Annotated in this window: 113 protein-coding genes, 1 tRNA gene and 1 pseudogene (2 of these 115 running past the window's edge); 50 read left to right on the top strand and 65 right to left on the bottom strand. The window is 64.5% G+C overall.

Annotated features, from left to right (window positions below; genetic code table 11):
* Positions 1 to 892, bottom strand: partial view of an ABC-F family ATP-binding cassette domain-containing protein gene (locus tag LB551_RS02500; protein ID WP_224658080.1) — the 5' portion only. The gene continues 731 nt to the left of window position 1, outside the view; only the first 892 of its 1,623 coding nucleotides appear in the window; it begins with the start codon at positions 890 to 892; the stop codon falls past the left edge of the window.
* Between the two features lie 536 nt (positions 893 to 1,428).
* Between LB551_RS02500 and LB551_RS02495 the strand changes: the two genes are divergently transcribed.
* Positions 1,429 to 2,157 (top strand): SDR family oxidoreductase, encoded by a 729-nt coding sequence (locus LB551_RS02495; protein ID WP_140642734.1) that lies wholly within the window; start codon positions 1,429 to 1,431, stop codon positions 2,155 to 2,157.
* On the opposite strand, the gene LB551_RS02490 is transcribed toward LB551_RS02495, so the two are convergent.
* On the bottom strand, positions 2,108 to 3,049 hold the full coding sequence (locus tag LB551_RS02490; protein ID WP_224658079.1) for a LysR family transcriptional regulator: 942 nt from the start codon (positions 3,047 to 3,049) through the stop codon (positions 2,108 to 2,110). The two genes, LB551_RS02495 and LB551_RS02490, sit on opposite strands and share 50 nt — an antisense overlap.
* Before the next feature lie 13 nt (positions 3,050 to 3,062).
* Positions 3,063 to 3,968, bottom strand: a complete 906-nt coding sequence (locus LB551_RS02485; RefSeq protein WP_140552302.1) for a S1C family serine protease — start codon at positions 3,966 to 3,968, stop codon at positions 3,063 to 3,065.
* Positions 3,969 to 4,205: 237 nt separating this feature from the next.
* On the opposite strand from LB551_RS02485, the gene yghU reads away from it, so the two are divergent.
* Positions 4,206 to 5,072: a glutathione-dependent disulfide-bond oxidoreductase gene (gene yghU / locus LB551_RS02480; RefSeq protein ID WP_140552303.1), complete on the top strand. Its 867-nt coding sequence runs from the start codon at positions 4,206 to 4,208 to the stop codon at positions 5,070 to 5,072.
* Positions 5,073 to 5,461: 389 nt separating this feature from the next.
* The gene (locus tag LB551_RS02475) at positions 5,462 to 6,202 is read left to right on the top strand and encodes a sulfotransferase family protein (protein WP_224624309.1); all 741 of its coding nucleotides are present in this window, start codon (positions 5,462 to 5,464) and stop codon (positions 6,200 to 6,202) included.
* Positions 6,203 to 6,354: 152 nt separating this feature from the next.
* On the opposite strand, the gene LB551_RS02470 is transcribed toward LB551_RS02475, so the two are convergent.
* The 11 genes from LB551_RS02470 to LB551_RS02420 all read right to left on the bottom strand — a co-directional run bounded on the left by LB551_RS02470 (position 6,355) and on the right by LB551_RS02420 (position 19,264).
* Entirely contained in the window at positions 6,355 to 7,317 is a 963-nt protein-coding gene (locus LB551_RS02470) for an OmpA family protein (protein ID WP_181172565.1), read from the bottom strand.
* 33 nt (positions 7,318 to 7,350) lie between these two features.
* Positions 7,351 to 8,382 (bottom strand): hypothetical protein, encoded by a 1,032-nt coding sequence (locus LB551_RS02465; RefSeq protein WP_224658078.1) that lies wholly within the window; start codon positions 8,380 to 8,382, stop codon positions 7,351 to 7,353.
* Positions 8,379 to 9,200: a hypothetical protein gene (locus tag LB551_RS02460; RefSeq protein WP_224658077.1), complete on the bottom strand. Its 822-nt coding sequence runs from the start codon at positions 9,198 to 9,200 to the stop codon at positions 8,379 to 8,381. Before LB551_RS02460 ends, LB551_RS02465 begins: the two co-directional genes overlap by 4 nt.
* Positions 9,197 to 10,618, bottom strand: a complete 1,422-nt coding sequence (locus LB551_RS02455) for a hypothetical protein (RefSeq protein ID WP_224658076.1) — start codon at positions 10,616 to 10,618, stop codon at positions 9,197 to 9,199. The genes LB551_RS02460 and LB551_RS02455 overlap by 4 nt, the downstream gene beginning before the upstream one ends.
* Positions 10,619 to 10,861: 243 nt before the next feature.
* A complete protein-coding gene (locus LB551_RS02450; RefSeq protein ID WP_224624306.1) occupies positions 10,862 to 12,058 on the bottom strand; it encodes an amidohydrolase family protein in 1,197 nt (398 codons plus the stop codon).
* Between the two features lie 359 nt (positions 12,059 to 12,417).
* Complete coding sequence (locus LB551_RS02445) at positions 12,418 to 13,188, bottom strand: exodeoxyribonuclease III (protein ID WP_224624305.1); 771 nt, start codon at positions 13,186 to 13,188, stop codon at positions 12,418 to 12,420.
* Positions 13,189 to 13,195: 7 nt separating this feature from the next.
* Positions 13,196 to 13,837, bottom strand: coding sequence for an alpha/beta family hydrolase (locus LB551_RS02440; RefSeq protein WP_224624304.1), 642 nt, complete (start codon positions 13,835 to 13,837; stop codon positions 13,196 to 13,198).
* 189 nt (positions 13,838 to 14,026) lie between these two features.
* Positions 14,027 to 15,133, bottom strand: a complete 1,107-nt coding sequence (locus LB551_RS02435; RefSeq protein ID WP_224624303.1) for a tetratricopeptide repeat protein — start codon at positions 15,131 to 15,133, stop codon at positions 14,027 to 14,029.
* On the bottom strand, positions 15,130 to 16,038 hold the full coding sequence (locus tag LB551_RS02430; RefSeq protein ID WP_140552312.1) for a Ku protein: 909 nt from the start codon (positions 16,036 to 16,038) through the stop codon (positions 15,130 to 15,132). Before LB551_RS02430 ends, LB551_RS02435 begins: the two co-directional genes overlap by 4 nt.
* A gap of 267 nt (positions 16,039 to 16,305) precedes the next feature.
* Positions 16,306 to 18,798 (bottom strand): DNA ligase D, encoded by a 2,493-nt coding sequence (ligD, locus tag LB551_RS02425; protein ID WP_224658075.1) that lies wholly within the window; start codon positions 18,796 to 18,798, stop codon positions 16,306 to 16,308.
* A gap of 241 nt (positions 18,799 to 19,039) precedes the next feature.
* On the bottom strand, positions 19,040 to 19,264 hold the full coding sequence (locus LB551_RS02420; RefSeq protein WP_140499061.1) for a hypothetical protein: 225 nt from the start codon (positions 19,262 to 19,264) through the stop codon (positions 19,040 to 19,042).
* A gap of 341 nt (positions 19,265 to 19,605) precedes the next feature.
* On the opposite strand from LB551_RS02420, the gene LB551_RS02415 reads away from it, so the two are divergent.
* Together LB551_RS02415 and LB551_RS02410 are read left to right on the top strand one after the other, a co-directional pair.
* Positions 19,606 to 20,871, top strand: a complete 1,266-nt coding sequence (locus LB551_RS02415) for an NAD(P)-binding domain-containing protein (RefSeq protein ID WP_224658074.1) — start codon at positions 19,606 to 19,608, stop codon at positions 20,869 to 20,871.
* 107 nt (positions 20,872 to 20,978) lie between these two features.
* Positions 20,979 to 22,166: an ATP-grasp domain-containing protein gene (locus tag LB551_RS02410; RefSeq protein ID WP_224658073.1), complete on the top strand. Its 1,188-nt coding sequence runs from the start codon at positions 20,979 to 20,981 to the stop codon at positions 22,164 to 22,166.
* 12 nt (positions 22,167 to 22,178) lie between these two features.
* On the opposite strand, the gene LB551_RS02405 is transcribed toward LB551_RS02410, so the two are convergent.
* The 4 genes from LB551_RS02405 to LB551_RS02390 form a co-directional block, all read right to left on the bottom strand.
* Positions 22,179 to 22,997 carry a class I SAM-dependent methyltransferase gene (locus LB551_RS02405; RefSeq protein ID WP_224658072.1) on the bottom strand — a complete coding sequence of 273 codons (819 nt, stop codon included), beginning with the start codon at positions 22,995 to 22,997 and terminating at the stop codon, positions 22,179 to 22,181.
* A gap of 22 nt (positions 22,998 to 23,019) precedes the next feature.
* Positions 23,020 to 24,231 carry a GNAT family N-acetyltransferase gene (locus LB551_RS02400; protein WP_224658071.1) on the bottom strand — a complete coding sequence of 404 codons (1,212 nt, stop codon included), beginning with the start codon at positions 24,229 to 24,231 and terminating at the stop codon, positions 23,020 to 23,022.
* Between the two features lie 483 nt (positions 24,232 to 24,714).
* On the bottom strand, positions 24,715 to 26,016 hold the full coding sequence (locus tag LB551_RS02395) for a hypothetical protein (RefSeq protein WP_224658070.1): 1,302 nt from the start codon (positions 26,014 to 26,016) through the stop codon (positions 24,715 to 24,717).
* Entirely contained in the window at positions 26,013 to 27,182 is a 1,170-nt protein-coding gene (locus tag LB551_RS02390; RefSeq protein ID WP_224658069.1) for a glycosyltransferase family 4 protein, read from the bottom strand. Before LB551_RS02390 ends, LB551_RS02395 begins: the two co-directional genes overlap by 4 nt.
* Before the next feature lie 294 nt (positions 27,183 to 27,476).
* Here LB551_RS02390 and LB551_RS02385 point away from each other — a divergent pair, with 294 nt between their 5' ends.
* Together LB551_RS02385 and LB551_RS02380 are read left to right on the top strand one after the other, a co-directional pair.
* Entirely contained in the window at positions 27,477 to 28,637 is a 1,161-nt protein-coding gene (locus tag LB551_RS02385; RefSeq protein ID WP_224624295.1) for a DUF1972 domain-containing protein, read from the top strand.
* On the top strand, positions 28,634 to 29,893 hold the full coding sequence (locus LB551_RS02380) for a glycoside hydrolase family 5 protein (protein ID WP_224658068.1): 1,260 nt from the start codon (positions 28,634 to 28,636) through the stop codon (positions 29,891 to 29,893). The genes LB551_RS02385 and LB551_RS02380 overlap by 4 nt, the downstream gene beginning before the upstream one ends.
* Before the next feature lie 20 nt (positions 29,894 to 29,913).
* Here LB551_RS02380 and LB551_RS02375 read toward each other — a convergent pair whose 3' ends face one another.
* Entirely contained in the window at positions 29,914 to 30,783 is an 870-nt protein-coding gene (locus tag LB551_RS02375; RefSeq protein ID WP_224658067.1) for an SDR family oxidoreductase, read from the bottom strand.
* Positions 30,784 to 30,886: 103 nt separating this feature from the next.
* Here LB551_RS02375 and LB551_RS02370 point away from each other — a divergent pair, with 103 nt between their 5' ends.
* Positions 30,887 to 31,777 (top strand): LysR family transcriptional regulator, encoded by an 891-nt coding sequence (locus LB551_RS02370; protein ID WP_224658066.1) that lies wholly within the window; start codon positions 30,887 to 30,889, stop codon positions 31,775 to 31,777.
* Positions 31,778 to 31,824: 47 nt separating this feature from the next.
* On the opposite strand, the gene LB551_RS02365 is transcribed toward LB551_RS02370, so the two are convergent.
* Together LB551_RS02365 and LB551_RS02360 are read right to left on the bottom strand one after the other, a co-directional pair.
* Positions 31,825 to 33,195 carry a VpsF family polysaccharide biosynthesis protein gene (locus LB551_RS02365; protein ID WP_224658065.1) on the bottom strand — a complete coding sequence of 457 codons (1,371 nt, stop codon included), beginning with the start codon at positions 33,193 to 33,195 and terminating at the stop codon, positions 31,825 to 31,827.
* Between the two features lies 1 nt (position 33,196).
* Complete coding sequence (locus LB551_RS02360) at positions 33,197 to 35,329, bottom strand: GumC family protein (protein ID WP_224658064.1); 2,133 nt, start codon at positions 35,327 to 35,329, stop codon at positions 33,197 to 33,199.
* Positions 35,330 to 35,601: 272 nt separating this feature from the next.
* On the opposite strand from LB551_RS02360, the gene LB551_RS02355 reads away from it, so the two are divergent.
* The 4 genes from LB551_RS02355 to LB551_RS02340 all read left to right on the top strand — a co-directional run bounded on the left by LB551_RS02355 (position 35,602) and on the right by LB551_RS02340 (position 39,946).
* Positions 35,602 to 37,104 carry a formyl transferase gene (locus LB551_RS02355; RefSeq protein ID WP_224658063.1) on the top strand — a complete coding sequence of 501 codons (1,503 nt, stop codon included), beginning with the start codon at positions 35,602 to 35,604 and terminating at the stop codon, positions 37,102 to 37,104.
* A 318-nt stretch (positions 37,105 to 37,422) separates the two neighbouring features.
* Positions 37,423 to 38,454: a hydroxyacid dehydrogenase gene (locus LB551_RS02350; protein ID WP_224658062.1), complete on the top strand. Its 1,032-nt coding sequence runs from the start codon at positions 37,423 to 37,425 to the stop codon at positions 38,452 to 38,454.
* 292 nt (positions 38,455 to 38,746) lie between these two features.
* Positions 38,747 to 39,412 carry a GntR family transcriptional regulator gene (locus LB551_RS02345; RefSeq protein ID WP_224658061.1) on the top strand — a complete coding sequence of 222 codons (666 nt, stop codon included), beginning with the start codon at positions 38,747 to 38,749 and terminating at the stop codon, positions 39,410 to 39,412.
* A 228-nt stretch (positions 39,413 to 39,640) separates the two neighbouring features.
* Positions 39,641 to 39,946, top strand: a complete 306-nt coding sequence (locus tag LB551_RS02340; protein ID WP_140552326.1) for a hypothetical protein — start codon at positions 39,641 to 39,643, stop codon at positions 39,944 to 39,946.
* Between the two features lie 63 nt (positions 39,947 to 40,009).
* On the opposite strand, the gene LB551_RS02335 is transcribed toward LB551_RS02340, so the two are convergent.
* The 6 genes from LB551_RS02335 to LB551_RS02310 form a co-directional block, all read right to left on the bottom strand.
* A complete protein-coding gene (locus LB551_RS02335; RefSeq protein WP_224658060.1) occupies positions 40,010 to 41,074 on the bottom strand; it encodes an ABC transporter ATP-binding protein in 1,065 nt (354 codons plus the stop codon).
* 34 nt (positions 41,075 to 41,108) lie between these two features.
* Positions 41,109 to 41,930 (bottom strand): carbohydrate ABC transporter permease, encoded by an 822-nt coding sequence (locus LB551_RS02330; RefSeq protein WP_140499101.1) that lies wholly within the window; start codon positions 41,928 to 41,930, stop codon positions 41,109 to 41,111.
* Positions 41,931 to 42,953 (bottom strand): carbohydrate ABC transporter permease, encoded by a 1,023-nt coding sequence (locus LB551_RS02325; protein ID WP_224658059.1) that lies wholly within the window; start codon positions 42,951 to 42,953, stop codon positions 41,931 to 41,933. It lies immediately after the preceding gene.
* On the bottom strand, positions 42,953 to 44,290 hold the full coding sequence (locus tag LB551_RS02320; RefSeq protein ID WP_224658058.1) for an ABC transporter substrate-binding protein: 1,338 nt from the start codon (positions 44,288 to 44,290) through the stop codon (positions 42,953 to 42,955). Before LB551_RS02320 ends, LB551_RS02325 begins: the two co-directional genes overlap by 1 nt.
* A 63-nt stretch (positions 44,291 to 44,353) precedes the next feature.
* Positions 44,354 to 45,013, bottom strand: a complete 660-nt coding sequence (locus LB551_RS02315) for a GntR family transcriptional regulator (RefSeq protein WP_140552330.1) — start codon at positions 45,011 to 45,013, stop codon at positions 44,354 to 44,356.
* 19 nt (positions 45,014 to 45,032) lie between these two features.
* Positions 45,033 to 45,917, bottom strand: a complete 885-nt coding sequence (locus tag LB551_RS02310; protein WP_224624283.1) for a dihydrodipicolinate synthase family protein — start codon at positions 45,915 to 45,917, stop codon at positions 45,033 to 45,035.
* Between the two features lie 253 nt (positions 45,918 to 46,170).
* Between LB551_RS02310 and LB551_RS02305 the strand changes: the two genes are divergently transcribed.
* Both LB551_RS02305 and LB551_RS02300 read left to right on the top strand, forming a co-directional pair.
* Positions 46,171 to 48,132 carry an acyltransferase family protein gene (locus LB551_RS02305; protein ID WP_224658057.1) on the top strand — a complete coding sequence of 654 codons (1,962 nt, stop codon included), beginning with the start codon at positions 46,171 to 46,173 and terminating at the stop codon, positions 48,130 to 48,132.
* 131 nt (positions 48,133 to 48,263) lie between these two features.
* Complete coding sequence (locus LB551_RS02300; protein ID WP_224658056.1) at positions 48,264 to 48,569, top strand: hypothetical protein; 306 nt, start codon at positions 48,264 to 48,266, stop codon at positions 48,567 to 48,569.
* A gap of 88 nt (positions 48,570 to 48,657) precedes the next feature.
* On the opposite strand, the gene LB551_RS02295 is transcribed toward LB551_RS02300, so the two are convergent.
* The gene (locus tag LB551_RS02295; RefSeq protein ID WP_224658055.1) at positions 48,658 to 49,254 is read right to left on the bottom strand and encodes a DUF6456 domain-containing protein; all 597 of its coding nucleotides are present in this window, start codon (positions 49,252 to 49,254) and stop codon (positions 48,658 to 48,660) included.
* A 135-nt stretch (positions 49,255 to 49,389) separates the two neighbouring features.
* Here LB551_RS02295 and LB551_RS02290 point away from each other — a divergent pair, with 135 nt between their 5' ends.
* Complete coding sequence (locus tag LB551_RS02290) at positions 49,390 to 49,671, top strand: DUF982 domain-containing protein (protein WP_140552338.1); 282 nt, start codon at positions 49,390 to 49,392, stop codon at positions 49,669 to 49,671.
* A 99-nt stretch (positions 49,672 to 49,770) separates the two neighbouring features.
* Positions 49,771 to 50,073, top strand: a complete 303-nt coding sequence (locus LB551_RS02285) for a DUF982 domain-containing protein (RefSeq protein ID WP_224658054.1) — start codon at positions 49,771 to 49,773, stop codon at positions 50,071 to 50,073.
* A 236-nt stretch (positions 50,074 to 50,309) separates the two neighbouring features.
* Here the strand turns inward: LB551_RS02285 and LB551_RS02280 are convergent, their stop codons facing one another.
* The gene (locus tag LB551_RS02280; protein WP_224658053.1) at positions 50,310 to 50,894 is read right to left on the bottom strand and encodes a GcrA family cell cycle regulator; all 585 of its coding nucleotides are present in this window, start codon (positions 50,892 to 50,894) and stop codon (positions 50,310 to 50,312) included.
* A gap of 562 nt (positions 50,895 to 51,456) precedes the next feature.
* On the opposite strand from LB551_RS02280, the gene LB551_RS02275 reads away from it, so the two are divergent.
* On the top strand, positions 51,457 to 52,161 hold the full coding sequence (locus LB551_RS02275; protein WP_140552340.1) for an XRE family transcriptional regulator: 705 nt from the start codon (positions 51,457 to 51,459) through the stop codon (positions 52,159 to 52,161).
* Positions 52,162 to 52,227: 66 nt separating this feature from the next.
* Here the strand turns inward: LB551_RS02275 and LB551_RS02270 are convergent, their stop codons facing one another.
* Positions 52,228 to 52,530, bottom strand: a complete 303-nt coding sequence (locus tag LB551_RS02270; RefSeq protein ID WP_224658052.1) for a hypothetical protein — start codon at positions 52,528 to 52,530, stop codon at positions 52,228 to 52,230.
* A gap of 173 nt (positions 52,531 to 52,703) precedes the next feature.
* Here LB551_RS02270 and LB551_RS02265 point away from each other — a divergent pair, with 173 nt between their 5' ends.
* From LB551_RS02265 to LB551_RS02250, 4 genes are all read left to right on the top strand, one after another.
* A complete protein-coding gene (locus LB551_RS02265; RefSeq protein ID WP_224658051.1) occupies positions 52,704 to 53,072 on the top strand; it encodes a hypothetical protein in 369 nt (122 codons plus the stop codon).
* Between the two features lie 155 nt (positions 53,073 to 53,227).
* Positions 53,228 to 53,824 carry a hypothetical protein gene (locus LB551_RS02260; protein WP_224658050.1) on the top strand — a complete coding sequence of 199 codons (597 nt, stop codon included), beginning with the start codon at positions 53,228 to 53,230 and terminating at the stop codon, positions 53,822 to 53,824.
* On the top strand, positions 53,821 to 54,456 hold the full coding sequence (locus LB551_RS02255) for a hypothetical protein (protein WP_224658049.1): 636 nt from the start codon (positions 53,821 to 53,823) through the stop codon (positions 54,454 to 54,456). Before LB551_RS02260 ends, LB551_RS02255 begins: the two co-directional genes overlap by 4 nt.
* The gene (locus tag LB551_RS02250; RefSeq protein WP_224658048.1) at positions 54,453 to 55,028 is read left to right on the top strand and encodes a hypothetical protein; all 576 of its coding nucleotides are present in this window, start codon (positions 54,453 to 54,455) and stop codon (positions 55,026 to 55,028) included. The genes LB551_RS02255 and LB551_RS02250 overlap by 4 nt, the downstream gene beginning before the upstream one ends.
* 22 nt (positions 55,029 to 55,050) lie before the next feature.
* On the opposite strand, the gene LB551_RS02245 is transcribed toward LB551_RS02250, so the two are convergent.
* From LB551_RS02245 to LB551_RS02225, 6 genes and pseudogenes are all read right to left on the bottom strand, one after another.
* The gene (locus LB551_RS02245) at positions 55,051 to 56,169 is read right to left on the bottom strand and encodes a calcium:proton antiporter (RefSeq protein ID WP_224658047.1); all 1,119 of its coding nucleotides are present in this window, start codon (positions 56,167 to 56,169) and stop codon (positions 55,051 to 55,053) included.
* A 127-nt stretch (positions 56,170 to 56,296) separates the two neighbouring features.
* Positions 56,297 to 57,592, bottom strand: coding sequence for a hypothetical protein (locus LB551_RS02240; RefSeq protein ID WP_224658046.1), 1,296 nt, complete (start codon positions 57,590 to 57,592; stop codon positions 56,297 to 56,299).
* Positions 57,593 to 57,828: 236 nt separating this feature from the next.
* A complete protein-coding gene (locus LB551_RS02235; RefSeq protein ID WP_224658045.1) occupies positions 57,829 to 58,845 on the bottom strand; it encodes an ABC transporter permease in 1,017 nt (338 codons plus the stop codon).
* Positions 58,842 to 59,924 carry a sugar ABC transporter ATP-binding protein gene (locus LB551_RS02230; protein WP_411970928.1) on the bottom strand — a complete coding sequence of 361 codons (1,083 nt, stop codon included), beginning with the start codon at positions 59,922 to 59,924 and terminating at the stop codon, positions 58,842 to 58,844. Before LB551_RS02230 ends, LB551_RS02235 begins: the two co-directional genes overlap by 4 nt.
* Positions 59,898 to 60,326 (bottom strand): annotated as a pseudogene (locus LB551_RS30080) (ATP-binding cassette domain-containing protein); the annotation flags it as partial. The gene LB551_RS02230 and the pseudogene LB551_RS30080, both read right to left, overlap by 27 nt.
* 319 nt (positions 60,327 to 60,645) lie before the next feature.
* The gene (locus LB551_RS02225; protein ID WP_224658044.1) at positions 60,646 to 61,593 is read right to left on the bottom strand and encodes a substrate-binding domain-containing protein; all 948 of its coding nucleotides are present in this window, start codon (positions 61,591 to 61,593) and stop codon (positions 60,646 to 60,648) included.
* A gap of 318 nt (positions 61,594 to 61,911) precedes the next feature.
* Here LB551_RS02225 and LB551_RS02220 point away from each other — a divergent pair, with 318 nt between their 5' ends.
* Entirely contained in the window at positions 61,912 to 62,604 is a 693-nt protein-coding gene (locus LB551_RS02220; RefSeq protein ID WP_224658043.1) for a RibD family protein, read from the top strand.
* Between the two features lie 18 nt (positions 62,605 to 62,622).
* Here the strand turns inward: LB551_RS02220 and LB551_RS02215 are convergent, their stop codons facing one another.
* The gene (locus LB551_RS02215; protein ID WP_224658042.1) at positions 62,623 to 63,513 is read right to left on the bottom strand and encodes an SDR family oxidoreductase; all 891 of its coding nucleotides are present in this window, start codon (positions 63,511 to 63,513) and stop codon (positions 62,623 to 62,625) included.
* 90 nt (positions 63,514 to 63,603) lie between these two features.
* Between LB551_RS02215 and LB551_RS02210 the strand changes: the two genes are divergently transcribed.
* Positions 63,604 to 64,449, top strand: a complete 846-nt coding sequence (locus LB551_RS02210) for a helix-turn-helix transcriptional regulator (protein ID WP_224658041.1) — start codon at positions 63,604 to 63,606, stop codon at positions 64,447 to 64,449.
* An 84-nt stretch (positions 64,450 to 64,533) separates the two neighbouring features.
* Here the strand turns inward: LB551_RS02210 and LB551_RS02205 are convergent, their stop codons facing one another.
* On the bottom strand, positions 64,534 to 65,433 hold the full coding sequence (locus LB551_RS02205; RefSeq protein ID WP_224658040.1) for a LysR family transcriptional regulator: 900 nt from the start codon (positions 65,431 to 65,433) through the stop codon (positions 64,534 to 64,536).
* A gap of 95 nt (positions 65,434 to 65,528) precedes the next feature.
* Between LB551_RS02205 and LB551_RS02200 the strand changes: the two genes are divergently transcribed.
* The 3 genes from LB551_RS02200 to LB551_RS02190 all read left to right on the top strand — a co-directional run bounded on the left by LB551_RS02200 (position 65,529) and on the right by LB551_RS02190 (position 67,993).
* On the top strand, positions 65,529 to 66,413 hold the full coding sequence (locus LB551_RS02200) for an aldo/keto reductase family oxidoreductase (RefSeq protein WP_224658039.1): 885 nt from the start codon (positions 65,529 to 65,531) through the stop codon (positions 66,411 to 66,413).
* A 284-nt stretch (positions 66,414 to 66,697) separates the two neighbouring features.
* The gene (locus LB551_RS02195) at positions 66,698 to 67,450 is read left to right on the top strand and encodes a pseudouridine synthase (protein WP_140552005.1); all 753 of its coding nucleotides are present in this window, start codon (positions 66,698 to 66,700) and stop codon (positions 67,448 to 67,450) included.
* A 141-nt stretch (positions 67,451 to 67,591) separates the two neighbouring features.
* Positions 67,592 to 67,993: a VOC family protein gene (locus tag LB551_RS02190; RefSeq protein WP_140552006.1), complete on the top strand. Its 402-nt coding sequence runs from the start codon at positions 67,592 to 67,594 to the stop codon at positions 67,991 to 67,993.
* Between the two features lie 6 nt (positions 67,994 to 67,999).
* Here the strand turns inward: LB551_RS02190 and LB551_RS02185 are convergent, their stop codons facing one another.
* The gene (locus tag LB551_RS02185; protein WP_140552007.1) at positions 68,000 to 68,581 is read right to left on the bottom strand and encodes a histidine phosphatase family protein; all 582 of its coding nucleotides are present in this window, start codon (positions 68,579 to 68,581) and stop codon (positions 68,000 to 68,002) included.
* A gap of 218 nt (positions 68,582 to 68,799) precedes the next feature.
* On the opposite strand from LB551_RS02185, the gene LB551_RS02180 reads away from it, so the two are divergent.
* Entirely contained in the window at positions 68,800 to 69,249 is a 450-nt protein-coding gene (locus LB551_RS02180; protein ID WP_140552008.1) for a universal stress protein, read from the top strand.
* A 28-nt stretch (positions 69,250 to 69,277) separates the two neighbouring features.
* On the opposite strand, the gene LB551_RS02175 is transcribed toward LB551_RS02180, so the two are convergent.
* Both LB551_RS02175 and LB551_RS02170 read right to left on the bottom strand, forming a co-directional pair.
* Positions 69,278 to 70,036: a sulfite exporter TauE/SafE family protein gene (locus tag LB551_RS02175; RefSeq protein WP_224658038.1), complete on the bottom strand. Its 759-nt coding sequence runs from the start codon at positions 70,034 to 70,036 to the stop codon at positions 69,278 to 69,280.
* Positions 70,029 to 70,235, bottom strand: a complete 207-nt coding sequence (locus tag LB551_RS02170) for a hypothetical protein (protein ID WP_224658037.1) — start codon at positions 70,233 to 70,235, stop codon at positions 70,029 to 70,031. Before LB551_RS02170 ends, LB551_RS02175 begins: the two co-directional genes overlap by 8 nt.
* 158 nt (positions 70,236 to 70,393) lie before the next feature.
* Here LB551_RS02170 and LB551_RS02165 point away from each other — a divergent pair, with 158 nt between their 5' ends.
* The 7 genes from LB551_RS02165 to LB551_RS02140 all read left to right on the top strand — a co-directional run bounded on the left by LB551_RS02165 (position 70,394) and on the right by LB551_RS02140 (position 75,154).
* A complete protein-coding gene (locus tag LB551_RS02165; protein WP_224658036.1) occupies positions 70,394 to 71,266 on the top strand; it encodes a LysR substrate-binding domain-containing protein in 873 nt (290 codons plus the stop codon).
* Positions 71,267 to 71,392: 126 nt separating this feature from the next.
* Positions 71,393 to 71,899, top strand: coding sequence for an Lrp/AsnC family transcriptional regulator (locus LB551_RS02160; RefSeq protein WP_140499160.1), 507 nt, complete (start codon positions 71,393 to 71,395; stop codon positions 71,897 to 71,899).
* Positions 71,896 to 72,021: a hypothetical protein gene (locus LB551_RS29880; RefSeq protein ID WP_263495660.1), complete on the top strand. Its 126-nt coding sequence runs from the start codon at positions 71,896 to 71,898 to the stop codon at positions 72,019 to 72,021. The genes LB551_RS02160 and LB551_RS29880 overlap by 4 nt, the downstream gene beginning before the upstream one ends.
* Positions 72,022 to 72,132: 111 nt before the next feature.
* Positions 72,133 to 72,921, top strand: coding sequence for an ABC transporter substrate-binding protein (locus LB551_RS02155; RefSeq protein ID WP_140556462.1), 789 nt, complete (start codon positions 72,133 to 72,135; stop codon positions 72,919 to 72,921).
* A gap of 121 nt (positions 72,922 to 73,042) precedes the next feature.
* Positions 73,043 to 73,714 (top strand): amino acid ABC transporter permease, encoded by a 672-nt coding sequence (locus LB551_RS02150; RefSeq protein ID WP_140552012.1) that lies wholly within the window; start codon positions 73,043 to 73,045, stop codon positions 73,712 to 73,714.
* Positions 73,711 to 74,385: an amino acid ABC transporter permease gene (locus LB551_RS02145; protein ID WP_140499164.1), complete on the top strand. Its 675-nt coding sequence runs from the start codon at positions 73,711 to 73,713 to the stop codon at positions 74,383 to 74,385. Before LB551_RS02150 ends, LB551_RS02145 begins: the two co-directional genes overlap by 4 nt.
* A gap of 25 nt (positions 74,386 to 74,410) precedes the next feature.
* Positions 74,411 to 75,154 (top strand): amino acid ABC transporter ATP-binding protein, encoded by a 744-nt coding sequence (locus LB551_RS02140; RefSeq protein WP_140622851.1) that lies wholly within the window; start codon positions 74,411 to 74,413, stop codon positions 75,152 to 75,154.
* Positions 75,155 to 75,169: 15 nt separating this feature from the next.
* Here the strand turns inward: LB551_RS02140 and LB551_RS02135 are convergent, their stop codons facing one another.
* The 5 genes from LB551_RS02135 to LB551_RS02115 form a co-directional block, all read right to left on the bottom strand.
* Complete coding sequence (locus tag LB551_RS02135) at positions 75,170 to 75,868, bottom strand: RES family NAD+ phosphorylase (RefSeq protein ID WP_224658035.1); 699 nt, start codon at positions 75,866 to 75,868, stop codon at positions 75,170 to 75,172.
* Positions 75,862 to 76,272, bottom strand: a complete 411-nt coding sequence (locus LB551_RS02130; protein ID WP_140499170.1) for an MbcA/ParS/Xre antitoxin family protein — start codon at positions 76,270 to 76,272, stop codon at positions 75,862 to 75,864. Before LB551_RS02130 ends, LB551_RS02135 begins: the two co-directional genes overlap by 7 nt.
* A gap of 171 nt (positions 76,273 to 76,443) precedes the next feature.
* Positions 76,444 to 77,877 carry an aldehyde dehydrogenase family protein gene (locus LB551_RS02125; RefSeq protein WP_224658034.1) on the bottom strand — a complete coding sequence of 478 codons (1,434 nt, stop codon included), beginning with the start codon at positions 77,875 to 77,877 and terminating at the stop codon, positions 76,444 to 76,446.
* Positions 77,878 to 78,028: 151 nt separating this feature from the next.
* Positions 78,029 to 78,412: an ACT domain-containing protein gene (locus LB551_RS02120; protein WP_140552016.1), complete on the bottom strand. Its 384-nt coding sequence runs from the start codon at positions 78,410 to 78,412 to the stop codon at positions 78,029 to 78,031.
* 20 nt (positions 78,413 to 78,432) lie between these two features.
* Complete coding sequence (locus LB551_RS02115) at positions 78,433 to 78,900, bottom strand: GNAT family N-acetyltransferase (protein ID WP_224658033.1); 468 nt, start codon at positions 78,898 to 78,900, stop codon at positions 78,433 to 78,435.
* Positions 78,901 to 79,290: 390 nt separating this feature from the next.
* On the opposite strand from LB551_RS02115, the gene LB551_RS02110 reads away from it, so the two are divergent.
* Both LB551_RS02110 and LB551_RS02105 read left to right on the top strand, forming a co-directional pair.
* Positions 79,291 to 80,355, top strand: coding sequence for a YeiH family protein (locus LB551_RS02110; protein WP_224658032.1), 1,065 nt, complete (start codon positions 79,291 to 79,293; stop codon positions 80,353 to 80,355).
* 163 nt (positions 80,356 to 80,518) lie between these two features.
* Positions 80,519 to 81,223 carry a DUF899 family protein gene (locus LB551_RS02105; RefSeq protein WP_224658189.1) on the top strand — a complete coding sequence of 235 codons (705 nt, stop codon included), beginning with the start codon at positions 80,519 to 80,521 and terminating at the stop codon, positions 81,221 to 81,223.
* A 32-nt stretch (positions 81,224 to 81,255) separates the two neighbouring features.
* Here the strand turns inward: LB551_RS02105 and LB551_RS02100 are convergent, their stop codons facing one another.
* Positions 81,256 to 81,753: a GAF domain-containing protein gene (locus tag LB551_RS02100; RefSeq protein WP_224658031.1), complete on the bottom strand. Its 498-nt coding sequence runs from the start codon at positions 81,751 to 81,753 to the stop codon at positions 81,256 to 81,258.
* 224 nt (positions 81,754 to 81,977) lie between these two features.
* Positions 81,978 to 82,292: a co-chaperone GroES gene (locus LB551_RS02095; protein ID WP_140552021.1), complete on the bottom strand. Its 315-nt coding sequence runs from the start codon at positions 82,290 to 82,292 to the stop codon at positions 81,978 to 81,980.
* 245 nt (positions 82,293 to 82,537) lie between these two features.
* On the opposite strand from LB551_RS02095, the gene LB551_RS02090 reads away from it, so the two are divergent.
* Entirely contained in the window at positions 82,538 to 82,786 is a 249-nt protein-coding gene (locus tag LB551_RS02090) for a hypothetical protein (RefSeq protein WP_140499188.1), read from the top strand.
* Positions 82,783 to 83,049: a DUF1488 domain-containing protein gene (locus LB551_RS02085; RefSeq protein WP_140552023.1), complete on the top strand. Its 267-nt coding sequence runs from the start codon at positions 82,783 to 82,785 to the stop codon at positions 83,047 to 83,049. Before LB551_RS02090 ends, LB551_RS02085 begins: the two co-directional genes overlap by 4 nt.
* A gap of 218 nt (positions 83,050 to 83,267) precedes the next feature.
* On the opposite strand, the gene LB551_RS02080 is transcribed toward LB551_RS02085, so the two are convergent.
* The gene (locus LB551_RS02080) at positions 83,268 to 83,474 is read right to left on the bottom strand and encodes a hypothetical protein (protein WP_224658030.1); all 207 of its coding nucleotides are present in this window, start codon (positions 83,472 to 83,474) and stop codon (positions 83,268 to 83,270) included.
* A gap of 734 nt (positions 83,475 to 84,208) precedes the next feature.
* On the opposite strand from LB551_RS02080, the gene LB551_RS02075 reads away from it, so the two are divergent.
* The 5 genes from LB551_RS02075 to LB551_RS02055 all read left to right on the top strand — a co-directional run bounded on the left by LB551_RS02075 (position 84,209) and on the right by LB551_RS02055 (position 90,569).
* Complete coding sequence (locus tag LB551_RS02075; protein WP_224658029.1) at positions 84,209 to 85,258, top strand: LacI family DNA-binding transcriptional regulator; 1,050 nt, start codon at positions 84,209 to 84,211, stop codon at positions 85,256 to 85,258.
* Positions 85,259 to 85,320: 62 nt separating this feature from the next.
* Positions 85,321 to 86,568: an ABC transporter substrate-binding protein gene (locus LB551_RS02070; protein WP_224658028.1), complete on the top strand. Its 1,248-nt coding sequence runs from the start codon at positions 85,321 to 85,323 to the stop codon at positions 86,566 to 86,568.
* A 189-nt stretch (positions 86,569 to 86,757) separates the two neighbouring features.
* Positions 86,758 to 87,687, top strand: a complete 930-nt coding sequence (locus tag LB551_RS02065; RefSeq protein ID WP_224658027.1) for a carbohydrate ABC transporter permease — start codon at positions 86,758 to 86,760, stop codon at positions 87,685 to 87,687.
* Entirely contained in the window at positions 87,687 to 88,544 is an 858-nt protein-coding gene (locus tag LB551_RS02060; RefSeq protein ID WP_224658026.1) for a carbohydrate ABC transporter permease, read from the top strand. Before LB551_RS02065 ends, LB551_RS02060 begins: the two co-directional genes overlap by 1 nt.
* A gap of 21 nt (positions 88,545 to 88,565) precedes the next feature.
* On the top strand, positions 88,566 to 90,569 hold the full coding sequence (locus LB551_RS02055) for a glycoside hydrolase family 127 protein (protein ID WP_224658025.1): 2,004 nt from the start codon (positions 88,566 to 88,568) through the stop codon (positions 90,567 to 90,569).
* 54 nt (positions 90,570 to 90,623) lie between these two features.
* Here the strand turns inward: LB551_RS02055 and LB551_RS02050 are convergent, their stop codons facing one another.
* The 8 genes from LB551_RS02050 to LB551_RS02015 form a co-directional block, all read right to left on the bottom strand.
* Positions 90,624 to 91,022, bottom strand: a complete 399-nt coding sequence (locus LB551_RS02050) for a DUF1801 domain-containing protein (RefSeq protein WP_140552031.1) — start codon at positions 91,020 to 91,022, stop codon at positions 90,624 to 90,626.
* A gap of 98 nt (positions 91,023 to 91,120) precedes the next feature.
* Positions 91,121 to 91,558, bottom strand: coding sequence for a DUF1801 domain-containing protein (locus LB551_RS02045; protein WP_224658024.1), 438 nt, complete (start codon positions 91,556 to 91,558; stop codon positions 91,121 to 91,123).
* 6 nt (positions 91,559 to 91,564) lie between these two features.
* Entirely contained in the window at positions 91,565 to 91,786 is a 222-nt protein-coding gene (locus tag LB551_RS02040; protein ID WP_140552033.1) for a hypothetical protein, read from the bottom strand.
* Positions 91,787 to 91,823: 37 nt separating this feature from the next.
* Positions 91,824 to 92,216, bottom strand: a complete 393-nt coding sequence (locus LB551_RS02035) for a VOC family protein (RefSeq protein WP_224658023.1) — start codon at positions 92,214 to 92,216, stop codon at positions 91,824 to 91,826.
* Positions 92,217 to 92,291: 75 nt separating this feature from the next.
* Positions 92,292 to 92,723, bottom strand: coding sequence for an SRPBCC domain-containing protein (locus LB551_RS02030; RefSeq protein WP_224658022.1), 432 nt, complete (start codon positions 92,721 to 92,723; stop codon positions 92,292 to 92,294).
* The gene (locus LB551_RS02025; RefSeq protein WP_140499215.1) at positions 92,720 to 93,043 is read right to left on the bottom strand and encodes an ArsR/SmtB family transcription factor; all 324 of its coding nucleotides are present in this window, start codon (positions 93,041 to 93,043) and stop codon (positions 92,720 to 92,722) included. Before LB551_RS02025 ends, LB551_RS02030 begins: the two co-directional genes overlap by 4 nt.
* Before the next feature lie 126 nt (positions 93,044 to 93,169).
* Positions 93,170 to 93,889, bottom strand: coding sequence for a gamma-glutamylcyclotransferase (locus LB551_RS02020; RefSeq protein WP_224658021.1), 720 nt, complete (start codon positions 93,887 to 93,889; stop codon positions 93,170 to 93,172).
* 127 nt (positions 93,890 to 94,016) lie between these two features.
* Positions 94,017 to 96,083: an acyltransferase family protein gene (locus tag LB551_RS02015; protein WP_224658020.1), complete on the bottom strand. Its 2,067-nt coding sequence runs from the start codon at positions 96,081 to 96,083 to the stop codon at positions 94,017 to 94,019.
* Positions 96,084 to 96,231: 148 nt separating this feature from the next.
* Between LB551_RS02015 and LB551_RS02010 the strand changes: the two genes are divergently transcribed.
* From LB551_RS02010 to LB551_RS02000, 3 genes are all read left to right on the top strand, one after another.
* Entirely contained in the window at positions 96,232 to 96,924 is a 693-nt protein-coding gene (locus LB551_RS02010; RefSeq protein WP_224658019.1) for a DUF2270 domain-containing protein, read from the top strand.
* A 166-nt stretch (positions 96,925 to 97,090) separates the two neighbouring features.
* On the top strand, positions 97,091 to 98,389 hold the full coding sequence (locus LB551_RS02005; protein WP_224658018.1) for a DUF763 domain-containing protein: 1,299 nt from the start codon (positions 97,091 to 97,093) through the stop codon (positions 98,387 to 98,389).
* A gap of 139 nt (positions 98,390 to 98,528) precedes the next feature.
* A complete protein-coding gene (locus LB551_RS02000; RefSeq protein ID WP_411970923.1) occupies positions 98,529 to 100,847 on the top strand; it encodes a cation:proton antiporter in 2,319 nt (772 codons plus the stop codon).
* Between the two features lie 9 nt (positions 100,848 to 100,856).
* Here LB551_RS02000 and LB551_RS01995 read toward each other — a convergent pair whose 3' ends face one another.
* Together LB551_RS01995 and LB551_RS01990 are read right to left on the bottom strand one after the other, a co-directional pair.
* Positions 100,857 to 101,000: a hypothetical protein gene (locus LB551_RS01995; protein ID WP_181165259.1), complete on the bottom strand. Its 144-nt coding sequence runs from the start codon at positions 100,998 to 101,000 to the stop codon at positions 100,857 to 100,859.
* A 200-nt stretch (positions 101,001 to 101,200) separates the two neighbouring features.
* Positions 101,201 to 102,034, bottom strand: coding sequence for a class I SAM-dependent methyltransferase (locus tag LB551_RS01990; RefSeq protein WP_224658017.1), 834 nt, complete (start codon positions 102,032 to 102,034; stop codon positions 101,201 to 101,203).
* Positions 102,035 to 102,438: 404 nt separating this feature from the next.
* Here LB551_RS01990 and LB551_RS01985 point away from each other — a divergent pair, with 404 nt between their 5' ends.
* Together LB551_RS01985 and LB551_RS01980 are read left to right on the top strand one after the other, a co-directional pair.
* On the top strand, positions 102,439 to 102,870 hold the full coding sequence (locus LB551_RS01985) for a DOPA 4,5-dioxygenase family protein (protein WP_224658016.1): 432 nt from the start codon (positions 102,439 to 102,441) through the stop codon (positions 102,868 to 102,870).
* Positions 102,871 to 103,411: 541 nt separating this feature from the next.
* Complete coding sequence (locus LB551_RS01980; RefSeq protein WP_224658015.1) at positions 103,412 to 104,578, top strand: hypothetical protein; 1,167 nt, start codon at positions 103,412 to 103,414, stop codon at positions 104,576 to 104,578.
* Positions 104,579 to 104,791: 213 nt separating this feature from the next.
* Here the strand turns inward: LB551_RS01980 and LB551_RS01975 are convergent, their stop codons facing one another.
* From LB551_RS01975 to LB551_RS01950, 6 genes are all read right to left on the bottom strand, one after another.
* On the bottom strand, positions 104,792 to 105,715 hold the full coding sequence (locus LB551_RS01975) for a hypothetical protein (RefSeq protein ID WP_224658014.1): 924 nt from the start codon (positions 105,713 to 105,715) through the stop codon (positions 104,792 to 104,794).
* Positions 105,716 to 105,735: 20 nt separating this feature from the next.
* A tRNA-OTHER gene (locus tag LB551_RS01970) sits at positions 105,736 to 105,826 on the bottom strand.
* A 261-nt stretch (positions 105,827 to 106,087) separates the two neighbouring features.
* The gene (locus LB551_RS01965) at positions 106,088 to 106,333 is read right to left on the bottom strand and encodes a MoaD/ThiS family protein (protein WP_140521374.1); all 246 of its coding nucleotides are present in this window, start codon (positions 106,331 to 106,333) and stop codon (positions 106,088 to 106,090) included.
* A complete protein-coding gene (locus tag LB551_RS01960) occupies positions 106,333 to 108,597 on the bottom strand; it encodes a xanthine dehydrogenase family protein molybdopterin-binding subunit (RefSeq protein ID WP_224658013.1) in 2,265 nt (754 codons plus the stop codon). The genes LB551_RS01965 and LB551_RS01960 overlap by 1 nt, the downstream gene beginning before the upstream one ends.
* Positions 108,598 to 108,599: 2 nt before the next feature.
* Entirely contained in the window at positions 108,600 to 109,076 is a 477-nt protein-coding gene (locus LB551_RS01955) for a (2Fe-2S)-binding protein (RefSeq protein ID WP_140517305.1), read from the bottom strand.
* Positions 109,076 to 109,936 carry an FAD binding domain-containing protein gene (locus LB551_RS01950; protein ID WP_224658012.1) on the bottom strand — a complete coding sequence of 287 codons (861 nt, stop codon included), beginning with the start codon at positions 109,934 to 109,936 and terminating at the stop codon, positions 109,076 to 109,078. The genes LB551_RS01955 and LB551_RS01950 overlap by 1 nt, the downstream gene beginning before the upstream one ends.
* A gap of 249 nt (positions 109,937 to 110,185) precedes the next feature.
* Here LB551_RS01950 and LB551_RS01945 point away from each other — a divergent pair, with 249 nt between their 5' ends.
* Together LB551_RS01945 and LB551_RS01940 are read left to right on the top strand one after the other, a co-directional pair.
* Positions 110,186 to 110,629 (top strand): SRPBCC family protein, encoded by a 444-nt coding sequence (locus tag LB551_RS01945; protein ID WP_140552048.1) that lies wholly within the window; start codon positions 110,186 to 110,188, stop codon positions 110,627 to 110,629.
* Positions 110,630 to 110,727: 98 nt separating this feature from the next.
* Positions 110,728 to 111,571, top strand: partial view of an amidohydrolase gene (locus LB551_RS01940; RefSeq protein WP_224658011.1) — the 5' portion only. It continues 305 nt past the right edge of the window; only the first 844 of its 1,149 coding nucleotides appear in the window; the start codon lies at positions 110,728 to 110,730; its stop codon lies beyond the right edge, outside the window.

Genomic DNA, 111,571 nt, shown 5'->3' with positions numbered 1-111,571 from the left:
TCTTGTCGAGCTTCTTCACCCGGCTCTGTACCTGGGCCGCATGCGATGCGCGGGCCTTGAAACGTTCGATAAAGGCGATCTCCTTGGCCAGCATCGCCTGCTGGCGCTCGAACTGCGCCTGCTGCTGCTTGTCCGCGATCGCGCGCTGCTGCTGGTAGAATTCGTAATTGCCGGAATAGGCGGTGAGCGAACCACCGTCGATCTCCACCACCTTGTTGACGATTCGGTTCATGAACTCGCGGTCATGCGAGGTCATCAGGAGCGCGCCGTCATAATTTTTCAGGAACTGCTCGAGCCAGATCAGGCTTTCCAGGTCGAGATGGTTGCTCGGCTCGTCGAGCAGCATGGCGTCGGGCCGCATCAGCAGAATGCGCGCCAGCGCCACGCGCATCTTCCAGCCGCCGGAGAGTTTTCCGACGTCGCCGTCCATCATCTCCTGCGAGAAACCGAGACCGTCGAGCACTTCCCGCGCCCGGCCGTCGAGCGCATAGCCGTCGAGTTCCTCGAAGCGGTGCTGCGCCTCGCCATAGCGTTCGATGATCTCGTCCATCCGGTCCGCCTGGTCGGGATCGGCCATAGCTGCTTCCAGCGCCGCCATCTCGGCCGCCACTTCGCTCACCGGCCCGGCGCCGTTCATCACTTCGGCCACCGCGCTGCGGCCATCCATGTCGCCGACATCCTGGCTGAAATAGCCGATGGTGACGCCGCGATCGACCTGCACCTGGCCCTCGTCGGGCTGTTCCTGGCCGGTGATCATGCGGAACAGCGTCGTCTTGCCGGCGCCGTTGGGGCCGACGAGCCCGACCTTCTCGCCCTTCTGCAAGGCGGCCGACGCCTCGATGAAGACAAGCTGACGGCCGTTCTGCTTGCTGATACTTTCCAGTCTGATCATGAGTGGTCCGGGATGATGTGAGGGAATTGTCCCGGCCCATACGCGAATGACAGCGGCGGGGAAAGAGGCGGAAGCGCCGCATCGGACGCAGCGCCCCTTTCCCACGGCGGAGAAGGGAGAAGCGGCGCTGCCATAAGCATTCCCTCGACGGCGGCCACCGCGGCGAAGAACCAGGTGGAGACAGCCGCGCACAAGCACGTCGAGCATCCCAAGAAACACCGCAAGCACACCCGCAAGCACATCGCCAGGAAGCACGCCGTCAGGAAGCCCAGGCTGCGGCTTGATCTTCTCAAGCTCGAACAAGGAGATAGAGCGGCATCTTGATTCTCTTTGATCGCTTCTTCCCGATGTCCTCCCGTAAAAAGGCCGCCACGCGCAAAAAGCATGGCGGCTTTTCTTTGGCGGCAGCGCCATCACGGCTTTCCGTTATGGCCATCCATCGGATATTCCGATGACGCTATCGGCTTCTTCCGTTTCCATTGCCTGCACCTGCCTGTCATTCCCTGCCATCGATCATCAAGACAAGGGCTGCGGACATGGACATTTCCAACACAAAAACCCTCATCGTCGGCGGCGGCTCCGGCATGGGCCTGGCACTGGCGCGGCATTGCCTTGATGCCGGCGCCGGCGTGATCATCGCAGGGCGCAGCGCGGACAAGCTGCACCACGCCCGCGAGACGCTGGGCAACCCCGCCACGCTGGACACCATTGTGGCCGACATTACCCGCGAGGACGAGGTCGCCGCCCTGTTCGAGCGGATCGGCCAGCTCGACCATATCGTCAGCACCGCCGCCGACATCGAGGGTGCCTATCAGCTGTTGCCCGCGCTGGATCTCAAGGCTGCGCAAAGGGTGGTGGAAAGCAAGCTCTACGGACCGCTGCTGCTCGCCAAGCATGGTGCGCCCCGGCTGTCATCCACGGGCTCCATCACCTTCACCTCGGGTATTGCCGCCTACAGGCCGGCGGCGCGCGGCTCGGTCGTAGCCGCCGTCAACGCGGCGCTGGAAGGGTTGGTGCGGGCGCTGGCGGTCGAACTGGCGCCGATCCGTGTCAATGCTGTGTCGCCGGGCTGGGTCGACACCTCGATCTGGGCTTATGTTGCCGGGGATCGGAAAGACGAGATGCTCAATGCCATGGCAGAGCGGCTGCCCGCCGGCCGGGTCGGCCGGCCCGACGACATCGCCTCGGCCATCGGCTTCCTGATGCGCAATGGTTTTACGACGGGGACAACGCTGCATGTCGAGGGCGGGCATCGGCTGGTTTGACCGGCGTGAAGCTCCCGCCTGCGGCCGCCAGCAGCAACTTCAGGGCTGGCGGCTGCACGCGCCTGCGCCGCCAGATCATGGCGAGCGCAACCGTGCGGGCCGCGCCTGGCCACTGCATTTCAATGAGTTCGCCCCGCTCCAGCGCCTCCGCAACGGCCATATGCGGCACCAGCGCAAAACCGGCACCCGCCGCCACCAGGCCGGCGATGGTGCCGATGCTGCCGACTTCGCACGCCGGCTTCGGCGCAGCGAGGCCTGCCTCGGTAAAGGCGGTATCGAACATGTGCCGGTAGACGCATCCGGGCTCGGTGGCGACAAAATTCATCGCGGCAAGCCCGGCGAGTTCCTCCCGCACTGGGCCCTGCCCTGGAGGGCCGACCAGCACCAGGGGTTCAGCCGATACGGTTCGCCTCGCCAGCCGTTCATCGCGCTTGAAGGCATCACCGCGGTCAAAGCAGAAGGCCACATCGATTTCGCCGTCGCCGAGCTTGCGCAGCAGCTCACCGCTGCCGGCGACCGTCAAGCGAAAGGCAATATCGGGATGGCTGGCCTGAAACCGCGCGAGCCAGTGCGCAAGCCTTGTCGAAGCGATCGTCTCCAGAGCGCCGATCGTCAGCGAGCCGCTTACCTGCCCAGCACCTGCCTGAACGGCGGCGCGCGCCTCGTCAGCCAGCATCAGCAACTCTTCCGCGTAAGGCTGCAAGGTTCGGCCCGCTGGCGTGAGGTCCAGACCAATGCGCGAGCGCACGAACAGCGCGGTCCCGAGGTCAGCCTCGAGCGTCTGGATCTGGTCGCTGACGCTCGACTGCGCCAGATGGACTTCTCGTGCGGCACGCGTGATGTTGCGGCTACGCGCCACCGCCAGGAATGTCTTGAGCAATCTGGGATGCATCAGGCGGCTGATATCACTGCAACTGCGGCTTCTTCAGGAAACTGCCGCGATCGGCGGATTTGACGCGCAGCCAGGTTTCGCGGCCGTCGCGCAGGACCCGCATCGGGATCTCGGCGCCGGCCGAACCGCTGTCCCACAGCTTGCGATAGAAATCGGCCAGCCCGTCGACGGCGCCGTCGCGTATGTCGGAGATGACGTCGCCCTCGCGCAGGCCCGCCTTGGCGGCTGGGCCGCCTTCGGTCACGCTCATCACCACCACCCGCCCGTCGCTTTCGGCCGAGAGGGCGCCGAGCCATGGCCGTGGCGGCCGCGCCACCTGGCCGCGCGTCAGGAGATCGTCGAGGATCGGCGGCAATAGGTCGATCGGCACCACCATGTTGATATCGGCGACCTCGCCGTTGCGGCTCATCTGCAGGCGCAGCGACCCGACGCCGAGCAGCGCGCCCTTTGCATCGAACAGCGCCGCGCCGCCCCAGGAAGGATGCGCCGGCGCGATGAAGATCGCTTCCTCGAGCAGATATTCCCAATAGCCGGCGAATTCCTGCTTGGTGACGATCCTGGCCTGAACCGACTGGCCGATGCCGTCGGCAAGCACCACGCTGTCCCCGATCCTGGCCCTGCCGGCGTCGCCCAGCGCCACCGCCGGCAGGCCAAGCGGCGCCAGCGCCTGCACCAGGCCAAAGCCCGATTCCTGGTCGTAGGCCAGCGCATGCGCCGGCACGACGCGGCCGTCATGCGTCGTAAGCCACACCTCTTCCGCCTCGGTGATGAGATAGCCGATGGTCAGCACCAGCCCATTGTCGCGAATGACGACGCCGCTGCCTTCGCGCAGCGTGCCCAATGCCCCGGCAGTGAAGGCATCGTCTGGAATGGTGGCGCGCACCGCCACGACTGAGCGTCTGTTGGGATTGATGGGCATACTCTTGTCCTGGACGGGCTTGGGGGTCACGTTCCTATAGGTATGGCACGCGAACCAAGCCGCAAGGGGTTGGGGGCCTCCCCTCCATCCTTTCGAAGCCCGAAGGGAAGATGAGCGGCATGGTCATTGACAATAGTTCAACGCAAGTTGAACTTTCCCGTTTGCAGCCCTAGCTGTAGGTGCAACTGCCCAGTCCCGTTTCCAACCTGTCTCTCCCCCACACTACGAGGCCCTGCGATGACCGAATACACTCCGCCGAAAGTATGGACCTGGAACAAGCCGAGCGGCGGCGCCTTCGCCAGCATCAACCGCCCGATCGCGGGCCCGACGCATGACAAGGTGCTGCCGGTAGGCAAGCACCCGTTGCAGCTCTATTCGCTGGCGACGCCGAACGGCGTCAAGGTGACGATCATGCTGGAGGAATTGCTGGCGCTTGGCCACAAGGGCGCCGAATACGACGCCTGGCTGATCAGGATCAACGATGGCGACCAGTTCGGCAGCGGCTTCGTCGAGGTCAATCCGAACTCCAAGATCCCAGCACTGATGGACCGAAGCGGCGCCACGCCCATCCGCGTCTTCGAGTCCGGTTCGATCCTCACCTATCTCGCCGAGAAGTTCGGCGAGTTCCTGCCGACCGGCCAGCCGGCGCGCGCCGAGACCCTGTCCTGGCTGTTCTGGCAGATGGGCTCGGCCCCTTATCTCGGCGGCGGCTTCGGCCATTTCTATGCGTACGCGCCGACCAAGATCGAATACGCCATCGACCGCTTCGCCATGGAAACCAAGCGCCAGCTTGACGTGCTCGACCGCCGCCTGGCCGAGACCGAATATCTTTCCGGCGCCGGCTACTCGATCGCCGACATGGCGGTCTGGCCTTGGTATGGCGGACTGGCGCTCGGCCGCATGTACAATGATTCCGGCGAGTTCCTTTCGGTGCAGGACTACAAGAACGTGCAGCGCTGGGCGAAGGCGATCGACGAGCGCCCTGCGGTCAAGCGTGGACGCATGGTCAACCGCGCCTTCGGCGAACCCGCGATGCAGTTGCACGAACGCCATGATGCCAGCGACTTCGACACGAACACGCAGGACAAGCTGGCGGCCGAATGAAGTGCGAGAGCGGGCAGCGCCGCTGCCCGCTCCCCGTTTGATTTGCGAAAGCATCGATGACGGCAGCGTCTCACCTGGAAGGAGGCGTGGGCCATCGCGCCAAGTTCGATCAGCGCGGATCCGCTCGGGCGCCGCTCAGGACGGCAATGCGTCTCCTTCTGTCGTCGCCCAACGTCAATAGCGATAGCGGTCCCCTCCCACAGGTCACCTAGAAAATCTGTTGCGCAAATGCCGGCCGAGGCGCAACGTGTTGCCAGCAGATCGATATATGCGAGCAAATCGATCCTGCGTCGCGGTGTCTATGCCGCGTAGGGCATGCTTGGGGTTGCAGCGGCGCCAACGTCCTTTTCGGGCGCGGGCACACCGCTTTGGTTGGGTCGGGGGAACAGATGACGCTCACACTGATCGGGGCCGGTTTCGGCCGCACCGGCACATGGTCGACCTTCGCCGCGCTGAACAGGCTCGGCCTGCCCTGCTACCACATGCAGGAAGTGATCCTGAACAAGGCCAACAAGGGCCATCTCGATTTCTGGCGCAAGGTGGCCAACAGCCCGCCCGGCACGCAGCAGGACTGGAGCCGGGTGTTCGGCAATTACAAGGCAACGGTCGACAATCCCGGCTGCTGCGTGTGGCGCGAACTGATGGCCGCCTATCCCGATGCCAAGGTGCTGCTCACCTTGCACCCGCGCGGCGCGGAAGCCTGGTATGAGAGCACCATCGACACGATCTACTTCACCGAGAATGTCTGGCAGTTCAAGATCCTGGAATGGCTGACGCCGTTCGGCCGGAAATTCGGCGACATGTCACGCAAGCTGATCTGGGGCCGCACGCTAGCCGGCGTCATGGGCAACCGCGCCAAGGCCGTGGCGCGCTACAACGCCTATGTCGAGGAAGTGAAGGCGGCGGTGCCGCCGGAAAGGCTGCTGGTGTTCAAGGTCAGCGAAGGCTGGGCCCCACTCTGCCACTTCCTCGACGTGGCGCAACCGAACGAACCCTTCCCCAATCTCAACGACCGCGAGACCATCAAGAAGATCATCGCCGACATCATCAAGGGCTCCTACATCATGCTGGGGCTAAGCGTGGCGGCGGTTATGGCGGTGATAGCGGCGCTGTGGTGGTGGCTGGGGTAGTTGGGCGCCGTTCGTCGATCCCTCGGTGCAGCAGGGGCGAAGCGACGCGGCTTTGCGATCCAGGCCACGACGATTACCAAAAAGCGCTGCGGTCAAAAACAAGGGCGTCGTTGTCGATACCACCAAGCAGGCTGAATCGCGCGATCACCGTGTTAATTGGTGCCGCCGTCCGAGGACCGTCGTACCCGAATTTCAATGCGCCGGCGCTCCCGGATATCGCCACCGTGGCTGCCGTCGGCGATAATGTCTCCCGGCATTACGAGCTGTGCCGCTGACAAGGGAATGATCTTGACACTGCCCAGCCGTCCCGTCTGGATCAATGCGTTCGCTACCGCGATCGCGCGCGAGAGCCCCAGCCCCGCATTGTCGGCCGGCGTCAAATCGCTGATAGCGCTGGCTCCGTTCATCGCCGAGATCGCGGCCGCGTCGAGGTTGGACGGTTTGGCCGGATTGATTTTCTGCTCATCCGTGTGACCGACGATCTCGACGACATCGACTTTGTAGCGTGTCAGCAAAGACAGCACGTCGTCTGTCACCTTGGTCTGCAAACGAGCCCGGAACGCGTCGGTGAGAGCAGCGCTGCCACGTTCAAATGTATAGCCGTCGTCGCTCAACGTTATCATCGGCGGCCACTGCATCGATGATTCAGCGTCTGCGCTCCTGTCGTTGGAGGCCGACAGCGTCTTTTCAAGTCGGTCCAGCAGACGGGGGTCAGCGGCTTTGGCTTCGCTGATTTCGAGCAGCAATTTCCGCAGCGTCGGGTCTGACGTCGGCGCGGCATCGATGCCCTTTTCCGCAAGCCCGTCAATCACCGCTTTGGCCGCCACGAGCTCGGTCCAGTTGGCTGGCGGCAAAGGAAGCGCCGCTTTTGGAAACAGCGCCTGCAGGCGCGCCAGTTCGGCACGCATGTCGGCAAGCTGGCCCACCGTGATGTCCAGGTTCGCGGAGGCCTGCAGCTCGGCGATCCTCTCATCTTTTCGCTGTGCGATGCTGGCCGATACCAGCAGGAGACAGAAAAGCAGAAGGAGGAGAAGCTCGGCCATCGTGAGCCCAAGCACCACGCCTCGGCGATGGCCGCGTTCCCCTTCGGCGATAAGCGAGGAAGGCATCTTCATCGACATCGTTCCACACTGACCATGCAACGCGCTTTAGCCGCCACGCCAGAGCCGTCTGAATAGACCCTGCCGCGTCGGCGCTCGATCATAACCCTCAAATGTCGCCGCAAGTTTGTCGAGCACATCGCTGGCTCGACGCGCTTCCGCCGTGGACTGTTCCAGCCCTCGCCGAAGCTCCGCCACATCGCCAAGACGGGAAGAGAAATCGCTCATGGCGGTTTCGATCGCCCGCTGCAAACCGGCCACGACCGGCTCCAGCCGAACCTCGATGACCTTGTCGGGTGTCGACATGCTACCGAGCTTGTCGGCGACCGACTGCGTCGCGGCCGCAATCTGAGTACTGGCGCTGGTCAGGATGGCGTTGATATCGTGAACTGCCTTGGCTGTCTGGTCGATGCCACCCCGCAGTTCCTTGGTGTCTATTCCATTCTGGATCGCCAGCGAGGATACCCTGATGTGCTCGGAAGCCTCTTTGGCGAGTAGGTCCAGCGACTGAACCAGGGATTTCGCCGAGGTTTCCACTTGCGTTCGTATCTCGTCATAGCCCTCTTGCAGCATCTGCTGGTTGGAGCGTTGGAAATGGTTCATCTCGCTCAGGATGCCATCGAGTTCCCGGCGCACCTTGCGGGACGCTTCCGCAAGCTCGAGACGTGACACGCGTTCCACCTCCATGGGGTCGCGCCGGAGCTGATTGAAGACGATGCGAAATGCAATGCCGGCGATGGTGGAGGCAACCGCGATGCCGAAATTGCGCACGATCTCGTCGACCGCGCCACCGCCCCCATATTGGTAAAGCGAAACGGCGAGGCTGGTGAGCGTGAAGATGAAGCCCATGTAATAGAAGTTGTCGCCGGTTTGATCGTCGCGCAGCCGGAGCCCGCGCGCGATCATGATCATCGCCGCATAGCCGGTCATCAGCGCGATCGGCACAAAGGTAACGACGAATGCCGAGACCGAAAGCGATTTGGCTGCAACGATGTAGGCGGCACCCAGGCCGGTAAAGACGATAAAGACTATTGGCGCCGCAGCGTCCAATTGCCGGCTGGCCGCGCGGGGCCGTCTCACCCTTCAACCCCTTGCAACGACTTGGCGGAGCTGAAAACGCCGTGATTGTAATCAATCCACTGCTGCCAGAATGCCATCAACGCGACGCTGTCGACGGGCGACTTCGCCCGGCGTATGAGCCAGATCGACACATCGCTGCCAGCGAGATCCGTAGCGAACCGGTTTGCCGCGGGCGATTTTTTGAAGGCATCGAAATCTGTGGCGCCGCGGTAGTGGGAGAAGAACTCGGTGTTCTCGAACATGTCCGAAACGACAATCAGCCGCGAGGGGATCGCACGCGCTTTCTGGGCGACCAGATGGCTGACGGCTATCGACTGAATGCCGGCCATGATCGGCGAGCTGTCGGCCTTGTTTGCCTCGACCGCTTTCTCAAGCGCAACCAGCAGCGGCTGGCCGAATCCCGCTTGCCAGCGCTCTCGCGCCAGCGCCGCATTGCCGGTGAAAGCACTGAGGTCGCCGCCATTGCCGGGGTTGCACAGCGAGAAGAGTTCTTTCGTATAGGGTGCCGCAGCCGTAAGGGCTCTGATCTCGAGCAAGCCACCGCGCTGGATGCCGGAGGCGGTATCGCGCAGCAGGGTCTGGATGTTCAGTTTGGTGACGTCGGCGATTGCATCCGTGGTATCGATCAGGATGATGGTTTGCGACGCAGCTCCGACAACCGGGCAAAGCCGATCGTCAAGTTCGACGAGTTGCGAGCGCGCCGAGACATAGACGTAGGTAAAGCCCACTGCCGCGGCAACGAGGCCGAGCGCGAACAGAATGATCCAGCCCCAGTTGAGAAGGTTGGAAGGCGAGCGCCGGGACCGTCGACCGCTCATTGGGCTTCAGGCACCAGCACATCCAGCTCGCGATACTGCTTCAACGCCGCCTCGAACTGTTCACCCAGGCCAACCAGCATCTTGTCGAGGTCGCCTTGCGCATCCTTGATGGAAGCTTGCAATTCGTCGCTGTTCCATTCCCCGTCGCGGAAATACTGAACGCCGATCCGGCCGAGTTGGTATGGCCGCGAAAAGCGCTCCGGCGCGGGTGTCGTGCGTGCCGCGATATTGGCGTCCCTGTAGATTCGGAACAGGCTGTTTGCGGCACGTTCAAGCTGAGCTTGGTGGGCGTCGAACAGCCCAACCAACCGAGAGCGATGCGCCACGATCGCATCGTGTTCTGTCCGCTGCTTGCTGAGATCGGCGCGCGCATCGGCGAGTTCATCCTCGTAACCACTGCGAACATCGGAAAGCTCGCCGATCAGGCCTTGCCGCTTGTTTCGATAATTTGCCCGCGCCTCGTCAAGCCGGTGATCAACCGTGGCGTAGCCTGGATAAGTGTCACGCATGCTGAGCCCGTCGATCAGGGCAAAGAGCGAAAACATCACACCGAGGAAGAAGAGTATCCAGGAGCGAAATTCGTTCAACGCGAATGGCGCGCTTAGCAAGCGTCGCATCACCTCGTCGCCATTGGTCGCGATCGTTCCGGCAACCTCGCGGTAATGCGCCAGTCCCAGATTGATGGCAATCGCGGCGCCGATATAGGCGGCGATGGCCAGAATGCCGACAAATTTACGAAAAATCGAGCGATGCGCGATCTCGCGCACGCCATAGAGGGCGAACATTAGCGCGACGCCGACATTGAGAATCGCGAAGATCAGCGCCTCGACGATGCCGCCGACCAGCCCGAGCTCGTTTCGCTTTGCAAGCAGTTCGCCATTGATGACGAGCTCTGCCATCACCAGCGCCACCACAAAGAGCCATTTCAACGTGGTACCGATGGCCGTGGTTTTCTTGCAGGGGCGGCGAAGCCCGTTCTGATCCTTGAAATCACGATGCCAGGACTCTGCCTCCTTCAGATCGCGCCGCAGCCCATGCAGATCATCGATCCCCATCCGCAATTCGGCTTTCAAGTCGGAGAGACCAGCCGTGGATGCCGCCTTTATATTGGCAAAGCGCGATTCAAAGTCGAGGTCGATGAGACGCTGCCTGAACCCCGCAAGTTGGTTCTCCAGGTGATCGTGGGATTGTTTCTGGGCGGCTCCGACCAATTCGATGATATCGTTTTCAACGGCATCGTAAGGTAGGTCATCGCTTTGAGGCAGATTCTCCCTGCCCCGCTTCTCGCCTTTCTCCGCAAGCCGCATATCCGTTGCAATGCGCTGGACGTCGATGTCGGGGAATGACTCTGTCGTCGGCCTATAGGCATGCGGCGGCCGCAGCAGCCGTTGCTTGAGCTTTTCCAGTGACCCGAACATTCCACCCCACGTACACTCTTCCGACCCCCCGGATCGACGCTAGCGGTAAGCTTCGGATTCTTCAACGAGTTTCGCCCAAATCGAAATTCGACCTGAAATATCTCTCGCGGACGCACAGCATCTGCAACTCCGCCGGAATGACTGTCTATTGCTAGGGAGCCGTATTGCACTTCACACCGTATACTGCATGGTCGCTGTTGTTGACCAAACGCCGCAGTTCGATCGCACGGCGAAGCTCTTGCCCTACCCAGCGAGCTTCCCATCCTTCGCGATTTCCCTCCCTCCACGATATACCGTGCGCTCCTTCGGCACCGCCACCACTGCCTCGGGCACATGCTCGGCCCTCAGCGTCACGAAATCCGCCCTGGCGCCGACGGCAATTCCGTAACCTTCAAGTCCGAGCGCCTTGGCCCCGGCATAGCTCACCACGTCGAAGGCCGCTTCCAACTCGCCGTCCTGATAGAAGCCGGAGCGGTAGCCGATCATGTTGGCGCGGTTGAGCATGTCGCCATCACCATAGGGCCACCAGGAATCGCGGATGTTGTCGGAGCCGCCGAATACGGTGACGCCGGCCGCGCGCAGCGCCGCCACCGGCGGGAAGGCGTGGTTGCCGGGTGCGTTGGTCATGATGGCGACGCCCGATCCGGCGAGCATTTCGCCGGCCTTGGCCAATGCCTCGGGGCCGATATCGCCCAAGGTATAGGCGTGGCTGACGCAGACACGGCCTTGCATGCCGAGCGCCTTGGTGCGCGCGGCGATCTCCTCGATCTGGAACAAGCCGAGGCTGCCGCCGTCATGCAGATGGATATCGACGCCAGCGCCATGCTTTTGCGCCAGCCCGAACACCACGTCGAGATGGCTCTTCACGTCGCGGTCGAAGCTTGCCGGGTCGAGCCCGCCAACGAGATCGCAGCCGAGCCTGAGCGCCTCGTCGAGCAGTTCCGGCGTGCCCGGCGACGACAGGATTCCGCTTTGCGGGAAGGCGACGATCTGGATGTCGATGCGCTCGCGATAGGTCTCACGCACGGCCAGGATCGTCTCCATATGCCTCAGCCCGACCGAGCCATCGACCATGACGTGGCTGCGCAGGGCAAGGCTGCCGTTGCCGATACAGAGTTCGAGCTGGTTCTTCGCCCGCTCTGCCATGGGCGCCGCCGCCGCGAGGTTACGCGCCTGGAAGTTAACGCGCTCGCGCACATCGAAACCGTCACTGCAGGGAATATGCGGGCGCCACGCATCGCCGTAAAAGGAGGTGTCGAGATGGATATGGCCCTCGACGAAACCCGGCACCACGAGCACGCCGCCGAGATCGATGATGGTAGCGTCGGCGGCCACTTCGCCACCAGCCGGCGCGACAGCGCTGAAGCGACCGCCGGCGACGGCAAGGTCGACCAGCGCGCCGCTGTTCAGCTTTGCGTTTCGGAAAATGGTGGTGTTCAAGATTGGGAAGATCCTTCGCTGCTGTCGACATCATCCACCATGAGCGCATGGCTGGCGTCAACGCCGCAACAGGTGGAAACAGTTTCCAAGGGACCGCGAAGATCCGGCCCGAACAAGGCCATAGTCGCACATCTTGAATCGGCACGACAGGCCTGCTTCCTGGCTCGTTGACTCCGGCGCCCCGGGGAACAGCGCCTTCGCATCACCGCCGGCTGGTAGCGGGCCGCCGTCGGCACCGTAGCGTCGGCAGCGAAGCCGGCCCTATCGCTGTCGAAAGGGCGGGCTGAAGCCGACTACAGGGCGGGACAGAGGCAGGAGACCGCAAGAGATCTGGCATCCCGCGCCGTCAGCGGCCGCCCTCACCCCAACTCCACCCACACCGGCGCGTGGTCGCTGGCGCCGCCCTCACCGCGCACGCCGCGGTCGATGCCGGCAGCCCTGAGCTTGCGGGCGAGCATCTTCGACAGCAGGATATGATCGAGCCGCAAGCCCGCATCGCGCGGCCAGCGGTTCCGTCGGTAATCCCAGAAGGTGTAGAGCGTCTCTTTGGGGTAGACCTTGCGCAGTGCGTCCGTCCAGCCTTGCTCGATGAGCGCCGCAAAGGCTGCCCGGCTTTCCGGCTGTACCAGCGCGTTATCGTCGTAGGAGCGCGTGGCATAGATATCGCGCGGCTCGGGCACGATGTTGTAGTCGCCCGCCAGCACCACCGGCAGCCCGGTATCGAGCAACTGTTCGGCATGTGCGGCCAGCCGCGCGTGCCAGGCGAGTTTGTACTGAAATTTCGGCCCCGGCTGCGGGTTGCCGTTCGGCGCGTACAGGCAGCCGATGACGATGCCGTTCACCGCCGCCTCGATGTACCGGCTCTGCCTGTCCGCATCGTCGCCGGGCAGCACGTCGCGCGTCAGCACCGGCTCGGCGCCCCGCGCCAGTATGGCAACGCCGTTCCAGGTCGGCTCCCCCTTCCACACCGCGCCGTAGCCGGCATCGGCCAGGGCAGTGCGCGGAAACTGCATATCGCGCGCCTTCAATTCCTGAAGGCAGACCACATCGGGGCTTGCCGCCGCCAGCCAGGTCAGCAGATTCTTCAGCCGGCTGTTGACGTTGTTGATGTTGAAGGAGGCGATTTTCATCGGCGGGTCAAGAGACGACCTTGCCCCAAGCCTTCACCGTCTCCGCTAGCGTCTTCAGATGATCGGCCGTCGAAAACCCCGAAATGCTCTTGCGCGGCTTCAGATCGTGGTCGCCATCCCTGAGCCAGATCACCTCAATGCTGTCGGAGAGCCCATAACCGGCCACCTCGTCGGGCGTGCCGAACTCGTCGCGCGTGCCCTGGAAGATCAGCGTCGGCGTCGTCAGCCCTGCCAGATGCTTGGTCCGCAACTGCTCGGGCTTGCCGGGCGGATGGAAGGGATAGCCGAGGCAAAGCAGGCCCGAGATTTCGCCCTTGGCGAACATCTCGTCCGCCACCATCGAGGCGACGCGCCCGCCCATCGACTTGCCGCCGATGATCAACGTCCCGGTCACGCCCCTCGCCCTGAGGTCGGCGATCGCCTTGATGTATTCCGGGTTCACCGTCTCGGCGCGCGGCGGCGGCTTGCGGTGGCCGTAGCGGCGGGCCGCCATATAGTGGAACTCGAACCGCGCGACCTGAAAGCCCACGGCCGCCAGCGCCTTGGCGGTGGCGGTCATCGAGGGAGAATCCATCGACGCGCCGGCGCCATGGGCAAGCAGGATGGTGACCGGGGCGGTGTCGTCGCCGTCGAAGAGGAAGCTGGTCATGGAATAGGACTCCCGTGGCTCGGCATTGGTGACCCCTTCTCCCCTTGTGGGAGAAGGTGGCCTCGCGAAGCGAGGTCGGATGAGGGGTGTTCCAGGGAACGCAAACGCCTCATTCCGTCACGCACCCCTCAACCGTCTCGGCGCTGCGCGCCGATCCACCTTCTCCCACAAGGGGAGAAGGAAAGAGCCTCACCCCGCCGACTTCGCCAGTTGCATATCCACGAACTGCACGCCCCTGGCCGCTACGCCGGCCCATTCGGATTCGGAATCGAGCTCCAGATAGCGCGCCCACAGCCGCCGCGCCTCGAGCAGTTCGCCGGCATCGAATTCGAGCCGGGCCAGATTGAACACCGGGTCGGCGTAATCGCTGTCGAGCGCGATGGCCTTGCGCAAGTGCCTTCGCGCCGACGCCGTCTTGCCTTCCTCGCTCATCAGCCCGGCGAGGTTGAACCAGGCCTCGACGAAAGCCGGATCGAGCTTGATCGCGCGCGCATAGTCATGGGCCGCTTCCGCCGGATGGCCGCCGGCGCGCAGGCAATTGGCGCGGTTGAAGGCGGCGATCGCGTCGCCTGGATCGATGGCAAGGCAGCGTTGGTAGAGCGCGGCGGCACCGTCATGGTCGCCGTCCTGCTCCGCCGCTTCGGCATCGGCGAAGAGCTCTTCCAGCGGATCGTCGTCGGAGGCGCCGAGATCGAACAGCAATTGCCCGTCGAGCTCGCTCTCGCCGCCATCCAGATAGATCGCGTCGGGCCGCCCGAATGCCGAGCCGACCGCGAGCGACTTGGCGGTGAGCGAAGCCACCGGGCCGGAACGGTGCACCGAGCGCGCGATAGCGCCCCATGTCGCGCCACCGGCGACCAGCCCGGCATATTTGCGCGCCAGGATCAGGTCGCGGAAGGAATAGGGTTCCGAGTCATGTTCGAAGGCATCGAACAGCGACAAGAGATCGAGGTCGGCGCCGGACAGCCGCGACTGATCGATCAGCGATTGCCGCGACAGCGAGGAGGCCTCGGGCGCCTTCATCAGTCCAAGCAGGCGCAGAAAACCGTTCTCGCTGAGCAATGCACGCCCGGCGCCGCGCTCGGCGGCGACGCGGCGTTCAATCTCGACATCGCCGGTCTTCGTAAGCCCGGCCTTGACCAGAAGACCGCGACCGAACACGACATGCGTGGTGCGCCGGGTGACGCCGCGCCTGAGTTCGCCATGCTGGCGCGCGACCTCGCGCGCCGCCAGCCTGAGCGGAAAGGCCGCCAGCGCACCGATCGTGCTGTATATGGCGCCGGCTGGTGCCGTCACTTCTTGCTCTTGCCGACCGCCTTCAGCAGGTTGGCTTTCAGCGGATTCTCAGCAGCCCCACCCGCGGCCGCCTTGGCCTTGGCGGCGGGCTTCTCGTCGGCCTTGCTCTTCGACTTGGCCGGCGGCTTCGACTGCGACTGCGACAGGCTCGCCTTCAGCGCATCCATCAAATTGATGACGTTGCCGCGCTCGGGTGCCGCCGCGATGATCGGCTTGTGCCCTTTGAGCTTCTCGCGGATCATCGCCATCAGCGCGATCTCGTAGCGATCCTCGTAGTTCTTCGGATCGAAGGTGGTTTCCTTCTGCTTGATCAGCGCTTCGGCCAGTTCGAGCATTTCCGGGTCTGGGTTGCCGGCCGGGATGTTGCCGAAATATTCAGCCGTGCCGCGCACTTCGTTTGGATTCCTCAACGTACACACGAACATGCCGTTTTCGCGCGCGCCGATCGTCACCACGCGCTCGCGGCTGGACAGGACCAGCCGGGCGATCGCCAGCTTGCCGGATTTGCGCATCGCTTCGCGCAGCACGGCGAAAGTCTCCTCCGCCATCGCGCCGTCCGGCGCCATGTAGTAGGGCGCGTCCTGGTAGATGACGTCGACCTCGTCCTCGTCGACGAAGGCCTCGATGTTCATCGTGTGGTTGGATTCGATGCGCACCGCGTCGAGGTCGCTGTCGTCGATGATGATGTACTGCTTGTCCTCGTACTCGTAGCCCTTGACCAGGTCCGAACGCTCGACCAGTCCGAGTTCCGGATCGACCGGCTTCATGTTGATGCGGTTGTGGGTCTTCTTGTGCAACTGGTTGAACGAGATGCGCTCGCTGGCGCTGGTGGCGGGGTATAGCCGCACTGGACAGCTCACCAGACTGAGCTTGAGGTAACCTTTCCAACTTGCCCTGGGCGCCATGATGAACTCCTACGCGGCCATGCACTGTCACACCGGTGCAGCGCTGTTCGTCCGCAGGACGAACGAGGCTGCGCAAATCCTACACCGACCCCGCATGATACAGGCAAATCCCTGACGAAATCTTCCGCTGTGCCTTTGAGGTCGTTGGGAGAGAATAATTCAAATTGTCGGAAGCGTCGATGGCGCGCAAGGCGCAGGTGATTGGCCGAATGCCGCGAGGCTTCGCGATCCTGGGGTCTGCGCGCGTCGCTTCGCTCTTGCTTCGCCCTAGGTCTTCAAGGCTGGCAAATCCCGCGCGAACTCGTCAATCTCCGCCCACGGATCGCCCGACGTCTCCAACAACCCCGGCAGCGACGAGTAGTTCAGATCCTGCGGCGCGTCGATCGCCTCCAGATCGCTCCAGCTCACCGGCGTCGAGGCCGGCAGGTTGGTGCGGGCGCGCAGCGAATAGGGGGCGGCCGAGGTGTGGCCGCGCGCGTTGCGGTGATAGTCGATGAAGATGCGTTTCTTGCGGTTGTCCTTCCCCATAGTGGTGGTGAATGTGTCGGGCGCGGTGGACGCCAGATGCATTGAGATGGCGCTGGTCGCCTGGTGCAGCTTCTTCCAGTTCTGCCTGGGCGTCACCGGCACGGTGATGTGGATGCCGTTGCCGCCGGAGGTTTTTGCGAAAGGCACCAGCCCCAGTCCCTCCAGTTCGCCCTTGATGTGGACGGCGGCCTCGACCACTTCGCGCCAGGCAATCCCCTCGCCCGGATCGAGGTCGAAGACGATCTGGTCCGGCTTGTCGAGGCTGGTGCGGTGCGTGCCCCAGGTGTGGAACTCGACGACGCCGAACTGCGCCAGCGCCAGATAGCCCTTTGCGCCCTCGACCGAGAGGTAGGATTTGGTCTCGCCCTCGGAATTGGTCGCCTCGAAGGTGGCAACCGAAGGCGGCATGCCGGTGAAGGCGTGGCGCTGGAAGAAGCAGTCCTTCGGCAGGCCGGTCGGGCAGCGCACCAGCGACACCGGGCGCCCGAGAATATGCGGCAGCATGAAATCGCCGACCAGCGCGTAGTAGACGGCGATATCGAGCTTGGTCGGCCCGGTCTTGCCGAACAGCCGCCGCTCCGGATTGGTCACCCAGATGGTGGCGAGGTCGGCCTCCGCGATCAGCCGCTTGCGCTTGGCCGAGACCGGCGTCGACAGGCCGACATCCCTGAGGCCGCGAAACACGCCATGGCGCAACGAATTGTCCGCCGTGCGGTTGGCGTAATGGATGCGCGCCGAAAACAGCGGCTTCACCCAGTGCATCTCGCGCATGATTTCGCGCGGCACGCCTTCCGGCGCCGTGGCGCCCGCTGTCAGCGGCTCCAGCCGGGCGAGCAGGTCGGCCGCGGTCTCGGCGTCGAAACCGGTGCCGACCTTGCCGCGATAGTGCAGCTCGCCATCCTGCCATTCGGCCATGCCGAGTGCGGCCAGCCCTTCCGCCGCTTGCGAGGTCGTGTAGCCGGCGATGACGAAATCGTCCCTCTCGAGCGCCTTGCACTTGGTCCAGCTCTTGGTGCGGCCGCTCTGGTAGGTCGCGGTGGCACGCTTGGAGACGACGCCTTCCAGGCCGAGCTCCGTCGCCTGGTCGTACAGCCCCTGCCCGGAGCCGTCGACATGGTCGGAGAACTGGATGGCGGAATTGGCGCCGAGGCCGGCGAGCAGTTCGGCCAGCAGCGCCTTGCGCCTCTCCAGCGGCGCCTTGCGCAGATCCCAGCCGTCGAGATGGAGGAGATCGAAGGCGTAGAAATGCAGCTTGCTGCCGGCGCCCTCGGCCAGCGCGTCCTGCAGCAGCGCGAAACGCGAAATGCCCTTGCCGTCGAGCACGACGATCTCGCCGTCGATAATGGCCTCGCGGCACGGCAGCTTGGCGAAGGCATGCGGCAGATCGCCATAGCGTTTTGTCCAGTCGATGCCGCCGCGAGTGATCAGCCTGACCTCGCCATCGGTCAGATGCGCCATGGTGCGATAGCCGTCGAATTTGATCTCGTGCAGCCAGATCTCGCCGGTGCGGTCGCCAGGACCGTCACCGCCCGGGGGTTTCGGCACCTGTGTCGCCAGCTGCGGCTCTATGCGGGCGGTGGGCGAGGCCTTGACCGCGCCGGGCAAGGCGCCGGGCTTCAGCGTGCCGGGCCTTGGCGCAGCCTTGGCCGACTTCGGCGGCGCCACCAGCTCCTCGATACGGCGGCCGGACTTCACGCTCTCCGGCCGTGCTTCCAGGATATCAAGCGTGGGATTGGAGGCGAGGTCGCGCTCCTTGAACAGAAGCCAGTTCTTCTTGCTTTCATCCTCGCCGGGCTTCGGCTTCAGCCTGGTCAGCATCCAGCCGCCATTGAGCTTCTGGCCGGCCAGCCGGAACTTGAAGGCGCCGGTGCGAAGACTCTTTTCGACATCCTCCATCGGCGCCCAGGTGCCGGCATCCCAGACGATCATCGGCCCGCCGCCATACTCGCCCTCGGGGATGACGCCTTCGAAGTCGATATATTCGAGCGGATGGTCCTCAGTCTCGACAGCCAGCCTTTTGTCGGCCGGATTGAGCGAGGGCCCGCGCGGCACCGCCCAGCTCTTCAGCACGCCACCAACCTCCAGGCGCAGGTCGTAGTGATCCGCCGTGGCATGGTGCTTGTGGACGACGAAGCGATTGCCGTCGCCTAAGATTAGGCCGCCGGCCGGTTCCGGCGTTTTGGTGAATTCGCGCTTGGCGCGATAGGTCTTGAGTTTGGCGGGCGTTGTCATGGCCGCGAGCCAGCCAATTGCGAAGGCCGCGTTCCGTCGCGCCCCCCTCTGTCCTGCCGGACATCTCCCCCACAAGGGGGGAGATCGGCAGTTTCAGCGCCCCACTCAGTCCTGCAATGCAGACAATTGGCGAAAGCCACGATGAGGGCTGATCTCCCCCCAAGTGGGGGAGATGTCCGGCAGGACAGAGGGGGGCGCCGTAGGGCGCTACCTTTGCACCACTCGCGATCTTTCACCACACTCAATCGTCGGCAGCCGGCGTCAGTTCGAGCTCCGCGGGCGACAGGCCCTGCCGCAGCTGGCTCAGGCGGAATTCGTCGACCCAGTAGGCCTCGCCATCAACCAGCACACGCGCTCTATAGGTGCCGCCTGAAAAACTCTGCGCGGTGATGTAGACCTTGTGGCGATCGAGCGCCTTGCGCACCGCTGCGCGCTTGGAGTTCTGGCTGTTCACGGCACTGGACATGCGCTTCGCCCTCGGTCGCCCTGACACGAAACTCGACCGCTCTTCGCGGTCCGGCGACTGACCCCAAGGATGGCGGAGAGCGGCGCAGGTGTCAATTTCCTCGCCGCGGCGGCTCCCTGCAAGACGCAAGCATAGCCGACGGCATCGGATCGGTTAGGTCGGCGAACCTGCGGGCTGGAACAATATGAGACCCTGTTTGGCATACGCGCCGAGGCGGCGCGGCGCTTCTGCTTTCCGCATTGTTAACCTCGGCGCGCCTAGGAATAGGGCGAGCTCCGGCCGCGGCGCCGATGCGTCAGAGCGGCGCGGGGATGGCGCGGCCATCCAGGAGAACAAGGTTCATGACCGCTTCCGTGCGAAGCAATGACTGTGAAGTGGCTGTTGTCGGCGCCGGACCTTTCGGACTTGGCGTCGCCACGGCGCTCAGGGCAGCTGGTGTAGACGTGCTTGCCTTTGGCAGCCCGATGGGCTTTTGGCGCGAAAACATGCCGCGGGGCATGCGGCTTCGCTCGCCCTGGCGCGCAACCTTTATCGGCAACCCGAACGGCCCGCTGTCCCTCGATTCCTACGCCAGCGGCCAGCGCGTCCAATTGCGCGAGCCATTGCTGCGGCAAGATTTCGTCGACTATGGAATGTGGGTTCAGGCTCAGGCGATTCCGGATCTCGACACGCGCATGGTGAGCCGTGTCGAACGGACCAATGCGGGATTCCGGCTGATCCTTGCCGACGGCGATGCGGTTCGCGCCGGGCGCGTCATCGTCGCCATGGGCCTGAAGAACCAGGAACTGGTGCCCACCGCCTTCAGTGGCCTACCTTCCGAATTGGTCAGCCACACCAGCGCGCACACCGGATTCGAAGCCTTTGCCGGCAAGCATGTCGCCGTCGTCGGGCGCGGACAAAGCGCCTGCGAATCCGCCGTCCTGCTGAGAAAGGCGGGAGCCGACGTCGAACTCGTCTGCCGGGGCGACATCCATTGGCTCGGCGCGCCGTCCAGCAGGCGGGGCCGCAATGTGCTAGGCGCCGCCGAGGAACTCCTGGCGTCGCCCTCGCGCGTCGGTCCCTTCCCGTTGTCATGGCTGATCGAGGCGCCGGGTCTCGTGCATGGCTTGCCGGCGGCGGCGCTACGCTGGGTCAATGCGCGTGGCCTCAGGGCCGGCGCGTCGGGCTGGCTGCTGCCGGACTTCGGCGGCATCAAGGTCAAGGCCGGCCGCGTGATCGTCGGCGCCTCCGCCAGCAACTCCGGAATAGACTTGCGGTTCGAGAACGGCTCGACCGCTTACGATCACGTCCTGCTCGCGACCGGCTACCGCATAGATATCAGCAAGCTTGGGCTCTTCGCCCCCGACTTCCTCGACGCAATCGCCTGCCACGACGGATCGCCGATCCTTTCCGCGGGACTGGAATCGAACATTCCCGGGCTGCATTTCGTCGGCGCCAGCGCGGTCGCGAGTTTTGGCCCGTTGATGCGTTTCACCGCCGCCACCCCGTATGCGGCGCGGGCCGTCACCCGTTTCATACGCGCCGCGAGACACAAGGGCCAGAACGCACGGCGCTCTACTTTGAGACTGGGCGAAGCCTCGGCTCCCGCCGGCACGAAGCCCCGTTGAGCGTCGCCGGCCGCGCCATGTATCAGCGCGATCGGGCGGGGCTCTCGCCTCTCAAAGCGGAAGAGCTGGGCAAGCGGCCGTGCCGGACAACATGTGAGGGTGGAGGCTTGGCACCGTCAGGCGCAGTGTTTCTTGGTGGCGCGCACGGCACGCTTGCCCTGGCGCGCAGCCTCGGCGCCCAAAAAGTGCCCCTCACCTACATTACCAATGATTCGCCGCTGCCGGGCTGGTCGCGATTTGTCGGAGCCACCATCCGCTGGCCCGGCCCGAACGATGAGCGGGCGCTGCCGTTTCTGCTGGAAGCGGCGCGTAAACACCGTCTGGAGGGATGCCTCCTGATCCCGGCCGCCGATCCAGAGGTTCGCCTGGTCTCTGAAAACCTCGCTGCCCTGTCGGCGCTCTACAGGATCGTGCTGCCCTCCTGGGATGCGCTGCAATGGGTCTGCGACAAGCCGTTCCTCTACAGGCGGGCAACCGAGTTGCGGCTGTCCATTCCAAGGACCTATGACATCGCATCCATGGCGCAGGCCTCATCCCTGGACATGGTTTTTCCGGTCGTTCTCAAGCCTCACATGGGTGGCGGCAACACCCGCATCGCCAGGGCCAAGGTCGTCCAGGCCGACGACAGGGCCTCGTTTCTCGCCGCCTATCGCGACGCGGCCGAACAGATCGGCGGCCAAAACGTCGTCGTGCAGGAGCGCGTGCCGGGCGGGGGAGAAAGCCAATTTTCTTACGCCGCGCTCTGGAACGAGGGCAAGCCGATCGCGGAGTTCACGGCGCGCCGCTCGCGGCAATATCCGGTCGACTTCGGCTATACCAGCACCTTCGTCGAGATCGTCGACGAGCCCCGCGCCGTCGCCGCCGCGCGCATATTGCTGTCGTCGATCGGCCATAGCGGCCTGGTCGAGGTCGAATTCAAGCACGATTGTCGCGACGGCACGCTCAAGCTTCTCGACGTCAATCCGCGCCCCTGGTCCTGGTTCGGACTTTGCGCGCCCGCCGGCGTCGACCTGGGAGCGATACTGTGGGAGACAGTGAACGGCCGGGCCACCGCAGCCGCCACCGCTCGCCCGGGAACGGCATGGATGTATCTGGCCCGCGACGCTGTTTCATCCGTGACGCTGATGTGGCGCGGCAGCCTCGGCATCGCGGCCTATCTCAACTCCTTCGCGACGGTTCGATCCTGGGCGGCGTTCGCCTCAAACGATCTGCTGCCGGGGCTGATCGAACTGCCGCTGACGGTATGGCGGGTGCTGACGAGACGGCTGCTGAACCCGGCCGGCCGCCGGCGCTGACAAAATCGCTCTTTATGATGGGCGGTAGTCGAAGATCGCGTAATCGATGGTCCGCACCGCGTCGAGGAAACGCGGCATGGGCGGCGTCACGCGTTGCTGGAAAGACCCGGCATCGCGGATGGCGGGCTTCGCCCAGCCGATGGCCCCGTGGCTCGAACTGCCGTAAACGACGAGGCAGGGCCGCTTGTGCCGTTCCAGCGACGACATGAGATTGTCCAGCACGATTTCGAACACATCCCTGGAGAAGGGATTGTAGAAATAGACCAGCAGCGGCGTCGGCGGGAACTCATACGTCGCGGCATCCGCTTCGATGACCGCAATCTCGCGGCATTTCTGGGCCGGGCTCTTGTATCGCTCGATGTTGCGCCGGGCGATTGCGACGAGCTCCCGCGCGAACTCCACACCGACAATCGCGGCGAACGGGTAGTGCGACGCCAACAGGAGCGTGCGCGACTTGCCCGAACCGATATCGATGAAGGTGTAGTCTGCGAGATCGTCCGTCAGCCTGTCCATGATGAAGGCGAAGGATCTGGGCGACGTGCAGACGCATTCATTGCCCTGGTCCCGGTGCGGTCCGACGACATCGAGCGTGTCGAGCCGGATCGAACCCGCCGTGTCGACGCCATTGTCGCGATCCCACTGGCGCGCCAGCCGGTCGGCAACGAGATGGCGGATGTTGCGTGCGACGAAGCGGCCGCTTTCGCCGAGGCCATGCCGTCGCACGAGCCGGAACGGTTCGAGGATTCCTTGCTGCCGGACGAACCGCAGCGCCCTCGCGATGCGTCCCCTCGATCTGTCCTGCAAATCGATGCTGTGCGTTTCACGGTTCATTGCGGATCGGCTCGGTTGCCTGTCAGCGCAAGCGGCGCAGGCCGCGCACCAGGCCTTGGCCGGCCTTGAGCAGCCGCGGTTTGGAGCGAATGAAAAGCTCGATCCGGCAGCGCAGCGAAATATAGGCGGTGGCGCCCCATCCCCGCAGTGTCATCGACTGGCACAGTTCGGCCAGGACCGAACTGGTGGCGCCGATGTGCTCCTTATAGCCCTGGCTGCCGACCGAAAGGTCGAAATAGTCGAAGCCGTGCCCGCGCCCCCACATCATCAGCTTGCCGAATGTCGTCAGTCCCGGCGGGGCAACGGCATTCTGGTCGATCCCGAGCAACAGGGTATGGAGAGTGCCTTTCCTGACCAGTACATAGATGACGGCGAGCCAGGCTTCCCCTCCGCGCAATCCGAAGATGCGCACCGAGCCGTCGGAAAGGCCATGCAGCGCGGCATCTCGGTAGAAGTCGACGACGGGCTCCTGCGTCAAAAGGTCGAAACGGCCGAGCTCGCGAAACCGCTTCAGTCGCAGTTCAAGGAGCGTGTCAAAGAGCGTTTCCGTCAGCGCCGGCGTGTCGGCCTCGACCAGGCTCAGGCCGCCGCGCTTTTCGAGCCGGCGGCAATGCTTGTGAAAGCTCTTGGCGAAGGAGGGCCTGCAGATGCGCTTGATAAGCGTTTCCGGTTCGCCGTGCAGGATTAGGCCGGAGGTGATCTGGAGGGAATCGTGCGCCGCCGAAAGCAGCGCCAGAGGATTGGCGACTCGTTGGATCTGTTGCGGGATTCCCGAGATATGGATGCGATCCGCCGGTGGCAGCACGGCGCGGACCGCCCCCCATGCGGCGTCGGCGCCTTGCCTGGTCCACGCCCTGTCATCCGCCAGCAGCGGTGCCGAATAATCGCAGACGCCGCAGCTCAGCCATTCGATCAAGGAGTGGCCCAGCGCCCGGCGCCGCATCAGCGGCAAAAGCATGACCGGCGCGCCCGTGGCGGCGTCGTTGACCTCGACGACAAGCAGTTCCGCGCCTTTGGGCATCAGCCGTTTGGCGATCCCCTCGACCCAAGCATAATGCTGATGCGCGGTGCACACGCCATCGGCCTGAAATCGCAGCCAGAGCGGCTTTACAGCGTCGAGGCTGGTGTGCAGCCGGGCTTTGAAGCGCGCGGCTGTACCGGCGCTGGCGGCAGTCGGGGACAATAACCCGTCGGATAGATCCGCGTTGGGAGCCGTTCCCGTGGCTTGCCACATGCTTCTCCTGTCCTCCCGGCCGGCCATAAACATCGTCCACGCAAGCAGTGTAAATCCCGCCAACTCAGGACCGCCTCGGGCAGCCGTGCGTTGGAGCGCACGAAAGCCACGGTTGCGGACTAATGGCAGCGCTTGCGATACCCCCGCATCGTAAACCACGGCAAAGTTCGGTCAGGACCAGACCTTTGGCGCCCATTATGTTCGTTGCTTTCGCCTACCGGCCGACGGCCGAAATAGTCGAACCTTTGCCCGCGTGCCCAGCTCGTCGACCTGCCATGAGGCCCGGTGAGACGTTGGGCACTTGCGCTCAGGTTGACCGCTAGCATCAAAGCATGAACGGTGCGTTGATGAACAATCAGAAATTGCACCGATCAGTCGTGCCATGTTGGGTCATTCGTGGAGACCACGCCGACGACAAACGGCAGGCCTCCTCGGGCAGCGCGTTCGTTACACTTTCACTGCCTCGCCTGCCACCGGTCTCTGCTACCGTTTTACCGGGGCGAACGGGACCGACCGCCGCCACCCGCCCAACCAGCTGTCGCGCTGCTGGTCCGGGTGCTCGATGTTCCATATGCGGTAACGCGCGAAATACCATGATGCGGCAAGGACGAAGATTTCGGAAACCGCGGAACCCAACAGCGACCACGGCGGAGGCGCGATTGCCAGCAGGATTGCGATCAGCGCCAGCCCGACGATTGCGCCACCAGTCGTGATGAACGCGACGGTCCGGAAATCGCCGAGGATTTCAAGGATGATGCGAGGCATGACATAAAGCATGACCGGGATGAAATTCGCGATCACGAAAAGTCCGATGAATCCGACCGAGGCATCCTGGAGGGCCTGGGATTTTATCATCGGCAGGACGAATAGGATGGCACATCCATAGACGAGGCCACCGATCCCCATGACCAGCGACCAGATCTTCGCCTGCGCCCAGACACGGCTTGTTTCGTTATTGCGCATCAGCTTCGCCAGCTCCGGCTGCGTCATGTTGAAGAGAGCAAGGCTGATGATGCGCAGTGGGGCAAACAGCACGAGGACCGCCGCCAGCGGTGCGTAAGCGGCGGGTCCGGCAATGCCGGCGACCAGCAGGGCCAGGCATTGACCCTGGATGTTTGTGGTGGTCGCACTGAACGCCGACCAGCGCAGCTGCGGCCAAAGCCTTGTATAGCGGCGGCGCGTCGGCATGCGGAAGCTGATGCGAGGTGTGCGGCGCGCCAGCCGAACCAGGACGACGATGCCGAGCAGATTTGCTGCCGCAAGCGCATAGAACACGGTTTGCAGCGCGTCCTTCGCCAACCACATGGTCAGTCCGGTCAGGATGATGCCGGTGATCGTGAAAGCGGCGTCGCTGATGGAGACGATTACCTGCTGGCGCCGAGCGAACAATGCCGTGCGCATGTGGCTGCGCAGCGACCATGCGCCGACGAAGCAGCCCGCGGCGATGCCGCTCGGATCGCCCAGCAGATGCATCAGGATCGCCGTGCCGACCGCCATCAGCAGCGACAGCACCAGCGCCGCGGTCCCGAAGGCCACGTCATGGGCATCGACACCGGCGCTGTTGGTGCTCTTGCCCATCCATATCGAGGCGGGGACGGCGGTGAGCGATCGGATGTACGACAGGCCGACGCCGCCCATCACCATGCCGATGGCGAAGAGACCGTAACCTTGCGCCGACAATATGTGCAGCAGCGCGATGTTGAGGGCAAAGTGAAAGCCGCTCTGCATCGCCTCGCCGCCGATCATCAGCACGAGGCGCCGCACCAGATGGACCGGGAATTTCACGGCCGGGTCTCCGCCTCGCGGGCGGTTGCCGGCCTGCCCGGCCTCGCTATCGTCACTTTCAGTTTGTCGGCGGCGATCGCGGCGATCGCCGCAGCTGCGACCGGTTCGCTGAAGACGGTCTCGTAGCGCGCGCGGCCGGCGGCAACAAAACCGCGCCAGGCCTCGGGCCGCAGGATGATCTCTTGCAATTTCGCGGCAAGGGCGGCGGCGTTGTTAGGCGGAACATGCCAGCCGGTCTCCCCGTCGCTGACCACCTCGACCAACCCGCCGATCGCCGATACCAGTGGCGGCCGACCATAGGCCATCGCCTCGATTGCGACGCGGCCCAGCGATTCCGGGCGCCGCGACGGAACGGTGACGATGTCGGCCCAGCGGTAGTGTTGCGAGGGGTCCGGTATGAACGGCAGCACGCTGACGCGATCGGCCAATCCCATGGTGTTCACCAGCTCGGCCAAGGCCAGTTCGCGCTCGGTGCTTTCGAAAGCGCCGCCCACCAGCCGCACGTCGATGCGCGAGCGCAATTCCGGCGGCATCGAGGCGACCGCCTCGAGCAGCACTTCCTGGCCCTTGATCCTGTTGATGCGGCCGAGCAGCAGCACCCGCAACGGCCGGCTGCCGTCATAGCGCATCGGCTCGGCCGCCGGCGGGCCGGCAACGCCATTATAGACCACATGCGTGCGTGAACGGCCGGCAATGCCGAAGGCGGCGCGCGTGGCGCGTGAATTGAAGATCAGGTCGGCATGGCTCCAGCGCATCAAAGCGGCCAGGATCGTGCGCATGAAACCTTCGGGGATCTCGTGGATATGCAGGACAGCCTTGTGAGGCAGCAGGCGGGCGGCCAGAGCGTAGTCGGCCACGATCGAGGTGTTGACATAGACCAGGTCGCATTGCCTCAGACGTCGCCATGCCCGCCACAGGGCCAGCGGCAGGCGCGCCATCTCGACGGTCGCGAGGCGCAGGATGGCCTGGCGCCGCAACACCCAGAGCGGCTCGAAGACGATCCGGCTGGCATGCGGTTCGAGGATCTGCACGATCGGCCCGCTGCGCGGCAGCACGACTTCGATGTCGGCGGACGGAAACGCGGCGCGCAGGGCTGCGACGCTCTCCGCGAAGCTTCGGTCGGAGCCATAGAGTTCGTAGCCCTGATGAACGCAGGAAATCCGCATCTTAATATCCCGCCAGGTTCACACCCCATCCTGCATCGCGCGAGGCAGATGGCTGCCGAAGCCCAGGAGCAAGGATCATGCCCGGTCCGCTTTCCCAGGCCGTTTGGCCGAGGAATCCCCGCAACGCCTCGTTTCGGTACAGATACGCCCGGAAAGTTGACCGATAATGAAACAACCCCGGCGTTTGGTAAGAATTTTTTACGACGTTCTGCGACAGTTGCTCCCACTCTTGCCCGGCTGGAAGTTGCGGGGTGGGTTCTGGTGCAATGAACATTCCGGAAAGTCCCGTCGGCCATGACATCAAAGCCCTCCATCCTGATCCTGGGAACGCGCGGCATACCCGCGGCCCATGGCGGTTTTGAAACCTTCGCCGAGAAGCTGGCGCTTTTCCTCGCCGGACGCGGCTGGAGAGTCGGCGTCTACTGCCAGGACGAAGTCGAGCGGGTCGAACAAAGGGTGCGCAGCGAAACCTGGCGCGGCATCGAACTCATCCACATCCAGGTCGCCTCGAAAGGTCCACGCGCGACGCTGGAATTCGACTGGCAATGCGTGCGCGATGCCGTGCGGCGGCCCGGCGTGTGCCTCGTCCTGGGTTACAATGGCGCACTTTTCCTGACTTGGCTCAGGCTGATGCGGCGCAAGATCATGACCAATATGGACGGCATCGAATGGCGCCGCCCCAAATGGGGCCTGGCGGCGCGAAGCTGGTTCTGGCTCAACGAATGGATCGGCGCCTGGACCTCGCATCGCCTCGTCGCCGATCATCCTGTCATCGCCGATCATCTGGCGACACGCCGGCCACGCAGCGCGATCGTCACCATCCCCTATGGCGGCGATCCCGTGACGACGGCGCCGGAGGCACCGGTCAGGGCGCTCGGGCTCGAACCTGGAAAGTACCTGATCTCGATCGCGCGCATCGAGCCCGACAACAATATCCTGCCGATCGTCGAAGCCTTTTGCAGCAAAAAGCGCGACATGAAGCTGGTGGTGCTTGGAACGCTCTCGGATGAAATCCCCTATCACGCCGCCATTCGCAAGGCCGCGAACGGCTCGGTGGTTCTGCCCGGGGCCATCTATGACCAGGCGACAGTGAAGGCCCTGCGCTATCACGCGCGCGCCTATATGCATGGCCACACTGTCGGCGGCACCAACCCGTCATTGGTCGAGGCGCTGGCTGCCGGCAACATGGTGATCGCCCATGACAATCCCTACAACAGGTGGACCGCGGGCGCCGCCGCCCTCTATTTCACCGATATCGGCACTTGCGCCGGCCGGATCGATCGGGCCATCGAAGACAACGCCCTGGTCGAGAGTTGCGGTGAGGCCGCCAGGACGCGCGCCCGCGAAGCCTTCCGCTGGGAAGACGTGCTGCTGGCCTATGAGAATGAAGCCTTCCGGCTGCTCGGCGTCGTCGCCGGCGAGGCCGTCCCGGTCGACCATCCTTCGCACGCATGACGACGTGGTCGCGCCGGCGGCTTCTCGGAGCGGCGCTGTCCACGGCGGCGTTGTTCGCGCCGCTTCCTCCCGTGTCGTCCAGCCTGGCCGCCACCGGCGAATGGCGCTTCCGGCGCGGCGTCAACGCCTTCCCCTGGTTCTCGCTGACGCGTGAATTCCCCGCACCCCGTACCGACTACGACTGGCCTCCATTCCAGCAGCGGCCGGTCCCGACGGCGGCCGATCTGCGCCGGCTGCGCGCGACGGGTCTCGATTTCATCCGCCTGCCGGTCGATCCCGGCCCGTTCCTGGCCGGCGATGCCGGCACGCGCGGCCGTTTGCTGGTGATGCTCGATCGGGCCGTCACCGCCGCCCTCGACGCCGACCTCGGCATCATCGTCAACGTGCAGGCCAATAGCGCCGCCCACTATTGGAATCCGGACCGCATGGTCTCCAGCACCGCCGCGCCCGCCTTCGATCTCTATCGCACGCTGATCGGCGAGCTTGCCGGCCGGCTGGCGCGGTTTCCATCGGGCAAGGTCGCGCTGGAGCCGGTCAACGAGCCGCAGCAATCCTGCGAGTCCAACGTCTGGTCGCAGGTCCAGCTCGCGCTCCTGACCGAAGCCAGGGCATCGTCCGCTACCCTGCCGCTGATCGTGACCGGTGGCTGCGGCTCTATGGTGAGCGGGCTGACCGCGCTCGATCCGGCGCCGCTCTCGCCCTTCGAACCGATCCTGTTCACCTTCCATTTCTACGAGCCCTATCTGTTCAGCCACCAGGGCGCGCCCTGGATGGACGAACCCGTCTACCGCTCGCTCAACAACGTGCCGTGGCCCGCCTCGGCCGGGTCGCTCGAGGCGACGCTGGCTTCGGTGCGGGCACGCATGGCTGAGGACACCGAAACCTCCGAAGCGGACAAGAAAGCCGCCTACGCGGAAACCGAGCGCGTGCTGAAGGTCTATTTTGACGCCCGGCCCGACCGCTGGTTCATCGACAAATATCTTAGCCAGGCGCGCGATTGGGCCGATAGCCATGACATCGCGCCCGAACGCATTGTCATGGGCGAGTTCGGCGCGCTGCGCACCGACGCCCGCTATGTCGCCGCGCCCAATCCCGACCGCGCCCGCTACATCGCCGACGTCAGGCAAAGCGCCGAGTCGTTCGGCTTTGCCTGGGCCTTCTGGGCCCTCTTCGACGGCATGGGCATGATGGACGACACAACGCGCGCGCTGGACCCGGACATAGTGGAGGCGCTTGGTCTGACGATGCCGGGCTAGACAGCGCATCCGATAGCCTGTCAGGCGGACGCAGCGATTTCCGCGGCGAAGTCGCGATAGGGGTGCAGTGGGCGTCCGAGCAAGGCAGTCAGGCGCTCGACGTCGCCGGCCGCAGGCAGCATTCCGTCGGTAAAGAAGCGCTCGCCCATCAGGCGCAAGTCGTAGGCCATCCAGGCGGGCAAGAACTGCCTGAGATTTTGCTCGAAGCCTTCGGCATTGTCGCCGCCGTAGTTAATCGGGCGGGCGAGCACGTCCGACCAGATTGCGGCAATATCCGTCCCGGTCAGCGTCTCTGGGCCGACGAGGTTGATCCGGTCGAGCGCAAGCGGCTCCGCGGACTGTTCGCGGCGCAGCAGCTCAAGGGCGGCGATCTCGGCGATATCACGCACGTCGATCATGGCGAGGCCCTTGGCGCCGATCGGCATTGGGTAGGTGCCGTAGCCGGTGATGACGTCTTTGATCATCAGATCGTTCTGAATGAAGTAGGCCGGGCGCAAGATCGTAGCCTTGAAGTCCATCTGCTCGATCATGCGCTCGACGCCGAACTTGCCCGCGAAATGGGGCACGTTCACATAGACGTCAGCGTGGATCACCGACAGATAGACGATCCGCTCGATGCCGGCAGATCGGGCGACGTTGAGCGCGATCAAAGCTTGCGTGAATTCGTCCGGTACCACGGCGTTCAAGAGGAACAGAGTGGAGACGCCAGACATGGCTTTCCGCAGGGAATCGACATCGAGAAAGTCGCCTTGCACGACGGAGACACCTGCCGGGAAGTTGGCTTTCGACGGATCGCGAACGAGAGCACGTACATCGGCGTCACGCTTGGCGAGATGTTCGACGACTTGGCGGCCAATGTTGCCCGTGGCCCCGGTAACGAGAATGGTCATGAAATTTCTCCTGTTGGATTGCTTGACACCTCCTATGTGTGTGGCTCACTAACTGTCCAAAAGACGGAAATTTTAGACACGTCGTCTCACTGGTGGAACACCCATGGACCTCCTTGCCCTCGCCGATTTCAATCTCGTCGCCCGTCATGGCGGCTTCGGCAAAGCGGCAAGGGCCACCGGCCGGCCCAAGGCAACCTTGTCCCGGCGCGTTGGAGATCTGGAAAGCAGCCTTGACCTGCGTCTGTTTGAACGGGGTGCGCGTAACCTGAAGCTCACCGAAGAAGGACGGGCGCTCTTCGAGCGGACGGGAGCGTTGCTCGCCGAACTGGACGAGACGGCTTCGGCGATTGCCTCAGGCGGCCAGAGGCCCAGGGGAAGACTGCGGATCAGCGCGCCTTTGCATTTTTCGCAGACCGCAATGGGGAGGATCGCTGCGGGGTTCGCCCTCAAATATCCTGAGGTGAGGCTGGAGGTCACGACCGAGGACCGGCCCGTGGACATGATCGAGGAAGGCTACGACCTGGTAATCCGGGTCAATCCGGATCCCGATGAAAGCCTGGTCGGACGGGCGTTTGTCCGCGACCGTCTGGTCGTCGTGGCGAGACCCGACCTTCCTCGCCCGACCGGCGGACTGGCCGCTCCTGGCGTTGCGCGCGGGGCAGGCGATCGGCAAGCATGGCAGGTGAAGACACTAGATGGCCGGTCAACGATCAGGATCGAGCCGGTCCTCGCTTTGTCGACACTCATCATGGTCCGGGACGCGGTGCGGGCCGGCGTCGGTGCGGCACGTCTTCCCATTTCATTGGTGAGCCACGACCTGGCTGACGGCACACTGGTAAGTTGGGGGGATATCGACGGCCCCGAGATCGCACTATGGACGCTCTACCCATCTCGACGGCTGCTCAGCGCGCGAGTGTCGGCGTTCATGGACTTTCTAAAGCAGGCCTTCCCAAACGGGACGCCCGACGAACTCGCCGCCTATATTGGCAGGTGACGACCGTACCCGCTTTCGGGCGTGGAAAGTCCTAAGGGGATCAGCCTCTAACGGCGGAGAGGCTGCGCTCTTCGCTGGTCGTCTCCAATTGCGCGCACTGGCTGCGCCTTTTGCCGCGCCACCGCCCGCGTCGGCCGGTAGAGCACCAGCGCCAGCACCACGAATTTGGTCAATAGCGTCGTCTTGGAGGCGAGGGTCTCGGAGGTGTTGAGCAGGATCAGCCAACCCAGCATGGGCAGCCAAATGCCGGGATGGCAGCGGCGTGCCACTTCATGCATGAACAGCACGAAGCCGAACAGCATGAGCAGGGTAAAGAAGGCGCCCTGATAGAGCACCATGCGTATGATCGGGTTCTCGATGCCTTGTTCCAGGCCGTTGATGCGGCGCATGCTTTCGATCAGATCGATATCAGGCCCCACGATCAGGTCGCCCAGCCCGAGATTCTTGAAGAGGTCGAACATTTCGACGCGGGCATTGGCGCTGCCGCTGTCGGACACGAAGCGTTCCAGCAGCGCGTCGAAGAAGCCGTAGGAAAAGAGAAGGGCGACCGCCACCGGCAATAGCGTGGCGAGCAGGACCGCAAGAGCCGCGCCCAGCAGGCTGACGCGTCCATGCCGCAGATAGGCCACGCCGCTGAAAAGCAGATAGATGCCGCCGAGCGCGAGCGTCGTCACCATCGCCGAGCGTCCGCCGAAGGCGACCAGCGCCGCGGTTTGCAGGCCGATCAGCGCAAGCCGCAGCGGCATCGACAGCGACCGTGAGCCGGAGAGCAGCGCCAGCACATAGACCGCGGTGATCGTGGCATTGGCCAGCGGATGGCCCTGAAGCGCGGTCGAGCGCAGGTCGGTGAACACCTCGCCGTCGAGCCTGTAGGGAAACACCAGCGTCTTGGTCGCGAACTCGAACAGCGCCAGCAGCGCATTCGCCGACATCACCGCGTGAACGACCGTCTGGAGCCGCGCGAAGGTCCGTTCGTCGTCCTCGGCCAGCATCAGCACCAGCAGCGCCGCCGCCACGAACGTATCGACCATGCCCGCCATGCCCGGCCGATGCCTGACGACGACCACCACCAGGAGCACGATCGAGATGACCGCCATCAGCGCGCTGGCCGGCCGCCGGTCGGCAACGGCAGCCATATAGCCGACCGGATTGCCGAACGTACACGCACGCCAGGCAAACACCATCACCAGGAGATAGGTCGACGGATGGATCTTGGTGGCCGGACTGCCAAGCAGGCCGTCGTAATTGTAGCCCACCAGCCATAGCATGCCGCCGGAAACGGCAAACAGCACCGCCACCGTGACCACCAGGCCGAAGCGGGTCACCCAATCGACGGAACCGCCGGCGCGGGATGCGGCGCCGGCTTGACCCGGCGCGGCCCAGCCGGCTGCCGGGCTGGCGGGCCGGACTGCGGCCATGTCAGGCCGCCTCGTCGACCAGCAAGGCGCCGGTCGGCAACCGCCCCATGACGGAAATGGCCTGCGAGGCCGCCGCGACATCGCGCATCGGCGTCGAGTTCAGCGTGGCGACGAGCAGGATTTCGTCGGCCATCGCCACCAGCGGCGAGGCATTGAGATTGTCGGCCAGCGCGCCGCCATCGATGACGACGAGTTCGAAGTCGCGGCCCGCCTGGGCCAACATCTGCTGGGCAAAATAGACGCCTTGCGCTTCCTGGAAGACGGCCTTTGACCGGCCCCTGCCCAAAAGCGCGACATTGCTGCCGGGCGTATACTGGCTCAACGCCTCGATGCCGTATTCGCCGCGCAGCACGTCGAGCACGCCCGGCTGCTGATCTTTCTGGCCGCCGCCGGCATTGGTATCGATGAACAGGATACGGCCGCCCCGGGCTGCCGCGGCATTGGCCAGCAAGCGCGCCACCCTGCCGCGATGCGCGGCGTCCTCGGGCGGCGACGTCACCAGTATGGACGGCACCAGCGGCCAGTCCGGCGGACGCCGGCCCGACGAGAACATGCGCCTCAGCGCCAGCCCTACAACCGCGTCCGTCTTCTGGCTCGCCGCGGCGGCCGTGCCGCCGAAAGGCCACCAGCGACGGGCGTTGCCCGATTTTGCCGGCACCACGCCAAGCACCGGCGCGTCGATGGCCGATTGCATCTGCGCGCTGGAAAGCACCGTGGGCGAGGAATATTCCGCGATCAGCGCCAGGCCGGTGCCGAGACCCAGGCCGCCGAAGAGCGCGCCCAGGACAAGCAGCGACAGCGGCGGCCAGCTCTTCTTCAGGGCCGGCATGGCGCTGGAGATGATCCGCGCATTGGTGCTGTCGACATTGATCTGCTCGCGCGTCTCCTGCACACGCTGCAGATAGTTGGCATAGACGGAGCGGACGGCCTCGAGATCGCGCTGCAACTCGCGCAGCCTGACCGAAGCCTGGTCCGTATCGAGCGACTTGGCCTTCATGCCGGCGACCTTGGCCTCCAGCGCCTGCTGGTTGGCCAACGCCCGCTCGTAGTCGGTCTCGGCAGCCGCCCCGATGCGGCCGAGCTCTCGCGCGATCAGCGCACGCGTGTCGCGCAGCTGCTGCTGCGCCGCGATCATCGAGGGATGGCGTGGCCCAAGTTCCGTGCCGAACTGCGATACCTTGTCGACAAGCGTCGCCTCCTGCGCCCTGAGGCTCGAAATCACCGAGGAGCGCATCGCTTCCGAGGTCGCGTCCGGCGCCCCGCCCGACCTGCGCAATTGGTCGACCTGCGCCTTCAGCGCCGCGGTGCGGCTTTGCGCCGCCGAAAGCTGCGTATTGAGCTCGGTCAGTTCCTGGTCGCTGACCAGATTGCCCGCCGCCATCACCATGTTGTTGGCGGACCTATAGGCCTCGACGGCATTCTCGGCCTGCTGGACGCGCTTGCGCTGCTCATCCAGTCGCGCGGCGATGGCGTCCGAAGCGTCCTTGGCCATCCGCGCGCGTGAGCTCGCCTGATCCGCCAGGTAGGCCTGCGCGATCGCATTGGCCAGCATCGCCGACTTCTCGGCGTTCTTGGTCGTGACAATCACCTCGATGACCAGCACCTTGTCCGCTCGCCGCACCGCCAGACGTGCGCGCAACGCATCGATCGTCTTGGCCGTCTTGTCGGCTTCGCCCGACCCCGAACCCAGCAATCCGCCGAGTAAGCGTCCCAGCATGCCCTGCCCGTTGAATTCAGGATCCTCGGTCAGGTTGGTCGCCTTGATGGCCCTGAGCAGCACCCCCGTCGACTGGACGACGCTGACCTGGCTTTCCACACGGGTTATGCCGCCGTCGGGCGGCACCTGGCTCGGATTGACGTCGTTGCTGACCACCTGCAGGTCTTGCGGATCGATGATGATTTCCGCCGCCGAGCTGTAGAGCGCCGGCGTCAAAAGCCCATAGAGCAATGCGCCGAGGGTCAGCAGCGCGGTGATGGCAAAGATGAGGAAACGGCGGCGCACCAATATGCGCCTCAGGTCGCCCAGCTCGACGGTCGAGGCCGGGTAGGACGGCGCCGTCGGAACCGCTTCGGGAGCGTATTGCATCGCCTCCGGAGCGTATTGTTGCGGCAACGAGAGCAGGGATGATTGCAAGGGTCGCTCCGACAACACTCCATGCGCCTGCAAAGATCAAATTGCGGCTTTGTCTTAGCTATGCTTCCAACTGTTAAAACACTGTTAATTATATTGAGAGCTCTTGTGATTTTTGGCACGGAGTTTGCCTAGGAGTGGCACGGGGTGTTGACACGACGCCGGCAGCGGGGAAACGACATGGAATGGGGCAATGCGTCACCAGTCCGGCCGTTTCCCGCGCCCAAGATCGAACACCGACCCAATATCGAACATCACAACGATGAGGATGCGACATGCAGGTGAGCCTGCGCCTGGACAGCGAATGCCCGCGTGCCTTTCACCTGACGCTGCTGGAGCGTCTGGCGGCGCTGGCGCATGTCGAGGTCTTCGTCGATGTCAGGCCGGCCGAGGGCGCCATACCACTCAGCGCCGCGGCGCTGTTTCAGCTGGAGACGGCCATCCATGGTCTGCCCGCGAACGGGCTGGCCAAACGCCTGCCGCTTTCGGCGCTCGCGCCCTATCGGGCGCCGCCGGCGGCGCCCGATCTGGTGATCGACCTCTGCGGCGACGTGCAGCGCGAAGGAACACGCGTCTGGCGCGTGACCTATGACGGCGCCGCGGGCGAAGCGGCCCTGCTGGCGCTGATCCTCGATGGGCGCACGCCGACTGCCCGTATAGAGGAAAACGGCGCGAACGTCGCCGAAGGCCGCCTGGGCACCGAATATGGCGGCATCGCGCTTGCGTCGTTCCAGGATATGCTGGCGCGCACCGCGAGCCTGATCCTGGCGGCGATTACCGGCGCGGCGCGGCACGCTCTCCCCGTCCTGCCGGAGCCGGCGCACGGCAACGCCGCGCCCGCCATGCCGTCCGCCGCCAAGCTTGGCGTCAGGGCCGGCAAGGCACTGGCGCGGCGCGTCGTCCAGAAGATCTATCATCTCTGCTACAACGCCCCGCACTGGAAGGTCGGCTGGCGGCAAACGCAGGGGCAGGATCTGCTCGACCTGCGCGCCCATCCGGCAACGGGCTGGCAGGTGCTGCCCGACGACGGCAGCCGCTTCTATGCCGACCCGTTCCCGATCCTCTATCAGGGCAAGGTGACCCTGTTCGTCGAGGACTATATCCACCGGCTGGGCCGGGCCATCATTTCCGCCGTGCCGTTCGGCCCGTCGGGGCCGATCGGCCGCCCGGAACCGGTGCTCGACCTGCCCTACCACCTGTCCTATCCGTTCGTCTTCGAGCGCGACGGCGAAGTCTGGATGGTGCCGGAGAGCTGCGCCAACCGCACGGTCGACCTCTACCGCGCCACCGCCTTCCCTGGTGGCTGGGTCAAGGAAGCGACGCTGCTGTCAGATATCGTCGCCAGCGACGCCACCCTGGTCGAGCATGGCGGACGATGGTGGCTGTTCGCCACCGTCAAGGACGGCGGCGGCGCCTTTTCCGATGCGCTGCATCTGTGGTCGGCGCCGGACTTTCGCGGGCCGTGGACGCCGCACCCCAAGAACCCCGTGCTGATCGACATCGCCTCGGCGCGGCCGGCGGGCCGCATGGTCGAACGCGACGGCCAATTGCTGCGCCCCGTGCAGGACTGCCGAAGGAGTTATGGCGCGGCGCTCGGCATCGCACGCATTGTTCACCTCGATTTGGACGGCATGAGCCAGGTTGTCAAAACCATCCTGACGCCTGGCGCGCTATGGAGCGGACGCAAGCTGCACACGCTCAACGAGGCGGGCGGCCTTGAATTCATCGACGGTTCCGCGATTGCACCGCGCTGGAAGCAAAGGAACGGCAGGCGCTGACGACGGCCTGCGCATAAGCTCGATACGGCCCTCCGGCAAAAAGCCCCCGCCAGTCAAGGCCGGCGGGGTGAGGCTCTGGAGTAAGCCGGAATCGGTCCGGCATGGATCAACGTATGGCGCGAAGGTTGGTTGCGGCGCCAGAAGCGCATTCCCTTTCCCCTTTTTGGGCCCTTGTGGAAGAACCGCCCTCGCCCTAGCCGCAATCCCGCCTTTCTTGTCGCGAAATTCTCCTCCTCCGTATGCATGTTGTAAGTCGTTTAATCCGGGATAGATTGCATCCAGAAGGGCGCCAGACGATCGCGCCGGGAGGAATTCGCCATGTCCGACAGCGCCTTGCCGCTGGTCATCAGCGCGCCCGAACCGCGCACGCTCGACCTCATCTTCACGCCGCCGCAGCTGGCGCGCTTCAAGGCGAAATATCGCATCGTCGAGACGACGCCGGACGGCGTGGCGAAACTGCCGGCCGATGTGCTGGCCGAGGCCCGCTACATCGTCGGCCAGCCGCCGATCGCGGCCGAGACGCTGGAGAAGATGAAGGCGCTGCGCTGCGTCTTCAATGTCGAGAGCAACCTCATCGACAACATGCCCTATGAAACGCTGTTCGCGCGCGGCATCCATGTCGTCACAACGGGTCTGGTCTTTGCCGAGCCGGTGGCCGAGCTCGGCCTTGCCATGGCGCTCAACCTCGCCCGCGGCATCGTCGATGCCGACCTTGCCTTCCGCAAGGGCGAGGAATTGTGGGGCGGCGACGGCAACCGGACGGCGCGGCTGTTGTCAGGCGCCGATGTCGGCATCGTCGGCTTCGGCGATCTCGGCCGCGCGCTGAACCGGCTGCTGTCGGGTTTCCGCACCAGGACAAAAGTCTTCGATCCCTGGCTGCCGCCGTCGATCCTGATCGACAATGGCGTCGAGCCGGCCTCGATGGACGAGGTGCTGTCCGCCAGCGACTTCGTCTTCGTCGTCGCCTCGGTGACCAGCGAGAACCAGGGCTTCCTCGGCGCCGACGCCTTTGCCAGGATGCGCAAAGGCGCGGCCTTCATCCTGCTCAGCCGCGCCGGCGTGGTCGACTTCCCTGCTTTGATGGCAGCGGTGAAGAGTGGCCATATCCTCGCCGCCAGCGACGTCTTCCCCGAAGAACCGCTGGCGCGGGACCACCCGGTGCGCGCCTTGCCCGGCTTCCTGCGCTCGGCTCACCGCGCCGGCGCGCTCGATATCGCCTTCAAGCGCATGGGCGACATGGTGCTGGAGGACATGGACCTGATCGATCGCGGCCTGCCGCCGCTGCGTTCTAAGCGCGCCGAGCGCGAAACGGTCTCGCGCATGCGTTCCAAGCCGGTGGACAGGAACTGACGGGTGGCTGGGTCCGCGCAAATCGGCGGGCCTTCGCATCGCCTTCGCGTCGCTTGACAAAAGCATGGCCAGCGACGACCCTCGACCGGCCCATCGGGGAGAAATCGACGCGCAACGCCTATGAAAAGCTGAGGCTCGGCAAACGGCAGGGGTCGTCGGCGGTAACGGCGCAGCCGGCGGGCCCAGGGCCAATCGGTCCGGCCGGCCAAGCGGTCCGGTTTTCTTTTTTCGCCATGGCAAGGCGGCAAGAGCGGCCCTTGCCATGAGGCTGTCGAAAACGCGACGGAGCGCGATGCTCAACACGATCGATTATGGCGGCAAGGAAGCCGATATCGTCCACGCACTGGAGGAAGACATCATCTTCGGCAGGCTGGCGCCCGGCGCGCGCCTGGTCGAGGACGTGCTGCTCGCCCGCTTCCCGGTGTCGCGCCATACCATCCGACAGGCGCTCTATCAGCTCGAAAGGCTAGGCGTCGTCACGCGCGAGCGCAACAAGGGCGCCATGGTGCGGCGGCTGTCGCCCGACGAGGTGCGGCAGATCTACGAGGTGCGCGAGATGCTGCAGCGGCAGGCGGCGCTGATGATCCGCCTTCCCGCGAGCGACGCGCTGATCGAAGAGCTGACGCAGATCCTTCGCATCTATAACGGCCATGTCGAGAGCGGCTATCTGCGCGGCATCCACGAGGCCAATGACCGTTTCCATCTCACCATGTTCTCGGCCTGCGGCAATGCCTATCTGGTGGCCTCGATCGAGCATTACATGCGCCTCAGCCTGCCGGTGCGGGCCAATTCGCTGGCCGACAGGGAAAAGCTCGACATCTCGCGCCAGCACCACGCAATGATGATCGAGGCGCTCAAGCGCCGGGACAATTGGGTGCTGGCGCAGCTCTGCGTCGACCATTTGCAGCCCAGCAAGACGTTCTATCTCCAGGAAATCGAGAGCGGCGACGCCGGCTGAAACCGGGCCGACAGAAGGCAGCAGCAGCGGATGAGCGAGTCCGGTCGCTGCAAATCTAACGATGCAGCCAAACGAAGAAAAAAGCGGAAAGTTTCGCGGGCGTGGAAGAATATATTTCTTCAGACCGGCCGTGGGCGGGCACGGCGAACCGGAACTTTCCTCCGAACCTTCCGTTTCTTTGACGATCGTTGCTTCGACGGTCGAAGAGCAACAGGGAAGGATCCTATCATGAACATCAAGATGATCTGCGTCGGCGCGATGACACTTTCGATGCTCGCGGGCTCGGCCCTCGCCGCCGCGAACAAGGGCACGTCGGCACTCGACGATCCGGCCAAGATGCAGCCGTTCTACACCGACTCCAGCATGAAGAAGATGCGCAGTGGTGACGAGTTCGCGAAGGTGTGGAAAGCGCTCACTCCGGAAGACCAGAAGATGATGATGACGGCCTGCGAGGATGAGGCCAAGGACGCCAACGCCGCCAACAGCCATCCGGAGTTCTGCAGCAGCGTCAAGGCGAATGGCGGCAGCAAATAGACCGGCGGCGAGCAGGCTTTTATAGCCCGTATCCTGAGACAGCCCCGGCCCGCGGGGCTGTTGTCATGCGCCGATGCGCCGGCCGGTTTCGGCGTCGAACAGATGCGCGCAGGCGCGGTCGACCTGGATGCGCACCGGCTGGCCCTGCTTGAGCGCCAGCCGCTCGCGGAAAAGGCAGTCTATCTCCTCGCCGCCGCAGTCGACCTTGGCGAATATCTCCGAGCCGGTCGCTTCCAGCAGCGTGACGCTGCCCGGGATGCCGTCGCTGCTGGCGCGGATGTGTTCGGGGCGGATGCCGTAGACCAACTCCCCGCCCGGGATCTGCGCCGGGTGAAGCGGCGCCGGCAGCGGCAGGGTCAGCCCGCCTGCGCTGCGGAAGATGCCTTCCTCGATGCGGCCGCGAATGAAATTCATGGCGGGCGACCCGATGAAGCCGGCGACGAAGAGATTGGCCGGCCGGTCGTAGAGGTCGAGCGGCGCGCCGACCTGCTCGACCAGGCCATCATGCAGCACCACGATCTTGTCGGCCATGGTCATCGCCTCGATCTGGTCATGCGTGACATAGATGGTGGTGGTGCCCAGCCGTTGGTGCAGCGCCTTGATCTCGCCGCGCATCTGCACGCGCAGCTTGGCGTCCAGGTTGGAGAGCGGCTCGTCGAACAGGAAGACCTGCGGGTCGCGCACGATGGCGCGCCCCATGGCGACACGCTGGCGTTGGCCGCCCGAAAGCTGGCGCGGGAAGCGGTCGAGCAGCTTTTCCAGGCCGAGGATGCTCGCCGCCCTGTTGACGCGGCCGGCGGTATCGGCCGGATCGGCTTTCTTGATCTTGAGCGCGAAGCCCATATTGTCGGCCACTGTCATATGCGGGTAGAGCGCGTAGTTCTGGAACACCATGGCGATGTTGCGATCGCGCGCCCTGAGATCGTTGACGACCCGCTCGCCGATGGCGATCCTGCCACCCGAAATCGTCTCCAGCCCCGCGATCATGCGCAGCAGCGTCGACTTTCCGCAGCCCGAAGGTCCGACCAGGATGACGAACTCGCCGTCGGCGATGTCGACGCTGACGTCGTGAATGATCCTGGTCGCTCCGAATGCCTTCTGCACATTGTTGATCGTCACCGCTGCCATTTCATGTCCTCACCTGGAAAGAGTGTCGTCGGCTTCAGCCGCCCTTGACCGCGCCGGCGGTCAGCCCGGCGACGATCTGCCTTTGCGCGAACATGGTCAGCACCAGCACCGGCAGCGTCACCACCAGTGCGGCGGCGGCCAGCGGCCCCCAGCTCACCTGCTCGTAGGAGAGCATGTTGTAGACCGCGACCGGCAGGGTCCGCGTCTCTCGGCTGGCCAGCACCACGCCGAAGACGAAATTGTTCCAGGAGAAGATGATGGACAGGATGAAGGCCACCACGATGCCCGGCCTGGCGATGGGCAGCGCGACCAGCCGGAATACCTGCCAAGAGGAGGCGCCGTCCATGCTGGCGGCCTCCTCCAGCTCCATCGGCGTGGTCTCGAAATAGCCGATCATCACCCAGACCACGATCGGCACCGTGACCACGAGATGGATGATGATCTGCGGCCATAGCGTGCCCAGTATGCCCGCCCACTGGAACAGCAGGAACAGCGGGATGAGATAGGACAGCCCCGGCGTCATGCGCGCGATCATGATGACAACCGCCGACCGTTCGGCCTTGAGCCGCGCTATGCCGTAGCCGGCAGGCACGCCGATCAGCAGCGCCAAGAGCGTCGCCGTGCCGGTCACCAGCACCGAGTTCCAGAAGTAGAGCAGGAAATTGTTCTCCTCGAACACCTTGGCATAGTTCGACCAGGCCACATGCTCGGGGATGAAGACCGGCGGCGAGGCGCCGTTGTCGATCTCGAATTTCAGGGACAGCGAGATCATCCAGAGGAAGAACAGGATCGCCGGCGAGACGAAGACCAGGGCGGCGAAGAACAGGCCGATCCGGTTGAGCAGTCGCGAACGCATCTATTTGCCCTCCCCGTCGGTCCAGCGGCTGCGCTGGCGCAGCATCAGCAGGACGAAGGACAGCGCTACGATAAGAACGAAGAACACCACCGCCATGGCCGAGCCGTAGCCGATGTCGTAATAGGAGAAGGCGATGTTGTAGAGATAGATGTTGATGGTCTCGGAGGCCGTGCCTGGCCCACCCTGGGTCATCGCATAGATGATGTCGAAGCTCTTCAGCGCGTCGATCGTGCGGATGATCACCGCGATCATCAGGAACGGCGCGATCATCGGCAAGGTCAGGTAACGGAACTGCTGCCAGGCATTGGCGCCGTCGATCTCGGCGCTCTCGAAGGGTTCGCGCGGCACCGAGGCCAGCCCGCCCAGCACGATCAGCATCACCAGCGGCGTCCACTGCCAGGTCTCGACTGCGACCAGCGAGGGGATGACCGTCCTGGCGTTGAAAATCCATTCCTGCGCCGGAATGCCGACCAGCGACAGAAGGTAGTTGAGCACGCCGAGTTGCGGATGGAACATCATCGTCCAGACCAGCGCCACGGCGACGGGCGTGGCCATCATCGGCATCACGAAAATGCCGCGCAGCACGCCGCGCAGCGGGAACCGGGCATCGAAGATCAGCGCCGCGATGGTGCCGAGAAGCATCGGCGCGGCCACCGAGAGGAAAGTGTAGGACAAGGTGTGCGCGAGCGATTCCCAGAACCGCCCATCGCCGACCAGTCGCAGATAGTTCTCCATCCCCGCGAAGCTTCGCGACTGGCCGAGCGTCCAGCGGTTGACGCTCATCCACAGCGTGAAGGCCCAGGGAAAGACGATGACGGCGCCGACGACGACCAGCGCGGGGACGACGAAGGGCCAGTAGCTGGGAGCCAGCTTGACGGGCCGGCCCCCTTCGCTTGCCTGTTTCGTCACCCCGGCGCGATCGATCGTCACCCCGGTGCGATCGATCGTCGCCCCCGCGCGATCCGTCGTCGCCCCGGCGCGATCGATCGTCGCCCCGGCGCGCTCTGGGGCAGTTGGGGACATCAGCCTTGCTCGCTCCTGTCGAGGACCGGCTGGAACTGCTCCGTCGCCTTCTTCAGTTCCTCCGCCGGGTCGGCCCCGGCGAGCAGGTTGCTGAGCGCCACGCCATAGATGTCGCGGAACTCGGTGACCGGGATGATGACCGGCAGCGCCAGCCGGCTGACATTGCCGGAGCCGACCACGGCGTCGAGCCAGCTCGCCGGCATGGTCACGCCCTGGCGCACCTTGGGGTCTTCCAGCACAGATTTGCGGAACGGCACACCGGCACCTGCCTGCAGCAGCCGGGCGCCCATGCCGGCCGACACCGCCCATTGGCAAAAGAGATAGGCGGCTTCCTTCTTCTCGCTGGCCGTGGTCACGCCGAGCCCGTCGCCGAACGTACCCGAGGCGTGCGCCTTGGGGCCCTTGGGCATGACGCCGTAGCCGACCTTGCCGACCACCCTCGACTTCTCCGGATTTTCCATCGGCGGCGCGAAACCGACGCCGTCGAACCACATGCCGATCTTGCCTTGCAGGAAGGCGGATTGCGCTTCGGCCCAGTTGAAGCCGGTAACGCCGGGCGGCGCGGATTTGGTCATCAGCCGCTGGTAGAGGGCGGCCGCCTCGACCGCTTCGGGCGCGGTGGTGCGCAGCTTGCCCTTGTCGTCGAGCGGCGTCATGTCGTAGCCGAGCATCAGCGAGGTCCAGACCGGCGTGTTGGCGTTCTTGAGGCCGCGCGCGACGAAACCGTAGGTGTTGGTCGACGGGTCGGTCAGCGCCTCCGCGGCCGCAACGAGCTGATCGAAGGTTTCGGGGTATTTGAGGCCCTTGGCCTCGAACAGCTCCTTGTTCCAGTAGATTATCCAATAGTCGACCGAGAACGGCAGCGAGCGCAGCACGCCCTCGCCGTCCTTGGCGAACAGCATGCCGGCATCGGCAAAGTCCTTTTCGACCAGGCTCGGCTCGGTCAGCGTCGGGTCGGCAAGGTAGCCCGATATGTCGGCCAGCCAGCCGCCCTTCTCGAACTGCCGCTTCTGCACATGGTAGCTCAGATGCACGACGTCGAAGCTGGGTTTGCCGGAGCTGAGCTCGATGACCGTCTTCTGGCGCTGCTGCTGCTCGGGCGTCGCCTCGGCATTGACCTTGATGCCCGTCAGCTCCTCGAACTCGGCGAGATATTTGATCAGCGTGTCGCTGCGCGGGCTTTTCACCAGATTGACGTCGAGCGTCGTGCCGGCGAAACGCTTCCAGTCGACGCCGGCGGCAAGGCTCGGGCGGATACCGGCAAGGCCGGCGCCGGCGAGCATGGCGGCGCCCGCAAGGAGCTGCCTTCTGTTTGGGTTGAATGGATTGGACGGCATTTCTTCCTCCCGGTTGCTGTCGTTGTCGATTGCACCGCGATAGGCACGGCGCGGCCTGCTTCCTCAGATATGGAGCGCCAGCCGGCGCGCATTGTCGATATGCTGGCTGATCGCCTCGACCGCCTTTTGCGGATTGCGGCTTTCGAGGGCTTCGATCACGCTCAGATGCTCGCGCATCACCGGCACCACGCGGCCGTCGATGCGGAACCGTTCCTGGTGGATCAGGCGGATCTTCACCGAATTGACCAGATAGGCCTTGGCAATGATCTCGTTGCCGAGCGCATCGATGAAAGTGTCGTGCATGGCCCAGTCGATGGTCTGAGCCCTGGCCTCCATCTCCGGCGTCGGGGTCTGCGCCAGCGCCTGCGCCAGCATGTCCTCATGCTCGCGGCGCAAGCGCGCGAGTTCGCCGTCGGAGGCGCTGACGGTGAACAGCGCCACCGCCTCGCGCTCCATGAACAGGCGGAACTGGAAGGCCTCGCGGATCAGGCTGATGTCGATATGCGCGATCTGCATGCCGCGCTGCGGGATCGTCGTCAACAGCCCCTCGGCTTCCAGGCGCGGCACGATCTCGCGGATGGCGCCGAGCGGCAGGCCGGTGAACGCGACGAGTTCGCGCTGCGACACGAACTGGCCCGGCTTGAGGTCGCGGGCCAGCAAATGCCGCGTGAAGCTGGCATAGGCCTGCTCCCGCAGATTTGTCTGGTCGCCGCCATTGGCCATTTCAGTGCTTCCTTCCCCGTCAGGCCGCCGCGGCCGCGAAAAGAGTGTTGTAGGCAGCGCCAAGCTGCTGGCGCTCCGGCGCCGCGATCGGCTCGAGCGGCGGCCGCACCGCCAGCCAGCGCTCGTCGCCGGTCTTGCGCGCCACCATCACCTTGACCGCGGGAATGACCGGGTGCTTGAGCAACTCGAGCACGAAACGCTCGACGCGCACGTCGTCGTGCCCTTTCTCGGCCATGGCGAGGACCTCGCCGGCGGCGAAATTGGCCATGCCCGAAATCGCGCCCTGGCCACCGATCCTGACCGCCCGCGCCAGATGCCGCTCGTCGCCGATCAGGATCACCAGATCGCCATGGGCACCGAGCAGCGCCTCGCTATAGGCCCAGTCGCCGCCGGAATCCTTGACGCCGGCGACCACGTCCGGAAACGCCTGGCGCAGCCGGCCGATCAGCCCAAGCGAAAGCTGCACCGTGGTGACCGAGGGAATGTTGTAGAGCAGCACGCCGCGGGCCAGCGGACCGAGAGCGGCAAAGACGGCGGAAAACCAGCCGAAAAGTCCATCGTCGCCGATATTCTTGAAATAGCTGGGAGGGGCAAGGAGGATGTTACGGGCGCCGCGCTGCAAGGCATGCCGAGCCTGCTCGGCTGCATCCTCGGCCGCATCGACCAGCACGCCTGCGACAAGCTGATGCGGCGCGATGCCGGCCGCCAGCATCTCCTCGGTGACAGCCCCCCGCTCCCCGGTGCCGACCGAAGCGCCCTCCCCGGTGGTGCCGAAAAGCGTCACGCTGGTGCAGCCCTGCGCCAGGCAGCTCCGGGCCAACGTCACCATGGGTGGAATGAGGATTTGCCCCGACGCATCGAAAGGCGTGGCCAGGGCAACCGAAAGACCAAAACGCGATGTCACCAGCGAGTCTCCCAAAAGAGCAGTGCGCAGGTAGTGCTATCACGCTAACATGTTAGTCGTAAATAGGGCGGATGCAAATTTACGGAAACGCAGGTTGTGATGGTTCCGGTGCAGGCTCTATCCATGCCCAAGGCCCGTTTGTGCCGTTTTTCCTTTTTCCTGCCATGTTGCGCTGCGAAAGATTTGTTGCATTGCGATACGATCCGCCCCGGCCGACAATGGCCGCGGGTTGGGCTTGCACGAAGGATTTGTCGTGGCAGCATCGTTCCGACCCGATATCGAGGGAATGCGCGCACTGGCGGTAGCCGGTGTCGTCGCCTATCATTTCGGCCTCACCGCCCTGCCCGGCGGCTTTGCTGGGGTCGACATCTTCTTCGTCATCTCCGGCTATCTCATCACAAGACACCTTTTGCAGGAGATCGGCGAGAGCGGCCGGCTGAATCTGTGGCGCTTCTATGCCCGCCGCGCCCGGCGGTTGCTGCCGGCCTCGCTGTTCGTCATCCTCGCCACGCTGCTGGCCGGCGCCTTCATCCTGTCGCCGGAGGAACAGGCGCTCTATTCGAAGGGCGCGATGTTTGCCTCGGCCTATATGATCAACCTGTGGCTGATCCGCTGGTCGTTCGACTATTTCGCCTCCGATGCCGCCAACAACCCGTTCATCCATTTCTGGTCGCTATCGGTGGAGGAGCAGTTCTACCTCGCATGGCCGGCGCTGCTTGTTCTCGCCGCATGGCTGCGGCCGGGACGGCGCGCGGCCATCGTGGTCATCGGCGTCACCGGCCTGGTGTCGTTCGTGGCCTGCGCCTGGCTGACCAGCGTTTCGCCGCCCTGGGCTTTCTATTTCTCGCCGCTGAGGGCCTGGGAGTTCGCCGCCGGCGGGCTTGCCACGATGGTGCCGGCAAATTTCCTCCGGTACCACCCGCGGCTGCGCGCCGCGCAAGGCTGGCTCGGCCTGGCGCTGATCGTGCCCGCCTATCTGCTGCTGGACGAGGCGCTGCCCTTCCCCGGCCTGCTGGCGCTGCTGCCGGTCGTCGGCACGGTGCTGCTGCTGGTCAGCGGGGCAGGCGAGCGCCAAGCGGGTGGCAAGCTGGCCGGCGGGCCCACGGCTGTCCTGTCGCTGCCGCCCATGCAATGGATCGGCAGGCTCTCCTATTCGCTCTATCTCTGGCACTGGCCGGTCATCGTCTATGCGGGAATGGTCACCGCGGAGCTTTCCGGGCTGGATAGGTTTGCCTGCCTGGCACTGACGCTGATGCTCTCCATCTTCACCTATCACGTCGTCGAAAACCCCGTTCGCCGCAACGGCTGGCTGATGGCAAGCGCCGCCCGCGCGCTCGTGCCCGCGGCGCTGCTGACCGGCGCCGGCGTGGTCGCGGCCTACGCCAACGCCAAGTTTGCCGTTCACGAACTCGATCCGGAGCAGCGCGTCATCGCCCAAAGTGCGGCGCGTCCATCCACCGCGCGCGCCAGGGGCGGCTGCGTGCTCGACTACGAGACTGTCACCCCGAAGCCCTGCGTGTTTGGCGCCAAGGATGCGAAAGGCACGATCGCGCTGTTTGGCGATTCACATGCCGACCACTGGTCGACGCCGCTGATCGAGGCAGCCGAAAAGCGCGATTATCGGGTGGTTACCTGGCTCAAGTCCTCGTGCCGGGCGTCCCGGCTATCGACATGGTCGAGCAAGCTGAAGCGCAACTACGCCGAATGCGACCAGTGGCGCGAGCAGTCGATCAAGGAGATCCTGGCGCTGAGGCCGGCCCTGGTGGTGATCTCGGAAATCGCCCTGACCAGCTCGCGCAAGATGGCGGCCGGCAAGGATGAGCCCGACAGCCAGGACGCGGAGTGGAAGGCGGGCCTGCGTTCGACGCTGGAGACGTTCAGCAAAGCCGGGCTGAAGGTCGCCTTCATCCGCGACGTGCCCTTCAACGACGAGCAGGTCGACACCTGCGTGGCGCGTGCGCTGTGGCGCGGCGACACGCCCTCGCTCTGCGACCAGACGCGTGCCTATGCCGCCAACGACGCCATGGCCGCGGTGGAGCGAGACGTCGTGCGCAGCATTCCGAACGCCAGCTATGTCGATATGACCGACCAGTTCTGCAACCAGACCACCTGCCACGTCTTCATCGGCGGCAAGATCGCCTTCCGCGACCGCCACCATCTGGCGACGGCCTTCGCCGAGACGCTGGAGAAGCCGCTGGAAAAGGCACTGTTTTAGAAGGGTTAGCCCGCTGCCGACGAAGTCGCTCCGTCACGGCGCGCGCGGGCGCGAAACATTGCTTTACCGACTCTACGGGAACGGTGCCGCGTGGGCAGCGTTTATTAGAGGGACCTTAAGAGGAGGTTGTCATGAAGAAACTCTTGCTCGCATCCGTGCTTGCCGTCGCTTCGGCGGTGGCGGTGATGGCCCCGGCAAATGCCGCCAGCATCACGCTTGGCATCGGCAACGGCTATGACGACGATTATTATGTTCCCAGATATCGTCACCATTATCGCGATTATTCCGACGATGACGGCTACTATGGCCGTTACAGCATGTATGACGAGAGCTATCGTCCGCGTTACTACGGTCATCGTCGCTGCCACACCGAGGTGATCAAGCACTGGCGTCATCACCATCGGGTCATCGAGAGGGTCCGTGTCTGCCGACGTTGAACTGACAATTGATCCGGCCGGCATCGCGCCGGCCGGATTGTAGTGCACAGCCCATGCCCAGGAATGGCGCTGCCCCGTCACCCGGGTCCTATTTTCGCACCATCATCCCGTAGTGCATCGCCAGCAGATCGAGCCCGATTCTCAACAGCTTTGCCGCCACGTCCCTGCCCTCGCTCATCTCTCCCGCCACGCCTCTGACCGACTGCTCCAAGCACACGATCTTCCGCACCACGTCGACCACCTCCCAATGGCCGAGCGCGCGGGTCGCGGCGGCGTGCGACCGTCCGGCATTGAGCACGCTGTCGGTGATGCCGCCGCTTATCCTGTCGCCGTCGACGCGTTCGCTCCAGCGCATCGGCTTGATACCAGCCTGCTGGCTGGCGCGGAAATCCTCGCGGTAGCGCAGGCCAGCCTCGCGCTGCTGGTGCGACAGCGAGGTGATGCCCAGCAGCGGATCGATGCTGCGCACCCGCACGATACCACCGGTGGAGGTATGGCCGTCATTGGACACCTCATAGACGCGCCGCGCCTCCGACGTGCCGGTTGCGAGCCGCTTGCGGCCGAACTCGTCGTCCCGCAACGCGAAATCATGGCCAACCTCGCGGCGGATGCGCACCTGCTCGGCCTCGCCCTTCGGCAGCTTCGGCGTCTGCGGTTTAGCTGATCTGGCGGCTTTCTTGCTCATGGCTGCGTCCTTGTGGGGGAGTGGATGAGGTGCTGGCTGGCTAGGCCGCGATCCCTGGCGAAATTGGCTGCGTGCGCCGGAACCAGCGGCGAGGCTGGGCGTTGTGCCGCACCAAAACCAACAGGAGGTATGCCCATGACCGCCTTCATGCCGGTGACCTTGCGCTTCTGCGACAACAAGACCATGCTGGTGGGCTCCATCGCCCAGGCGGCGACCGCGCTTCGCCGGCAATGGCCTGACAAGACGGCCACCGCCTATCTGGATGCGACAAGGCTGGTCAGGCTCGCCATCGATGGCAGTTGCCGCCAGCGGGTCGCCTTCGAAGCTTTCACCAAGGCGGCAGGACAGCAGGGGCTGCTGGTGGCGAAGCCGCGTAGCCGCGCCCATGAATGGCTCGACGCCGCCGCGGGCCCGTGAGGCTGCTGAAAACGTGATGCAACCGCGCCGCCGCCTTGCACGTTGACAGTGGCTGGCTTTCGAGCCGCGCGCAACGCCAAGGTAAGTGCCGTGGGTACAATGAAAACAGGATCTCCGCTCAAAGTATGCCTGGACGGGCATGTCGAGGTGATCGACAGCGTCGCTGAGGCAGCCGACTTCCTGCAGCGCTGGCCGGTTGAACGGCGTGGTCACGTCTACCGCAGTGCGCTCAACGCGTGCAGCGCAGCCATCGCGGCGCAGATTTCGCACGCCGACGCGATGAAAGCGTTCATCGGCTTCGCCCGGGTCACCCGTATATTGGCCGGCGATGACGGCCGGCCAACGATGCCTGATGCAATGAGCGTGCGGATGCCAAAGCAGGGCCACGATCTGCCAAAATAAAAGCGTTGCGTGGCCGCCGTTCTCGCCAGATCGTCGACGCTGCAGAAGCAAAGCCGGCGTTGCGGCCAGCTTCTTTCTCCCCGCCTTATGGAGAAAGATGCTTAGTGGGCCAATGAGAGGCGCCAACGCTTCGATACATTGCATCTGAACCAATCTCCCAAAACTCTCGGCTGTATTCCCAATCCTGCACCGGCGTTGCCTCCTGCCGGCATCGTCCCTCGAGAACGGGAGGAAGCTCATCCCGCCTCGCAGACACGCCGGCGGAAGCGCGCCTGGTGATAGGTGCAGTAGCTTTTCATCGCCATTGTGCGCATGCCGCAGCACAGCATGTGGGCGCCGGGCCGGCCGCCGGGCGCATCGTTTTCCGGATTTTGTTCCAGCGTCAGGTCGAGCGGAGCGCGGCAGCGCCCGAACAGGCAGTCGACGAAGCGCATTCCCACGCCATGCGGCTGGCGGCCGATCGGGCTTCGCTGCGGCACCGGCACCTCCAGGCGGTAGGCTTGCCCGTCCGCGATCAGCAAGCCGGCCTCGCGCGCTGCGAGGCGTTCCGCACCTTCACGCTTCGGCACGCGCTTGCGTCCGGCCTTGGCGGCGCGGTCCGCGGCCTTGTCATTCGCCCTCTCGGCTGCCGCGATGCGCTTGCTGTTGGCAAAGCCGATCGAACTCAGCATGGCGTTGCGGTGAACGATGCCGATGATGGCGTCGCGCGACACCGGGCTGCCTCGCGACGCGCTGAACCGAGCCGCGATGCGCGAGGCGGAAAGTCCGTCCGTCAACCAGCCGGCGATCGCCTGCAATTCCTTGTCGCCGTAAAGTGCCATGTCTGGTCTCCGTCCATTGCGCGGCCGCGGCAGCGCGCGACGCCGCCGGCGAGTCTCGGTGTCGGCCCGCCGCAGGCGGTGGGCATTGTCGGGTTCGATCCGGCCTGTCGGCCGTTGGGTTGGCGGCCTCAGTCCGGCCGGCCGTCCAGCGCGGCGAGGCGCGCCTCTGTCGTCCGGTCGGGTGCGGAAACCGCCCTGCCCGTCAGCCTGTCGAGCAGGATCACGGTGCCATCCTCGTTGCGTATCAGGGAGCGGATCCGCACCGCGCCGAATTGGGGGCCGGAGCCGCGGGGAGCGACGGCTCCGGCCGATCCGGCCGCCGGTGACGGGCGGACCGGACGTGCGGCTGATGCATCGGGGCAATCAGCCTCACGCTTCGCCCTGGCCGGGGAGGAGGACAGCCGGGGCGAAAGGGAATGAGCGCTGGCCGGCTCGCGTGAAGCTGGCCTGAGGGCGCTTTCGACTCGAAAGGGGTTGAGCTTTTGCATGAACGGATATAAGCATAACTCAAAAATGAATGCAAGCCATTCTTTCATGGACGAAAGCAGCGCTTGTTGGTCACATGGGTGCCATGGTGAAAACGCAACTGTCGGTCAAGGTCGGGGCGGCAATCCGCCAGGCGCGCAAGCAGCGCGGCCTTGTCATGCGCCACATCGCCGAGCACAACGACACCGACGTCGCCGCGGTCGGTAATTGGGAAACCGGTCGCAACCTGCCCAAGACGGAAAACCTCCTGAAGACCGCCGCCTTTCTGCGTGTCGACCCGGTGGCGCTCGGCAAGGGCGACGTGGTCTTCCTCGACGATGCCGGACCGGTCAACGACGCCGAGATCGTCACCGATGCCGGGCCGCCGCCCGCCGGGCCGATGGACATCCAGGTGCTGGGCGCCGCGGTTGGCGGCGACGACGGCGATTTCACCTTCAACGGCGAGCCCGCCGGCTACGTCCAGCGCCCACCCGGCATCCGCAACCTGGCCAAGGTGTTCGCGCTGCACGTGCTCTCGGATTCCATGGTGCCCCGTTACGAGCCCGGAGACCTGATCTATTGCGGCGGCCGCGATGCCGTCCCGGGCGATCACGTGGTGATCGAAACCTTCCCGGAAGAGAACGAACGCAACGGCAAGGCCTTCATCAAGAAATTGGTCAAGCGCACCGCCGCCGAACTGGTGGTCGAACAGTACAATCCGCCGAAGACGTTGACCTTCAACCGCTACGCCATCAAGCAGGTCTGGCGGGTCATTCCGTTGAAGGAATTGCTGGGCTATTGAGGGCGACGGGGCAATTCTTCCTCCCACAAGTGGAGAAGGCAAAACCCAGCGTCGACGCCCTCGCCTTCACGCCCGCCCCGATCCCTCCAGCGCCATCTCGCGCTCGCTCAGCATGAGCGCCTCGCTGCGCACGCGCTGGCGCTTGTCGATAAACGCCGCCCGGATCTGGATCGCCGTGCCAGGCAGCCCGTCGGCGCGGCAGGCCGAGCAGACCAGCCGGCCTGAAAGCGCTGCCAGCGGGGTATTGCCAGTCACGCCGAAGCGCCGCAGCTGATCGGGCTTCCACCACCTGTTGCGGCCGCAATCGGCGCATTCGACCGAGATCGAAACGACATCCGCAATCACTGATCCCCTGCCCGTCAATGCCATCGCGGCTCGCCTCTTTGTTCCTTGTTTGTTCGCATCTTCCTGTGTTTTGAAACGAGAGTCGAGTCGCATCTTTCAGCGGTCTGCAAAAGTTTCTCTTTCATGAATTTTTGAGTTATGCTTCTATGTAGCTTGCAAAGCCGAGTCGGCGCGCGTGCAGCACCCCGGGAGAGACGATGGACGCCCTTGCCGCCGATTTCGCTCACGCCTGCGGCTATGGCGGCGACAGTCACGCTCTCATCGAGGCTTTCGGGAGAATCCGCGAACACGGCATCCGCCAGGCGCGCCTCGGCCATTTCAGGCGCAAGGTGGTCGTCGACGCGCTGAAACAATCGGAAGCGCTTTTCCTGGCGGCGATCAGCCCGGCGCTATCGGCACAGGAAGCCATCGAGGACGCCGCCCGCTTCATCGCCTTCTGGCGCAACATGCCGCGCTGGCGCCAGGAACGGCGTCTGGCGGACCTCGCCAAGGCGAGGCAGCAACGCCTGCTGGCGCGCTTCTTCCGCCGCTACGGCCACCGCATCTGGGCCTTGGAGGCGGCATAGGCGGGCTCGCCAAGCCATCGGCGACCGTACTGCGCCACGAGGGAAACGCAGCCATGAGAAGAGCTGGGCAATGCCGCCATTTGCGGGTTCCCATCCGAGTGTTTTCTTCCTAGATTGCCTGCGGGTGGCTGATCGTTCGACGTGCATATCAGGGAATGTTCAAGACTGCCCGTTCAAGAGTCCAGGCCTGGATCACGGCAGGCGCGGGAACCATCGCCGCGCTGTTGGCGGCCGGCCTCATGGGCGCCTTTGGCGCCCTGCCCGCTCACCCTCCGCCGCAACTGCCGTCCGATGCCGCCATCGATGCCGGCCGCTGGCGTATCAAGCCGGTGCGGTCCTATGTCAGCCATGCCGACATCCATGGCGTGCCGCTGAAACCGGGCCAGAAGGCACTGGTGCTGGAGGCCGACATGACCAACCGCACGGCCGAATCCAACAAGGCCTATTTTGCTGTCTTCAAGCCGGAGGGGATCACCCTGCCGGACCCGATGCCGATGATCGCCCTGATACGCGATTCGACCCTGGCGCCGGAACTGCACCCCGGCATGACCGAGCGCCTGGCGTATGTCTGGCCGCTGGCCGGCGACGCCGCCGTGCCGCCGAAGCTCGCCTTCGGCGTCACCGCGGAAATCTTCAAGCCGCGCGACAATCTCTACGGCACGCCCGGCTGGTACAATCCCTACCGTCTCGGCACCGTCACCTTGCCGCTCGCCGATATGCCGGCAACGGACACGCCGGGAGCCGGCTCATGAGCATGCGGGTCCTCGGCAATCTCGTGATTCTCGCCGCCACCGTGGCGCTGAGCTACGGCATGCAGCTTTCCAAGCCGCATTATGCCGACCTTACCGCGCCCATACCGGTCGACGGCGCCATGCACGACACGGTGCGGGCACGCAGCTTCGACGTGCGGCTGGACGGGGTCGTCTTCGCCCGGGCGCTGAAGACCAACCAGTTCGGGCAGCAAAAGCTTTTGACGACGAGCGGCGTGTGGGCGGTGGTGACGACCAGCCTCACCGGGACCGACGCCTCCATCACGGTCGCGGACGGCACCTGGCAAGGTCCGACGGGTCTGCGCTATCGCCAGACGGAGCGGCTGGGCTATCGCCAGGATATGCCGCCGCACAGCGTCGATCCCGGCTTGCAAAAACGCGGCCTGTTCGTCTTCGAAGTGCCACCCGACCAGATCCGCGGCGCTAGGCTGCTGATCTCGGAACGCCGATTCGGCGCGCTCGATGCGCAGGCCCGCATCAGCTTCGACGGGTTGCCGGCCGGAGCCGATGGACAGCCGGCCGGCATCCTGCCGCAATACGATTTGGATGCGCCGCCGGGCCAGACATCACAAGGCCAGACATCACAAGGCAAGACATCGCAGGCCAAGCCATGAGTGCCGTCTCGACCGACATGGAGCCGGCGGCCGGGCGGCAGGCCGAGAAAAAATGGCGCAGGCGCAGCCTGGCGGCGTTGGTCATCCTGCTGCCGCTGGCGCTGGCAGAAACCAGCCATGACAGCCTGCGCGAATGGCTTGGCGGCGAAGACCTCATCGCCAGGGATGTCCAGTTTGGCCAGTCCGCGCGCTTCGGCGGCAGCGACTGGGAACTGGCGGACCTGCGCGGCGGCAAGGCCGGCCGCTTGCCCGATCAGGCCTTCGCCGTCATCGCCACCTTCTCCGTCACCATCAGCGATCCCGACTTGCAGAAGCAATGGCTGGGCTGCAAGCTGATGCTGACCGATGCCGACGGCCGCCGCTGGCTCCCCGACATGATTTCGGGCGTCAGACTGCCGGACGGCGTGATGAACTGCACCTCGGCGATCTTCTCCGGCGCCAAGACAGGTGACGTCATCACCATCGGCGACACCTTCATCGTGCCCGAGGATGCCATCAAGACCATCCGTCCCGCCATTGGGCTGGGAAGTGAGCGGCCGTGGTACCTGCGGTTTCAACGGCCGCCGAAGTAGCGACAGCGCCGGCAGTCCGGAGTCACGGCACGGCGATCAACAGGACGTAGGCAACAAAGACGACGAGGTGAGCAAGTCCGGTGAGAACCGTCGTGCGTCCGGTACTGAAACTTACGATACTCACCGCAAGGGCCAGAACCAGCAAAATCACGTCGCTCGGACCGAGACCGAGGTTGAGCGACTTTCCGGTGATGAGGCTGGCCGCCGCCACTGCCGGGATCGTCAGTCCGATGGTCGCGCACGCCGAGCCCAAAGCGACGTTCAATGCGCGCTGGAGCTCATTCCCCCACGATGCCTTGACGGCGGAGATCGCCTCGGGGAGCAACACGACAAACGCAATCATCGCGCCGACGATCGCATCCGATTGCGGGATCTGCAGGTAGGTAAGGCCATCTTCAACGCCAGCCGCGACCCGTTCCGTCAGCAGAACGATCCCGACCAGTCCCAGAAGCAGGAAGACGAAATGCGTCGGCACGCCGTGAACCTGCGGAGAATGGCTTTCCGGGGCGCTTTCACGGACCTGCACCTCCAGGAAGTCCTCTTTCTGGCTGTAGCTCTGGGCGAAAACGAAACTGCCGTAGAGCAAGAGCGACAGCAGCGCGACGAAGGCCAGTTGCGTGGGAGAAAATGTCCCGGGGCTGGTGGCGAGCGTGTAGTTCGGAAGCACCATGGTCAGCACCGTGATCGCGGTCAGCACCGAAAGAAAGGAACTTGTGCCTTGCCTTCGGATGTCCTGGTGGCGGTGCCGCCACCCGCCGAGTGTCAGGCACAGCCCCACGATGCCGGTGCAAACGATCATGACCGTGGAGAACACGGATTCTCGCGCCAGGGTCGGATTATTGGCGCCATGTCGCATCATCGAGACGATGATCGACACTTCGATCGTCGTTACGGCCAAGGTAAGGACCAGGGTGCCGTACGGCTGTCCGACACGTCGGGCTATCGCCTCCGCATGTCGCAACACGGCAAAGACGGTTGCCAAGGTAAGAACGATCGATATGCCGGCAACGATCACCACAATCGCCGTCCGGTAATCGTCGATCGGCTCTATGTTCGATTGCAATATCAACGCCAGCGCGCAGCAGACCACAGGCAGGCCGAAGGTCATTGTCTCACTTCGACGGCGGAAGAAGTAAGTCATGGCATTCTCTTCGATCTTGCGAATGCAAACAGGCGGTCTGTTTACGAGACCAGGAAAGATCGCACTTTCGCCTCATCACACGTACATGGCAAGGCGCGACAAGGATACGCTACGGTCGTTCGCGTCGCTACCGGGAACGACCGCCCGCCTCAACCGTCCCCTTGGAAAGCGAGAACGCCGTCTCCAGCACGGCGGCGAGGAAGCAGATGCGCAGCGGCTCGACCAGGATGCCGGTGGAGGAATCCTGGAACGGGCTGCCGAACAACAGCGTCACGCCATGCGACAGGATCTGCCAGACGTCGAGTTCGTGCGGGCCGATCAGCCGCGTCGCACCCAGCCACAGCCAGGCCGCGCCCCAGTCGAGCAGGCGGTAGCCGACGATCAGCGTGCACAGCAATACGAGGCTGGAGCTTACCGTCAGCCGCACGCCATTGGCGATCGGCAGATAGCGCGAGCGGTAACCGGCGATGAAATGCTCGACGAAATCGCGCAGGAATTTCGGCAGGCCGGCATAGCGCTTGCCGACGCGTTCCAGCCGGCCGTGCACGCGCGTCAGTGCCGTGTCGTCGCGCACGTCATAGCCATAGATCAGCGCCGCCATGACCAGCCAGATCAGCGGCAAGAGCATGTAGAAGAACAGGTTGACGGCGATCGTCGAGGGCGCGATCGAGGTGATCTCGACCGGCACCATGGGCGCGGCCGTCGCCGCCGGCACCGGGCTCGCCAGCCCGTCGGCAGAGGCCTGCAGAACGGACCAGAAATTGCGGCTCATCAGCCATTGCAACGCGCTGTCCTTCCAGCGGCTGATGACGTAGAGACCGACGAAGATCCAGTTGGTCTCGCAGATCACCACCACGATCTGCCAGAACGAGCCGGCGCCCGTTTTCGTCTGCATGAATTTGGCCAGCCGGCGCACCAGCCAGGACACCGCCACCGAGACCAGCAGCCAGCGCGAATCCAGCACGTCCAGCACATTGGCGCTCTGGCCGAAACCGGCCTGGTCGAGCGTTTCGCGCGAATATTGGCGCACGATGTCGCCGAGGAATCCCCAGGCCGCATAATAGGCGAAGAAGGGCAACAGCGCGATGGTGATCATCCGCACCAGCCGCGAACCGCGCTCGTCCGCGGCTCCCTCCCTCTCGGCGACCGTGGCCTTTTCCGCGCCACGCTGCGCGGCCAGCACATGGGGCAAGCCGGGGCGCAGCACATGGAACATCGCCACCGTCACCACCAGTTGCGCCAGTGCCACCAGCGTCAGCATGGCGAGCCCGGCGAAATGGTTGGCGAGCGCCACCTTGGCCGCCAGTTGCAACAGCAGGTCGCCGGCCAGAACACCGGCCAGAACAAGCGCGACCAGTTGCGGCCAGAACCGCCGCAGCAGCGAAAAACTCAAGCTGATCGGTTTGATGATATCGGCAAACATGAGGTTCTCTCAGAATGCCACCCGCCCGAAATCCTTCTAGCAAAGGGCGGTTGTTTTGCAACCGATGCGCGACTTCCCTTCTCCCCTTGTGGGAGAAGGTGGATCGGCGCGTTGGCGCCGAGACGGATGAGGGGTGTTCCAGCGGAGTGAGACGCTGGCGTTCCCTGGAACACCCCTCATCCGACCTCGCTTCGCGAGGCCACCTTCTCCCACAAGGGGAGAAGGGAAAAACCGTCCTACCTTCTCACCCGCGACTTCAGCCAGCGATCGAACGCCACCGCCAGGATCAGGATCAGGCCGATGACGATGCTTTGCGTGTAGGACGAGACGTTGTTGAACTGGAGTCCGTTCTGCAGCACGCCGATCAGGGCGGCGCCCACCACGGTGCCGCCGACCGAGCCGATGCCGCCGAACAGCGAGGTGCCGCCGATGACGACGGCCGAGATGACCGTCAGCTCGTAGCCGATGCCGGCCACCGCTTCGGACGAATTCAGCCTGGCCGACAGCACGAAGGCGGCGAGCCCGGCGAAGAAGCCAACGATGACATAGACCGAGACCAGGATATGGTCGACGCGCAGCCCCGACAGCCGTGCGGCCTCGGCATTGCCGCCGACGGCGTAGACGGCGCGTCCATAGCGCGTGTAGCGCAGCACGATGTGGCACAGGATGGCGGCCACCGCGAAGATGAGCGCCGGCACCGGCACGGGGCCGATCAGCCCGGTGCCGAACCAGCGCATCGAAGCGTCGAAGCCCGAGATCGGACCGCCATTGGAGATGGTCAGCGTCAGGCCGCGAAACACCGTGAGCCCGCCAAGCGTGACGACGAAGGGCGGCACTTTCAGCCTGGTTATGGCAAAGCCCTGCACGCCGCCGGCCACCGCCCCCACCACCACGGCGGCGAGCAGCGCCGCGAACCAGCCATAGCCCTGCGTTCCCGACGTCGACAGCGACAGCGTGTTGGCAGTACCGCCCTTGGCGACCACGGCCGCCACCATGCCGCAGAAAGCGAGCAGCGACCCGACCGAGAGATCGATGCCGGCGGTGAGGATGACGAAGGTCATGCCGAGCGCGATCAGCCCGGTGATCGATATCTGGCGGGTGATGTTGAACAGATTGATCGGATCGATGAAGCTCGGCTTCAGCACGGTGAAGACGACCACGAGCGCCGCCAGGAACAGCAGCGGCCCGAAATTCATCAACAGCCGCGCAATGCTGATGCCGCCACGCCGGCTCTGCTCCTCGGCCACGCTCATCGTGCCTCCTCCTCAACCGCTCCCGGCTGGTCGAGCGCCATCAGTTCCATCAGTTTTTCCTCGCTTGCCTCGATGCCCGGCATCTGCCCGGTGATGCGTCCCTTGCGCATGGTCACGATCCGGTCCGACACAGCCAGCACTTCGGGCAGCTCGGACGAAATCATCATCACCGCTATGCCGCGCGCTGCCAATTGCACCAGGATCTGGTGCACCTCGGCCTTGGCGCCGACATCGACGCCGCGCGTCGGCTCGTCGACGATCAGCACCTTGGGATCCCGCGCCAGCCAGCGCGCCAGGATCACCTTCTGCTGGTTGCCGCCCGACAGGCCCTCGATCGCCTGCTCGGCCGACGCCATGCGGATCGACAGCATTTTCCGGAACCCCGCCAGCGCATCGCGCTCGCGCCGCTCGGCCATGAAGCCGAAGCCATTGCTGAACCGCCCGAGCGAGGCGACGGAGAAATTCGGCAGGATGCCGAGCGCGGCGAAGATCGCTTGATGCTTGCGGTCCTCAGGCACCAGGCCGATCCCGAGCGCTATTGCATCCGCCGGCGAGGCCGGCGCGATGGGTCTGCCGTCGAGCGTTATCGTGCCGCCCGCGATCCGGTCGGCGCCGAAGATGGCGCGCGCCAGCTCCGTTCGGCCCGAGCCGACGAGGCCGGCGACACCGAGGATCTCGCCGGCCTTCAGGTCGATGTCCACGCCGTCGAGCACGATGGCGTGCGGCGCTTCGGGGTCGCGCACCGTGCGCAATCCGCGCACCGACAGCACGACGTCGCCGGCCACCGTGCGCTGCGCCGGCCGCGCATAGAGTTCGGACGCCGCGCGGCCGACCATTTTCTCGATGATGCGCGGCAATCGGATCGGCCCGCCTTCGCGGTCGAGATTGCCGGCCAACCTGCCGTCGCGCAGCACCGTCATGCGGTCGCAGATGGCGGCGGCCTCCTCCAGCCGATGGGTGACGAACATGATGGCGACATGGTCCTTGCGCAGCCTGTCCATGATCGACAGCAGCCGCTGCACCTCTGTCTCGGTCAGCGCCGAGGTCGGCTCGTCCATGATGATCAGCCGGCTCTTCAGCGACAGCGCTCGTGCAATCTCGACGAGTTGCTGCTCGGCCACCGAAAGCGCCGAGACCGGCGTCATCGGATCGATCGTGAGGCCGACGCGGGCGATGATCGTGCGGGAGTCCTGCTCCATCTTGCGCCAGGAGACAAGGCCGAGCGGACCGGTCGGGGCACGGCCTATGAAGATGTTCTCCGCCACCGTCAGCGTCGGGATCAGGCTGAGTTCCTGGTAGATGGTGACGATGCCGAGCCGCTTGGCATCCTGCGGGCTCGACGGCCGGTAGTCGGCGCCGTCGAAAATGATGTGGCCGCCGGAGGGCGGCATGACGCCCGACAGGATTTTCAGCAGCGTCGACTTGCCCGCGCCGTTTTCGCCCAGCAGGCCGAGGATTTCGCCGGGCCTGACATCGAGCGAGACCTCGCTGAGCGCGGTGACGCCTGCGAAATGCTTGGTGACGCCCTCGACGGCGAGCAGGACGGGTGCGGCTTCAGCTGGCAAGGGTGGCTTCCTTAGTGAAGTTCATCCGGGCTCCGTCAGCGCTTGAACGCCCCCCTCTGTCCTGCCGGACATCTCCCCCTCAAGGGGGAAGATCGGCGGTGTCACGGGCATCGCCTTTTCTTGCAGCATAGAAGAATTGGCGAAAACAGAGCAAACAGCCGATCTCCCCCCTTGAGGGGGAGATGGCCGGCAGGCCAGAGGGGGGCGTGCTCCGCCAGCCTTGCCAATCCAGCCCTCACTTCGTCTCGTTCAACCTCTCGGCCTTGTCGAGATTGTCCTTACCGATGACGATCGGCGTCAACAGCACCAGCTTCTCCCTCGGCTCTTTCTTGTCCCTGGCGTAAGCGACGGCGATCTGCACGGCGGTGCGCGACTGCTGGCCCGGGAACTGTTCGACCGTGCCGGCGAGCTTGCCGTCGCGGACCGCGACCAGCGCTTCCGGCAGCGCGTCGAAGCCGTAGATCTTGACGTCGGTGAAGTTGCGCGCGGCACAAGCCTCCATGGCGCCCAGCGCCATGTCGTCATTGGCGCAAATGATGGCGTCCGGCTTGCCGTTGGCGGCAAGGCCGGCTTCCGTCACCGACAGCGCCTCGGCACGGGCGAAATTGGCGGTCTGCTCGAAGACGATCTGGTATTTGTCCTTCAAGGGATCGAGCACATTGTGCACGCCCTTGTTGCGGTCGATCGCCGGCCCGGCGCCGGGCTGGCCCTGCAGATGGAACAATTTGGCGCCGTTGGGGAATGCCGCCACCACGGCCTGAGCTTCCGCCTCGCCACCCTTGACGTTGTCGGCGCCGACATGGGCGAGAATGCCCTCGACACCGTCGACGCGGCGATCGATCGTGACCACGGGAACGCCCGCCTTGACCGCTTCCTCGATGGCCGGCGCCAGCGCGTTGACGTCGAGCGGCGAGATCACGATGGCGTTGACCTTCTGCACAAGGGCCGCCTCGATGTCGGCGGTCTGCTTGGTGGCCGAGTTCTGGCCATCGCTCTCGGTCAGGTTGACACCTTGCGTGGCGGCTTCCGCCTTGATCTCGTTCAGCATGTGCACGAAGAACGGAAAGCCGAGACTGGGCACCGAGCCGAGAATGGTGAGCTTCTCCTGCGCAAATGCCGAGGGCGCGGCAAGCACCATGGCGCCCGCGGCCACGGACGTCATCAGGAATTCACGTCTGTTCATGGGATCCTCCTCCACAAGAACGCACGGCCCCGGAAACCGGGACGGTTTCAGGAAGGATCATGCGTCGGTTCAAAGTGTTGGAGCATCCTCCTTGCGTTTGCTAACGCATGCCGCTCCAGCTGATCGCCGTTGCAAAAACTGCCTCCCGTCGGCACCAGCAAACGGATGCTAGCCCAGGCTCAACCATTTGTGCAACATCGATATAACAGGGCCAGACGGCAATGGTCGGAATTTGGATGAGCCGGGTGCCCAGCTTCCATTCTCCGGCGCTGGCCCTAGTTTGAACCGCGCCTGAGCCCGTTCCCCGGAGACACCCGCATGAAACCGCACATCATCTGCCATATGATCGCATCGCTGGACGGCAGTCTTCACCCAAGCCGCTACACGGCCAGCCCGGACGGAACCCGGGCCGAATGGTCGAGCCTCTACGAGCACATCCATAATGATCTTGCGGGCGACGGCTGGATCGTCGGCCGCGTCACCATGGCCGAGATGAGCAAGGCCGGCGCGCACCCGCCCGCCGATGCGGGCAAGGTCGACCGACCCTATCATGTCGCGCAAACCGGTACGGGCAGCTATGCGGTGGCGCTCGATCCCTCGGGCAAGCTCCACTTTTCCAAACCCGACATTGGCGGCGACCATGTCGTGGTGCTGCTTGGGCACGACGTCGCCGACAGCCACCTGGCCGAGCTCGCTGCCGACGGCGTGTCCTATATCGTGGCGGAAACGGCCGACATGGATCTCGGCCGGATGCTCGAAGTTCTCAACCGCGAATTCGCCATTCGTCGGCTGCTGCTCGAGGGCGGCGCCGGCATCAACGGTTCCTTCTTCGCGGCCGGCCTTGTCGATGAGCTCAGCCTTCTCGTGGCTCCCGCCCTTGACGGGCGGGCGGCGAACCAGGGTTTCGTCGAATTCGGCGAGACCGGCCTCGCGGGCAAGATGCAACTGTCGCTCAAAAGCTGCGAAGCCCTTGCCCACGGGCTCGTCCATTTGCGCTACGCCGTCGGCTGACGACGCTCTATCGGCGCGTCAAGCGTCGTACCGCATGGCCTCGAGATCGGCGATCAGCGTCGGGCCGGTCGGCTGCCAGCCGAGCCGCGCCTGGGTCAGCGCGCTGGAGGCCGGCAGATCCATCGGGGCGAACATCGCCATCCAGCCGAAATGCTCCGCCGCCTGTTCCGCCGCGATCGAAACCACCGGCACGCTCAGGCCCCGCCCGATCGCCTCGGCGATCGCGCGTACTTCGACGCCTTCCTCGCCGACCGCGTGATAGCGCGCGCCGGGCTGCCGCTTTTCCACCGCCAGCCGGTAGAGGCGCGCCGCGTCCAGGAGATGGCCCGCCGCATAGCGGTTGCGGCCCTCGCCGACATAGGCCGAAACGCCTTTCTGGCGCACGATTTCGATGAGCGGCGTGATGAGCCCTTGCTTGACCGGGTCGTGAACCTGCGGCAGCCGCACCACCGAGACGTTGACGCCGGCTTCCAGCAAGGCATTGCCGGCGAGCTCCGAGGCGATGCGCGGATTGGGATGGCTGGCGTTGAAGACGTCTTCGCTGGCAAGCTCGCCATGTCCGGGGCTGCCCACGCCGACGCCGGAAGTGATCACCAGCGGCCGGTCGGATCCGGCCAATGCCTGGCCGAGTGCCGCGATGACACGGCTATCCTTCTCGCAATTCTCGGCAAAGCGGGAGAAATCATGGTCGAAGGCCGTGTGGATCACCGCTTCCGCCTTTGCCGCGCCGTCGCGCAGGCCCTCGGGATCCTCGAGCGTTCCCCGATGCACTTCGGCGCCCGCCGCCGTCAGCGCTTCGACCCCCGCTTCGGAGCGAGTGACGCCGACCACCCGATGGCCCGCCTTGATGAGCTCGGCAACGAGCGCCGAGCCGATGAAACCGGTCGCGCCGGTCAAAAAGATACGCATGCGAATTCTCCTGCACGATTGCCTGCGCAGTATCGCCGGTCTATTATTCCATTAAAGTAGTGATCTTATCGTGGTATAATGGCTAACAGGATGCCCACCAATTCCGCCGGTTCGCTCGCGGCGTTTCTGAGAGACCGGCGCACCCGGCTCGATCCGGCCTCGTTCGGATTTTCAGGGCGCCGGCGCACGCCGGGGCTGCGCCGGGAAGAGGTGGCCCAGCGCGCCAACATCAGCCCTACCTGGTACACATGGCTGGAGCAGGGTCGTGGCGGCGCGCCTTCGGCCGATGTGCTGAACCGCATCGCCAAGGGGCTGATGCTGACCGAGGCCGAGCGCGAGCATCTTTTCATGCTCGGGCTCGGACGCCCGCCCGAGGTCCGCTATATCGGTGCGGAAGGCATCAGCCCCCGGCTGCAGCGCCTCCTCGACACGCTTGAAGCGAGCCCCGCCTTGGTCAGGACCGCCACCTGGGATGTCGTTGCCTGGAACCGCGCCGCCCAGGTCGTGCTGACCGATTACAGCGCCCTGCCCGCCGACCAGCGCAATATTTTGCGCTTCATGTTCCGCAGCCCGGCCATCCGCGAAAAGCAGCACGACTGGGAAAGCCTCGCCCGTTTCGTGGTGGGCGCCTTCCGCGCCGACGCGGCGCGTGCCGGCGCGGTGTCCGAGGTACGCGAACTCGTCGACGAACTGTGCAGCGCCAGCCCCGAATTCGCCGCCCTGTGGCGCGAGAACGACGTGCTCAGCCATGGCGACGGAACCAAGCGGCTGAAGCACCCGGTGCTCGGCGATATCGAGCTGGAATATTCGGGGTTCGCGGTCGACGGCCGCCCGGATTTGAGCCTGACCGTCTACAATCCGGTCGACAGCGCGGTCGCGGAGCGGATTCGCGAACTGGCGAAGCGCGCCAAGGTGTCGTTGGACCCGCCGCGATGATCCCTGCTCCTTCTTGGAACATTCCAGAAATGCGCGGCGGGTTGCGTCCGACGATGCGTCCCATGAAACCGTCATCGCGGCGCCTCACCACCGCATCCCGGCGACAAAATCGATGAATGCCCGCAGCGGCGCCGGGATGAGGCGGCGGCCGGGGTAATAGAGGAACGGGCCGGAAAACTCCTGCCACCAGGGCTCCAGTACCGGCTCGAGCCGGCCATCGTCGAAATAGGGGCGCAGCCAGTCCTCGAACAGCGAGACGATGCCGCCGCCGGCGACCGCCACATCGAGCGCAAGCGCCATAGCCGTGCCGGTGCTGACCAGCAGCGGCCCGGTCGGCTCGACGCTCACTATCTCGCCGTCGCGCTCGAACTCCCAGGGCGGCCTCAGGCCGCTGGCGAAGCGGCCGCGTAGGCATGCGTGATCGAGGAGGTCGCGCGGATGGTCGGGCCGGCCACGCCGGTCGAGATAGGCCGTTGCGGCAGCGGTGGCGAAGCGTTGCCGGCGCGGGCCGATCGGGACGGCGATCATGTCCTGCTCCAGCCGCTCGTCATAGCGGATGCCGGCATCGCAGCCGCTCGCCAGTATGTCGACGAAACTGTCCTCGGCGGTCACCTCCAGTCTTATGTCGGGATAGGCGGCAAGGAAGGGCGGCAGAAGGCGCGGCAGCACCAGTTTCGCCGCCACGACAGGCACGTTGAGCCGCAGCGTGCCGGCTGGGCGGCCGCGAAAGCCGTTGACGACATCGAGCGCTGCCTCGACCTCGCCGAGCGCGGGGCCCAGCCGCTCCAGCAGGCGCGCGCCGGCCTCGGTCGGGGCGACGCTGCGCGTGGTGCGGTTGAGGAGCCGCACGCCGAGCCCGGCCTCCAGCCGCCGCACCGTTTCGCTGAGGCTGGAGGCGCTGACGCCACTGACCCTGGCCGCCTCGCGAAAACCGCCGGCGCGCGCCACCGCCATGAATGCCTGCAGGTCGCCCAGATCCGCCATTGTTCGCCTTTCCGCACAGCCTGTGCCGATTGCGCCATATTATCGCGCAAGCGTGCATTGTCTATATCTGGGCCGATCCACAGGAGATTGAGACCATGACTGACATCAGCAAGGCCGGAACCTTCAAGCTCGGCGACCGCACCGTGAAGCGCATGGGCTATGGCGCCATGCAACTGGCCGGACCCGGCGTGTTCGGCCCGCCGAAGGACCGCGATGCGGCACTGGCCGTGCTGCGCGAGGCGGTGGCGAGCGGCGTCGACCACATCGACACCAGCGATTTCTACGGCCCGCACATCACCAACCAGATCATCCGCGAGGCGCTGCACCCCTACCCCGCCAGTCTCACCATCGTCACCAAGATCAGTGCCCGGCGTGGCGCGGATGCATCATGGATCCCCGCAATGTCGCCGCAGGAGCTGACGCAGGCCGTGCACGACAATTTGCGCAATCTCGGCCTGGACGTGATCGAGGTGGTGAACCTGCGCTCCATGCATGGCATCCACGGGCCCGCCGAAGGTTCGCTCGAGCCGCAGTTGAACACGCTCGCCGAATTGCAGCATCAGGGCCTGGTGCGCCATATCGGCATGAGCAACGTCACCCGCGCCCAGATCGCGCAGGGACGTGGCATCGCCGACATTGTCTGCGTGCAGAACCAGTACAACATCGCGCATCGCGAGGACGACGCGCTGATCGACGAGCTTGCCGCCGACGGCATTGCCTATGTGCCGTTTTTCCCGCTCGGCGGCTTCACGCCGCTGCAATCCAGCACGCTGGCCGATGTCGCGCAAAAACTCGGCGCGACGCCCATGCAGGTGGCGCTCGCCTGGCTGCTGCGCCGCGCGCCCAACATCCTGCTCATCCCCGGCACCTCGTCCGTCGCGCATCTCAGGCAAAACATGGCGGCGGCGGAGCTGGAGCTGCCGGCCGACGCGCTTGCCGTGCTGAACGGGATCGCGGACGAGACCCACCAAGCGGCCTGAGGTGCTATGCCGTGAGCGTGGCGCTCTACGGCGCCCCCCTCTGTCCTGCCGGACATCTCCCCACTTGGGGGGAGATCGGCAGCTTGATCGTCGGCTCTCTATTTCTGCAACGTCGAAGATCGGCGAAGGCCGTGATGACGGCCAATCTCCCCACTCGTGGGGAGATGTCCGGCAGGACAGAGGGGGGCGCCGTAGAGCGCGACAGCGGGTGCTGAAACTCCCTCCGCCGGCTTGCGAAGCGAGCGTCGCCCATGCCATCAGTCGACCGAACCGGCGACTGCAAGATGACACCACGGCGGACAGAAAACACCGACAGACCGGCAAGCACCGGCGTCAGCCTCAACCGCGCGCTGTCGAAGCTCGGCCTGTGCTCGCGCACGCAGGCCGAGCGGCTGATTGCCGACGGCCGCGTACGCGTCGGCGGCAAGATCGCACGCAACGCCTCCCTGCGTGTCGACATGAAGCGCGACCGCATCGTCGTCGACGGCGAAGAAATATTTGCCGAGCGCAAGGTCTATCTCATGCTCAACAAGCCGCGCGGGCTGGTCACGACCCGCGACGACCCTCTCGAGCGCGACACCGTCTATGCCTGCCTCGAAGGGCTCGACTTGCCTTTCGTCTCGCCGGTCGGCCGGCTGGACAAGGCGAGCGAAGGCCTGCTGCTGATGACCAACGACACCCGCTTTGCCAACCGGCTGATGGACCCGGCCTCGCACCTGCCCAAGACCTACCATGTCCAGATCGGCACGGTGCCCGACGCGGCGGTGCTGGAAGCGCTGCGCGCCGGCGTGCGTGTCGACGGCGAGACCTTGAGCGCCAATTCGATCGAGTTGCTGCGCAGCGGCGGCCGCACCGCCTGGCTGGAGATCGTGCTCGACGAGGGCCGCAACCGCCACATCCGGCGCCTGCTCGCCGCCCACGGCATCGAGGTCAAGCGCCTGATCCGCGTCGCCATTGGCCGCTTGCCGCTCGGCGATCTCGCCAAGGGTACGGCGAGGCATTTGACGCCCGACGAATTGGCGCTGCTGGCGGGGTGAATAGGCGCAGGGTCGGCACTTCGTTCGGCAGATCTGAAATCGCGCCGGCACTTCCGTCTCCTGACGGAAAGCTGTCAGGAGCCCCGGCCTATAGAAGGCCGGGGGCCCAGCCGCGGCTTCGACGATCAAGGAGCCAATGCGATGAATTTCGTCTCTGTCCGCATCATCACGTCCGATGTCCAGCGCCTCGTGCGCTTTTATGGCGAGATCACCGGCATGCCGGTGACGATGTACACGGAGGACTTCGCCGAACTGGCGACACCGGCCTGCACGCTGGCGATCGGCAGCACGCGCACCCTGATGCTGTTCGGCAGCGACATCGCCCGCCCAGCCGACAACCGCACGGCCATCATCGAATTCCGGGTCGGCGACGTCGATGCCGAATTCGCCAGGCTGGCGGAAACCATCAAGGGCGCAATTGTCCAGGAGCCTACCACCATGCCTTGGGGCAACCGCTCGCTGCTGTTCCGCGACCCCGACTGCAATCTGGTGAATTTCTTCACGCCGGTAACCGCCGAAGCGATCCGGAAATTCGACAGCTAGGCCGCCCTACTTCCCGTTCCACTTGCGCACCACCGGCTCGCCGAGGTCATGCTCGTAGCCGAGCACGCTGATGCTGGCCGTATCGAGCACGAACAGCGCGCCGTCCTCCGGCGGCAAGCCGAGCCAGCGGGCGGTGAGCACGCGCAGGAAGTGCGCGCTGGAAAAGATCAGCATGTCGGCATTTGCCTCGCGCAGGCGATCGATGATCCTGTCGGCGCGGGCGCCCACATCGGCCGCCGTTTCGCCTTGCGGGCAGCCGTCGCGAAAGACGTTCCAGCCCGGCCGTTCGGCCAGGATCTCCCTGGTGGTTCGCCCTTCATAGGCGCCGTAGTCCCATTCCTGCAGGTCGTCCATCTTGATGCTTTGCGCCCCGAAACCGGCAAGCAGGCTGGTGTTGTAGGCGCGCTGCGAGGGGCTCGACCATACGGCCGAAAACGGCAGGCCTTTCAGCCGATCCGCCACGCCCCGCGCGGCGGCCTCGCCGGCCGCCGTCAGCGGCATGTCGGTGCGGCCGGTGTGCTGGCCCGAAAGGCTCCACGCCGTCTCGCCATGCCGGACCAGATGGATTTGAGGAAACGCACTGCTCATGACGGGCCTTTCGAAGTTGCCGCACCTTAGAGGACGATGCGGCGAAGGGAAATCCAGCTGGCGCGAAAGTCCGGGGTGGAACGCCCGTTTGGGTGCGGTCCATGCAATGCCCACCACATTCCCTGGCCCTGATCCCCGCCGCATTGGCACAATGACTGGGCGCCGGGCATAACTATGTGTGGTCCATAGTTCACCAAGCACGATAGGTCACGATCATCATGTACAAACATCTGCTCATCGCCACCGACGGGTCGGAACTGGCCGACAAGGGCGTTGCCCACGGCCTCGGGCTGGCAAAGGGCCTCGGCGCCACCGTGACCTTTGTCACCGTCTCGGAACAATTCCCGATCTTCGCCTGGGGCGGCGCCATGGCCGGCTACGCCGCGGGCGATGAGCTGGCCGCCTATCAGGAAGAAGCCCGCAAATACGGCAAGGAAGTGCTCGACAAATGCAAGGCTTCCGCCGAGGGGCTGGGCGTGTCGGCCAAGGTCGTGCACATCGAGGACAGAAGGCCCGCCGAGGCGATCCTGGAACTGTCGCAGACCGAACGCTGCGACCTGATCGTCATGGCCTCGCACGGCCGCCGCGGACTGGGCAGGCTGCTCCTGGGCAGCCAGACGGCGGAAGTCGTGTCCTACAGCGAAATCCCGGTCCTGGTGGTGCGGTAGGCCGGGTCCGGCGCCCTGCAAGAGGCACTCAGAACGCCGCCTCGGCCATGAGATAAAATCCAAGCGCCAAGAGCCCCGCGAAGAACACTTTGCGAAAAGTCTCGACGCTCATGCGCTGGCGCAGCGCCTGGCCGACAGCCATGCCGGCGAGCGCAGGCGCCAGTGCCGCGACCGAGCCCGCCAGCCCGGCCGTCGGCGACGCCAGGGCGCCTGCCCTGAACAGCCCGATGGCCAGCGCCGCCGTCGACACGGTGAAGGACAGGCCGAGCGCTTGGATCAGCTCTTCCTTGCCCAGCCGCAGCGATTGCAGGTAGGGCACCGCCGGAATGACGAAGACGCCGGTGGCGCCGGTGACCAGGCCGGTCGCCACCCCGACCAGCGGCGACAGCAAGGCCTCGTGGCGTGGCGGCGTCGAAAAGCCGGCCTTGGCGAGGCCGAGAAAGGCGTAGAGCATCAGTGCCACGCCGAGCGCACCGGACGCGGCCGCCGTATGCGCGCCGGTGAGCAGGCCGGCGCCGGCGACGGTGCCGATCACCACGCCGGCCATCATCGTCCATAGCCGCCTGGCGAGCCCGCCGAACGAAGGACCGGTGGACAATTGCCACAGATTGGTAACCAGCGACGGGATCAGCAGGAGCGTGGCCGCCTCGGCCGGCGCCATGGTCACCGCCAGCAGGCCCATCGCCACCGTCGGCAGGCCCATCCCGACCACGCCCTTGACGAAGCCGGCGGCAAGGAAGACGGCGCAGACCCAGGCGACGGCGGCGGCGCTCAGCGGCTCAATCATGGAGCAGCATGTCGGCGGCGTCGGTCCTGGCTGCCGCCAGTCCGGCGGCGGCGCTGCCGGCAGGGGCGGATGTCATGGCGCATCCTGGCATGCCGGAATCCGTGCGCGCCATGGCCAGAACAGCAACGGCGACCGCCAGCAGCATCGCCGCGCTTTCAGCAATGCCGAGCCCTTGCCGGTTCGATGCTGGTTTTCTCATCATGGACCTCCACCGAAACTGTTTGACGAAATTCGCCGTCACCCACAATGTGGGAATTGCGACGCCAGCCTTCGGCTGAGCCGAAGGCTGGCGCTGAAAGCGATCGGCCGGATCGCTGTCGATCACGTGTGCCCGGGCTGTCTTGCCGGAGGAAAAAGATGCGCTTCGACCTCGTCGATCTCCGGCTGTTCCTGCTGGTTGCCGAGCGCGGCAGCATCACCCATGGCGCCGAGCTCGCGGGCCTCGCGCTGGCCTCGGCCAGCGCCCGCATCAAGGGCATGGAGGACAGGCTCGGCGCGCCGCTGCTGGAGCGCCGCCGGCGCGGCGTGGTGCCGACGGCCGCCGGCCAGGCACTACTGCACCACGCGCGCACGGTGCAGAACCAGATCGAGGCGATGGCCGGCGAGCTTGGCGCCTATGCCACCGGCCTGCGTGCGCGGGTCCGCCTGCTCGCCAACACGGCCGCCACCAGCGAGCTTCTGCGCGACAGGCTGCCGGCCTTTCTGGTCGCGCATCCCGGCATCGACGTAGAGCTCGATGAGCGCCCCAGCCACGAGATCGCCGAGGCGGTGGCCAGCGGCGCCGCCGATCTTGGCATTGCCGCGACCTGGGCCGGCCTTTCGCATCTCGACCAGAAACCGTTCTTCGTCGATAGGCTAGTGGTGATCGCCGCGCGCAACCGCCCCGGCCTCGAAGGCCGCGCGACCGGCCTCGCCGACATTCTCGATGAAACCTTTGTCGGCCTGAGCGCCGGCCATCCCTTGCAGGAGCACATCTCCCGCCAGGCCGCGCGCCTTGGCGGTCATCTGCATTTTCGCATCCGCGTGCCCGGCCTCGACAATGTCTGTAGGCTGGTGGCCCAGGGCGCGGGCATCGCCATCGTGCCGGAAAGCATGGTGCGCCGCTCGGCGCGAAACCTGCGCAGCCTGCCGCTGACCGATGAATGGGCGACGCGTCAACTCAATCTCTGCGCCCGCCGCTTCGACAAGTTGACGCCGCAGGCCAAGCTGCTGGTGGCCGCACTGGTGTGAAGCCGCCGCCCACATGCTGAATTCGCGTGGAATCATGCCTTGCCTTTAAGGAATCCATGAAATAGCTTGTTTGCACATAGGCAAAAAAATCGCCTAGCTTTTTTCGTTTTATGAAAGACGGGGGACTTGCGGGAACATCTCGATCTGACCGATCGGCGGCTGGTCAAACAGTTGTCGCAGGACGCGCAGCCGGGCATCAACCGCCTCGCCGAGATTCTGGCGATCTCGGTGCCGACGGTGCGCACGCGGCTGCGCAACCTGCTCGACCGCAACCTGCTCAAGATCGTCGGGCTCTTGAACCTGACCGAGCGGCCCGAACTGATCTCGGCCATCGTCGGCATCAACGCGCAAGGGCGCGGCCGCGCCCGCGAGCTGGCGCAACGCATTTCCGAACTGCCCTTCGTCAACTCGGCCTCGGTCGTCACCGGGCGCTTCGACATCATCGTCGACGTGACGGTGGCCGGCGACGTCGCCGATCTCTACCGCGTCACCAGCGAGTTGATCCCGGGCGCCGGCGAGCCGGGCGAGGTCGTGCGCAGCGAGACCTTCGTGGTCATGGCGTCCTGCAACAAATGGGTTAGCCTGCCGGAAGGCTGCTGGTCGGACGACAGCATTCGCAAGGAGCCGGCATGAGGATAGCGGCTTTCGGGGGCCTCGGCCTGTTCAACTCGCTGCTGCATGTGCCGGACGCGGCTTTCGTCGACGCGTTGGCCAGGCGCGGCGTCACGGTCGCCGAAACGGCGGCACGGCACTGAGGAGACGGATTTTCGAACGGTGGCCGCCGCCGGCAACGGCACCGCCGCTCAAAAAGCACCCTGTAGGGTAGACAACAAGACGACAAAAAGGAGGAATGCCCAATGAAACCAATGAACATTGCCAAGCTTTTCATCGCCGGCCTCGCACTGGCCGGCCTTACCGCCGCCGCCAGCGCCGGAGCGCTCGACGACATCACCAAACGCGGCGAACTGCGTGTCGCGGTGCAGACGCAGGGACCGCCCTTCTCGCTGGTCGGCGCCAATGGCGAACGCACCGGCAGCTCGGTGGAACTGGCCGAACTGATGGCCAAGGAAATGGGCGTCAAGATCACCTTCCTCGACTTCGACTGGGACGGCCTGATCCCGGCGCTGCTTTCGGGCAAGGCCGACCTTCTGGTCGCCGACATGACGCCGACGCTGGCGCGCGGCATGAAGGTCGCGTTCACCACGCCTTACATGTACACGGGCAGCACCGTCTTCACCAAGGCCGACGGCAAGTTCAAGACCACCGAGGACTGCAAGGCCAAAGGCACCAAGATCGCCGTGCTGCTCGGCGCCACCGGCGAGAAGGAAGCCAAGGCCGCCTTCCCCGATGCCGACATCAAGAGCTACAAGGGCGGCGGTCCGCTGCTGCTCGACGCCGTCAACAACGGCCAGGCCGATTGCGGCGTCAACGACGTCTCGGCGGTCAAGGGCCAGTCGACAGCCTATCCGGCCGGCACCTTCACCATCATGCCGGACCTGCTGTCGAAGGAACCGCTTGCCTTCGCCACCCGCTATGACGAGCCGGACCTCCTGATCTGGATGAACCTGTTCCTCAACCAGGTCACCATCGACGGCCGCCTGCAGAAGAACCTCGACTACTGGGTCAATTCGGAAGACTGGAAGAAAGATCACTGATTAGGGATTAGAAATTAGGGAGTAGGGAATAGGCAGTAGGGAATTCCGGACACGCTTCCCTACTGCCTACTGCCTACTGCCTATTGTCTACTCGCTATTCCCTAATCACCATTCACCGCCCATGCTCGAAAATTTCAGCTTCCGCACCATCGTCGAATACCTGCCCCTGTTCGGGCAGGGCCTGGTCACGACCGTGTGGCTATCGGCGCTGTCCTTTGTCGGCGCGCTCGCAGTCGGCATTCTGTTGTGCGCGATGAACTTGCAGCGCGGCTGGCTGTTTCGGGTGCCGGCCAAGGCCTATATCGACGCCGTACGCGCCACGCCCTTGCTGGCGCAGCTCTATTTTCTCTATTTCGGCCTGCCGCGCCTCGGTTTCGTGCTGCCCGAACTCGTCGTCGGCATCCTCGCGCTGTCACTGAACAGCGGCGCCTATGTCGCTGAAATCATTCGCGCCGGCATCCTGTCGATCCCGCGCGGCCAGGTCGAGGCCAGCGCCGCTTCAGGCATGACCTATGTCCAGCGCATGCGCCTGATCGTGCTGCCACAGGCATTCAAGGTGACGATCCCGCCCCTGCTCGGCCAGGCGATCGTGCTGGTCAAGGATTCCGCCCTCCTGTCGCTGATCTCGGTTGCCGAATTGACGCGCGCCGGCCAGTTGCTGGCCTCCGACCGCTTCATGCCGGCGGAAGGATTTCTCACCATCGCCGCGTTCTACCTCCTGCTCTATTACGGCCTCAAAGGGCTGGCGGTTCTCTCCGGCCGCTGGCTCGGCTCGGCGGGAGCGCGCACATGATCTGGCAACAGTTGCAGAGCCTTGCCGGCAGCTATCCGCTGGCGCTGCGCGGCCTCGGCATGACCGTGGTGCTGTCGCTGATCAGCCTGGTGCTGGGCACCTTGCTCGGCTTCGGCCTCGGCATCCTGCGGACCGGCGGCAACCGGTTGATCGCCGGCGTCATCGGTGCCTGGGTAGACCTCATCCGGGGTACGCCGTTCCTGGTGCAGATATTCCTGATCTTCTTCATCTTGCCCGAGTTGGGCATCGAGCTCGACGCCTTCACCGCCGGCATCATCGCGCTGACCAATCTTGCCGCCTGCTTCATCTGCGAGATCGTCGCCGCCGGTATCCGCTCGGTGCCGACAGGCCAGGTCGAGGCGGCGCTGGCGTCCGGCCTGTCGCGCTGGCAGCGCATGCGCCAGGTGGTTCTGCCGCAGGCGATGCGCATCGTGCTGCCGCCGCTGGTCGGGCAATATGTGCTGCTGATCAAGGATTCTTCCGTCGTCTCGGCGATCGGCCTGACCGACCTCACCCGCGTCGGCTGGCTGGTGGTGCAGCGCGTGCCGAACGGCCTGCTGGTGTTCTTCCTCGTCGGCGTCGGCTATTTCATCGTCTGCTATCCGCTGATCATGCTCGCCCGCCGGCTCGAACGACGCATGGGTGCCGCCCATGGCGAGGTGCAGATATGACATCGAACCCAAAGGTGCCGACCACATGACCAAAACGGGCATGATCGATTTTCGCGGCGTCAACAAATGGTTCGGCACGCTTAACGTCCTGAGGGACATCACGCTCAGCGTCGAGCCGCGCGAAGTGGTCGTCGTCTGCGGCCCGAGCGGCTCGGGCAAAAGCACGCTGATCCGCTGCATCAACGGCCTGGAGACGATCAAGGACGGCGACCTCGTCGTCGACGGCCAGCGCCTCGGCGACCCCGCCACCAACATGACGAAGCTGCGCACCGAGATCGGCTTCGTCTTCCAGTCCTTCAACCTCTACCCGCACAAGACCGCGCTCGAAAACGTCACGCTGGCACCGATCCATGTCCGCAAGATTCCGCGCGCCGAGGCCGAGCAGGCCGGCCGCGAACTGCTGGCCAAGGTCGGGCTTGCCGACAAGGTCAACGCCTATCCCGCGCAGCTTTCAGGCGGTCAGCAACAGCGCGTGGCGATCGCCCGTTGTCTGGGCATGCGCCCCAAGATCATGCTGTTCGACGAGCCAACCTCGGCGCTCGACCCCGAGATGATTTCGGAAGTGCTCGACGTCATGGTCGCGGTCGCCGAGGAAGGCATGACCATGATGGTGGTGACGCATGAGATGGGCTTTGCCCGCAAGGTCGCCCAGCGCGTGGTGTTCATGGACGCCGGCGCCATCGTCGAAAGCGGCACGCCCGACGAATTCTTCTCGCATCCCAGGACCGATCGCAGCCGCGCCTTCCTGAGCAAGATCCTGCGGCACTGACCGGCGCTGCCGCCTTCAAGTGACCGCCAGCACCTTTCCCGTATCGTGCTGGCGCACGAAATCCACGCGGCCGCCGTTCCAGTGATAGCTGTAGTGGCGGCCTTGCACCGGTACTGAAATCGCATCCGGCAAGAAAATGCCGATGCACTGCCCGCTTGGCATGCGCACGCTGTTCCACACCAGCCCGTCGCTGCCGGCCGCACGCAAGGCGCGGCCTTCGGCCTGCGAGGCGGTGTAGTCGTCCGGGTCGAGCGCGCCGGGCACCGCGTTGACGTCATCGAGGTCGCGGTCGACGCTGCCGATCAGCACGCGGAAATCCGCCGTCCAGCCCGGCTCCTCCTTGGTGGCGCGCATAAAATTCTGGTGGTGGTGGATGGTTTCGGCCAGCGCCACCTCCTCGCTGTCGCCGGCATAGTAGATGCCGTAGCTGCCATCCGAGAAACGGCCGGGCCGCAGCGTCGAGCAATGCACGAAGGGCGCCATCACGAAGCTTGCGCCGGGTCCGGATACTCGCCTTTCGGCCGGTACCTTGCCGAGATCGCCGAGTTCCAGCCGGATGCGCGGATTGGTCTTCTCCTCGACGGCGGCCAGGGCCTCCCAGTCGCGCGGGTCGGCGATGTCCTCGAAGAGGTCGATCGGCGGATGAATGGAGCGGATGATGCGGAAGGTCTTGGGCCAGTGGACGCGGCGCCGGACCGCGAGCCCACTCACCATGCACCACGCTCCGCGTCGAGCCATTCGCGCATCGCTGCAAGGTCGGAGATTTCGCCGCGCAGCATCAGGTCGAGCGCCGACTGGCCACCGAAGGTCGCGTTGGGCTTGCGGATCCAGGCATAGCCGCGCGCCGGCTCGGTGAAGAGGTAGCGCAGGCCCTTGTGAATGCCCATCAGATGCGCCATGCGGGTGCGCAGGTCGCGATCGATCCTGCCGATGCCGCCTTCCTTCCAGCGCGCCCAGGTGCGCGCCGACATGCCGCCGAGCAGGATGCAGGCCTCAAGGTCGGTGAGGCCCCACGCCTTGAAGAGATTGACCGTGGTGCGCGCCAAGGCGCCGGCCTCTTCATCCGAGATGGCGCTGCCGACCGCGGCCGGCGTGGTGACGATGGACTGAAGCTGCATTTTCGGCTCCCGCTATTGGCATAGATATAGCATGCATTTGCCAATTGGCAAGGAGCGGCGCAACCACATCACCGAACCGGCGATGACAGCGTCCCCTCTCCCGTCACTATACGGGGAGAGGATGCCGGCAGGCAGGTCAGGGGCGCCGGCTTCGGGCGATTGGCCAGTGCCTTACTGCGCCGCCTCGTACCCGGCGATCCCCTTGATCTCGAGGAAATCCTCCAGCCCGTATTCGGCGTATTCGCGGCCATTGCCCGACTGCTTGTAGCCGCCAAAGGGCAGGCCGGCGTCCCATTGGGGATAGTTGATATAGACGCTGCCGGAGCGCATGCGCGCCGCGACGTCGCGCGCCTTCTGGATGTCCTTGGCCTGGATGTAAGAGGCAAGGCCGTAGACGGTGTCGTTGGCCTGCTCGACCGCCTGTTCGACCGTATCATAGGGCATGATCGCCAGCACCGGCCCGAAAATCTCCTCGCGCGCGATGCGCATGTCGTGGGTGACATCGGCGAACACGGTCGGCCTGACATAGTAGCCGCGGTTGAGTTCGGCCGGCCGGCCAGGGCCGCCCGCGACCAGCGTGGCGCCCTCGTCTATGCCGCTCTGGATCATGTCCTGAACCTTGTCGAACTGGGCTTGGCTAACGACAGGGCCGAGCTTGGTGCCGGGAGCGTCCGCCGGACCGACCACGAACTTTTCCGCCGCCGCCTTGGCATGAGAAGCCGCCTCGTCATGACGGTCGCGCGGCACGAACATGCGCGTCGGCGCGTTGCAGGACTGGCCGCTGTTGCTGAAGCAGCCGGCGACGCCCTTGGCCACGGCGGTGGCGAGGTCGACGTCCGGGAACAGGATGTTGGCCGACTTGCCGCCAAGCTCCTGGTGCACCCGCTTGACCGTATCGGCGGCGGCCTTGGCGACCAATATGCCGGCCCGGGTCGAGCCGGTGAACGACATCATGTCGATGTCGGGATGGCTGGACAGCGCCTGGCCGACGCCGGGGCCGTCGCCATTGACGAGGTTGAACACGCCCTTCGGCACGCCGGCCTCGTCGAGGATCTCGGCGAAGATGATGGCGTCGAGCGGCGCGATCTCGGACGGCTTCAGCACCATGGTGCAGCCGGCGGCAAGTGCCGGACCCACCTTGCAGGTGATCTGGTTCAGCGGCCAGTTCCATGGTGTGATCAAGCCGACGACGCCGATCGGCTCCTTGACGATCAGCGAGGAGCCCTTGACCTGCCGGAACTGGAAGCTCTTCAGCACTTCCGCCATCTTGACCAGATGCGCAAGCCCGATGCCGACCTGGCTGTCGAGCGCCATCCGGCGCGGCGCGCCCATCTCGCGCGACACGGCGAGCGCAAGGTCCGGGCTGCGCTTCTTGTAGACCTCGATGACGCGGTTGAGGATGTCGAGCCGTTCCTCGACCGAGGTGAAGCCGAATGTGCCGAAGGCGCGCTTCGCGGCGGCCACCGCCTTGTCGACATCAGCCTTGGAGCCCAGCGAAATCTGCGCGAAGGCATCTTCGTTCGAGGGATCGATGACCTCGAGCGTATTGGGGACGACAGGATCGACCCACGCGCCATCGATGTAGAACTGCAGGTTATGTGACATGATTTCTCCTGAGGGGCGCCGTACAGCCGTCCGCCGTGATATCTGGCTAGAAATAACGATGCGCGACCGGCACTGTCAAACGCCCCCGAACTGGTGAGCGAGCCGCGAGCGGTTGAACCAGCCGGGCGGACGATAGCTGGAGCAGAACGAATTACAGCAGAGTATGCCCCGCTTCGCCCAGAAGCCGTATCGCCGCCACCCGATCGGCGGCTTTCACCAGCAGGTGATCGCCGTCGAAAGTCGACACCACGAAAATGCCCAGCTCGTTTTCCGACAGTGGCCTGATGACCGACAACACGATGCCGGTTTCATCGAAAGCGAAAGGCCCTTGAAGCTTGAAGGCGACCCACTCGTCATCCCGCTTGACGGAATCTGGAACGCGATCCTGCAGACAGGTGATCGAAAGTTCGTCCTCGGTTCTGGTGATGCTGACGAAGCCTGGCCCGTCCGCCCAACCGGGAATGCCTGCTCCAGGCTCGAGCCGCGAAATCGCGTAGAGCCCCGGCAGTTGCTTGAGCCTGATTCTGACAGCCATTGTCGAGCTCCGATTGCGGTCTACCCGGCAAGCCTCTTGCTCATATAAACAGTCGTGCCGTTCATGAACGGCTCCTCCCGGTCGATCCTATAGCCGTGTCTCTTGTAAAGCGACACATTGGCCGCAAAGGCGCCATTGGTCAGCAGGCGAAGTTCGCTGCGTCCCGCCTCGGCCGCCTTGCGTTCGGCCCGCCCCAGCAACAGCCGGCCGATCCCCCTTCCCTGCGCATGCGGCGCCACGCAGACATTCTCGATCCAGACATGATCATCGGCCGGCATGGTTTCGATCGCGCCGACGATTTCGCCCTCCTGGATCGCAAGGTCGAACTGATGCTCGGCAACGGCTATGTCGTAGTCGGCGCGCATGGGCAGCGGCTCGCGGCCGATCAGCGGCACCCATTTGGCATAGGCCGTGCGCACGATGTCGCGGATGGCGGCAGCGTCGGCGGGCTCGGCCGGCCGGAACTGGATGGAAGGATTGATGTTCATCGAGAGGCTCCAGACATGAAAAGCCCGCCGGCGGTTTCGCGGGCGGGCCGGGAAGAACGAACCGGAATTATCGGGCCAGCCTTCGTCGTCGCGCAATCAGCATGCCGCCGCGCACTATGCAGGTTCGGCGTCGCATCACGTTGGCGCGGGGAAAAACGAACATGGTGCCAAGCTGACGCAGGGCGAGTGGCCCGTCAAGCGCCGTTGCCGGCCAAGGCCGATAAGGCATGCCCCAATTAGAGCTAGTGAAGCAGCGCGGCAAAAGGGGCTGGGCGCGTCAAGCAAATTTGGAGACCGTCCTGGAAAATCGATCATTCTAACGAAAATAATTCATTGGAAAGATTAGTTGGGGAATGGCATTCCCCAGGCGAAGTCGCCTGGAGCATGACGTTGTCTTCCTTATCCCACATTGCGAACGATATTCCAAAAGGCCTGATTTCCGCCGAACCTGCGCAGGGCCGCAAGGCGCTCGGCTCGACCAGGGCCGGCACCGTGCCCGGTGTGATATTGGTCGCGATGATCACCGCGGTGGCCTTCTCGGCCCGCAACGTCTCCGGCTTCGCCCTGTTCAGCCCGATGATCCTGGCCGTCATCGCCGGCATGATCTACTCCAACGTGCTCGGCACGCCGGCGCACGCCAAGGCCGGCATCGCATTCTCGCAAAAGCGCCTGCTGCGCTTCGCCATCGTGCTGCTCGGCTTCCAGCTGACGCTCGGCCAGGTCGTCTCGATCGGCGCGGGCGGCATCGGCATTGTCGCGGCCACGCTTGGCGCCACCTTCCTCTTCACCCTCGCGCTCGGCCGGCTGATCGGCGTCGACGCCAAGCTGGCGCAGCTGATCGCCGCCGGCACCTCGATCTGCGGCGCCTCGGCAATCGTCGCCACCAACATCGTCACCGACGCGCGCGACGAGGACGTCACCTACGCGGTCGCCTCGATCACCTTGTTCGGCACCGTCGCCATGCTCGGCTTCCCGCTGCTGGCGCCGCTGCTCGGCCTCGACCAGCATGCTTTCGGCCTGTGGGCGGGCGCCTCGATCCATGAGGTGGCGCAAGTCATCGGCGCCGGCTTCCAGAACGGCACCCAGTCGGGCGAGATCGCCACCGTCGCCAAGCTCACCCGCGTCGCCATGCTGGCGCCGATGGTCATCGCGCTGGGCCTGACGGTGCGCCGCAAGGGTACCAGCGACCAGCAGGCGGCGCGCCCGCCCATGCCATTGTTCGTGGCCGCCTTCGTCGCTGTCGTGGCTCTGAACAGTCTTGTCGCGATATCCGCCGGCGTGAAGTCGGCGATGGCAGTCGCCACCACCATCATGCTGACCATGGGGCTGGCCGCCATGGGCCTGCAGGCCGATATTTCGCAGCTGCGCTCACGCGGCCTGCGCCCGCTGGCGCTCGCCTTCTCGGCCTTCCTGTTCATCGGCGGTTTCAGCCTGATGCTGGTGAAGTTCGCCTGAGCCTGCTGCAATTCAGATCGCACCAGCACGAACAGCAAACCTCATACGCGGGCCTACCGCGTTGACGTGGCAGTGTTCGGCTCCGCTTCAGGAGGGTTGTTGACTTCTGAGCCTGTTGCCCAACTTTGCTGTGGTAGTACGGATGCCATTTGGAGGATTTCCGATGAACATCATTACACCCACGGCCGCCGAGAAGCTGGCGGAAAAAGCGCGGACACCCTTTCCCGGCGCGAGCGATGAGTACCGGAAAGCCCGCCAGGCACTGCTGAAGGACGAGATCGAATTTCGCAGACACATGACCGAGGTCACGGAACGGCGCCGACACCTTCCGGACGGACCCGTCATCGAGACAAACTATCGCTTCAGGGACGCCAATGGCGCCGATCTCGGGCTTGTCGAACTGTTCGGCGACAAGGACGCACTCGTGACCTATTTTTGGATGTTCGGACCCGAGCGCGCACGCCCATGTCCAATGTGCACCAACTGGTTGGGTGCGGTGAACGGAAACGCCGCTGACATCAAGCAGCGCGTCGCCCTGAAGATCCTTGGACGCAGCCCGGTCGAGCGGCAGATCGCATTCGCGCAGGAACGGGGGTGGCGCGATCTCGATTTTGTCCAGACGGTGGGCGACACCTACGCCAACGATCTCGGACTGATCAACGCCGATGGCAGCGAGAATCCGGCTCTGGTGGTGTTCAAGCGCGACGGCGAGCGCGTGCGCCTTTTTTGGGCGAGCGAGATGTCGGCGGAAATGGCTGATCCCGGCCAGGATCCGCGAGACGCACCGGACATCGCCTCCCTCTGGTCGATCCTGGACCTTACGCCGGGTGGACGCGGAACGGACTGGTATCCGAAACTCAGCTACTAGAGCTCAGTGTCGCGAAACCACAGGCTTTTTGCCTAATCCGCGAACGAACTCGCCGCGACATAGATCGCCGCCAATGCCTCGATTCCCGCCTGGTCTGCCTTGTCGAAGCGACCGGGCAGCGGGCTGTCGAGATCGAGCACGCCGAAGACGCCGTCATCGTCTTCCAGGAGCACGACCAGTTCCGAACGCGAATCGGCGTCGCAGGCGATGTGGCCGGGGAAATCGTGCACGTCCTTGATCAGCATCGAGGTGCCGAGTTCGACCGCCGTGCCGCACACGCCCTTGCCGACGGCGATACGCACGCAAGCCGGCTTGCCCTGGAACGGACCCAGCACCAATTCCTCGTCGGAGGCCAGGAAATAGAAGCCCGCCCAGTTGAGATCAGGCATCATCTGGAAGATCAGCGCCGCCGTGTTGGCGGCGTTGGCGATCGAGTCGCCCTCGCCCTCGAGCAGCGCCTTCAGTTGTGCGGCGAGGTCGCGGTAGAAGGCGGCCTTGTCCGAGGTGTCGATAGCCTTGGCGGCAAACATGGCTTGTCTCCGAAGTGAGAAACGCGGTTCCGTTTTCCGCAAGCTCTCTGCACAAACGACCACAGGGCATACTAGCGTGAACCAACCGATCCGAAAGCCGCAAGATCAGGATCGCCGCCGGCGTCGTCGCGCATCGGTGGAGAATTTGATTTCCTTGGCAGACATGATTTTATCCAGTTCGCATTTGGGGTGAGCCGACACCGCGCAGAGGCGCGGTGCTTCAGTCAGGCGGCCTTCTTGGCTTCGGCGCTTTCTTCGATGACGCCCATAATGTCGGCTTCCTTCATGATCAGGAGGTCCTCGCCGTCGATCTTGACCTCCGTGCCCGACCATTTGCCGAACAGGATCAAGTCGCCGGCCTTGACGTCGAGCGGAACAAGCGCGCCGTTTTCGTCGCGGGCGCCGGGACCAACCGCGATCACTTCGCCTTCCTGCGGCTTTTCCTTGGCATTGTCGGGAATGATGATGCCGCCCTTGGATTTGATATCGCCGTCGGCGCGCCGGATGACGACGCGGTCGTGGAGTGGCCGAAATTTCATGAGACCTCTTTCTGGGGCCGGCATAGGCGGCCGCTGCATTCATACAGGCGGTTTGGCACTCGATAGATAGGAGTGCCAAAATTTATTCCGCGCTGATATTAAATAATCAAAAGTATTATTCGGCGCCCGGTTTCGTGGTAGCGGAAACCCACCAAATATTTCAAAAATTTGAATTTTCCCGGCCGAGTCCCTATTTATCGGACGAGTTCATTTTCACGATTTCAGACGCAAGGGAGATTTCCTCGATGGCCGACGGCAACCAGACGATCATGGAAAAAGCTGAAGCCCGCTTTGTCGACAAGCAGAAGAAGACGGCGGAGCGCAACAAGGCAACCGCCGAATACATGTCCGAAGCGAGGGCCAGGGAGATCAAGACGGCAAGGCTGAGGCAATTGCGGCTGGCCAAGGAAGAAGCCGACCGCGTGGCCGAGGCCCTGAACCCGACGCCGAAGAAGAAACGCGCGGTGAAGAAAACGACGGAGGCAAAATCATGAGCCTGACCTTCCCCAACCGCAGCCGCAGCTATGACGAAGCCGGCAAGCGCATCCGTTTCGTCGGCTATGACGGCATGTTCCAGATTTCCTTCTCGGTCGCCGCCGATGCCATGACCAGGATGCAGCCGGCCACGGCAGCCAATGAAGCCGGTTATCTCGCCACCTTCGACACCGAGAGCAGTGTCATCCGCGACGTAGCGTCAAAGGCCTATGACCGCACGCGCAAGAGCATGTATGTGCTGACGGCGGAAGACTTCCGCTGAGACGACACACGCGGTCGGCACCGGATCAGGATTTACGCTCCGCCTTCTCCCGGCGCTTGACGTCCCGGACATCTGATCGACCATGGCGTCGGCGTAGCGCGGGCTCATGCCGACCATCGCCCTTCGCCTGACGACGACGGGCTGGCCGGTGAAGACGTCGATGATGGCCCAGCTTTGGGGCAGATCCATGCGCAGTGCGTAGCGGTTGGCCATGAGCCTCAGCCCTGCAGCATGAAGAAGACCATGCCCAGGACCGATACCGTCCAGGCGACAACCGAAAGCTTCAGCACCATGCCGCCATGCGCGGCCAGAGCCTCCCGCAGCCGCGGGGCGATACCTGCCGGCGGGACCGACTCTATCGCGACGGCACGGGGTCCCTTGGCGCCAAGTTTTCCAAAGACGGGCAACAGCGACGGTTCACCCACGAAAAATAGCCTCGGATGTCGGGGAAAGTCGGAGCGGCAAGCGCGCGCTTTCCATAGCACTCTTTTGGCGAGTGCCCTGCATGCCAAATGCAAATAGGCTGCTTTAACACCGGCCGCATGCCTCCTGACCCCGATCGTCAGATGCGCCAATGACTGAAAGCGCGCAAGTCTGGGTAATAATCTTCTTGCCGGCGCGTCGGCGTCACAACCAAGACGAGGACATGTCCGACCCAGGCCACAAATGCAAGCTGGCAAGGACCCATCGCCCTCGATGGTCCGACGCAGGCTCTACGCCATAGGATTTTTGGAGGCCTCGCCTCGGGATCGAACCGAGGCTTCAGAGATTTGCCGTCTCCAGCGTAGCCGCTCCGCCACGAGGCCATGACTAGCGAACTAACCGATAATATTTGCGGAAGCGTTAAGTCCGAAGACTCGTTTATAGACATGTCGCCGATTGCCGCTTTGGCGGCCCGCGCCATGGCGGCACTGACGGCTGCCGATCAGGAATTCGCCTGATGAACTCGCCGGGCGCCGATCCCGGGAGCCCGCCCTCCGGCGGCCGCCTCGCACCACCGGAGGACCAGCCACTTTTTCCCTTGAACAGTCTCTCGATCTCGCCTAGTTTGGGCTGAGAAAAGGTTTTTCCAAACATTTCCGATCGGGCTCGGCCATTGGCCGGGCCTCGTTCCGGCCTGTAAGAGAAAACCTTTTCCCAAATAGGGATTCTCGCCGCGATGGCATTGGACGATCAGCCAGCCTTTCCCAAGCCCGTCACCTTGCGTGACGTGGCGGCCGAGGCTGGCGTCAGCGTCGCCACCGCCTCGAAGGCGCTCAACGACCAGGGCCGCATGACCGCCGAAACCCGCGAGCGCATCCGCGAGACTGCGCAGCGCCTCGGCTTCCGGCCTAACAGCCTGGCGCAGAGCCTGCTGCGGCGGCGCTCCTTCACCGTCGGCCTGCTCACCAACGATACCTATGGCCGCTTCTCGCTGCCGCTGATGTCGGGCATATCGGACGCGCTGGTCGACGCCGGCGTCTCGGTGTTCCTGTGCAATGTCGAGGAGGATCCGCGTCTCGGCCAGCTCCATGTCGAGGCCATGCTCGACAAGCGTGTCGACGGCATCATCGCCACCGGCAAGCGCATCGACCGCCATCTGCCGGTCGACCTGTCCAATCTGCGCATCCCGGTGATCTATGCCTTCACCCAGCCCGATCCCGACGCCGCCGCCTTCGTCTCCGACGACGCCGGCGGCGCGCGGCTGGCGGTGGAGCATTTCTGTCGACTCGGCCGCAGGCGCATCGTCCATGTCAGCGGGCCGGCGAGCTTTGCCGTGGTGCACGCCCGCGCCCAGGCCTATCGCGACGTGCTTGCCGAAAACGGCTTGCCGGCGACCGATCCGCTGCTCGGCCCCTGGTCTGAAGCCTGGGGCCATGAAGCGGTGTCGGTCCTTTTCGATGGCGAGCGCGAAAGGCCGGACGCCGTCTTCTGCGGCAACGACCAGATCGCGCGCGGCGTCATCGATGCCTTGCGCGAACGCGGTCTCGACGTGCCCGGCGATGTCGGCGTCATCGGTTTCGACAATTGGGAGATCGTGGCCGAAGCGACGCGCCCGCCGTTGACCTCGATCGACATGAACCTGGCTGCGCTCGGCCGCGAAGCGGGGCTGACCTTGCTTTCCCTGGTCGGCGGCAAGCCCGCCGCGCCAGGCATCCGGAAACTGCCGTGCCGGCTGGTGGTGCGTCAGTCATGCGGCCGCCTGCCAGATGGTGAGAAAGACGGCTGAAGAACCAAAGCCGCAATCGGCGGCAAGCCGCGCGTCGCGGCCAAAACATGGAGGAGGAGAACATGAGGACTTTGATTGCCAGACTGGCCTTGATGGCCACCGTACTCGGCTGCGGGCTGCAATTTGCCGCCGCCGAGACCGCCAACATCTGGGTGCGCGCCGACGGCTCGAACTTCATGCCGCGCATCGTCGATGCCTACAACAAGGGCCATACCAACCAGATCAAGCTCGACATCATCCCCAATGCCGAGATCATTCCGAAATATGGTGCCGCCGCCGCCGGCGGGACGGCGCCCGACGCGCTGTCGCTCGACCTGATCTACACCCCCTCCTTCGCCGCCGCTGGCCAGTTGGAGGACATCACCGACTGGGCGAAATCCCTGCCTTATTTCGCCAGCCTGTCACCGGCTCATGTGAAGACCGGCACGTACAAGGACCGCATCTACGGCCTGCCCTTCTCCGCCGACGCCTCCGTGCTGATCTGGAACAAGAAGCTGTTCAAGCAGGCCGGCCTCGACCCCGAAAAGGGCCCGGCCAATTGGGCCGAGATCGAAGCCGACGCCGAAAAGGTCAATGCGCTCGGCGGCAACATCAAGGGCTTCTACTTCTCCGGCAATTGCGGTGGCTGCAATATCTTCACCTTCACGCCGCTGGTCTGGGCCTCCGGCGGCGACATCCTCTCGCAGGACGGCTCCAAGGCGACGCTGGACAGCCCGCAGCTGCGCGGCGCCATCGATCTCTACCGCTCGATGGTCAAGAAGGGCCTGGTGCCGGAAGGCGCCCAGACCGACACCGGCGCCAATTTCTTCGCCGCCTTCGCCGGCGGCAACATCGGCATCTCGCCGTCGGGTGCATTCGCCATCGGCGCGCTCAACACCCAGTATCCCGACATCGACTATGGCATCACCTTCCTGCCGGGCAAGGATGGCGGCTGGTCGTCCTTTGCCGGCGGCGATAATTTCGTCGTCACCAAGGGCACCAAGAAGATCGATGTGGTGAAGGAGTTCCTCGACTTCGCCTATTCGCTGGAAGGCCAGACGATCCTGGCCAAATATGGCAGCCTGCCGGTGCGCGGCGACATCGCCAAGGACGCGCTGAAGGACCTCGACCCGCGCTACCAGGTCGCGGCCGAGGCGATGGCCAAGGGCAAGACGCCCTATTCGGTGGTCTTCAACGATCTGATCAACTCCGCCAACGGTCCGTGGACGCAGATGATCAACGAGGTCTTCTTCGGTGACGACGTCGACGGCGCCATCGCCAACGCGCAGGAGACCATGCAGTCGATCATCGACCAGGCGCCACAGAAATAGGCGCCTGCCGGCCGCCTGCCTGTCTTCCTGGGCGGGTGGCCGGGGCGCATCGCCAACGGCAGGGCTAATCCACATGGAGGCTTCGAGACATCTGCCCGGCCTATCCAGCTTGGGTTCCCCGTCCCCGCGAAGTGGGGGAGAGGAACCCAAGCTGGAATTGTCACCCCAACCGGAGGAGAGCGAGCGGCCATGACCACCATCACAGCCGCCACCACCGCACCGTCCCGCGCCCGAAAACTGGTCGGCGCCGGGCGCCGGCAATGGATCGGTCTTATCTACGTCGCGCCGGCCGTGGCGCTGGTCATGGTGTTTTTCGTCATCCCGCTCGGCATGACGGCGTGGATGTCGCTGCACAATTGGCCGCTGATGGGCGGGCACTCCTTCATCGGCCTCGACAATTACGTCGCGATCCTGCGCGACACCCGGTTCTGGAATGCACTGAAATTCACCGGCTACTACACGGTGATCGTCACCATCGCGATCTTCGCCGTCGCCTTCCCGCTGGCCATCTTCATCGAACGGCCACGTCCGCTGACCAATCTCTACCGCACCGCCTTCTTTATGCCGGCGGTGGTCGGTTTCGCCTCGGCGAGCCTGCTCTGGTCATGGCTGCTCAACGTCGATTCCGGCCTGTTCAGCCCGGCCGCCTACAACCTCGGCCTGATCGACAGGAAATTCAATCTTCTGGCCACCTTCCAGCCCGCCTTCTGGTCGATCGTCGCCATGGTGGTGTGGAAGGTCGCCGGCTTCACCATGATCATCCTGATGACCGGCCTGCAATCGATCCCGCAGGATTTGCAGGAAGCGGCCGTCATCGACGGCGCCGGCCCGTTCGCAAGATTCCGGGCCATCACCTTGCCGCTGATGCGCCGCACCCTGGCGCTGGCCCTGATCCTATCGGTGGCCGGTTCGGTCCTCGCCTTCGACCAGTTCTACATCATCCTGCGCGGCGGTCCGCGCAACCAGACGCTGACGGCGGTGTACTGGATTTTCAACCAGTCTTTCGTGTCGTTCAAGCTCGGCTATGGCGCGGCACTCTCCATGGTGCTGCTGGTAATCCTTGTTGCGCTCAGCCTCGTGCAGCTCTGGCTGCTGAGGAAGCCCGAGGGCCTCGACTGATGGCGCAGGCAATGTCCGCTCAAGGCAAGCTCGCTGCCAGCGTCGCCAGGCACTCTACCGGCATCATCGCCTCGGTGCTGTTCGTGGCGCCGATCGTGTGGGCCGCGCTGTCGGCCTTCAAGCCGGCGCAGGAGGCGCGCCAGCCGCCGTTGCCGCCCTGGCCGACGACAGGCTTCTCGCTGGAGAACTACGCCACCCTCAACACGTTCGGCGACGGGCTCTGGGTCTCGGCGCAGAACAGCATCTACGTCTCTGTCATGACCGTGCTGGTCTCGGTCGTCGTCTCCGTGCTCGCCGGCTATGGTTTCTCGCGCTTCCGATTTCCGCTCAAGGACCTGTTCTTCGTCCTCATCCTGTCGACGATCATGATTCCGTTCCAGTCGATCCTGACGCCGATCTTCCTGGTGCTGACCAAGCTCGGCCTGCACAACACGCTGACCGGGCTGGTCGGCGTCTATGTCACGCTGCAACTGCCGTTCTCGATCTTCATGATGCGCAACGCCTTCGACGCGGTGCCGCGCGAGATCGAGGAGGCCGCGCGCATGGACGGCGCCGGAAACGCCACCATGCTGTTGAAGGTGATGCTGCCGCTGGTCTGGCCGGGCGTCGTCACCATCGCGCTGTTCGCCTTCCTCGGCGCCTGGAACGAGTTCCTCGCCGCTCTGGTGCTGATGACCGACCAGTCCAAATTCACGCTGCCGGTGATGATGACCGCACTCCAGTCCGGCCGCTTCGGCGCCATCGACTGGGGCGCGGTGCAGGCGGGCGTCACGGTGATGATGGTGCCGTGCCTGATCCTGTTCCTGGCTTTGCAGCGCTTCTACATCCGCGGCCTGATGGCCGGGGCCGTCAAGTAATTGATCGAATGGAGTAAGTTCATGACCGCATCGTCATCCGCCAGGCCTGCCAGCGCCTCCAGGCCCAAACTCGCCTTCCGGCCGCTGCCGGTGCCGCAGGTCGACGTGCACGGCTTCTGGGGCGACCGTGCCGACGCCGTCGCCGCGCGCACCGCCGATATCCTCTACGACCGCTGCGTCGAGGCGGGCATGCTGGAGCAGATCGATCCGGACCGGCCCTCGCCCGGCGTGGTCATCCCGTTCCATTCCCCTTCGCCCGACGAGGCGGCTTCCCCCGGCTTCACCGGCTCGACGGTGACGACGCAGATGTTCTGGGACTCCGACTGGGGCAAGACGATCGAGACGGCGGCCTATTCGCTCTACCGCGCCAAGAACCCGGAGCTGGAGAAGAAGATCGACGCCGTCATCGACCTCTACGAAAAGCTGCAGCAGCCGGACGGCTATCTCTCGAGCTGGTACCAGCGCATCCAGCCCGGCCTGCGCTGGACCAATCTGCGCGACTGCCACGAGCTCTATTGCGCCGGCCACCTGATCGAGGGCGCCGTCGCCTATTACCAGGCGACCGGAAAGCGCAAGCTGCTCGACGTCATGTGCCGCTATGCCGACCATATTGCCTCGGTGCTCGGGCCCGAGCCCGGCAAGAAGAAGGGCTATTGCGGCCATGAGGAGATCGAGCTTGCACTGGTGAAGCTCGCGCGCGTGACGGGCGAGAACAAATACATGGAGCTGGCGAAATATTTCATCGACCAGCGCGGGCAGCAACCGCATTATTTCGACGAGGAGGCGCGCGCCCGCGGCGCCGATCCCAAGGCCTATCATTTCAAGACCTATGAATACAGCCAGTCGCACATTCCGGTGCGCGAGCAGGACAAGGTCGTGGGCCATGCGGTAAGGGCGATGTATCTCTATTCCGGCATGGCCGACATCGCCACCGAATATGGCGACGACAGCTTGCGGATGGCACTCGACCGGCTGTGGGACGATCTTACCAGCAAGAATCTCTACATCACCGGCGGGCTCGGTCCGTCGGCGCACAATGAGGGTTTCACCAGCGACTTCGACCTGCCCAATGAAAGCGCCTACGCCGAGACCTGTGCCGCCGTCGGCCTGGTGTTCTGGGCCAGCCGCATGCTCGGCATGGGGCCGAACGCCCGCTACGCCGACATCATGGAACGGGCGCTCTACAACGGCTCGATCTCGGGCCTGTCGCTCGACGGCTCGCTGTTCTTCTACGAAAACCCGCTGGAAAGCCGGGGGCGGCACAACAGATGGAAATGGCACCGCTGCCCGTGCTGCCCGCCCAATATCGGGCGCATGGTGGCCTCGATCGGCGGCTATTTCTACAGCCTGGCGGACGATGCGCTTGCCGTCCATCTCTATGGCGATTCCACCGCTCGTTTCGACATAGCGGGCGTGCCGGTAGCACTGACGCAGGCGAGCCGCTACCCCTGGGACGGCGCGGTCGCCATCACCATCGAGCCGCAGGCGCCGGTCGCCTTCACCCTGCATCTGCGCGTGCCGGCCTGGAGCACCGGCGCGACGCTCAAGGTCAATGACGAGACGGTGAAGCTCGAGGACGTCACCAGCGAGGGTTACGCGGCGATCCGGCGCACATGGAAGAAAGGCGATAGCGTCCGCCTCGATCTCGAAATGCCGATCGAACGGCTCTACGCCAACCCGCAGGTGCGTCAGGACGCCGGCCGCGTGGCGCTGTCGCGCGGCCCGCTGATCTACTGCGTCGAGGCGACCGACAATGATGGCAGCCTGCATCGCATCGTATTGCCGCGCATCGCAAGCATCGAGGCGCATGACGAGCCGGATCTGCTGGGCGGCGTGGTGACGCTTTCGGCCGCGGCACTGGCCGATACCGATGAGGGCTGGCAAAACGGGCTCTACCGCACCGCTCCGCCCGCTGCCACACAGACGCGGCTGACCGCGATCCCCTATTTCGCCTGGGACAACCGCGAGCCCGGCGAGATGCTGGTGTGGCTGAGGGACGGGGGAGGCCAGAACGGCGCGCGATGAAGGCGACAGGCTTCGTTCTGCCCGCCGCGTTCTTCGGTGCCAGTCACATGGAGCCTATCGCCGGGCCTTTGACTTGTTCAGAGCGACGGCGGCTCGGATAAGCGCCTTGAACGCGTCCTCGTCGACCTCCTCGCCCTCTTGGAAATCGATGGCGCGCCTGGTGTTCCCTTCCAGGCTGGAGTTGAACAGGTGCGATGGGTCGGGCAGCGCCGCACCTTTGGCGAAGGTCAGCTTGACGACGTTCTTGTAGGTCTCGCCGGTGCAGATCATTCCGGCATGCTCCCACACCGGGACCCCTCGCCACTTCCACTCCTCGACGATCTCGGGGTCGGCCTGCCTGATCAGGCCGCGCAGCCGGCTCAGCATCTCGCCGCGCCAGTCGCCGAGCTCCTCGATCCTGCCGTCTATGAGCTGCGAAGGAGACCTTTCCTCTGGCGACCCGCTCTTCGTCATGTCCGTTCTCCTTCAAGCTTGAGGGCGATCACCGCCCCGTCCGCCCGATCATAGGCGCTCTGTTGCGCGCGGCAAATCCGGGCCCCGGCGCGCAAATCTCACATCCGTTCGCCGGGCAATCGGCTCGCCTGCTTCACCCAGTCGGTGAACTGGGCCTCGTCGAACTGGTCGTCCTCATGGATATCGAGGTAACGCGTGTCCTTGCTCTTGGACTGGCCAGGCGGCACCGGGCGCAGCGACATGCCGCGGAAGAAGGCCACCTTTATGTATTTCGTGAAGCAATGAAAGCTGAGGAACCAGCCCTCGCCTTCCATGCCATAGAAGGGTGAGTTCCATTTGACCGCCTTATGCACGCCCGGGACAGCCTGCTCGATCAGCGTGTCGATGCGCTGGCCAACCTCGCGCTTCCAGTCCGGCATGGCCGCGATATAGGCCTGCACCGGCGCATCGCCATAGCCCTTGGCGATCTGCGGGTTGCCGCCGGACAGCAACTTTACGGAAGGAGCCTCAGTAGCGGGTTTGGTCGATTTCGCCATCCGTTCCTATCCATTGGCGCGCTGAACGTCGCGTGTCTTTGCGACATAGGGCAGTACGAACATGTAGAGGCCGCTGAACAGCAGGAGGAACAGTGGCAGGAGCGGTGAATAGACCACCCAGGCGGGCGGCTGCCCGAACGCCATGGTGATGAAGTTCGCGGCCACGGTTGCCGTGAAGATGATCGACAACCAGCGGTGAATTTGCCTGATCCACTTGCTCCAGTCCAATGCTGCCTCCTTTGCAATATGCGTTGAAATCGGGGCCCTACCAGCGCGCCAGCTGCGTGATCTGGATGAGGTTGCCGCAGCTGTCGTTGAGCTGCGCGATGGTCGAACCGGTCACCTCCGTCGGCGCCATGGCGAAGGCCGCGCCCCGCGCCTTGATGCGCTCGTGATCGCCCTTGATGTCGTCGGTGAAGAGCATCAGCGCCGGCTGGCCCTGCTTGAACAGGGCCTGCTGGTAGGCCTTGGCCGCCGGGTTGTCGTTCAGCGCAAGCTGCAGCTCGGTTCCCTCAGGCTCGTCCGGCGAGGCGACGGTCAGCCAGCGAAACGGACCGTTGCTGAAATCGGCCTTCTTGGTGAAGCCCAGCACGTCGGTGTAGAAGGCAAGTGCCTTCTCCTGGTCGTCCACATAGACGCGGGTCAATTTGATCTTCATCGCACGTCCTCCATAGGTTTCGTTTGCGGCGGGCCGCCCTCGAACGGCCTCGCCACGAACCCCGGCCGGCGGATTTCAGTCCGTCCGCGCCAGGAGCTCTTCCAGCTTCTCCAGGAATTTCGGCCATCCCATCTTGGCGCCGCCATAGGCCCGCCTCTGCTCGGGCCGGAAACCGGACTGCTCCATGCGCAGATGGGTTCCGGCAGGCGTCGGGGTGAGCGTGAAGGTCACCACGCTCCTGAGATCGAAGGCCGGGTCCTGGTGCGCGAGGTTCCAGGTATAGGACAGCGTCCTGTGCGGCTCGACGGCAAGCACCTCGCAATCCAGCACGCCGCCCCAGTCGGTGCTGATGTTGAAGCGATGGCCCACGACCGGATTCAAATCGTTCTTCATCAGCCACTCCTCGATCAGATGCGGTTGCGTCAGCGCGCGCCAGAGCTTTTCGGGCGGATGTGAAATCTGCCGCTCGACGACGACAGTGCGGGTCTCGGCGGCACTGTCGTTCACTGGTCCATCCTTTTGAGCAGATCCTCGAGATCGTCGAACCGGCTTTCCCAGAACCCCGCCATCTCACGCGTCCAGTCCATCAGCGGCGCCAATGCGCCGAGCTGTGCGCTGTAATGCGTCTGGCGGCCTTCATGGCGGTCGCGTACCAGCCCGGCCTGCTTCAGCACGCCAAGATGCTTCGACACGGCCGGCTGCGAGACCCCCGACTGGATCGTCAGCGCTCCCACCGTCTGCTCTCCCTGGCGGCACAGCCGTTCGAAGATGGCGCGCCGCGTCGGGTCGGCAAGCGTCCTGAAGAGCGCATCATGAGCATCCGGCATTTAATCGATAACCCGTTGGCTATTGATCGACGTATAACCACCAGGATATGTATTCGTCAAGCGAAGATTTGGAGGGGGAAAGCGTCCGGACACTTTCGGGTCGCGCTGCGCTGGGAACGCCGATCGCTAAACCGTGGCGTGGACGCGGTTGATCTCCTCGGCCACCAGCGCCTGCAACTGCCACAGGTTGCGATCGCGAATGCCGCAGGCGTCGAGGTGGCGGATGGTCTCGAACAGATATTGCGCGCCCGAGCCCCAACGGCCGGCGGCCCGGGCCAGCGTCGCCGCGACCGCCCGTTTGTCGAGCCTGCCGACATAGCGCGCATTGGCGGGATCGACGACGAAGCCGAGCGCGCGGCACATGCCGCCCTCCGTCCTGACCCGCAGCCAGCGCGGCACGTTGACGGCGGGCAGGATGGTCATCTCGCGGCGCAGCAGCGCCTCGAGATTGTCGGCGACCGGCTCCGCGATCTCGAACACCATGCCCTGGCATTGGCCACCACGGTCGAGCGCCATCATCAGGCCGGGCTGCTCGACGGTGCCGCGAAACCGCTGCACGGTGAAGCAGAAAGAGCGGTGCCAGCCGGTCGCCACCGCGCGCTCGCCTCCCCTCACCTCGCCCGCCGGCTTCCATAGCAGCGAGCCATAGGCGAACAGTTTCAGCGGCCCGGCCGGCGCATCGGCCAGGATTTCGTCGCTGAAACGCGCATAGTCGGCGTCGGTCATGTAGACCATGCCCGGCGTCGGCCCGGCATCCTCGACCGCGCGCAAGGTGCGGGCGACCAGCGCCTCCGTCAGCGCCATCGCCGCTTTGAGTGGCGGCGCGGTGGGGATCGGTTTGTTCATGTTCGCATCTCGGCCGTCACCGCCATGTTGCCGAAGGCGCAGGGATTCTCAAGGGGCGGCGCCGACGCCGATGACTGATTGGGATCGCCGGGTTGGGATCCGCCGGCCACCAAACGCAACTGGATGTTCAGGGAGTGGTCGTCGCCGGCGACTGACGAGCCGTTGACAGCAACGGGACATACAGAGAGGCCAGGCTCCTCGCCATGGTTGCGGTAATGTGATCGGCATCCTTGTAGATCGGCAGGCCGTTTTGAACCGCGTCGCAGTGGTCGTTGCTGCAGAACGCCGGAAGCGGGTCGACAATGGCAGCGCCGTACTTTGCGGCAAGACGCGTCAAGATCGCGCGCGAGAGCGCTTGCCGCTTCGCGACATAATCCCATGGCGGGGCCACATCCGTGGAACGTCCTGCTATCATCGCCCTGGCGACGGCTTCCGGCATATAATGTCCCATCTCCGGGACGTCCATGACCAAAACGACCTTGGTGCCTTGTTGCGCCAACTTCCCCATCAGGCGATCGAGCGTTTCGACGACCGGCGCGGATCTGTCTTCAAGCGGCGGCGGCACCGACGGATCGAAATAAACGCCCTGGTTCGGCAGTTCGGAATCGTGCACGTATTTGGGCCAGTAGGCCAGCAGGAAGACGAGCGGGATGTGCCTGGACGCGATCAGATCGCGCACTGCTCCATTGAAATCGCCACACTGTTCGGTATGGCCACGCCGCGTCAACTGAACGCCCGGCAAAGGCGGACATGAAGCATGTCCTGCAAAGAGACCAGCAACGCCGGTTCGGGTGGCGGCTGCATCGATGGCCGGAGCCATTGCGCCGGCGTGGGAGTCTCCCCACACGAGGAAGGCGGGATTGTTCGAATGCTCGATGCCGAGCGGGCAGAGCTTGCCCGCGCGTATGTCGGCCGGCGTCGGTCCCGTTGCATCGAAATCGGCGAAACAGGGCGGCACGCTGAACCGGCTTTCATCGTAGGTCGCGGCGTAGACCTTGCGAACATCGACAGGAACACGGGATGGAACGCCCTTGTCGCGGATCACATCGGTTCCAAAGCCGACGGCCACAGCAACCATCAGGGCCGCTCCGGCAAACAACGAACGCCGGCCGAGCCAGGCATTGCTGCCGCGGAAGGGCCGTTCGATAAACCACCACGAAAAAACGGCGATTGCGAGCGACGTCAGGACGATCAGACTGCCGTGAAGCACGGAAAATTCACGGTCGGCCATCGCCCTGCTGAACACGATGACGGGCCAATGCCACAGATAGAGCGAGTAGGAGATCAAGCCTATGAATACAACCGGCTTCGATCGCAGGATGTGGCTGACCGGCCCTTGCTCGTCGCGTGCATGGATCACCAGCGCGGCGCCGAGGCAGGGCAGCAGTGCCGCCGGGCCGGGAAAGAGAGTGTGATCGTTGAATCCGAACACGGCTAAGGCGATCAGCAAAATGCCGCCGGCTGCCAAGCCTGCCCGCATGATCGGCCGCGTCGGCGTCGGTATCGCGCCGAAGGCAAGCAGCGCGCCAACGAGCAGTTCCCAGGCGCGAAACTCCAGGAGATAGAACGCCGCGACCGGCGAACGGAAGACCGTCCATGCGCTCGCCACAAACGAGACGATCAGCAACCCGACCAGGATGGACACCGTGTGTCGCCGCGCGAACCGGTTGATTGCGACCAGCAGCAGCGGAAACAGAATGTAGAACTGCTCCTCGACTGCAAGCGACCATGTGTGCATCAGCGGCTTCATCTGCGCACCGACGTCGAAGTAGCCGCTTTCCTTCTCGAACTCGATATTCGATGTGAACAAGGCTGCGGCTTTCAGGCTGCGGGCGAAGTATTCCAGCTCGGCGGGCATCAGCAGGAACCATGCGGCTATCGACGAGGCCGCGAGAATTGCAAAGAGCGCCGGAAAGATCCGCCGGATGCGACGCTCGTAAAAACGCAGCAAGCTGAAATCACCGCAAGTGATCTCCCTCGAAATCAGCGACGCCATGAGAAAGCCGGAGATGACGAAGAACACGTCGACGCCGACGAAGCCGCCACCAAAACCCGGAATGCCGGTGTGGTACAGCACCACCGGAACGATCGCCAGGGCACGCAGCCCGTCAATATCCGCGCGATAGGCAAGTCCGGCTTGTCCATGCCCGCGAATTGAAGCCTGGGCGACTGGACGCCTGACAACGAGATTCAAACATATTCTCCGAAATAGTGCCGGTGGCCTGGCCTTTTATTGGCGCAGTATGTCTTCAGCGAGGCAATCCGGGCCGCTGCCGAACCCCAGGCCGCCGTCGGCGGAACGAGATCGCCTTCAACACGTTTCATTGGGTTGGGAGGGAACTATGAACGATGCGCCGGCAACGCCCGTCGGCAGGACGCTTTCGCCCAGCGAAATGGTGACCGTGATGTCGCATTTCCATCGCGCCGAGATTGCGCGCATGGCGGGATGGCGCGACCGCATCGACAGGACCAGCAACTGGGCGATCACCGTCGTCGCCGCGATGCTGTCGGTGTCGCTGTCGACGGCCAGCGCCCATCACGGCGTGCTCCTGTTCGCCATGCTGCTGGTGCTGCTGTTGCTGTGGATCGAGGCGCGGCGCTACCGCTTCTTCGACGTCTACCGCGCCCGCGTGCGCCAGTTCGAGCGTCACTATTTCGCGCAGATCTTCTCGCCGCAGCCGGACTTCGCCTCGGACTGGCTGCTGATCGTCGGAGAAAGCCTGCGCACGCCGAAATTCCTGGTCTCGCAGCGGGTGGCGCTGGCGCGCCGTCTGCGCCGCAACTACATCCACATGATGCTGATCCTGCTGCTCGCCTGGATCCTCAAACTGTCGACGCCCAGCCTGCTCGACCAGGCCGCGCCGGTCGGTTTCGTCGGCACATTGCGCGAGGCCGTCAACGCCGCCGCCCTGGGTCCCGTGCCCGGCGTGGCCATCGTCACGCTGGTCGCGATCCTCTATGCCGGTCTGCTGGCGGCCGCCTTGCTGACGCCCGACGACAATGGCGAACTCTCCTTCGGCGACGTGCATGTCTAGCGCCAGCCGACGCATGAAAACCCTTTTTGAACAATCGGGTAGTGCGCCATTCTGATTCAAGATGCGAACGTGATCTACGTGACGCTTGGAAAATGGCCGCATGGATGCCATCTAGATGCGCAGAGAGCCGGCCTCTAGGCGGCCGGCCACGGAGATATCGAAACCAGTGACGCAGCGAAGCGGCAGCGCCGACCTGCCGCTGCATGGCGGACGGGTCCCGAAATGGCTGGGCGACCGTATGACGCGGCTCGGCGCGGTGCTGTGCGAGGCGATCGTCCACCACTATGGCCGCGACGAGCTGCTGCGCAGGCTGGCGCATCCCTTCTGGTTCCAGTCCTTCGGTGCGGTGATGGGCATGGACTGGCATTCGTCCGGCATCACCACCAGCGTCATCGGCGCGCTGAAGCGCGGGCTGACGCCGCTGTCGGGCGAGCTCGGCATCCATGTCTGCGGCGGCCGCGGCGCCCATTCGCGCAAGACGCCGCATGAGCTGGAAATGATCGGCGAACGCGTCGGCTTCGACGGCGCGGCCCTTGCCACCGCCAGCCGCCTGGTCGCCAAGGTCGACAGCGCCGCCGTGCAGGACGGTTTCGACCTCTATCTGCATGGCTTCATCGTCACCGACGACAGCCGCTGGGTGGTCGTCCAGCAAGGCATGAACGGCGACAGGAGGCAGGCGCGCCGCTACCACTGGCTGTCGGAAGGCTTGAGGAGTTTCGTCGACCAGCCGCACGCGGCGATCGAGGGCGAGCGGCAGGGCGAGATCGTCAATCTCACCGACCATCGCGCCGAGGCTTCGCGCAGCGGCCAGCTCGACCTTCTGCGCCAGCTCGGTCCAGACCGCATCGTGCGCGAATTCGCCGCCATCGAGCCCATGGCGGACGATCCTTCGGCGAAGTGCGAGAGCGCACAGCCAATGCTGCCCAACCTGGTCATGCCGGCGCACCATGACGTGCACGAAAGCGACATCGTCATGCGCCGGCTGCACGGCAACATCTGCGCCGCCATCGAGAGCGGCCCGGCGGATTTTCCCGAATTGCTGCTGGTGCCGGGCGTCGGCGCCCGCACCGTGCGGGCGCTGGCGATGGTGGCTGAGGTGGTGCATGGCGCGCCCTGCCGCTTTTCCGATCCGGCGCGCTTCTCGCTGGCGCATGGCGGCAAGGACCGGCATCCCTTCCCGGTGCCGCTGAAGGTCTATGACGAGACCATCGCCGTCATGAAGTCGGCGGTCGCCAAGGCGAAGCTCGGCCGCGAGGAGGAGCTTGCCGCCTTGCAGCGGCTCGACGGCCAGGCGCGGCGGCTGGAGCGCTACGTCACCGGCCCGAGCCTGAAGGAGATCGTCGCCGGCGAGTTTGACCAGTCGCACCTGCTCGGCGGCCGCAGCGTCTTCGGCCCGGAGCCGCCGCCCGCCCCGGCGTCGCTGGCGCAGCCCTTGCCGGCAGCCGGTCCGAAGCGGTCGGGCTAGGATGTGTTGCGCAACCTTGCGCAGCCTTGCACGTTTATAGCAGCGATGCGTGCGGACCTGATCCGATCCTGCCGGAACAGGCCAACCCGCATCCTGCCGAACGGGAACAGTGTTCCGGAAATCATCTGTTGAGGGCTGGATGGACCGGCAGCGCCTGCAAACGACATCTCTCCTGGCCGTCTTGACCATTGCCGCGAGCGCCTTGGCGCACCCCGTCTGGGCCGCGCAGGCGAGCGGCCATGCCGCGGGCATGGGCGGCTCGGCGGAGGGCCTGTTCGTCGCCGAGATCGTGCTTCTGCTTCTGGTCGGGCGTGGCCTGGGCGAAATCTTCCAGCGCTACGGCCAGCCGGCGATCATGGGCCAGTTGATCGGCGGCATCCTGCTTGGGCCTTCGCTGTTCGGCTGGCTCTGGCCCGGCGCGCAGCAGCTGATCTTCTCGACCGACCCGGCGCAGAAGAGCATGATCGAAGCGGTCTCCCAGCTCGGCGTCCTGCTGCTCCTGCTGCTCACCGGCATGGAGACGGACCTGCGCCTGGTGCGCCGGGTGGGCGCGGCGTGTTTTTCGATCTCGGTCACCGGCATCCTCGTGCCGTTTGCCTGCGGTTTCGCGCTGGCGCAAGTCCTGCCCGACACGCTGCTGCCCGACCCGAGAGAGCGCGTCGTCGCCGGGCTTTTCCTCGGCACGGCCCTGTCGATCTCCTCGGTCAAGATCGTCGCCATGGTGGTGCGCGAGATGAACTTCATGCGCCGCAACCTCGGCCAGGTCATCATCTCCTCGGCCATCATCGAGGACACGATCGGCTGGCTGATCATCGCCGTCACCTTCGGCATCGCCACCAATGGCAGCCTGCAAATCGTGCCGCTGGTGGTAACGGTGGCCGAAGTGGCGCTGTTCATGGTGTTCTCCTTCACCATCGGCCGCCGGCTGGTGTTCACGCTGATCCGCTGGAGCAACGATAGCTTCCGCAGCGAATACGCCGTCATATCGGTCATCCTGATCATCATGGGCGTTATGGCGCTGATCACCAACCTGATCGGCGTCCACACCGTGCTCGGCGCTTTCGTCGCCGGCATATTGGTCGGCGAATCGCCGATCCTCTCCAGCCACATCGAGAGTCAGCTGCGCGGCGTCATCACGGCACTTTTCATGCCGATCTTCTTCGGCATGGCGGGCCTTTCGGCCGACCTCACCGTGCTCGTCGATCCAACCCTGGCGCTGCTGACGCTGCTGCTGGTCGTCATCGCCAGCATCGGCAAGTTCGGCGGCGCCTTCATCGGCGGCCGGTTCGCCGGCATGACGCTGAAAGAGGCGACCGCCGTCGGCAGCGCCATGAACGCGCGCGGCTCGACGGAGGTGATCGTCGCCTCGATCGGCCTGTCGATGAACATCCTCTCCCACAACCTGTTCACCATGATCGTCACCATGGCGGTCATCACAACGCTCGCCATGCCGCCGATGCTGCGCTGGGCTCTCGGCCGGCTGCCGGTCGGCGATGCCGAGAAGCAGCGCGTCGACCGCGAGCTGCTCGACGAGCGCGGATTCGTCTCCAAGCTGGAACGGCTGCTGCTGCTGGTCGACGACAGCCCGGTCGGCAAGTTGGCCGCGCATCTCGCCGGGCTTGTCGGCGGCGGCAGCGGCATGCCGACCACGCTTCTCCACCTGCCCGATGGCAAGATCGCCGGCCCAGCCGGCACCAAAGGGCCGGAAAGCGCCTCGAAGGAGGTCAAGCGCGGCGCGCAAAAGAGCGCCAGGGCCGTCAGCAAGGCCGAGGACACGCCGGTCGACAAGGTGCATCTGATCGCCCGCACCGAGCCCGCGGCCACCGCCGAGACGATCGCCGAGGAAGCCCGCAAGGGCTACGGCCTGCTGCTGGTCGGGCTGGAGAATGCGCTGACCGCCAAGGGCTCGTTCACCGAAGCGCTCAACGACATGACCAGCGGCTTCGACGGCCCACTATGCCTGGTGCTGAACGGCGCCAGATCCGCCGGAAAGATGCCGATGCTGAAAGCCGGCGCGACCATACTGGTCCCGGTCAACGGCACGGAAGTCTCGCGCCGCGCCGTCGATCTCGCGCTCGCCCTGGCGCGGCCGCACCGGGCGCGGGTCAAGGCCCTCTACGTCTCGCAGGCCAGGAAAGGCAGCCGGCCGAGCTCGGTCTCGCACCGCCGCGAGGAGGCGGTGCTCAAGGACGTCGTCGATCTCGCCGACCGCTACGGCGTTGCCGTCGACACCGCGATCCGCGCCCGCGCCACGCCCGACAAGGCAATCGCCAGGGAAGTGGCCAAGGGTGCCGCGATGGTCGTCATGGGCGTCGCGCAACGGCCGGGCGAAGAGCTGTTCTTCGGCGACACGGCGACCGCCGTGCTGGCCGCCGTCGCCTGCCCGGTCGTGCTGCTGGCCAGCGACCGCATCCGCGCCGAAGCAAGGGCCGAGGTCGCCGCCGAAACCGGCGCCTGACGGCGGAACCTAGAGGCCGAAGAATTGCCTGCCGATCATGTAGCCCAGCGCCACCACGGCCAGCGGGAACAAGGCCGGCGCGACCTTGCCGAGGACCGAGCCTTGCTGCTCCTTTGGCGGCACGTAGCGTGCATTGCCGAGATTCTTGGTCATTGCGTACCCCCACGCGAACCAGTTCATTAGCAGATGCTTATTAACAACACGGCCGAATTAACGGTTCGCGAAGAAATTCGCTCGAAAGCCGGCCATTTGAGTGGAGAGCTGGCGAATGCGCCTTGGCTTAGCCTCGATCTTGGAATCGGGTTTGCCTGCGGCTCGCGCAGCGCCGCGGCATCGGCCGTGGCGGCGGAGCGCTAAATCCGGCAAACCGCCATGACGAAGAATTCGCGGTAGCAGAAGTCCGGATCGTCGAGCAGGCGATCCGGCCGCTCCTTCAGGTCCCGCCAATAGGCCTGGTCGGCGTCAGGCAAGGCGTAGCCCGGCGCGACGCTGGCAAAATAAGCCAGCAGGTCGCGAACATAATCACGCGTGAAGCGAGGCGCGGGCGCCCAGCGCTCGACCAGCCAGCCCTTGCGGCCGATGACCTCCAGGCCGGCCTGGCGCAGGCGCGCCGGAAGCGTCGAACCGCAATCGGTGCCGAGCACGCCCCGCTCGCGAAATCCCTGGAGCCTCGCCGCCATGAAGCGCGCCAGCAGCGCCCGGTCCATGGGCAGGATCTGCAGGATGGTCGAATCGAAATCCTTGACCGCGAAGATGCCGCCCGGCTTCAAGACGCGCCTGGCCTCGCCGACGGCAAGGTCGAACTCGGCCGGCGTCAGATACTGCATGACATTGCCGGACCAGACGCAATCGAACGATGCGTCGGCGAATGGCAGCGACAGGATGCTGCCGACATGCGTGGCAATCTCCGGCGGCTCGGACAGCGTGCCCGCGAGCGCCTCGACCCGGGCGATGTTTTCGGGCGCGAGGTCGAGCGCGGCGATGAAGCCGGAGGGCCCGACGGCCCGGGCGATGAGCGGCAGGAAGCCGCCGCTGCCGCAACCGGCATCGAGCACGTGCCAGCCGGGGCGGATGCCGGCATCGAGCAAGGCCGCCTCATATTCGGGCCGCGACGATTCGAAATGAAGGTCGAGCCAACCGGCTTCGCTCGCTTCGTGACCGGTGGACGTTTCGTTCCTGGCAGACAAATGATTACCCCCCAATGGCGCGGCTGGGATAGAAGCGCACCGAGCGGCATCACGCAATGGCTGCGAAGCTAAGTGAATTAGCGCCGGTGATTGCCCTCGTCAGTTGAAGGTTGGATGGACAGGATGCGGCGCAAGTCGGCCACAACGACATTGATTGCCCAAAAGCAGGCATTCTAATGCGGCATCGCGTTGTACGCGTTGCGTCACAAGTGGTCCGCAGTCTGAACCGGCAACTCGCACGGCCCAAATCCTCATCCACCGCCATTCGGCGGCCCCATAGCCAAGAAGGTCGAGCCGGCCATGTCATCGACTGCTGGAAACGCGCCGGCTGACCACGGCTACAGACAAGCCCTCCCAGATTCGGCTAGAGTTTCGCTGGACACCAGGCGGAGGGGAGCATCGGGATGGGCAAAGCCAGTTCAACACCGGCCGGGCAGCCCAGGCCGCTCGCCGAGATCGCCAGCTACCACACCCACATCTACTATGACGGAGAGGCGCAGCGGCGCCACGCCGAATGGCTGCGCCTGCGCATCGGCGAACGCTTCCGCGTGCGCCTGGGCAACTGGCGCGACGAACCGGTCGGCCCGCATCAGCAGGCCATGTACCAAATCTCCTTCGCCACCGAAATCTTCGCCACGCTGGTGCCCTGGCTGATGCTGAACCACGGCGGCCTGAGCATTCTCATCCACCCCAACACCACCAACCCCAAACGCGACCATCTGGTCGACCCGATCTGGATCGGGCGGGTGCTGGCGGTGAAGGGTGAGGTGCTGGGTGAGGAGGACGAGGCGGAGGAAGCGCTGGAGGTGAATACGAGGCCGACGCTGGGGGTGTGAGGGAGAGGCCAGATGAATTATTGCTCGTGCTGCCAAGCTTAAGCCTAATAACCGTCTGCTTTCGGTCGAGCGCCTGTCGGGTTTCGGGTGCTGCATGGGGGAAAGTTGCCGTCCATTGCCCTCTTCATCGTCGTTCCGGCTTAGCTGCGGTACTCGCTATGATGGGAATAGGGCTTGCCGTGGTGCGGCCATCCGCCCCTTCGTACAGGGCCTTATTAGTCGGATGCATCCTCACGGCGATCATCCGGGGTTACGCGGGCCGGGGCGGACCGGTCACCTTGCGTCTCGAAACGCCATCTCCGACCGGGCCAGCGAATATCTCAAACTACCTGGTGATGCGCCTTTCTCCTGTAGGCAAAAGACGCCTTCTGTCGGCACTAGTCCGACGATAGCAGCAAACATTGTGTTCCGGATTTTCGCCTTCAAAGGACTGGTCGTTCCAAGCAGCCTTGGTAAGGAAGGATGTGGCCAGTTACCTCATGACGCCTTTGCTGGCGGTCAGTTCAGGCCCCCAGTGAATGGCACGAAAGAGGACTCATGAATGTTGGACTTGTTTGATTCCCGGTTCCCGGACGCCAAACTTCACGATCACTTTCGTCTCATTTGCGCTGACCCAGACTATGCTGATGTTTTGCCTGTTATTCAAAATTGGGCGGCAGGCCTGCTGGATCGAAGGGGCGAGAGCGAGAAATTCATCAAAGAATTTCAATCCACCTTCAATTCCTCCATGTGGGAGTTATACCTCAACAGAGCTTTGGTCGATTTAGGATGCAGTGTCGACTATTCCAAATCTTCCCCGGATTTCTTCGTCAGAGGTCCCGGAAAATACGAGTTTAACATCGAAGCCGTAGTTTCGGATCAGGTGCCGACCGCCAAACAGAAGAATACCTTCAGTGAGCAGGATTTCAAAAAGCGCGGCGCGCTGAAGCTCGTTGGAAAGATCAAGGACAAGTTGGACATCTATCGCGGAAGCAATGGCAAGAAGCACCCATACTCTTCACTGAGCCACGTGCGCGATCGACCATTTGTCATTGCCATCGCGCCCTTTGATAGCGATCTCTCGCTTTTCCAAAACAACGAGCTCATCAATATGGTGCTGTTTGGGCTGGCGCCGCCGGTGCTCGAAGGCCCGGACCGTGGACGGCAGGGAAAAATAAACTCGCTCTCGAAGCCTTCGGGCGTATCCATCGAGATGGGAATTTTCACGAACGATTCTTTCAAAGAGATCAGCGCTGTATTTTTCTCTACAGTCGGGACTTTCGGAAAAGCCGTCGTTGAAAGTAAAATCGAAAGGCTCGTCCGGGCAACCCGCTACAGAGTGATCGACAAAGACAAGGTCGAGCGCGGTTCGAAACTCTGGCAGCTCGGAACACATCATTTCCAGCTCGATACGCTGAACTACCTGAAGATGCTTCGATGGGACAGCGGTAGCCAGATTGGTGGCGCTGATATGTATATCCAGCATTCATCGTTTCACCATGAGACCCATTTGGACGGACTTCAGGTGTATTTTAATCCATATGCGGAAATTCCTTTTGGTCGAAATTTTTCTTGGCCAGCGGAAGTAGCTCTCAACTATTTCGATGTAGAAAGTGGCGAGCATATCCAGGAGCATCCTGACGGTGCGCTGGTATCAAGGCAGGTTTTTGAGGTTTCCCCTTTTTTCGTTCGACACTTGCTCACGACAAACGGATTTTTCAGAAGATGAGATAACCCCCGGACCGACTCTCGGAAGTGTACTTCCGAGGCTTGCCGTCGCGAAGTAAAATCCGCTGGCAGTTCGCACGACTCCGAACGAAACCGCGCGCACGTAACAACCAAGAGCTCGGCAATGTCGCAGGCGCGACTGCTTTCAGGAAGCGACAAAGCTCAATTTTTCGACCGAGACGAGGGCGCTTTTCTGATCGACCGCAGTCGGTCGTTAATCGGCCACATGTGCCCAAGCTAAAACCGACTTCGGAGTTTGTTCTTGAAGTGTCTCGATGAGTTCGGCGGGAACTTCTGACCCGACGCGTTCTAGGGGCGCGAATGTCGAAAACCCATGCTGGTTGAGGAGCCTAATGATCGCACTACCACGGTCTGAGCGGTCTTTTCCCCACACATTGACAGCACGGCGCATTCGCGTCTGATCAACCAACTCTGCTGGCTTTGGGTCTGCTCCCATGGAAAACCAAACTGCGTCCTTCACGAAACGTTCGACGTCCAAGCCGACCAAGAGGCGCTGGTCCAAGTCTGCGACCAGGTGATGAGCCGCGTTGATCAACGACGCAACCTCCTTAAAGGTCACAGGTCGCATCGAGGAATAGCCTTCTAGGAGTTTTTCGGCGTCAAGCCCGCGAAATCGGTTCTTTAGCTCGTCGGCCCTCGTGCGCAAGACTTCGAGATGTTGCGGCGGTGCATCGCGATCCGCCTCAGAATGCGCGCTCCTATTTCGCCAAGCTATCATCAGGAATATCATTGCCAGAGGCAGGCTATCGAGGTTGGGACAGTTTCGTTCGACGGCTTGCATTTTCTGAAAAATACTTAGATTTGCAGCGTCCAGTTCACGGCGGAACTCATTCGACTGGATTAACGCGGGCTTCCTAAACGCCTCACGAAGGTATACGTCCACTGCATCGATTGCCCTGATCAATGCCATGTCCAGAATCAGCCGCCGGCTGCGCGTTGCGGAGCTAACAGCGTTTTTCGGCGACCAAGCGGTGCGAAGGTCTTCAGGCACTTCCCGCACGATGCCACGCTCTACAGCATCAAGCCCCACCAATGCGGTAATGATCAGGTGATTGGCGTTGCCAAGCAGATTCTTGAAAGCGTTTCTTGGGCGGCTTCGGGAGAGATAGAGTGTCATCACACTTGCCAGAGAATTTGTGTGCTTGGCGCGTTTCGAACGCACATGGCCCGCTCTGAGAAAGCCAAAGCTTCATAAAGGCGGGTACTCTACCACTTGAGCTACAAACACATAAAATTCCTGCCTGATAAGTAGTTGCACTGTCAAGTCGATCCAAAGCCCATCAAGGGTTAGGCTCGCAGCACGATTTCAAGCTGTCCGAATCCGCGGCGTCATCGTTTCTCACCACCGAGGAGAAGCAGAGCACCGACCGATATCGACCCCAACGTTCCGCTTGGTCGGTGCCTGCAAGGTGTCCGCTATTGGGCATTTGCCCGCCAGCCGGAATGACCGATTTTGGGCTGCTATTCGTTCGTCGCCCTATCGTCCCCCTCACCCCCCAGCCAACCGCGGCAGCAGAAAAATCTCCGCCCCCTCCGGCAGCTTCTTCCCCCACGTATCCCGATAAATCACTCCGTCGATCGCAACCGCGATCCCCCTATCGATCAACGGTTCAAGGCCGGGATACTGTTCAGCCAGTTTCCTGAACAGCTCCCTTATGTCCTTGGCCTCGACCTCGACCTTGCTCTGGCCTCCGGCGGTCGCGGCAAGCGCCCCCCAGAGCGTCACTTGCACCATCAGCCTTCCCGTTCCGCCTCGATCGCCGCCAGGATCCGCGGCGGCGACATCGGGATGTGGGTCATGCGCACGCCGGCGGCGTTCGACACCGCGTTGGCGATCGCCGCCAGCGGCGGCACGATCGAGGTCTCGCCGACGCCGCGCACGCCATAGGGGTGGTTGGGGTTGGGGATTTCCAAGATCTGCGTGTCGATCATCGGCAGGTCGGAGCAGACCGGGATGCGGTAGTCGAGGAAGCCGGCGTTCTGCAGCCGGCCGTCCTTGCCGTAAATATACTCCTCGTTGAGCGCCCAGCCGATGCCTTGCGCGGCACCGCCCTGGTACTGGCCCTCGACATAGGTCGGGTGCACCGCCTTGCCGGCATCCTGCACCACCGTGTAGCGGATCACCCTGGTCGAGCCGGTCTCGGGGTCGACCTCGATGTCGCATATATGGGTGGCGAAGGAGACGCCGGCGCCGTCGGCGACGAGCTCGCTATGGCCGGCGATCGGCCCGCCGGTCTTGCCGGATTGCGCCGCGATCTCCTTCAGCGACAGCTTGCCGAGATTGCCGTGCTTCTCGCCCTTGGCCACCGCATGGCCCTGTTCCCAGACGACGTCGTCGACGGAAATGTCCCACATCTGCGCGGCGCGCTCGCGCAGGATCTTGATCGCGTTGCGGGCGGCCGAGATGGTCGCCATGGAGGAGGAGAAGGTGCCGCGGCTGCCGTCGGTCATGTCGTTGTAGCCGAGGCTGGACGTGTCGGCGACGACGGCCTTGACCTGCGAATAGTCGATGCCGAGCTCCTCCGCCGCCACCAGCGACAGCGACGCGCGCGAACCGCCGACGTCGACTGTTCCGACGGCAAGCGACACCGAGCCGTCCATGCCGATGTTCAAGTCGGTGCAGGTCTGGCCGCCGAAGTTGAACCAGAAGCCGCAGGCCATGCCGCGGCCCTGGTTCGGGCCGAGCGGCGCCTTCATGTGCGCATGGTTCTTCACCGCCTCCAGCGTCGGGCCGATGCCGATCGGGCCGTAGACCGGGCCGTAGGACGAGCGCGTGCCTTCCTGCGCGGCGTTCCTGATGCGGAAATCGACCGGGTCCATGCCGAGCTCCTTGGCGAGCTCGTCGACGGCGCTTTCCACCGCGAAGGCCGCCATCGGCGCCGAGGGCGCGCGGTAGGCCGCGGTCTTCGGCCGGTTGACCAGCACCTCGTAGCCGACGGTCCTGACGTTCTCCAGCCGGTAGCAGGCGAACGCCGTCATGGCGCCGATCTCGGCCCAGGTGCCGGCATAGGGGCCGCTGGTGTAGCGCAGAGTCGCTTCGGCGGCCGTGATCGTGCCGTCCTTGCGGGCGCCGATCTTGACGTCGATCGACGTCGCGCTGGTCGGGCCCGAGGCGCGGAACACCTCGTCGCGCGTCATCACCAGCTTCACCGGGCGGCCGGCCTTGCGCGACAGGGCCAGCGCCACCGGCTCGGCCCAGACATGGGTCTTGCCGCCGAAGCCGCCGCCGATCTCGGAGGAGGTGACGCGCAGCTTCGAGGCTTCCATGCCCAGCAACTGGGCGCAATGCTGGCGGTAGACGAAATGGCCCTGCGTGCAGACCCACAGGTCCGCCGTGCCGTCGGAGCTGACATTGGCCACGCAGGCATGCGGCTCGATATAGCCCTGGTGCGTCTGCTCGGTCTTGAAGGAGCGCTCGACGATGAAGTCGGCCTGCCCAAAACCCTGATGGACGTCGCCATGGCCGAACTGGCTGCGCTTGGTGACGTTGGACGGCTTGACCGGCTTTTCCTCCAGCCCCTCGGTGAAGACGGTCTCGTTGATCAGCGGCGCGTGGTGCTGCATCGCCTCGTCGACATCGGTGACATGCGGCAGCACCTCATAGTCGACCTCGATCAGCTTCAGCGCCTGCCTGGCGGTGCGGGCGTCGATCGCGGCGACCGCGGCCACCGCATGGCCGTCATAGAGCGCCTTGGTGCGCGCCATGCAATTGTCGAGGATGTCGTACATGGCGGCATCGCCGTCGGTGAGGTCGGGCAGGTCGGCCGCAGTGATCACCGCCTTCACGCCGGCGAGCTTTTCCGCCTTCGAAGTGTCGATCTTCCTGATTTTGGCGTGGGCGTGCGGGCTGCGCAGCACGCGCCCGACCAACTGGCCGGCCATGTTGAAGTCGGCGCCGTAGCGGGCGCGGCCGGTCACCTTGTCGACGCCGTCGGGACGAATGGGACGCGTGCCGACGGAGGCGAAATTGCGATTGGAAAAACGCGGATCGAAATTCATCCTCAGGCTCCCTTCATCACGCTTGCCGCGTCCTGGACGGCGCGCACGATCTTGTCATAGCCGGTGCAGCGGCACAGGTTCCCGGCGAGGCCGAAGCGGATCTCCTCCTCGGTCGGGTCGGGGTTCTTGGCCAGAAGGTCCTTCGCCGCGATCAGGAAGCCCGGCGTGCAGACGCCGCATTGCAGCGCGGCGTGCTCCAGGAACTTCTGCTGGAGCGGATGCAACCGGTCGCCATGCGCCATGCCCTCGACGGTCTCGACGCGGCGCCCTTGCGCCTCCGCGCCGAGCACCAGGCACGAGCACACCAGCCGGTCGTCGAGGATGACGCTGCAGGCGCCGCAGTCGCCCGTGCCGCAGCCTTCCTTGGCGCCGGTCAGCCCGAGCCGGTCGCGCAGCACGTCGAGCAGCGTCTCGTCGGGCTGGCAAAGGTACTCGACGCTATCGCCGTTGATCGTGGTTGAAACTGCTACACCGGCCATCACTTGCCTCCTGCACGCTTGTAGGCTGACGTGGCGGCCCGCCTGGCCAGCACGCCTGCGACTTTCCGTCTGAATTCGATCGTGCCCCGCTTGTCGTCGATGGGCCGGCAGGCGCCCGAGCAGACCTTGGCGAGCCGCTCGAGGGCTGCTTCGTCCAGCTTCCTGCCGATGAGGGCCTCGGCCGCCTCCTGCACCAGAAGCACGGTCGGCGCAGCGGCCCCCAGCGCCACGCGGGCCGCCTGGACGATGCCTTGCGCGTCGAGCGTCAGGTTCACGCCGGCGCTGACCACCGCGATATCCATTTCGGTGCGGGGGATGAACCGCAGATACGCGTCGCCCGAGCGCGCGGCGCGCTTGTCGAGCAGGATAGCCTCGATGATCTCGCCCTTGGCGAGCGAGGTCTTGCCCGGTCCGGTCGGCACGGCCTCCACGGCAATGGTGCGCCTGCCCGCGGGCCCGACGATCACCGCTTTGGCCCCGGCCGCCACCAGCGCCGGCACGCTGTCCGCGGCCGGCGAGGCGTTGCACAGATTGCCGACGATGGTGCAGCGGCCCTGCACCTGCTTCGAGCCGATCAGCTTGGCCGCCTCGACGACGCCGGGCCAGGCCTTCTTCAGGGCCGCGTTCTCTCCCAGCACGGCGCAAGGAACCGCCGCACCGATGCTGAAGCCGTCGGCCGTCTCCCTGATTTCGCTCAAGGCCGCGATCGCCTTGATGTCGACGATCAGGTCGGGTTCGATGAAGCCGCCCTTCATCCTTACCAGCAGGTCGCTGCCTCCGGCGAGAATGGCCGCCGTTCCGGCCGACCCGGCCAACTGGCCAACGGCATCTTCGATTGAAAGTGGACGTATGTAGCGCATCGTCTCCCCTTGGTCACAGCGATCTCAGCGACCGTTATAAACAGTCTCCTCATAATGGCTATCCGGTTCGTCATTTTCGACGATTGGGCCAGCCGCCGCAAAATCGAGTCCCAACCCAGGCTGAACTGGCGTAAGCCAGTCGCGCAGGCCGCGGCCGAGGCTCTGGAAAAAATTCCGGGAGCCGGTGTCGGACTGGCCGGGCCCCGCTCGTCCTTGGGGCATCGAACAGGCATTATGAAAGGATATGATATGCCCGGCACCGTACGTTTGCACCGTGTTCTCACCACCAGCCCGGAAAAAGTCTATCGCGCCTTCGTCGAAGCCGACGCGCTGGCGAAGTGGCTGCCGCCGAACGGCTTCACCTGCACGGTTCATCACTTCGAGGGCAAGGTGGGCGGCACGTTCAAGATGTCGTTCCGCAACTTCACCACCGGCGACAGCCATGCCTTCGGCGGCGAATATCTCGAACTCGTTCCCGGTGAGCGCCTGCGCTACACCGACAGGTTCGACGACCCCAATCTGCCGGGCGAGATCCAGGTGACCGTGACCCTGAAAAAAGTCTCTGTCGGCACCGAGCTCGACATCACCCAGGCCGGCATTCCCGATGTCATCCCGGTCGAGGCCTGCTATCTCGGCTGGCAGGAATCGCTCAGGAACCTGGCGAAGCTGGTCGAACCCGAGATCAATCAATAGGCCAGACAGTGGCGGTTTCCGCCGTTTGCCGCTAGCAATTGGTCCGACGCGCCCGGTCGACCGGGCGCGTCGCGAGCGATACAGCGGAGGCCAAAAGCATGACTCTCACCAACCGGGACATCGTCGAGCTGACCGAGTGGCGGCGCAAGCTGCACCAGCAGCCGGAAATCTCGAACGAGGAGGAGAGGACGGCGAAAGCCGTCGTCGATTTCCTCGCCGACACGGGACCCGACAAGGTGCTGACCGGATTGGGCGGCCATGGCGTGGCGGCAGTCTACGACAGCGGCAAAAACGGACCGACCGTCCTGTTTCGTTCGGAACTCGACGCCTTGCCCATCGAAGAACTGTCCGGCGTGCCGCATGCCTCGCAAGTGCCGGGCAAGTCGCATATGTGCGGCCATGACGGACATACCGCGATCCTGGCGGCGTTGGGCCGCCAGTTGGGGCGCGAGCGGCCCGCCAGCGGCCGCGTCGTGCTGATGTTCCAGCCGGCGGAAGAAACCGGCAATGGTGCGGCCGGCGTGGTAGCCGATCCCCGCTTCGGCGAGATCGCGCCCGATTTCGCTTTCTCCCTGCACAATCTGCCCGGCGTGCCGTTCGGCGAGGTGCGGCTCAAGCCCGGCGTGGTCAACTGTGCCTCGCGCGGCATGCGCATCGTGCTGGAGGGCAAGACCGCGCATTCCTCCATGCCCGAGACCGGAATCTCGCCGATGCCGGCGATCAGCGAACTGATGCCTGCCCTGCCCGCGCTCGGGCGCGGAACGTTCGCCGACGACGATTTCGCCATGGTCACCGTCACCCACGCCGAGATGGGCGAAGCCGTGTTCGGCATCGCACCGGCCCACGCCGAGGTCTGGGCGACGCTGCGCACCCGGCGCGACGAGCGCATGGCGGATCTGTGCGCCGCCGCGCAAGCGCTGGTCACGAAGATCGCCGGCCAGC

The sequence above is a fragment of the Mesorhizobium sp. BR1-1-2 genome (assembly GCF_020165435.1).
Lineage (GTDB): Bacteria > Pseudomonadota > Alphaproteobacteria > Rhizobiales > Rhizobiaceae > Mesorhizobium.
Note: the sequence above shows the minus strand (reverse complement) of the source record. Positions and strands in the feature narration are given on the sequence as shown.

Coding starts and splice junctions, on each gene's coding strand:
- LB551_RS02300 (WP_224658056.1), top strand. CDS start 48,264: ATGAAGAAACTCTTGCTCGCATCCGTGCTTGCCGTCGCTTCGGCGGTG.
- LB551_RS02085 (WP_140552023.1), top strand. CDS start 82,783: ATGAGCCTGACCTTCCCCAACCGCAGCCGCAGCTATGACGAAGCCGGC.
- LB551_RS02370 (WP_224658066.1), top strand. CDS start 30,887: ATGGACCTCCTTGCCCTCGCCGATTTCAATCTCGTCGCCCGTCATGGC.
- LB551_RS01985 (WP_224658016.1), top strand. CDS start 102,439: ATGGGCAAAGCCAGTTCAACACCGGCCGGGCAGCCCAGGCCGCTCGCC.
- LB551_RS01955 (WP_140517305.1), bottom strand. CDS start 109,076: ATGGCCGGTGTAGCAGTTTCAACCACGATCAACGGCGATAGCGTCGAG.
- LB551_RS02195 (WP_140552005.1), top strand. CDS start 66,698: ATGACACCACGGCGGACAGAAAACACCGACAGACCGGCAAGCACCGGC.
- LB551_RS02255 (WP_224658049.1), top strand. CDS start 53,821: ATGAGCATGCGGGTCCTCGGCAATCTCGTGATTCTCGCCGCCACCGTG.
- LB551_RS02010 (WP_224658019.1), top strand. CDS start 96,232: ATGAACGATGCGCCGGCAACGCCCGTCGGCAGGACGCTTTCGCCCAGC.
- LB551_RS02400 (WP_224658071.1), bottom strand. CDS start 24,231: ATGTGGCAAGCCACGGGAACGGCTCCCAACGCGGATCTATCCGACGGG.
- LB551_RS02340 (WP_140552326.1), top strand. CDS start 39,641: ATGAACATCAAGATGATCTGCGTCGGCGCGATGACACTTTCGATGCTC.
- LB551_RS02245 (WP_224658047.1), bottom strand. CDS start 56,169: ATGACTTACTTCTTCCGCCGTCGAAGTGAGACAATGACCTTCGGCCTG.
- LB551_RS02165 (WP_224658036.1), top strand. CDS start 70,394: ATGCGCTTCGACCTCGTCGATCTCCGGCTGTTCCTGCTGGTTGCCGAG.
- LB551_RS02025 (WP_140499215.1), bottom strand. CDS start 93,043: ATGCCGGATGCTCATGATGCGCTCTTCAGGACGCTTGCCGACCCGACG.
- LB551_RS02130 (WP_140499170.1), bottom strand. CDS start 76,272: ATGCAGCTTCAGTCCATCGTCACCACGCCGGCCGCGGTCGGCAGCGCC.
- LB551_RS02405 (WP_224658072.1), bottom strand. CDS start 22,997: ATGAACCGTGAAACGCACAGCATCGATTTGCAGGACAGATCGAGGGGA.
- LB551_RS02385 (WP_224624295.1), top strand. CDS start 27,477: ATGACATCAAAGCCCTCCATCCTGATCCTGGGAACGCGCGGCATACCC.
- LB551_RS02350 (WP_224658062.1), top strand. CDS start 37,423: ATGTCCGACAGCGCCTTGCCGCTGGTCATCAGCGCGCCCGAACCGCGC.
- LB551_RS02180 (WP_140552008.1), top strand. CDS start 68,800: ATGTACAAACATCTGCTCATCGCCACCGACGGGTCGGAACTGGCCGAC.
- LB551_RS02345 (WP_224658061.1), top strand. CDS start 38,747: ATGCTCAACACGATCGATTATGGCGGCAAGGAAGCCGATATCGTCCAC.
- LB551_RS02325 (WP_224658059.1), bottom strand. CDS start 42,953: ATGTCCCCAACTGCCCCAGAGCGCGCCGGGGCGACGATCGATCGCGCC.
- LB551_RS02145 (WP_140499164.1), top strand. CDS start 73,711: ATGATCTGGCAACAGTTGCAGAGCCTTGCCGGCAGCTATCCGCTGGCG.
- LB551_RS02045 (WP_224658024.1), bottom strand. CDS start 91,558: ATGGCGAAATCGACCAAACCCGCTACTGAGGCTCCTTCCGTAAAGTTG.
- LB551_RS02355 (WP_224658063.1), top strand. CDS start 35,602: ATGCAGGTGAGCCTGCGCCTGGACAGCGAATGCCCGCGTGCCTTTCAC.
- LB551_RS02215 (WP_224658042.1), bottom strand. CDS start 63,513: ATGCGTATCTTTTTGACCGGCGCGACCGGTTTCATCGGCTCGGCGCTC.
- LB551_RS02275 (WP_140552340.1), top strand. CDS start 51,457: ATGGGTGCCATGGTGAAAACGCAACTGTCGGTCAAGGTCGGGGCGGCA.
- LB551_RS01980 (WP_224658015.1), top strand. CDS start 103,412: ATGTTGGACTTGTTTGATTCCCGGTTCCCGGACGCCAAACTTCACGAT.
- LB551_RS02105 (WP_224658189.1), top strand. CDS start 80,519: ATGAACATCATTACACCCACGGCCGCCGAGAAGCTGGCGGAAAAAGCG.
- LB551_RS02060 (WP_224658026.1), top strand. CDS start 87,687: ATGGCGCAGGCAATGTCCGCTCAAGGCAAGCTCGCTGCCAGCGTCGCC.
- LB551_RS02070 (WP_224658028.1), top strand. CDS start 85,321: ATGAGGACTTTGATTGCCAGACTGGCCTTGATGGCCACCGTACTCGGC.
- LB551_RS02415 (WP_224658074.1), top strand. CDS start 19,606: ATGACCGCTTCCGTGCGAAGCAATGACTGTGAAGTGGCTGTTGTCGGC.
- LB551_RS02125 (WP_224658034.1), bottom strand. CDS start 77,877: ATGTCACATAACCTGCAGTTCTACATCGATGGCGCGTGGGTCGATCCT.
- LB551_RS02065 (WP_224658027.1), top strand. CDS start 86,758: ATGACCACCATCACAGCCGCCACCACCGCACCGTCCCGCGCCCGAAAA.
- LB551_RS02240 (WP_224658046.1), bottom strand. CDS start 57,592: ATGTTTGCCGATATCATCAAACCGATCAGCTTGAGTTTTTCGCTGCTG.
- LB551_RS02260 (WP_224658050.1), top strand. CDS start 53,228: ATGTTCAAGACTGCCCGTTCAAGAGTCCAGGCCTGGATCACGGCAGGC.
- LB551_RS02135 (WP_224658035.1), bottom strand. CDS start 75,868: ATGGTGAGTGGGCTCGCGGTCCGGCGCCGCGTCCACTGGCCCAAGACC.
- LB551_RS02270 (WP_224658052.1), bottom strand. CDS start 52,530: ATGGCATTGACGGGCAGGGGATCAGTGATTGCGGATGTCGTTTCGATC.
- LB551_RS02475 (WP_224624309.1), top strand. CDS start 5,462: ATGACGCTCACACTGATCGGGGCCGGTTTCGGCCGCACCGGCACATGG.
- LB551_RS02235 (WP_224658045.1), bottom strand. CDS start 58,845: ATGAGCGTGGCCGAGGAGCAGAGCCGGCGTGGCGGCATCAGCATTGCG.
- LB551_RS02095 (WP_140552021.1), bottom strand. CDS start 82,292: ATGAAATTTCGGCCACTCCACGACCGCGTCGTCATCCGGCGCGCCGAC.
- yghU (WP_140552303.1), top strand. CDS start 4,206: ATGACCGAATACACTCCGCCGAAAGTATGGACCTGGAACAAGCCGAGC.
- LB551_RS02455 (WP_224658076.1), bottom strand. CDS start 10,618: ATGTTCGGGTCACTGGAAAAGCTCAAGCAACGGCTGCTGCGGCCGCCG.
- LB551_RS02295 (WP_224658055.1), bottom strand. CDS start 49,254: ATGAGCAAGAAAGCCGCCAGATCAGCTAAACCGCAGACGCCGAAGCTG.
- LB551_RS02495 (WP_140642734.1), top strand. CDS start 1,429: ATGGACATTTCCAACACAAAAACCCTCATCGTCGGCGGCGGCTCCGGC.
- LB551_RS02280 (WP_224658053.1), bottom strand. CDS start 50,894: ATGGCACTTTACGGCGACAAGGAATTGCAGGCGATCGCCGGCTGGTTG.
- LB551_RS02090 (WP_140499188.1), top strand. CDS start 82,538: ATGGCCGACGGCAACCAGACGATCATGGAAAAAGCTGAAGCCCGCTTT.
- LB551_RS02390 (WP_224658069.1), bottom strand. CDS start 27,182: ATGCGGATTTCCTGCGTTCATCAGGGCTACGAACTCTATGGCTCCGAC.
- LB551_RS02265 (WP_224658051.1), top strand. CDS start 52,704: ATGGACGCCCTTGCCGCCGATTTCGCTCACGCCTGCGGCTATGGCGGC.
- LB551_RS02100 (WP_224658031.1), bottom strand. CDS start 81,753: ATGTTTGCCGCCAAGGCTATCGACACCTCGGACAAGGCCGCCTTCTAC.
- LB551_RS02200 (WP_224658039.1), top strand. CDS start 65,529: ATGACTGACATCAGCAAGGCCGGAACCTTCAAGCTCGGCGACCGCACC.
- LB551_RS01965 (WP_140521374.1), bottom strand. CDS start 106,333: ATGGTGCAAGTGACGCTCTGGGGGGCGCTTGCCGCGACCGCCGGAGGC.
- LB551_RS02120 (WP_140552016.1), bottom strand. CDS start 78,412: ATGGCTGTCAGAATCAGGCTCAAGCAACTGCCGGGGCTCTACGCGATT.
- LB551_RS02020 (WP_224658021.1), bottom strand. CDS start 93,889: ATGAACAAACCGATCCCCACCGCGCCGCCACTCAAAGCGGCGATGGCG.
- LB551_RS02035 (WP_224658023.1), bottom strand. CDS start 92,216: ATGAAGATCAAATTGACCCGCGTCTATGTGGACGACCAGGAGAAGGCA.
- LB551_RS02225 (WP_224658044.1), bottom strand. CDS start 61,593: ATGAACAGACGTGAATTCCTGATGACGTCCGTGGCCGCGGGCGCCATG.
- LB551_RS02315 (WP_140552330.1), bottom strand. CDS start 45,013: ATGGCCAATGGCGGCGACCAGACAAATCTGCGGGAGCAGGCCTATGCC.
- ligD (WP_224658075.1), bottom strand. CDS start 18,798: ATGACAACGCCCGCCAAACTCAAGACCTATCGCGCCAAGCGCGAATTC.
- LB551_RS02185 (WP_140552007.1), bottom strand. CDS start 68,581: ATGAGCAGTGCGTTTCCTCAAATCCATCTGGTCCGGCATGGCGAGACG.
- LB551_RS02420 (WP_140499061.1), bottom strand. CDS start 19,264: ATGTCCAGTGCCGTGAACAGCCAGAACTCCAAGCGCGCAGCGGTGCGC.
- LB551_RS02000 (WP_411970923.1), top strand. CDS start 98,529: ATGGACCGGCAGCGCCTGCAAACGACATCTCTCCTGGCCGTCTTGACC.
- LB551_RS02140 (WP_140622851.1), top strand. CDS start 74,411: ATGACCAAAACGGGCATGATCGATTTTCGCGGCGTCAACAAATGGTTC.
- LB551_RS02220 (WP_224658043.1), top strand. CDS start 61,912: ATGAAACCGCACATCATCTGCCATATGATCGCATCGCTGGACGGCAGT.
- LB551_RS02335 (WP_224658060.1), bottom strand. CDS start 41,074: ATGGCAGCGGTGACGATCAACAATGTGCAGAAGGCATTCGGAGCGACC.
- LB551_RS02285 (WP_224658054.1), top strand. CDS start 49,771: ATGAAAACAGGATCTCCGCTCAAAGTATGCCTGGACGGGCATGTCGAG.
- LB551_RS02320 (WP_224658058.1), bottom strand. CDS start 44,290: ATGCCGTCCAATCCATTCAACCCAAACAGAAGGCAGCTCCTTGCGGGC.
- LB551_RS01950 (WP_224658012.1), bottom strand. CDS start 109,936: ATGCGCTACATACGTCCACTTTCAATCGAAGATGCCGTTGGCCAGTTG.
- LB551_RS02430 (WP_140552312.1), bottom strand. CDS start 16,038: ATGGCGCCCAGGGCAAGTTGGAAAGGTTACCTCAAGCTCAGTCTGGTG.
- LB551_RS02485 (WP_140552302.1), bottom strand. CDS start 3,968: ATGCCCATCAATCCCAACAGACGCTCAGTCGTGGCGGTGCGCGCCACC.
- LB551_RS02150 (WP_140552012.1), top strand. CDS start 73,043: ATGCTCGAAAATTTCAGCTTCCGCACCATCGTCGAATACCTGCCCCTG.
- LB551_RS02175 (WP_224658038.1), bottom strand. CDS start 70,036: ATGATTGAGCCGCTGAGCGCCGCCGCCGTCGCCTGGGTCTGCGCCGTC.
- LB551_RS02290 (WP_140552338.1), top strand. CDS start 49,390: ATGACCGCCTTCATGCCGGTGACCTTGCGCTTCTGCGACAACAAGACC.
- LB551_RS01960 (WP_224658013.1), bottom strand. CDS start 108,597: ATGAATTTCGATCCGCGTTTTTCCAATCGCAATTTCGCCTCCGTCGGC.
- LB551_RS02470 (WP_181172565.1), bottom strand. CDS start 7,317: ATGAAGATGCCTTCCTCGCTTATCGCCGAAGGGGAACGCGGCCATCGC.
- LB551_RS02170 (WP_224658037.1), bottom strand. CDS start 70,235: ATGAGAAAACCAGCATCGAACCGGCAAGGGCTCGGCATTGCTGAAAGC.
- LB551_RS02050 (WP_140552031.1), bottom strand. CDS start 91,022: ATGACGAAGAGCGGGTCGCCAGAGGAAAGGTCTCCTTCGCAGCTCATA.
- LB551_RS02210 (WP_224658041.1), top strand. CDS start 63,604: ATGCCCACCAATTCCGCCGGTTCGCTCGCGGCGTTTCTGAGAGACCGG.
- LB551_RS02380 (WP_224658068.1), top strand. CDS start 28,634: ATGACGACGTGGTCGCGCCGGCGGCTTCTCGGAGCGGCGCTGTCCACG.
- LB551_RS02115 (WP_224658033.1), bottom strand. CDS start 78,900: ATGAACATCAATCCTTCCATCCAGTTCCGGCCGGCCGAGCCCGCCGAC.
- LB551_RS02075 (WP_224658029.1), top strand. CDS start 84,209: ATGGCATTGGACGATCAGCCAGCCTTTCCCAAGCCCGTCACCTTGCGT.
- LB551_RS01995 (WP_181165259.1), bottom strand. CDS start 101,000: ATGACCAAGAATCTCGGCAATGCACGCTACGTGCCGCCAAAGGAGCAG.
- LB551_RS01945 (WP_140552048.1), top strand. CDS start 110,186: ATGCCCGGCACCGTACGTTTGCACCGTGTTCTCACCACCAGCCCGGAA.
- LB551_RS02250 (WP_224658048.1), top strand. CDS start 54,453: ATGAGTGCCGTCTCGACCGACATGGAGCCGGCGGCCGGGCGGCAGGCC.
- LB551_RS02375 (WP_224658067.1), bottom strand. CDS start 30,783: ATGACCATTCTCGTTACCGGGGCCACGGGCAACATTGGCCGCCAAGTC.
- LB551_RS02155 (WP_140556462.1), top strand. CDS start 72,133: ATGAACATTGCCAAGCTTTTCATCGCCGGCCTCGCACTGGCCGGCCTT.
- LB551_RS02330 (WP_140499101.1), bottom strand. CDS start 41,930: ATGCGTTCGCGACTGCTCAACCGGATCGGCCTGTTCTTCGCCGCCCTG.
- LB551_RS02490 (WP_224658079.1), bottom strand. CDS start 3,049: ATGCATCCCAGATTGCTCAAGACATTCCTGGCGGTGGCGCGTAGCCGC.
- LB551_RS02365 (WP_224658065.1), bottom strand. CDS start 33,195: ATGGCCGCAGTCCGGCCCGCCAGCCCGGCAGCCGGCTGGGCCGCGCCG.
- LB551_RS29880 (WP_263495660.1), top strand. CDS start 71,896: ATGAGGATAGCGGCTTTCGGGGGCCTCGGCCTGTTCAACTCGCTGCTG.
- LB551_RS02190 (WP_140552006.1), top strand. CDS start 67,592: ATGAATTTCGTCTCTGTCCGCATCATCACGTCCGATGTCCAGCGCCTC.
- LB551_RS02440 (WP_224624304.1), bottom strand. CDS start 13,837: ATGACCAGCTTCCTCTTCGACGGCGACGACACCGCCCCGGTCACCATC.
- LB551_RS02205 (WP_224658040.1), bottom strand. CDS start 65,433: ATGGCGGATCTGGGCGACCTGCAGGCATTCATGGCGGTGGCGCGCGCC.
- LB551_RS02460 (WP_224658077.1), bottom strand. CDS start 9,200: ATGAGCGGTCGACGGTCCCGGCGCTCGCCTTCCAACCTTCTCAACTGG.
- LB551_RS01975 (WP_224658014.1), bottom strand. CDS start 105,715: ATGACACTCTATCTCTCCCGAAGCCGCCCAAGAAACGCTTTCAAGAAT.
- LB551_RS02055 (WP_224658025.1), top strand. CDS start 88,566: ATGACCGCATCGTCATCCGCCAGGCCTGCCAGCGCCTCCAGGCCCAAA.
- LB551_RS02445 (WP_224624305.1), bottom strand. CDS start 13,188: ATGAAAATCGCCTCCTTCAACATCAACAACGTCAACAGCCGGCTGAAG.